This is a genomic window from Actinopolyspora alba (genome assembly GCF_900112765.1).
GTDB lineage: Bacteria > Actinomycetota > Actinomycetes > Mycobacteriales > Pseudonocardiaceae > Actinopolyspora > Actinopolyspora alba.
Genome location: NZ_FOMZ01000012.1, coordinates 57,672 through 173,014 on the forward strand (window position 1 = coordinate 57,672; position 115,343 = coordinate 173,014).

Here is a 115,343-nt window from a genome sequence, read left to right on the forward strand (position 1 = left end):
TCGGTGTCGCGGTCACGCGGATTCGGTGTGGCGCTGCGTGGCACTGTTCCCGTAGTCACCGCCCGGATTCGGGCACGGTTGACGGATAGTGTCGGTCAGGTGTCGTCCAGTTCTGTGTTGGGTGGTAGGTAACCGATGGACTCGAGCTCCCCCGTTTCTGACGGGGAATTCGTGGTTCTGCTCGACGACTCGGGTGAGCCAGTGGGTACGGCACCGAAATCCGAAGTGCACCACGGTGACACTCCGCTGCATCTGGCCTTTTCCTGCTATGTCTTCGACTCCGCGGGAGAACTGCTGGTTACCCGTCGTGCGCTTCAGAAACGAACTTGGCCCGGTGTTTGGACGAACTCGTGCTGTGGGCATCCGGCGCCCGGTGAACCGATGGATGCCGCGGTGCGACGCAGGGTACGGGAGGAGCTCGGGATCGAGATCGGGACGCCGCGGCTGCGGTTGCCGAACTTTCGTTACCGAGCCGTCGACGTCACGGGGGTGGTGGAAAACGAGTGGTGCCCGGTGTACACGGCCGTGACCGACGAACCACCCGTGCCGGCCCCGTCCGAGATCGCGGACTGGAAACAGGTGGGCTGGGAGGACTTCGTGCTGCTGGCGATGCGAACCCCGTGGGCGATCAGCCCTTGGGCGGTCGAACAGGTTCCGCTGCTGAACACCGTGTTCGAGGAATCCTCGAACACGGTGGAAGCAGGGTAGGAGCCGAAGAGAACGGCGTGAGTTCGTCGACCGCGACCGCTGTTCGGCACGGCGGGCGAATCGGCCCGAAGTGATCGGGATACCTCGCGAGACCGGACCGCCCACCGCTCGCACGGTTACGTGAAAGCCGGTCAACCGCGGCAGGACGCCGAGTCAAATGCCCGCTACCACACGCGCTGGTTCTGCTACGAGTTCCATGTAAGGACTGCTGATGCCTTCCCGGTACCCCGTCGTGGGTGGTTTCGAGCAGAGCGCTCGACAGTACGACCGGCTGGTCGGAATCAACCCCGGATATCATCGCGCGCTGCGGCGATCGGCACGTCGGCTGCACCTGCCCGACGACGGCCGCGGACTGCGGTTGCTGGATGCGGGTTGCGGCACCGGCGCGTCCACCGCGGCACTGCTCCGAATCGCGCCGCGCGCGCACATCGTGGCCACGGACGCTTCCGCGAACATGCTGGCACAGGCCGAACGCAAGTCCTGGCCGGACAAGGTGGAGTTCGTTCACGCACCGTTGGACGGACTCGAAGAAGCAGGTGTGCGCGGACCGTTCGACGGGATCATGGCGGCTTATCTGCTCCGCAACCTCTCCGACCCCGATGCCGGGCTACGCGTACTGCGCGAGTTGCTCGCACCCGGCGCTCGCCTGGCACTGCACGAGTTCTCCGTGCGGAACCGCCCCGTCTCCCGACTCGTCTGGTCGGCGGTGTGTTGGAGCGTGATCATTCCCGCCGGTGAACTTAGTACGCGGGGCTCGGGAATTCACCCCTACCTGTGGCGCAGCGTGCTGAGGTTCGACTCGACCGAACAGCTCGCCGCGCGGATGCGTCGGAACGGCCTGGTCGGAGTACGTCTCGGCTCGATGTCGGGATGGCAGCGGGGCATCGTGCACACCCTGATCGGAAAGCGACCCGAGACGGCGGAAGCATGATGCGCGGTTTCACGACTTACCGATCGGCCGGTGACAACGGGTACGGTGGGCACGGACCTCCCGGGCTGGACCGCAGGGCGGTGCCGCATCCCCCACACGACGGCACGCCGGACACGAGTCATCTCGCGCGTGTTCCCCGGGTAGCGGTGATCGGCGGTGGCATCGCCGGACTCGCGACGGCCACCTGTCTGGCCGAGCGCGGCGTCGGGGTCACGGTGCTGGAAGCACAGGGTCGGTTGGGTGGACGTGTCGGTGGTTGGCGGACCACGCTCTCGGACGGCTCGGACGTCGGTATGAATCGTGGGTTCCACGCGTTCTTCCGGCAGTACTACAACCTTCGCGCACTTCTGCGGCGTGCCGATCCGGACCTTTCGGGACTGACCGCGCTTCCGGACTATCCGCTGCTGCACAGTGCCGGATATCGGGACACTTTCGCCGGGCTGCCACGTACTCCACCGTGGAATGCCCTCGCGTTCGTCGCACGAAGTCCCACGTTCAGCTGGCGTGACCTCCCACGACTCGGAACCCGTGCCGCGTTGCCGCTGGCACAGGTGTCGGTCCCGGAGATCTACGAGCGTCTGGACCATCTGGACGCGGACACGCTGCTCAATCGAATACGCTTTCCCCCGGCTGCCAAACATCTGGCGTTCGAGGTGTTCTCCCGCAGCTTCTTCGCCGCTCCCACCGAGCTGTCCGCCGCCGAACTGGCGACGATGTTTCACATCTATTTCCTCGGCTCCAGCGAGGGACTGCTGTTCGACGTGGCGGCGAACTCGTTCCCGGAAGCGTTGTGGAATCCGCTGGCTGAATACCTGGTCGAACACGGTGTGACCCTGATCACCGACACCCCGGTCAGGTCCTTGGAACGGGGATCCGACCGACGCTTCGCGGTACGTTCGGAGTCCGCGGGAGCACCAGAATCCGGTATTCCGGAATTCGACGCGGTGGTACTGGCCACCGACACCGCTGGGCTGCGGGGCATCGTCGGCAACTCACCCGATCTGGGGACGTCACGGTGGCGAACACGGATAGCTGAGTTGCGCGAGGCACCGCCGTTTCTGGTCTCCCGAGTGTGGTTGGACCGACCGGTTCGCCGGGACAGACCCGGTTTCCTCGGAACGAGTGGCTACGGGCCACTGGACAACATCAGCGTGTTGGAACGCTACGAGCACGAAGCCGCCCGTTGGGCGGGAGATCGCGGGGGTTCCGTGCTCGAGCTGCACGGTTACGCACTACCGGGTGAACCATCCCTCGAGAGCATGCGATCGCGGATGCTGTCGGAACTGGCCAGGATATATCCGGAAACCGAAGCAGCGGGCATCGTGGACGAGCGTCACGAACTGCGAGCCGACTGCCCGCTGTTTCCGCCCGGCGGTTTCGCGGAGCGTCCCGGGGTGCGAACGCCCGATCCGGCGCTGATGCTGGCAGGAGACCTGGTGCGTGTCGACCTACCGGTCGCCCTGATGGAACGCGCCGCCACAACAGGGATGCGAGCCGCGAACGAGCTGCTGCGCGGGTGGGGTGTGCGGGGACACACCCTGTGGAGCGTTCCCGACCGTGGCCGATTCGCCCTGTTGCGCGGTCTGGGAGGCTGAAACTCGAGTCGGTGGCCCACGAGGCGTACACACCGGCGATGGCCGGGAGCAGTACGGCTCCCGGCGCACTCAGCCGGGAAACCGCCCGGTGCTGCGCAGTTCGTAGCGCCGTTCGGCATAGGCGAGGTCGTCGGCCCACAACCGCAGTGCCACCCGTCGCATCAACGGGCGCAGCAAGCCTGCCGCGGGCAGCGCCATCCGGAACCCGGGACGTCGGGAGTAGGCGACCGTGGCCTCGATGACGGCGGTGCGCGGACCGCCGTCGGAACCGGTTTCCAGCGGTGTGGCGTGGGTTTCCACCACGCTACCGACCCCCTCCCCCTCAACGATGCGCATCACCACGGTACGCGGATCCGGGCAGTGGAAAGTGGCGGTTACCGGCACCCCGATCCCGCGGGACAGCCGGAACGAGACGAGCACCTCGAAGAAGTCCTCCTGCTCGCTGCTCTCGAATTCCGGGGCGCGCCGCACGCTGAGGTTGGCGAACGAGTAGGGATGGAACCACGAACCGTGCCAGGGATCCAGCCGATTGGCCACCACGTCGTCGGGTTCGCAGACACCGGTCGCGGTGGCCACTTCGGAGATGCTGTCACGCAGCGGTGGGCGGCGCGGCACCACCGGACGCTCCAGCGGCTGTTCCCCGCCGGAGTCGTCCAGGCGCACCCAGGCCAGCACACCGTCGTCGTAAGTGGGGAACGGCGTCCACCACGGACCACCGCGTTCGTCCAGTCTGAGCCCGTGCCAGCGGCAGACCAACTGTCCGCAGTCCACCGCTGCCTGCCCGAGCGGCGCTCCCAGATGCGGGCAGGCACCCGGACCCGCGTGCAGCGCGCCGTCCTCGGTACGCCACGCGACCACCTCGGTGCCGGCCACGGTACGGGCGAAGGGGCTGCGTCGGTCGATCTGCGCGCTACCCGCCAGCACGAACCAGTTACCGGACGGGCGCGCCCGGGCGCGTTTGAGGGCGGCCGCGATCAGCGAAGGGCGGGCCTCGCGCCATGTTCCCTCCTGCCGCGCCCAGTCGGAAACCCGCAACTTGCGAAGTGGCAGTGCGTTGCGTACCGAATTCCCGTTCGAGAAGCCGAACATGCTGACTCCGTTGCTCGATTGGGGGCGACGTCGCGCGAACCGGACGCCGCGAAGACTAACCTGCTGTCGGAGCCGAGGCACACAGGCTCACCGAGGACACGCCCTGACGCGAAAGCACCGCACCCGCGCGTGGAGCCGAGCTGCCACCGATGAACGGGACGACTTCGCCGCGAAACCCCGAAAGCCACTAAACCCTGGAACGGGCCATTCTCGAGTTACTCGACCGGAGCTTCCGGCCGGCACCCCCGTGCTTCGCGGAGCGACTCCGACACACTCGGTAATGTACCGGTACGCCGGAACGGCGTGGAGATCGACCCGATCAGTGTTCGTCCTCCAGGGTGCGGGCCGCGCGGCGCGCGCACTCCCCCAGGTCCTCGGCCGCGGCCGCCGCCTGGTCAAGCGCGAGGTGAACGGTGCGTTGCTCGGGCACACCGGGATTCTCGTGGCGTTTGGCCAACCCGTCCAACAGAGTCGCGAGACGTTCCCCGATCAGCGTGACCGCACGCAGCAGCTCGTGACTGAGTTCCAGGCCCGACGATGTGTCGTGCCCGGTGTGGAGCTCGTGTACGGCCTGGTTGAGCCTGTCCGTGTCATGGGCTATAACGCTCCACGACGGCGTGCTGGTCGTTCGTTTCGGCAACGTGCTCTCCAAACAACCGTGCGACGGTGAACGATTCCGATCGGCCACACGATCAGTTCCGCGACCGCGGACGATCCCCGGCGAGCCGGTTCGCGTCGAACTTGGTCGCGAGTCGGCGTCGCGGCACGGCAGCGCTGCCGTCGTATCACCGCGACCGGCCCACGCGGCGTATCCTCGCTCCGCTCCATCGAGGCATCGCGACTCCGGAGGTCGTGGCTTTCCGCCGGTGACATGAACGTACCCGCGAACGATTCAGATCACACTTTCGTATCGAATTCGGTTGCCGAACCACACCGGAAAGGAGCTCAACCGAGCGGATAGGGCGGATGAGTGGGACAGTCGGGGAACGCGAGAGCACACACCGCCGCGGCACACGCCACGACGAAGTCGCGATATCAAACGCCGGGATGGACGATGCGTGATGAGCCAGGAAAACCGGATCGTGGTCGGCATCGACGGCTCGGCCTCCTCATTGGCCGCACTGGACTGGGCCCTCAGCCAGGCCGAACTCACCGGCGCCACCGTGGAAGCCGTTACTGCCTGGGAATACCCGGCGTTCTACAGCTGGGAGGGTGGTGCGGTGCCACCCAGGGAGTTCGAGAACGCGGCCAGCGTCACCGTGGAGGACGCCGTGGACAACGCGGTGGACCGCCGGGCTGATCCGCCCCGGGTGCGTACCCACGTCGCACAGGGGGATTCCGCGCAAGTGCTCCTCGACACCGCGGCGGGCGCCGAGCTGCTGGTGGTCGGAAGTCGCGGGCACGGCGGCTTCGTCGGAGCGCTGCTCGGCTCGGTGAGCCACAAGTGCACCCATCACGCTGAGTGCCCGGTGGTCATCGTGCACGCTTCGTCCGAGCGGCGATAGCTCTCCGCACGCCCTTCACCGGCCAAGCCCTGGCCCCTTCGGCCACGTGGTCGACCCGATACGACCGCCACCGCGTGTCGAGCACGCCGAGTCCGGCACGTCGGGTCGACCACGTTCGTCGACCACCTCGTCAGCGCCGACGGCGCATCATCACCAACGTGCTCAGCCCCACACCGAGCAGCACGATCAGGCCGCCCGTGATCACATTGCTCAGCAGCATGCCCAGGCCGACTCCGCCTCCCAGAATGACGAACGGAGCGATGACGGCCCAAGCTCCCAGCAACGGGACCACCCAGGCCACGGTGTGGGTCCTGCTGTAAGCGGAGGCGAACCCGAGTGCCAGCACGGCCACTGTCAGTCCCACGACCAGATTGCCGAGCGCCACGTCGAAGCTGGTGGCGCTGAACTGGACAACCCATGGTGAGATCGCCAGGTAGACTCCCGCCAGCAGGGTGGCCCCCTCCAGGAGCTGTCCCTGCGGGGTTTCGCTCGCCTCCTCGTAGCGTGCCCGCATCTCGACGAGATCGGGATGCCTCTCGATCGAACCGGCTTGTGTCATCTCGATCACCTCTACCGTTCGCTGTGGCAACCGGCCCCCGCCGGCCACGTCGAACCCCTTGCGGCACCGCGCCGTTCATCCGGGAAACACGGACTGCCCTGCGCGACCCGTAAGGAGGGTCCGCACCAATACTGTGGACCCGAGTCGCGGAGATGTCCAGCGACAATGGTCCCTTGTATCGGGGAGGCACCGACGGGCGGAACCGGGTCCGAATCCACTCCCGAGGTATCACTCCGTCACGTCGCGTGACCGCCCACTGGGCAGTTCCGGTTCCCGCGGTTGCGGGCGTTCCGGCTCCTCGGCCTCACGGCGTTCCGCCTCGCGCAACTGCTCGGTCTCCTCCGGAGGGTCGGGCCACAGCGGGCTGCCGGGAAGCGGACGTCCGGCAGCACCGAGCTTGTTCATCTTCTTGGGAATCGGCGCTCCCTGGTAGGAGAGCGGTTCGGGGTGGCCGTGTTCGTCGGTGGGCCCGAGTGGCTGGTGCAACTCGATGACCTCGCCGTGCGGCAGTCTCTTGACGATGCCCGTCTCGATACCGTGCTCGAGCACCTGCCGATCGGCTCGCTGCAGCCCGATGCAGATGCGATAAGCGATGTAGTAGGCGGCAGGCGGAGCGAGCAGCACACCGATACGCCCCATCCAGGTCGTGGCTTCCAACGCGATGTCGAACTTGAACGCGATGATGTCGTTGGCACCGCTGAGCAGCACGATCACGAAGAAAGTGATCGCCATGGCTCCGAGGCCGGTACGCACCGGAACATCCCTGGGCCGTTGCAGCAGGTTGTGATGTGCCTCGTCACCGGAGAGCTTCCGCTCCAGGAACGGGTAGGCCAGTGCCAGGGTGAACACCGCTGTCATACCACCGATCAGCGGGAAGAACGGTGCCGGGATGGTTGCCTGCCCCCAGAGATAGACCTCCCACGGTGGCCACAGTCGACCCAAGCCGTCGGTCCATATCATGTACCAGTCTGGTTGCGAGGCGGCCGAGACCATCGAGGCGACGTAGGGACCGAGGTTCCAGATCGGGTTGATCTGGAATATCCCACCCATTATGGCAGTGACGCCCACGACCACCGCGAAGAAACCGCCCGCCTTCACCGCGAAGATCGGCATGATCCGCACTCCGACGACATTGCTCTCGCTGCGGCGCACGCCGGGAAACTGAGTGTGCTTCTGATACCAGACAAGAGCCAGGTGAACGGCGATCAGCCCGAGAATGATACCGGGGAGCAGAAATATGTGGATCATGTAGAAACGCGGAATGATCTCGTCCCCGACGAACTCGCCGCCGAAGAGCAGCCAATGCAGCCAAGTGCCGATCACCGGGATCGAAAGCGTGATTCCGGAGGCGATGCGAACTCCGGTTCCGGAAAGCAGATCGTCCGGAAGCGAATACCCGGTGAAGCCCTCGAACATCCCGGTGATGAAAAGCAGGATTCCCAGGATCCAGTTGGTTTCACGCGGCCTGCGGAAGGCGCCGGTGAAAAAAATGCGGAACATGTGCGCCACGATCGCCACCAGGAACAGCAACGCGGCCCAGTGGTGGATCTGCCGTGCGAACATGCCGCCGCGCACCTCGAAGGAGATGTTGAGTGCCGACTCGTAGGCACGTGACATCTCGACACCGCGCAGATTGGTGAAAGCGCCCTGGTAAGTCACCTCGGCCATCGAGGGATCGAAGAAGAACGCCAGGTACGTACCGGTCAACAAGAGCAGAATGAACGTGTAGAGCGCTATCTCGCCCAACAGGAAGGACCAGTGCGTGGGGAACACCTTGTTCATCTGCCGCCGCATGCCGGATGCCAGCTGCAACCGTTGGTCGGCCTCGTTCGCCTGGGCCGCAGCGGCGCGATACGCCCTGCTGGACTGCTTCGTAGGCCGCGTCAATCTGCTCATGACGACGATCACGCCTGCCTTTCGGACCCGTCCGGCGATCGACCTGACACTCGCTCGCCAGCGTAAACAGCCCTGTTCCGCTACGCGAGCCAGGAGCGGCACGCCGCTCGTCCACACCGCACGGTCGCCGGTGCTCTTCGGCCCCAGCGACGCCGAAAGGGGCACGCACCGCCCCCGGCGGTGGTGCGGGAAACCTCGACGAGTTGCGGAGCGGGATCGTGCGGGTAGCGTCGGCGACGTGACTCGCAAGTCGGCCCAGCTCGACGAACAACTGCACGAGTACCTGCTGCAACACGGACCACGCCCGGATACCCTGCAGCGGGAGTTGATCGAGGACACCCAGCGGTTGCTGCCCGACAGCGCGGACATGCAGATCTCACCGGAACAGGCTTCGCTGCTGACGCTGCTGGCCAAGGCGATTCGGGCGGAGTACGCGGTGGAGGTGGGGACGTTCACCGGTTATTCGGCACTGGCGATCGCGCGCGGCCTCAACAAGGACGGTCGGTTGTTGTGCTGTGACGTGAGTACCGAGTACACCGATGTGGCACGCCATTTCTGGCACCGGGCAGGTGTATCCGAACGGATCGAACTACGGCTGGCCCCGGCGCTGGACACCCTGCGCGGGCTGGAGAACACGGCCGTGATCGACCTGAGTTTCATCGACGCCGACAAGACGGGCTACATCGCGTACTGGAACGAGATCGTGCCGCGTACCCGCTCCGGGGGCTTCATCGTGGTGGACAACGTGCTGGCCGGTGGGCGGGTGCTCCACGAGCGACAGGACGAGAGCGCCCACGCCATCCACGAGTTCAACCGGTACGCGCTGCGGGACCAACGCGTCGAGTTGACCATGCTGCCGATCAGCGACGGGATCACGTTGGCAAGGCGGCACTGAGCGTTCACCGCCCCGGCTCCTGTGCGGTCCGAACACTACGGACCGGCGCGGCGGCACTCGCGTTTCCCGACGAGAGGTCTCCGCCGTGGGGGTTTCGATCTCCGGTGAACCGGGTACGAAACGCTGAACGGCCCCAGACGGTGGAAGGACGAGGATGACACATCCGGAACCGGCAGGTCCGACCATGGCCAGCTTCCTGGAACAGGTCCGGCAGCAGGCTGAGTTGTCCGACGGCACCGCGGCCGACCGACTGGCGCGTGCGTCGTTACGCGCGCTTTCCGAGCGACTTGCCGCGGGGCAGCTCTACGATCTCGCTCCGGCTCTGCCCCCGGAACTACGGGAAGAGCTGTATCGGTTCGAGGGGCAGGCGGTCGCCTTCGACAGGGAGACCTTCCTCGACCGGATCAGCGGTGAAATCGACACGGTCGATCTCGACGTGGTGGAACGGCGGGTCGAGGCGGTGTTCGCGGTGCTGCTGTACTGGGTCCCCGAGGAGGAGATCGAGGACACCGTCGCACAGCTTCCTCCCGATCTCGCCGAGATGCTGCGCGCCGCGGGCGAGTAACGCGTCCCGGGACCGACGGTGGTGGCTCGTCGAGCGTTGTGAGGTCGCCACGCGTGGCCGTCGCTCCGGCCCGGGTTGCCCACCAACGTGGGGTCAGACGTTTCCGGTGGGTGCCACGGCCACATCGATCACATCACCGGCGGCGGCGAGCAGTTCGGGGTCGACCCCGTCGTCGACGACGAGCTTGTCGTAGTCCCCCAGCGGAGCCATGCGGTGCAGCGCCTTGCGCGGCATCTTGCTCGAATCCATCAGCAACACGCTGGTGGCCGCCGCGTCGAGCATGGCTCGTTTGACCTGCACCAGCTCGTGCTCCTGGTGAAAGGTCATCGTCGCGTTCATCGCCGAGGTGGACACGAAAGCCATGTCCACCGACAACGCTCCCACCGCCTCGATACAGGGCAACCCCAGGAAGGAGTCGTGGGTGGCCGAGTAGTTGCCACCGAGGCAGATCAGGTGCACGTCGGGCAACGACTTGAGCTCCTGGATGACGGGGAGGTAGTTGGTGGCGACCGTGAGCGGCCCCACGCCCCCCAGCAGTCCGGCCAGCGTCAGCGCGGTGGTGGAGTCGTCGAGCAGGATGGAGGAACCTGGTTCGACCAGCCGCAGCGCCGTCCTCGCGATCGCGTCCTTGAGTTCCCGGTTGGCCCCCATCCGGTACTCCGAACTGCCCTCGAAGACGGTGGAGGGTTGTGCGGAGACGCCACCGTGGAACTTGCGCAGCAGCCCACGCCTGGCCAGTTCGTCGAGATCACGGTGCACGGTCATCAGACTCACGCCCACGAGATCGGCGAGTTCGGCCGCGCTCGCGGAACCACGTTCCAGGACGTAGTCGACGATCTGCTGCTGACGCTGCTCCCGCGAACGCGCCCCTTTGGATGTCCTGCTCATTCCTCACGCTCACTCGAGGGCACCGCGAAGGCTGTTCGACCGCGGAGGTGCCCGGGATCCCGCCCCGGACAACGTATCAATCGCGACCACCGAGCCCGGTGGTCGATCTCCGATCGGCATCGAACACGCCACCACTGGGTACGTCTAGCGGGCGGAATCGCTTGCCCTCGGCCCGGGAGAGCTCCTCGTGACCTACGTAATCACTCAGCCGTGCGTGGACGTACTCGACAGGTCCTGCATCGACGAATGTCCGGTGGACTGCATCTACGAGGGAGAGCGGATGCTCTACATCCATCCCGACGAGTGCATCGACTGCGGGGCGTGCGAGCCGGTGTGCCCGGTTGAAGCCATCTACTACGAGGACGACGTGCCGGACGAATGGGCCGAATACACCACGTTCAACACCGAGTTCTTCGAGATGGCCGGACTCGGCTCCCCCGGCGGAGCCGCCAAGGTCGGCAGGGCGGGACGCGACGTGACACCCGTGGCGGAATTACCGCCGCGGGACTGATCCGTTCCCGGATAAAGCGGTGAAACTTTCGCGACTCACTGCGACCGCCTGATCGCCAAACGTGTCCGAGGGCGATACGGTCTTGCGGAGAAGGACGGTGCGTGCTTCCGGTGAGCCGACCAGTGACAGCGCCGTTGCCCCGCCACGAGACGCCGAGAGCACGGAAGGACTTTGGCCGGTGACCTCCCATCACCCGAACGGTCGCTCCCCGGAACGAATACTGCTGGTCAGTGCCGATATCGGTGAGGGGCACAACGCGACGGCCCGGGCCATCGAGGAGGCGGTGCGACGACTCTGGCCCGGATGCGAAACAGCACGTCTGGACACGTTGCGGATGATGGGTCCGGCAGTCGGACCACTGTTCCGATGGATCTACGTCCGCAACGTGGAGTCCACCCCGTGGTTGTACGACCTGTTCTACGACGCGCTGTGGCGGTGGCACTGGTTCGCCACCGCTTCTCGACGTTTCGTGGGAGCCTGGGTCGGACCACCGCTTCGCCGTCGAATCCGACGGTGGGAACCGGATCTGGTGATCTCGACCTACCCGATGGCCACTGCCGGGCTGGATCGGCTGCGTCGCCGTGGCGAGCTGGAGAAGCCGGTTTCGGCCGTGGTTTCGGACTTCTGCCCGCACCCGTTCTGGGTGTACCCGGAGATCGACCTGCACTACGTGATGAGCGAAGCCAGCCTGCGAGCGCTCCACCGTGCGCAGCCGGACGCCACGGCGGCCGTGAGCGTACCTCCCGTTTCCGCGGCGTTCCGTCCCCGCGAAAGGGAGGAGGCCCGGCGGTCGCTGGGCATGCCGACCGAGGGGTTTCAGGTCCTGATCGCGTGCGGCTCGCTGTCGTTCGGTTCGGTGGAACGCGCCGTGGACGCGGCGCTGGCCGAATCCCGCGTCGACCGGGTGATCGTGGCGTGTGGCCGTAACGAGCAGCTGCGCGCGCGACTTGCGGAACGCGACACCACCGAGCGGAGCTTGTTGGCGCTGGGCTGGTGCGACGACATGCCGGGGTTGACGGCCGCGGCGGATGTGGTGATCTCCAACGCTGGAGGTGCCACCGCGTTGGAGACGATGGCCTGCGGCCGCACGGTGATCATGTTCGAACCGATCGCCGGACACGGTCGAGCCAACGCGGAACTCATGGCACGAGCGGGTCTGGCGGAACTGTGCCCGACCTCCGAATCGCTGGCGGCGACGCTGCACGAACTCACCACCAGCCCCGAGCGACTACGACGGGACGAACAGCGTGCCCTGGAGCAGGCGACCGCGGGCGAGTTCACCGAGCAGGTGGCCGCGCTCGCCGAACTGCCCAGGCACCGCGGCGCGCGACGGTTGCGCTCCTCCGACCGGTTCTTCGTGCACGCGGCGGACGCGGTGGTACCCCAGCAGACCGGTGCCGTGCTGCGACTGCGGGAGGCGCCCGAGGAGAGAACCGCCGAACAGTGGGCCGGGCACCTCGCCGAGCTGATCGAACGACGTGCCCGTTCGCTGCCGATGCTGCGCAACACCCTGGTCCAACGAGGCGTTCGCGGCCCGCGGTGGCACACCGTTCGGCGTATCGAACCGTGGCAACATCTGGATCATCGCACCGCACCGGAACGCGACGAGGTGGTGCGGGAGTTCTTCACCGCAGCGGTACCGACGGATCGCCCTCCGTGGCAGCTGAGGGTGCTGCGCACGGACACCGAAACGTTGATCCTCGCGAAGTTGCACCACGCGCTGGGTGACGGCATCGCGGTTACGAACACCCTGGTGCGCTTGCTTCGTGACAGCGCCGACGAGCGGGAGCGGGATTCACCGCCCTCGCGCGACGAGCGAGAAGCCACGGCGTCCGCCGCGCTCCGTTCCCTCGTCACTTCACGGGGACGCACGGTGCTGACCGTGGCGCGGGGAATGTGGAAGCTGGCCACGGCGGGACCGGCGCCGCGGAGCCCGTTGGACGGGGACAGCACCTCCGGCCGGGTGTTCGACACCGCGGAGCTACCCACCAGCGAAGTACGCGCGCAGGCACGCGCTCGCGGCATCCCCAGCAGTGTGCTGCTGATCGGTTTGACCGCCGAGGCGCTGCACCGCACGCTCGCCGAACGAACCGGCACCGGTCCGGGACAGCACATGCGGGTGATGGTGCCGCGTACCACGCGTTCACCTCGGGACACACCGACGGTGGAGATGTTCGGGAACCACACCGTCGCGGTGTCGGTGGACCTTCCCGTAGGCCCCATGGACACGGAGCAGCGTTTGCGTGAAGTGGCGGAGCGGCTGAACGCGGGACAGCACGACGGGCAACCGGCGGCGGCGGGCATCGCCATGGCGGCGCTGGGGACGCTTCCCACTCCGCTGCATCGGCCGTTGGTTCGGACGATCTATCAGCGTCGATTCTTCAACGCGCTGGTCTCCGCCATGCCGGGCTCGCGTCGCCCGCCACGGGTCTGGGGGGCGTTGGTGGCAGAGGTGCTGCCGATCCTTCCGCTCGCTCCCGGGGTCGGAACGGCGATGGGGTTGATCAGCTGGGGCGATACGGTGGGTGTGGGAATCACCGCCGACGCTCGGCTGGAGTGGCTTCCCTCCCGGCTGTGCGAGCAGCTGCGCTCCTGCTTCCGGGAGTTGCGAGACCTGGCCGACTCCACTCCGCGGCCGGGGACCACCCGTGAGGAAGCGCAACGTTGACCGCGACGGGGGCCTGGTTCACGATAGCGGTTCCGGCGGCGCTGGTCGGCGCCGCGAGTTTCGGCATGGCCAGCGCGGTACAGCAGCGGGCCACCAAACAGGTGCCAAGTATCCGGACTCTCAACCCACGCCTGTTGCTGGAGTTGGTACGCAAGCCGATATGGCTGGCCAGTGTCGGCACGGTCATCGTGGGCCTTTCCCTGCAGGTCGTGGCACTGGCCTACGGCCCGTTGATGCTGGTCCAGCCGCTGCTGGTGACCAGCGTGCTGTTCGCCGCCCTGCACGCGGCCTGGCTGGCGCACCGCAAGCTGGACCGGATCGTCGTACTGGGAGCGCTCGGGTGCATGAGTGGCCTCGCCGCTTTCCTGCTACTGGCGCGTCCGGTGGGCGGTGACGAGACCATAGAGCCACAGGCGATCCCGCTGGCGGTGCTGCTCGGAGTGATCACGGTGGTGTGTCTGTTGGCCGCTTCGCGTTTCCCCGGCGAGATCCGGGTGATCGCGCTGGCGTTGGCGACCGGGGTGATCTACGGGGTGACCGCGGGGCTGATGAAGGTGGTGGCGAGTCAGTTCCGCGCGGGTGGCTTCGTCGAACCGTTCCAGCACTGGGTGCTCTACGCGGTGTGCCTCGTCGGCCCGTGTGGTTTCCTGTTGAGCCAGAACGCCTTTCAGCAGGGAAAGCTGATCTCCCCCGCTCTCGCGGTGATCACCACCGTGGACCCGCTGGTGGGGGTGGCGATCGGAATCGGCTGGTTCGGCGAGGAGGTGGTCTCCACTCCGGCGGTGCTGGGGGGTCAGGCAGTGGCCGCCGTGGCGATCGTCGGCGGAATCGTGTTGCTCACGCATCGGGGTGAGTCGTTGCGGAGGGAGATCGAGAACAACGACTCACTCGGTGATGGTGGAACAGTGACCTGGGGGTAGCCACTCCCCCGACCGAGGACGGTACCCGCGGGATCGGTTCTCCCTCACCCACGGGGATGGGGTTGCCGAAGGAAAGGCAGGTGAACGAATGCGGTTCGGTCTCGACGGGCGAACGGTGCTGCTGACCGGTGGATCCTCCGGGATCGGCGCGGCCACCGCGAGGTCGCTGGCGCGGCGGGGGTGCGAACTGATCCTGGTCGGCCGCCACGAACGCGGGCTGCGGCACGTCGCGGAGATGACCGGAGCTCGGACCGTGACGGCCGATCTCACCCGGTCCGAAGAACTCCCCCGGGTCGCCGACGTGGCGGCCGGGGCGGACGTTCTGATCAACAACGCCGGAATCGGCTGGGCCGGGGAGTTCACCACCATGCCGAGCGAGCACGTCCACCGATTGCTCGCCGTGAACCTGGCGGCGCCGCTGGAGCTGACCCGCCTGCTGCTGCCCGACATGCGGCAGCGTGGCGGTGGACACGTCGTTTTCGTCTCGTCGATCGCCGCCGTAGGAGTGCGCGACGAGGCCGTCTACTCGGCGACCAAGGCGGGACTGCGTGCCTTCGCAACCGGGTTGCGGCACGAGATCGGCGATACCGGCATCGGAGTCACGACCGTACTGCCCGGCGCGGTACGCACTCCGTTCTTCCGGCGACGCGGCAGGGCCTACGAACGCGGGTTTCCCCGACAGGTCTCGGCCGAGCTGGTGGCTTCCCGGATCGTGAGGGCGATCGAACAGGGCAGCCGGGAGAGCTTCGTACCCCGCTGGCTGGGCGCGGCGTCCCGGCTGCAGGGGGGTATGCCCGGCACCTTCAACCGGCTCAACGGGCTGTTCGGTCGTGACCGCTGACCGATCGCGCGCCCCTGGCCCCCACAACAGCGAGAGTTCGCTCAGGCCCCGCGGCAAGAGTGCTGTTGCGGGGTTCGGAGCATGCCAAGGTCAACGCGCACCGCTACCGAGCGGGTTCCAAATCGGCCGTAGCACGTTGGACAACAGACCGGGAGCCCCGTTGCCGATCCGCAGTCGGATTCCGTGACCACGCAGCTCCCTGCGGAACCACAACAACGAGACGAGAGCGGCCGAAGCCACGAGTCCGTAGGACCCGATGGTGCTCACCAGCAGGAACTGCCCCACCGTGTGCTCGGCGAGCATCCAGAGCGCGGCGACCCCGTTGGCGATGAACACGGCGGCCCACAGCAACGACACCCGGCGGAAGAATCGTCGCAGTACGGCGTGGCCCATCAGGGCGGGTGGAAAGACGCAGAAGTCGTCGGCCAACCGTGCGAGGAAGGTTCGTTCGAACGGCAGCGTGGCCAGCAGCGCGGCCGCTATCAGGAAGTTCTGCAGGCTCGGCTGCAGGAAATACAGGAAGGCGCTCTGCGAGAGCAGACCGACAACCGTCCGTACCGCCAACAGTGCCGTGGTCAACAGCAGCACCGCGGGGATCCGCGCGCGCAACACCAGTCGGCACACCACAGCCGCCAGCGCCCATCCCAGCGCCGCCAGCAGCCCTCCCGTCAGATCGGTCAGCTGTAGCAGCAGGTAGAACAACCCCAAGGGCGCGAGGGTGGTCTCCAACAGCTTCTTGCCCGCGTGTGAAAGATGAGTCCGGAGCCCGTCCAGCTGGACGGTCGTCGGATTGTGCATGTTGACCTCACGCGGCGCGTGCGGGATCGGGGCACCCCGCACCGACGCCGTGGACGGTTACATCGCGCTGTTGAGAATGCGACGAGCCGCGCGATGGACTTCGTGTCGAGTTCCATTATAGCCCGAGGTCACGGCACTACACCGCAGCCGGTGACCACGGACACACCGTGCAGGCGGCTCAGCCGCGCATCGCCCGCAGCGACTCCCGTAGCGACCCCATCGTCGCCATCACCGCGGTGGGTTCGTAGCCGCAGTGTGCCATGCAATTGGCGCAACGGGAATCTCTTCCCCTGCCGTAGGACTCCCAGTCGGTCTCCTCGATCAGCTCGCGGTAGGACTGTGCGTATCCGTCCGCCATGAGGTAGCAGGGGCGCTGCCAGCCGTACAACGAGTACGAGGGGATCGCCCAGGCCGTACAGGCGAAGTCGCGCTTGCCCTCGAGAAAGTCGAGGAACAGCGGTGAGTGGTTCAACCGCCACTTCTTGCGCCTCCCGTCGGCGAAAGCCTTCTTGAAAAGCTCCCTGGTCTCCTCGACCCCCAGGAAGTGATCCTGGTCGGGCGCCTTGTCGTAGGCATACGCGGGGGACAGCATCATCTGGTCGACGTTGAGTTCGTCGTTGAGGTAGTCCAGCACGTCGATGACCGTCTTGGGCGTGTCGGTGCTGAAGAAGGTGCTGTTGGTGGTCACGCGGAAACCGCGACGTTGAGCGTCCTTGATGTTGTCCACCGCCTGCGCGAACACTCCCTGCTTGCTCACGGAGGCGTCGTGACGCTCCTCCAATCCGTCGATGTGCACTGCCCACGAGAAGTAGGGGGAGGGCTCGATCTTGTCGATCTTGCGCGGCATGAGCAGCGCGTTGGTGCACAGGTAGACGAACTTCTTACGTTTGACGAGTTCGTGGACGAGCGTCTCGATCTCGGGATGCATCAGCGGTTCACCGCCCGCGATGGAGACAACCGGAGCTCCGCACTCCTCGACGGCGGACAATGCCTGTTCCACCGGCATCCGCTGTTTGAGCACGTTGGCCGGATGCTGGATCTTGCCACAGCCCGCGCACGCCAGGTTGCACGCGAACAACGGCTCCAGTTCGAGGGTCAACGCGAATTTCTTACGCCGCAGAATCTTTTGTTTGACCAGGTAGGCGCCAACCTTGGCGGCCTGGCGGATCGGGATACCCATTGCGGCACCTCTTTGCTTCAGCGAGAACGAACAGTATCCAGCGAACCGGCTCCCGCCACAGCCTCGGCCCAGCGAAGCAGCGGCAGGCCGGTAGCGCGTAACCGCCGCAGTGCCCCGGACAGCCGAGCCGGCGAGCCGGGACCCAGCAACGGTTGTCGGTGGGTGTCGAGTACGACACGCACGATCACAACGGGACGGTCTGCTGCCGCTGTCGCCAACACCTCCGATTCCATGTCCGCGACCAGCGCACCGCCCCGTGCAAGGGCGGCGCGCTCCGCACCGAGAACCAGTCGCTCGCTGGTCAGCACCGGACCGAGCCACACGCGCAGTCCGAGGCCGCGCAGCCGGTGGGCCAACAGCTCGGGGCGGTGGGAGCGCAGGCACGCGCCGTTCCCAGATCCGGCGACCTCGGTTCCCACCACCACGTCACCGCTGCGCAGTCCTGGGTCGAGTCCTCCTGCCAGACCGGCCACGGCCAACGCACCGAATTCGCGCGCGGTGAGTTCGGCCGCTGACCGAGCACTGCGTCGCTTGCCGTACCCGGTTCGCCACACCCGGTTCCCGCCCGATCGGCGCAACGCGCGGGCCTCCACTCGCAACGGGGTGCATACGAGCAGGTCCGATGTCATGGCGAGCACCTATTCGGCGTGGACGGCTTGTCGGTATCGCCCGAGAGCGGTCACCGGGAAGATCTGTCGGTAGAGGTGGTAGTTGATGTAGAAGTCACCCGGGAACCCCGTTCCGGTGAACTGCGGTTCCGCCCAGCTACCGTCCGCCTGTTGCGTGTCCGCCAGAAAAGCGATGCCGCGCCGCACCGGTTCGGTGTCGTGACGTCCCAGAGCCAGCAGTGCCAGCAGGGCCCAGGCGGTTTGCGAAGCGGTCGAGTCCCCTACACCGATCCAGGCCGGATCGGTGTAGGAACGCAGGTCCTCGCCCCAACCACCGTCCGGGTTCTGCCGCTGCTCCAGCCAACGGGCCGCACGGGTGAGTGCGCAGTGCCGTACCGGTATCCCTGCCTCGACCAGAGCGGGAACCACGGCCCCGGTACCGTAGATGTGGTTGGCTCCCCAGCGGCCGTACCAGGAACCGTCGTTCTCCTGCTGTTCGAGCAGCCACCTTATGCCGTCGCGAACGACGCGGTCGTCGGTGTCCCCGAGCTGGGCCAAAGCCTCCACCACGTGCGCGGTGACATCAGCGGAGGGAGGGTCGATGACCGCCCCGAAGTCGCAGAAGGGCAGCTTGTTCACCAGCCAACGCGTGTTGTCGGCGTCGAAGGCCCCCCAGCCGCCACCGCGGGACTGCATACCGCGTAGCCAGCGTCTTCCCCGGTCGGCGGCCGCGGCGATGCGGTCCTGTTCGACATAGCCGGTACGGGTGAAAGCCAGCAGTACTTCCGCGGTGTCGTCGATGTCGGGGTAGCCGTCGTTCTCGAATTCGAAGGCCCACCCTCCCCCGCCTGGTAGCTCGGGACGTCGTACCGCCCAGTCCCCTCGAACGGTGATCTCCTCGGATCGGACGAACTCGACGGCGTCACGAATCGCCGGGTCGCTGTCCGGCACCCCGGCGTCGTGCAGCGCCTGGATGCTCAGCACGGTGTCCCAGACCGGCGACTGGCAGGCCTCCAGTCTGCGGAGGCTGCCGTGTTCCGACTCCTGCCTGACCAGGAAGCCCTCCAGCCCCCGAATACCCGCACGCATCACCGGGTGGTCGAGTTGATAGCCGAGCAGGTTCAGGGCGAGCAGGGAGTAAACCCAGGGCGGCTGGATACCTCCCCAGGAACCGTCGGCTTCCTGCCTCGCCACGATCCATTCGGCCGCCCGCCGCATGGCCTGGTCGCGCAATGGCCGGAGCGGGTGCCGTTGATAGACGTGCAACGCCCGGTCGAGTCCGTTGAACACGGACTCCCAACGCGAGGTTCCGGCGTTCTCGCGCACCCGCCCCACCGGGCGTGTGCCGGTACGCAGCTCGGCGGTGTCGACTCCCAGTTCACGCCGGGGACGGAGGGTGCTGACTATGGTCAGCGGAACGATGGTCTGCCGCGCCCAGCAGCCCCAGTCGGCCAGGTTCAGCGGTACCCAGCTCGGCAGCATGACGATCTCCGGCGGCATGGCGGGTAGTTCGTCCCACGACCACTGGCCGAACATCGCCAGCCAGATACGGGTGAACACACGGGTGCGTTCGATGCCCCCGCGGCCTCGAATCCAACGCCGCGCGGCGACCATGTGCTCGTCGTCCACCTCGTCGCCCGCGAGTTTCAGGGCGATGTAGGCTTCCACGGTCGCGGACAGCTCTCCGGGACCACCGTGAAAGGCCGCCCAGGTACCGTCCGCGCGCTGCTGGGAGCGAATCCAACGTGCCGCGGCGGCGGTCTCCGCCGAGGTCCGTATCCCGAGGAACTGACGCAACATCAGATCCTCGGCGTCCATGGTCACGTTGGTCTGCAGCTCTCCCTTCCACCATCCCCGCTCGTGTTGCAGCCCCAGCAGGTGATCGCTGCCGGCTCGGAGTGCCTCCTCCCAGGAAACCCCCTGCCGCGGCGGCACCGAGGCCCGCTCGGAACCGACGTCCGCCGCGGACGGCTGCGGCGGGGGCGTCGTCTCGGTGACGGGGCCGTCGGCTCGGGGTTGGTCGGTTTGACGGATGTCGCCGTTCTGGCGCAGCGATCCGGTCACTGGTTCCTCCGGAGAACGAAATCGGCGAGTTCGGTCAGTCCTTCGGTCGCTCCCTGACACCCGGCGTCACGAAGCTGCCGGTGAGCGGCCGTCAATCTGCGTTCCGTCTCGGCCCTGGTCCATTCCTCCGAGCCCGCCGAACGCAGCAGTTCCGCTCCTCGGAGCACTTGGTCCTCGGTGGGTTCCTCCGGTTGGCGGTACAGCTCACGCAGCCGCAGACCGGCGTCGGTGTCCGAATTGAGCGCGTGCACGACCGGCATCGACTTCTTGCGGGAACGCAGGTCGGAAAGCACCGGCTTTCCGGTCTCCTCCGGATCCCCCCAGATTCCGAGCAGATCGTCGACGAGCTGGAACGCCATTCCGAGTTCGAATCCGAAACCGCGCAGTCGTCGGACGGTGTGTTCGGAAGCTCCCGACAACAGGGCGCCGAGGGAGCAGGAGCACGCGATCAGCGCGGCGGTCTTGCCGGCCACCATGCGCAGGCACTCGTCGAATCCGACCTCGGTGCGCTGCTCGAAGTCCAGATCCGCCGCTTGTCCCGCGATGAGTTCGCGAACGGTGCCCGACAGTTCACGAGCCGCCCACAACGCCCGCTGCGAATCGGCTTCGAGCAACACGCCGTTGGCGAGTCCGAGCAGCGCGTCCCCCGCCAGCAGCGCGGCTGACCGCCCGAACACGGTCCAGGCGGTGGGACGGTGTCTGCGGGAGATGTCACCGTCCATCAGATCGTCGTGCAGCAACGAGAAGTTGTGCACCAGTTCAACGGCCACCGCCCCGCTGCAGGCACTGTGTTCGTCGCCGTTGGCGGCCCGCGCCGACAACAGCACAAGTGCCGGGCGCAACGCCTTGCCCGGCCGGTCGTCCTCGGCACCCTCGGCATCGATCCAGCCGAAATGGTATTCGCAGACCCTGCGGGTGTCCGGATCCAATCTGGCGACAGTGTGACGCAACCGCGAGTCGATGGATTCCCGGGCGCTGGACAGCGCGGAGGGCATTGTCACTGTCATGCGTCACCTCCACGCCACATCGCTGTGGCGATCGACGGTCCCGCTGACGACGCTGGCCGCGGTGTTTCCGCTCCGTACGGCCCCTTCTAGGGTGTCCGGCCAACCGGTGTCGGTCCACGCGCCCGCCAGCACGAGTCCCCGTTCGGCCGTGCGCGCGGCCGGACGCGACGACCTCGCGCCGGGGACGGGCCGAAACGTGGCCGCGGGCTCTCTCGTGACGAAGAAATCCAGCAACCGCGCTTCTCCAGCCGCGGGAAACAGCTTTCGCAGCTCCGGTAGGTACTGCTCACGCAGCCGTGCGGAGCGCGCCTTCACCTCCTCGTGGGCCGCGGACAACGAAATCGCCAGATACTGGCCGCGTGGCGCGTCGGCGGCTTCCGTCCGGTCGAACAACCACTGCACCGGGGAGTCGAGGGAGGCGGCCATGGACAGGTCGGTGACCCTGCGGTCGAAATGGGCGTGCACGTTCACGATGGGCGCGCGCGACAACGCGGTGAAGTCGACCCCGACGGATGAGGTTCGATCCGCCAGCAGTTTGGCGGCGGCCGGGTGCGGAACGGCGAGGACAACCGCGGCCGCGGTCAGTTCGTACTCTTGCTCGGCGCTTACCCGCACGCGGTAGTCACCCGGTTCGCCGGATATCTCCAGCGCCTTGTGCCGGGGCAACGGCAGCACGCCTGCCTCGGACAGTTTCCGCAGGGCGGGATCACCGTGCACTTCGCTCAACGGGCGACGGATCACCCCGATGTCGCCGCCGGTGGTGGTGTCCAACATTCCGGTACGGAACACTTTGACCGCCTGGGCCAGCGATGCCTCGTCGGGCTGGGAATTCAACGCCGCGACGCAGAACAGTCCCCACAGCGTCGCCACGGAGCGGTCCGATTCGCCACGAGAGCGCAGCCAACTCCCGAAGTCGGTGCGGTCCAGGGCCGGATCGTCCGGGTCCAGTCCGCGCAGTGCCAGCGCCGTCCGCGCCGCGGTGAGCCGTTGCCGTGGGGACAGCGCACGATGTCCCCACAGGGCGGGCAACAGGTGTCCCGGCGGGGGCAGCTCGGCACGCCGCAATGTCCAGCCGGGACCGTGCGGGGTGATCACCGGGACGCGGAATCTCGGTTGGATCCGCACCCTGTCGAGGGTGCCGAGACGTCGTAGCAGCGCGAGGTACTCGGTGTAGCAGCGCAGAAAGACGTGCTGTCCGGTGTCCACGGTGAGCTCGCCCCGGGAGAACGAGTAAGTGGCTCCGCCCAACCGGGAACGCGCCTCCAACAGGGTCACGTCGAAACCGGCGTCGCGACAGCCGAACGCGGCGGAAACACCGGCCAGACCACCACCGATGACCACTACCCGCCCACGGGTCATGATTTCATCCCCGCCAGTGAACGAGCCGCTACGATCATTTTCTGCCTGCCCGGCAGTGTGACCCTGCCACGAGTCACCGCGGCGGGGTCATTCGCGATGTGCCGCAGCAGCTCGTGGTATATCCCCGCCATCGCCGCGCAACAGGCGCGGCTGCGGTGATCGAGCAGGGGAAGCAGCCGCAAGCCCTCGGAGTACCACCCTTCGATTCGACGGGCCTGGAAACGCACGAGCTCGTTCAGGGCGTCGGGCGGATCGGTGAACATCCCCCGCGAGTCCAGTTCGAGTGAGACACCGAAACGACGCAGGTCCTCGGCCGGCAGGTAGACCCGACCGCCGCGACGATCCTCCAGCAGGTCGCGCAGGATATTGGTCAGTTGCAACGCCACTCCGAGGGAGTCAGCACGCTGGGCGGCCGGTCCGGCGACCTCGTGGCCGAACACCCCCAGCGAGAGTCGACCCACCGACCCGGCGACACAACGGCAGTAGTGCGTGAGTTGTTCGAAGGTGTCGTAGCGAGTGCCGCGTACGTCGGCCTCGCACCCGTCGATGAGTTCGTGGAACACCTCCAGCGGCACGGGCAACCCGCGGGTGGTGTCGGCCAGTGCCACCAGTACGGGGTCCTTGGCGTCCGGCCCGACATCGTCGAGATCCTGTCGTGCCTGTTGCAGGCGTACCAGCTTCTGCTCGCTCGACAACGAACCGTCTCCGATGTCGTCCACCCTGCGGGCGAAGGAGTACACGGCGGAGAGCGCGCCACGTTTGACCGGAGGCAGCAGCCGTATTCCGTAGAAGAAGTTGCGCGCCTGGGTTCGGGTGATCCGTTCGCAGTACCGGTAGGCGCCGCGGACGCGGTCGTGTTCGAGCCCCGCCGATGACGACATCGAGAGGCGGACCCATTCGGAGAGGATCCTCCTCCGGTTGGGACGCACCTCCACTGCCAGTGGGTCGTACCCGGCCGGTTCGAAGGCCCGTGCCGTGGCCACCCCGCCTGCCACGTAGCCCGCGACCGCCAGCCGGGCCAGTCCGGACAGCCGTCCCACCAACGGTTGGCCGGATCGCAGCAGTTCCAGCGCGCGATCCACTTCGAACCACACGGCCCCGCGCAGTTCGGCGGATGCTGTTGGGGCCGCGAGTTCCGATTCCGCACACCCGAAGTCCCGCAGGTCGGTGAGCGGCATGTAGATTCTGTCCTTGCGGAAGTCCTCGCCGATGTCCTGGCAGTGTTCCAGGATCTGCAAAGCGGAACAGATACGGTCGGAAAGTCGGATCAACTCCGGCTCGGCCCGGCCGAAGATGTAGAGGACCAGTTCCCCGATCGGGTTGGCGGCGTAGTAGCAGTAATCGAGCAGTTCCTCGAAAGTGGAATAACGACGTACGTGCTGGTCCCGTCGATTCGCCTCGATCAACCGGGAGGGGACCGCGCGGGGAATACCGCAGGCACGCACGGTCGGTGCGAACGCGCGCAGCAACGGAAGTCGTGGTGTGCCGTCGTAGGCACGTCCCAGATCCGCCTCGAGCAGTTCCAGCAATCCCTCACGGGGGCCGCACGCCTCGTCACCGGCGTAGTCCACCAGTCGGGCGAAGCCGTACACGGCCATGAGGTGTTGTCGGATCCGGTACGGCAGTACTCGGGCGGCGACGGTGAAGTTCTCCGACTGGGCCCGCGCCAGCACCTCGCCCACCTCCGGCAGCTGGCCGGGTAGCACCATCTCGAACGATCGTGCCGACTGCCGAGCAGGGCGGGCACGGTCCGGTATCGCAGCCATGACCACCTCCTACCCCGCACAGCTGATGAGGGCGTTCATTGTGGTCAGCGTAGATCGCTGAGCGACACAGCGCAGGCTTACTGACCTCGTCCGATTGAGTGACTTAGTGAATACTTGATGTCACTGACAGTGCAACACCCAGTGCAGTAGCTCAACATCGGGTGGTGTTCAGTCCCTGACGGACCGCACTGTCAGTCGGCCGAATGCCGTGGCGGAAACCGCCACCACCACCGCGCCCACCGCGAAGAAGAATCCGAGCTGCGCCGCCACCCACATCCCCGGTGAACCGAGCGGGGCACCGATCGGAGTCGCGACGCCTTCCGTACCCCACAACCTGCTCAGACTGGGACCGATGACCAGCCAGACGCCCCCCGCCATCGCCAGCACACTGGCCACACTCGCCAGAAACCGATTCCGGGTGGGCACCAACGACAAACCGCCGAACAGGATGGCCAGCGCGGGCAGCACGCACAGCAACAGCCGGTCGACGGTGAAACTCCACGGCTGCGTGCTACCGAAACCGTAACCGAAGTAGGGTCCGACGAACGGGATCAGGCCGGTCCACGCTCCCAACAGGACGAGCAGCACTCCGCTGAGCGCTCCCCGGCTGCGCCGCACGCTCGACACCGAGCCACGGGTGGTGTTCGGCGCTCCCGCGTAGTGCTCGGCCAGCCTTCCCTCGAACTCGGGGCGCAACTCTGCGTCCGCGGCGGCCGTGGGAGCGGATCGCACCTGGCGTTTGCTGGCCGTGATGCGCACCGCTCCCTGACGGGGGTCGGCGTCGTGCAGCGGAACGAAACGTTGTTTGCCACCCGCGCGCACCACTCCCCACGTGGGTGAGCCGCTTCGGGGTCCGAGATAGACCTGCTCCAGCTTGCCCAACCGTGAACCGTCACGATCCACCACGGTCCTACCCGACAGGTCCGGCCCCGGTTCCGCCCCGGTGTGTTCGGGACCGGTGTGTTCGGGACCGGTGTGTTCGGGACCGGTGTGTTCGGGACCGGGTTCGGGGTCGTGGTGTGGTGTGGACACCGTGACCACCTCGCATTCTCAGGTCGTCCGGTATCAGGTCGCCCGGTAGGAGCCACCGCTGTCGTCGCCGCCCCGCTCGGTCTCGGCGGGTGCTCCACTCGGTTCCGGAGCGGTTCCCGCACCGCGCACCGTCCAGTTCTGGGACTGTTCGGCGGTTTCCGCACCCTGCGGAGAGGCGGCCTGTTCGGCGCCGGGGAAGTTGCGACGGTAACTCGAATTGATCATCTCCGCGGCGGCCTCCCTGCCACCGAGACCGAAGGCCAGTGCCGAGCCCAGAGCTATCGCCCCGACCAGGGCAACATAAGTCACGGTGACGATCACCGGAGCGATACGAAGCTGCGTGAGAATCATGAACACACCGATCGCCATCACCAGCGCCGGAGCCGCGGTACGTGCCATGCGACCGGCCGGTGTGTCCCCCAGCGTGCGTCCGGCCAGCGTACCCACGGCCCCCGCGACGGCCGCGGCGACGAGGAAAATCGCCAGCGCGGCGATCACGCGCGGGAGATAACCGAGCACCACGTTCATGAAGCCGGTCAGCGCGGGGATACCGAGCGTTCCGATCGCCGAGGACAGCACGAAGAGCATGATCACGGCGAACACGACGGTACCTATCAACCTCGAGGGGCTGCCTCGGGGACTGAGGCGCTCCACATAGCGGGCTCCCTGGCCGGCGCGGGACATCCGGTCGTCCAGATGGAGACGCCGCAGCAGCCGCGTGACGAGTGCCCGAAGGATCCTCGCGACGATGTAACCGATCACCAGCACCAGAAGCGCGCCGATCAGCTGCGGCAGATAGCCGACCAGCTGTGTGAACCCGCTCTGCAGGCTGTCGAGGACGTTGAACCCGGTTCCTTGCGCTAGGACCATATCCATGGCACGCCTCCTACTGCAGGCATCGTGTGGGGTCCGATTGCAAACCCGCACGGACCGGCGCGCAAATCCGGACGAACTCCTCCCCCGGATTTCCACGGCGGTTCGCCGGAAGTGTTCGCTCCGGTACGACTTCCAGCCCCTGGCCAGGGGTTTGTGGCTTCGAGCAGCCGGGAACCCGCCTGGAGTGGAACGGATGAAATTCAGGCACGAACTGGCACAACAGCTGCGAGTGGACTCGATCAGAGCCGCCGATGCGGCGGGCTCGGGCCATCCCACCTCGTCGATGTCCGCGGCCGATCTGATGGCGGCATTGCTGGACGGTCACCTGAGACTGGATTTCGACCGGCCGAAAGACCCCCGGAACGATCACCTGGTCTTCTCGAAGGGGCACGCCTCTCCGCTGTTGTACTCCTGCTTCAAGGCCGCCGGAGCGATCGACGACGCGGAGCTACTGACGTTCCGCGAATTCGGCAGCAGGCTGGAAGGCCACCCAACACCCGCCCTACCCTGGGTGGACGTGGCCACCGGTTCACTCGGGCAGGGACTGCCGGTAGGAGTGGGACTGGCGCTGACCGCCGCGAAACTGGACACGTTGGGCAGCCGGGTGTGGGTGCTGTGCGGTGACAGCGAAATGGCGGAAGGATCGATCTGGGAGGCGTTCGAACACGCCGCTCACTACCGACTGGACAACGTTGTCGCACTCGTGGACGTCAACCGTCTCGGCCAAACCGGCGAGACCATGCACGGCTGGGACCTGAAAGCCTACTCGGATCGTGCCCGCGCCATCGGTTGGCACACCGTGGAGGTGGACGACGGACACGATCCGGAGCGGATCGAGGCCGCGCTGAACGAGGCGGAAGCGACACGGGGACGGCCGACAGCCGTCGTGGCTCGCACCAGAAAGGGCAAGGGAGCCAGCGAGGTCGAGGACCTGCCGGGCAAACACGGCAAACCACTGCAGGACCCGACCGCGGCCATCGAGGAACTCGGCGGAACGCGCGAGCTGCGCGTCAAGGTGAACCCGCCCGAGACGGTGGGCGACCCCCGCACCTTCACCACGGCCTACGAGCCACCCCCAGTTTTCGAGGTCGGAGACGCCGCGGCCACCCGCAAGGCTTACGGACAGGGGTTGCGAGCACTGGGATCCCGGCGTGGCGAGGTGGTCGCGCTGGACGGTGAGGTGTCCAACTCCACGCATTCGGAGCAGTTCCGCGAAGCGCATCCGCAGCGGTACTTCGAAATGTACATAGCCGAACAGCAGATGCTGGCCACAACGGTGGGGATGCAGGCACGGGGGTGGATACCGTTCGCCTCCACCTTCGCGGCGTTCCTGAGTCGTGCCTACGACTTCATCCGGATGGCCGCGGTCAGCCGTGCCGCGCTGAATCTGATGGGCTCACACGCCGGAGTCGCCATCGGCGAGGACGGACCCTCCCAGATGGCCCTGGAGGACCTGGCCGCCATGCGTGCGGTGCACGGCAGCACCGTGCTGTACCCCTGTGACGCGAATCAGACGATCGGTCTCCTCGAACCGATGGCCGACCGGGACGGCATCTGTTACCTGCGGGCGAGCCGTGGTGCCACTCCGGTGATCTACGGGCCCGACGAGGACTTCCCCATCGGCGGTTCCAAAACTGTGCGGCAGGGTGACCACGTGACCCTCGTGGCAGCGGGCGTGACCCTGCACGAGGCGCTGGATGCCGCGGAGCGGTTGGCAGCGGAGGGCATCCGGGCACGGGTGATCGACCTGTATTCGATCAAACCGATCGACATCGAAACCCTGCGCCTGGCGGCCGAGGAAACCGACGGGTTGGTGACGGTGGAGGACCACTGGCCCGAGGGTGGACTCGGCGACGCGGTGCTCGCCGCGCTCGCCGAGGCGGGAGCCAGTGTGCCCGTGACGAAGTTGGCGGTCACCGAGATGCCCGGTTCCGGTAAACCGGCCGAACTGCTCGCGCAGGCCGGAATCGACTCGGCGGCCATCACCCGTGCCGCCCGGGAGCTGATGCCCGGCTCCGGCACTCGCTGACACATCCCCGGTTCCGGTGTAGTACCGCCCTTCCGGGTGATACGCCACGCCGGGAAAGCCCTGGCCGGTACCCGTCGGGTACGGATGGGCGAGAATGCTCATCACAACAAGGGATCAAGGCCGGTCGAAGGGCTGAACAGGATCGTGACGACGTCGATTCACCAAAGGATCGCCGACGAACTCGGCGTGGGCGCCGAGCAGGTCGAAGCCGCCGTGCGGCTACTGGACGACGGGGCGACGGTGCCGTTCGTCGCCCGCTACCGCAAGGAGGCAACCGGAGCGCTCGACGACGAGCAGCTGCGTACGCTGGAGCAGCGGCTGCGCTATCTGCGCGAGATGGAGCAGCGGCGCAACACGATCCTCGAAGAGATCCACAAGCAGGAAAAGCTCGACGACGAGCTCCACGGCCGGATCATGGCCGCCGACTCCAAGGCCCGGCTGGAGGATCTGTACCTGCCGTTCAAACCCAAGCGCCGAACCAAGGCACAGATAGCCCGCGAAGCGGGGCTGGAACCACTCGCGACCGGGCTGCTGGACGATCCGGAACAGGACCCCGAGACCTCGGCAGCCGCGTACGTGGACGCCGACAACGGTGTGCCCGACACCGCGGGCGCGCTGGCCGGGGCACGTTCCATCCTGGTGGAGCGTTTCGCGGAGGACGGCGACCTCATCGGGCAACTGCGCGAACTGGCCTGGCAACGGGGCCGGTTGTCCTCGAGCGCTCGCTCCGGTGCGGCCGAGAACGATTCGAAGTTCACCGACTACTTCGACTTCGCGGAGTCGTTGGGGACGCTGCCCTCGCACCGGGTGCTCGCGCTGTTCCGCGGTGAGAAGGAAGAAGTCCTCGAACTCACCCTCGATTTCGATCCCGACAGCTCTGACGGGCAGGGCTCAGCCGAGGGGCGGGCACCGAGTGACTACGAACGACGTATCGCCGCCAGGTTCGGCGTCGAGGATCGCGGCCGTGCCGCCGACGCGTGGTTGCGCGAAACCGTGCGCTGGGCGTGGCGTACCCGGATCATGGTTCACCTGGACATCGACCTGCGCAACAGGCTGCGGCAGCGGGCCGAGGACGAGGCCGTGCGGGTGTTCGCGGGAAACCTTCGCGATCTGCTGCTGGCCGCCCCCGCCGGACCACGTGCCACGATCGGTCTCGATCCGGGCTACCGGACAGGAGTGAAGGTGGCCGTTGTGGACGCCACCGGCAAGCTCGCCGAAACCGCCACCATCTATCCGCACGAGCCGCAGCGGCGTTGGGAGGAGGCGCTAGCCACCCTCCAGCGGTTGGTCGACCGACACGGGGCGCGCCTGCTCGCAGTCGGCAACGGAACGGCTTCCAGGGAGACCGACAAACTGGCGGCGCGACTGGCCGAGTCCCGCGATGGCCTGATCAGAGTCTCGGTCTCGGAGGCAGGCGCCTCGGTCTATTCCGCCTCGTCCTACGCGTCGCGGGAGCTCCCCGAAGTGGACGTGTCGCTGCGGGGGGCCGTCTCGATCGCCCGGCGGTTGCAGGACCCGCTCGCGGAACTCGTCAAGATCGATCCGAAGTCGATCGGAGTCGGGCAGTATCAGCACGATGTTTCCGAGTCGAAGCTCTCGCACTCGCTGGACGCGGTGGTCGAGGACTGCGTCAACGCCGTGGGCGTGGACGTGAACACCGCCTCGGCGCCGCTGTTGAGCCGCGTTTCGGGTATCAACGCCGGCCTGGCCGAGAACATCGTGGGCCACCGCGAGACGAACGGGCGCTTCCTGTCCAGGCAGGCGCTCCGGGAGGTCTCCCGACTGGGACCGAAAGCGTTCGAGCAGTGCGCCGGATTCCTGCGGATCACCGACGGCGAGGACCCGTTGGACTCCTCCAGCGTCCACCCGGAGAGCTATCCGGTGGTGCACCGGATCGTCGAGTCGACCGACAGCTCGTTGGACGGAATCATCGGTAATCGCGGTCTGCTGCGCGAGCTGCGGGCCGCGGACTTCGCCGACGAGTCCTTCGGCCTTCCCACGGTGACTGACATCATCTCCGAACTGGAAAAACCCGGACGCGATCCACGTCCGGAGTTCCGCACCGCCAACTTCGCCGAGGACGTCCACTCGTTGAACGACCTGGCACCCGGCATGGTGCTGGAAGGGGTGGTCACCAATGTCGCCGCGTTCGGTGCGTTCGTCGACGTCGGGGTGCATCAGGACGGGCTGGTACACGTCTCCGCGATGTCCAAGTCGTTCGTCAACGATCCGAGAGAGGTCGTCAAACCGGGCGAGGTCGTACGGGTCAAGGTTCGTGAGGTGGACGTGAACCGCAAACGCATCTCGCTGACACTTCGGCTGGACGACGAGGTCACTCCCACCGGAAGTGGTTCCGGGGCGGAGTCCGGTGACTCCGGCAAGCGGACTCGCGGTTCCGCGGCCAACGGCGGGGCCGGAGCGAAGCGCGGCAACGGTGCCAACCAACGCCAGGGCAAACAACAGGGCAAACAACAGCAGAGCAAGCGCGACGCGGGCAGCGGGGCCATGGCTGACGCCCTGCGACGCGCGGGCTACCGCGAGGACTAACCGGTACGGCTCGTGCGGCGGGTCGGAGGCGCAGCCGTCCCGCCGCACGAGTTCCGGGAAGTCTTAGGGCCCCGACGTAGCCGCTCCACCCGTGCCCGAGCGATCCGGAAACCACGGTACGGCCTTGAGCAGCGGACGACATGGCGGATCGGTGTACCGAAGTTTCGTTCGCCGCGCGGTGGGCACGAAGCACTCACGTAGATAGCAGCGGCACCGCGGACAGCATCGTTACCGGGGAAGATGCGGCGAACTCGGAATGGGGCCGTTCGACGTTCGCTCCCGTGGAACATTGACTTCGAGCGAACTCGAATTCGCAGGATTCCGGCGGATCGTCTTCGGCAGCACGGAAGGTCTCACATGGACAACAGCGGAGTGAGTTGGGCGACGATGCGTTCACTCACCAGGGACAGCTCGGTAACCAGACAGCGCCTCCCACCGGGACTGGCGAAGCGCATCCTCGGCTACGCGCGTCCCTACACGCGGATCATCGTTCCGTTTCTGCTCGTAGTCGCGGCCACAGCCGTGCTGGGAGTGGTCACCCCGCTGCTGTTCAAAGCGATCATCGATCGCGGCATCGTGCCGGGAAGGCTGAACGTGGTCGTCTGGCTGTCGGTGGGGGTTGCCGGGGTCGCACTGCTGGAAGCGGTGCTCACGCTGCTGCAACGCTGGTTCTCCTCCCGCCTCGGGGAAGGGCTCATCTACGACCTGCGCCGTGACGTGTTCGACCACGTGCAGCGGATGCCGCTGGCGTTCTTCGTGCGTGCACAGACCGGAGCACTCACCAGCAGGCTCAACAGCGACGTCATCGGGGCGCAACGCGCGTTGACCAGCACGCTGTCGGCGGTGGTGTCGAACGTACTGAGCCTGGTGCTGGTACTGGCGGCGATGTTCGCGCTGTCCTGGCAGATCACGCTGATCGCGCTGGTCCTGCTGCCGCTGTTCCTGTTACCGGTGCGGTGGATAGGCAAGCGTCTGCAACGCGTCACTCGGGAACAGATGGCCGTGGACGCCGAGATGAGTTCCCTGATGACGGAACGGTTCGGGGTCGGCGGTGCGATGCTGACCAAGCTGTACGGCAGGGCCGACGAGGAAACCGAGCACTTCGCCCGCAAAGCCGAACGGGTGCGAGACCTCGGAGTGCTCTCGGCCATGTACAGCAGGGTGTTCTTCGTCGGACTCACCCTGGTGGCCGCGCTGGCAACGGCGGTGACCTACGGGCTCGGCGGAACACTGGTGATCGGCGGTTCGCTGCAGCTGGGTACCCTGGTGGCGCTGACGACGCTGCTCACCCGACTCTACGGTCCGCTGACATCACTGTCCAACGTGCACGTCGACGTGATGACCGCGCTGGTCAGTTTCCACCGGGTCTTCGAAGTGTTGGATCTGCCGCCGATGATCCGCGAACGGGAGAACGCGATCGAGCTGCCACGCGATTCGGCGAGCCTCGAATTCGACTCGGTTTCGTTCCACTATCCCGGCCCCGATGAGGTCTCCCTGGCCTCGCTGGAATCGGTGGCCCGTACGGAGAGCAGTCCGGCACAGCAGGTGCTGCACGACGTCACGTTCCGGGCCGAACCGGGCGAGATGATCGCGCTGGTCGGGCATTCCGGGGCGGGCAAAACCACGATAGGACATCTGGCCGGAAGGTTGTACGAGGTGGACTCCGGCAGTGTTCGGATCGGCGGGCACGACATCCGGAACGTCACGCTGTCCTCGCTGTACTCGACCATCGGTATGGTCACGCAGGAAGCCCACCTGTTCCACGACACCATCCGGGCGAACCTGGCCTATGCCGCGCCCGGTGCCACCGACGCGGAGTTGCACCGGGTGCTGCGGACCGCGCAGCTCGAAGAGTTGCTGGACGAACTGCCCGAAGGGTTGGACACCGTCGTCGGCGACCGCGGCTACCGGCTCTCCGGCGGCGAGAAGCAGCGACTGGCCATCGCCAGGTTGCTGCTCAAACAACCGCCGATCGTCGTCCTCGACGAAGCGACCGCCCACCTGGACTCCCACTCGGAGGCGGCCGTGCAGCAGGCGCTGCGTACGGCGCTGACGGGACGTACATCAGTGGTGATCGCCCACCGCCTGGCCACCATCCGCCGCGCTGACCGCATTCTGGTGATAGCGGAGGGAAGAGTGGCCGAGCAGGGAACCCACGAACAGCTGCTGGAGCAGGGCGGCCACTACGCCGAGCTTTACCGGACCCAGTTCGACGATCAGGGGCACCGAGGTCGGGAAACACCCCGGGACACCGCCAAGCACCTCCGAGGGGCGTGATTGACGAACGGAATGGCTCCCGCTCCCGGAACCGTGCTCGACAACCGGTCAGGCAGGAAAGCGTCACCTGGCTGTTCTGCCCGCCTGGGGCGCCACCCGTAGATCCGCCTCGATCTTGGCGGCCGTCTCCAGCAACGGCGGCAGCAGCTCGTTTCGGGCGTCCTCCGCGCTGGTCCTGCTCGCGTGGGAGGAGACGTTGACCGCGGCGACGACACTGTCGGTGCGGTCCCGGATGGGTGCCGCCAGCGAACGCAGCCCGGCTTCGAGCTCCTGATCGACCACTGCCCATCCCTGTGCTCGGATGCGTTCCAGTTCCCGCCTGAGCGGCCCCACGCTGGTCAGGGTCTGCGGCGCCAACGGTTCGGGACGCACCCGGCGCAGGTACTCGGTGAGCTCCTGCTCGCCCAGATTCGCCAGCAACACCCGCCCCATCGAGGTGGCATAAGCGGGGAAGCGGGTGCCGATGTTGATCGCCACGGTCATGATCCGGGAGGTGGGGACGCGCCCCACGTAGACGATGTCGTCCCCGTCCAGAACCGACACCGAGACCGACTCGTGGACCTGGGCGGCCAGCCGTTCGAGGTGCGGCTGCGCTATCTCCGGCAACGACAGGCTGGACAGGTAGGAGAATCCCAGCTCCAGCACGCGAGGGGTCAGTGCGAACAGCCGACCGTCGGTCCAGACGTAGCCCAACCGCACGAGCGTGTGCAGGAATCTACGAGTCGCCGCACGTGAGAGCCCCGTGACACGGGCGACCTCACTCAGCGTCATCTCCGGCCTGGTCTCGTCGAAGGCGCGGATCACCATCAGCCCACGTGTCAGGGACTGTACCGGCCCCACGACTCCGGAATCGGCCTCGGACTCCATAGCCACCCCCGCCTCGGTTCTGTCAAGCACCGTTCTCGTCGGCTTCCGCGTCGAGAATCCGGTCCGCCAGCGCGAAAGCACTGTTGGCTTTGGGAACACCGGCGTAAACGGCCACGTGCATCAGTACTTCTCTGATGGTCGAAGGGTCGACGCCGTTGCGGCGTGCCGCTCGAACGTGCATCGCGAGTTCGTCGTGGCACCCGGTAGCGGCCAGAATCGCCAGGGTCACGCAGCTGCGGGTCGGACGATCCATTCCCTCCGAGGCCCAGAGCTCTCCCCACGCGTAGCGGGTTATGAAGTCCTGGAACGGCTCGGTGAATTCGGTTTTTCGTTCGATCGCCCTGTCGACGTGTTCGTCGCCGAGCACCTGCCTGCGCACCGCCATGCCGGTACCGGTGCCCTCAGGGGAAACGGTTTCGCCGGACCTGGTGGACATCCCCTCGCCTTCCGGTGTGAAGTGTTCGACGAGCAGGTGATTGACCCGCTCGGCCTGTTCGACATTGGCCAGATGCGCGGCGCGTTCCAGCAAGGACAACCGAGCGCCCGGGATGCCGGCGACGATGCGTTCGGCGTGTTTCGGTGGTGTCGCCGGATCATCGTATCCCGCCACCACGAGTGTGGGGGCGGTGATCGCGCCGAGCCGATCCCGCAGGTTCATCTCCGCGATGGCCTCACAACAACCGGCGTACCCCTCGTCGTCACTCGCCGCTATCATTCCACCGTACTTGGTGACGACATCCGCTCTGGAGGCGAACTCCGCGGTGAACCACCGATCGAGGGTGGATTCGACCATCTCCCGAGTGCCGTTGGCACGCACGAACGCCGCCCGTTCGCGCCAGTTCTCGGGCGGTCCGAGCTCCGCCGAGGTGCACAGCAGAGCGAGTCCGCCGATTCGCTCCGGGGCGTTGACCGCCAACCACATGCCGGTCATGCCGCCGAGGGAAACACCCGCGAAGTGCGCTTCGGCGATATCGAGGTGATCGAGCAGGTCGAGCACGTCCCGTCCGAGAGTCTCCAGATCGTACGGTCCGGAAGTGGCGGGAGTCTTGCCGTGTCCACGCTGGTCGTAACGCAGTACGCGGAAGTGTCCCGACAGCTCGGGCAATTGCTCGTCCCACATCGTCCGGTCGGTACCCAACGAGTTGGACAGCACCAACACGGGAGCCTGGGGCGGACCGGTCAGCTCATAGTCCGGGATCACCGGCACTCGTCTCCTTCCAGCGTGTGTGGGCGGCCAGGGCGCGGTCGATGAATTCGTCCGCCGAACCGAGATAGTCGCCGGGCTCGGTCAACTCCAGCACATCTCGTTCGGACAACACCGCGCGTACGGTTTCGTCCGCCAACAGCTCGGCGCGCAGGGTACTCCCGTCACGACTTACCCGCCGGGAGAGTTCCCCGACAAGCTCACTCGCCCTGACAGGTCCGAGCTCCGCGGCAAGCGCGGTGGAGATCCGCTCGGCCAACAGGACTCCACCGGACAGCTCCAGATTGGAGCGCATCCTGTCCGCGTCGACCTTGAGTTCACCCAACATCTCGCCGGTGACCGCCGCCGCCGAGCCGGTCAACCGCAACAGCTCGTTGAACGGCTCCCACTCCGCCTGCCAGGCGCCCGCCGCGCGCTCGTGCTCCTGCGGCACGGCGCTCAACAAGGTCGCCACGAGACCCGGCGCCCGACGAGCTGCCGCGTTGACCCGGACGGCACGAACCGGATTGCGCTTGTGCGGCATCGCCGAGGACCCTCCGGAGCGGCCTTCGGTGAGCTCGCCGACCTCGGTCTGGGCAGCCAGTTCGACGTCCAACGCGATGTTGCCCAGAGCACCGGTAACGGTTCCCAACGAGGTCGCCAGGTCGACAATACGGGTCCGGTCGGTGTGCCACGGCAGAACAGGTTCGGCCAGCCCGAGTCGTTCGGCCAGTGCGGTGGTAACCCGCACACCGTCCGAGCCGAACGTCGCCAGTGTGCCCACCGGGCCTCCGAACTGCACCGCCAACCTGTGCCGCCACAGCCCGGCAAGCCCCTCGGTCGCTTCGATCACCGCGACGAGCCAGCCGGCGGCCTTGCGTCCGAAAGTGGTCGGCAGGGCGTGCTGCAGCAGCGTACGGCCGGTGACCAGGGTGTGGCGATGTTCCTCGGCCAACCGAGCACACTCGTCGGCGACCACGCGCAGCTCGCGCAACGACGCGCGAACGGCTTCCCGCGCCACCAGCATCGCGGCGGTGTCCACCACGTCCTGGCTGGTGGCACCGCGGTGCACGTACCCGGCTGCTTCCGCGCTCACCCCGGCGGTGAGGTCCTTGACCAACGGTATGACCGGAGTCGCCGAGTCCGCCGCACGCCTGGCTGTCGAGTCGACGTCGAAATCGTCGCCCCGGCGGCACCGATCGGCGATCTCCTCGGCCACCGCGGTGGGCATCAGGCCAACGTCCGCCTGGGCGAGGACCAACGCACCCTCGAAGTCGAGCATGGCCCGCAACCAGGCGGCAGGCGCGGTGAGTTCGTCGAACCCCTCGGTGACGAACGTGGGAGTGAACAGTCCAGTGGCGGTCTCAGACCGCGAAGAAGATGGTCTCGTCATCACCCTGCAACCGGATATCGAAGCGGAAGCCGTCCACCGTCGCCGTCGCGACCAGGGTATCCCTTCGGGCGGGATCGACACCGGACAACACGGGATCGGCGGCGTTGGCCGCGGGTTCGTCCGGGAAGTAGATCCGGGTCACGACCCGGTCCAGCAACCCGCGAGCCAGTACCGTGACGTTGATGTGCGGGGCCTCCGTCTCCCCCGCCGGGGTGGGCAACGCGGCAGGCTTGACGGTGCGGAACCAGAACTCCCCGTCCGGCCCGGTGGCACACCGGCCGAAACCGGGGAAGTCCGTGCTCTGTTCCCGGGGGTCGTCCGGATGCGCGAACCCGCCCCGCTCGTCCGCCTGCCAGATCTCGATCAACCCGTCGGGAATCGGCTCACCCGCACCGTCCGACAACCGGCCACGCAGCATCACGGCGTCGGGGGCTTCCGGCGGGAGGAGTTCGGGCCCGTCCGGCCACGGCAGGCCTCCCGGCAGCGCGAAGAACGGTCCTACCGTCTGCGACGGCGTGGTGGCCGGCTGGGAAACGTGAGTCACCTCAACGGATCGCTCAGTCGTCATCGTCGTCCTCGTCCTCCTCGAAGGGGGTGGCTTGACTGCCACGCAGCACGATGTCGAAGTGGTACGACAGCGCCCACTCCGGAAGCGTGCTGTCCAAGTCGAACTCACAGATCATCCGCTCGCGTGCTTTCGGGTCACGCACCGACTGGAAGATCGGATCCTGGTAGAACAACGGATCACCCGGGAAGTACATCTGGGTGACCAGGCGCTGGGTGAAGGCCCGCCCGAACAGCGAGAAATGTATGTGGGCGGGACGCCAGGCGTTGTCGTGGTTGCGCCACGGATAGGCACCCGGCTTGATGGTGACGAATCGGTAGTTCCCGTTCTCGTCGGTCATGCACCGGCCCGTGCCGGAGAAGTTGGGGTCCAGCGGAGCCGGATGGCGATCACCCGCGTGGCGGTAGCGGCCGGAGGCGTTTGCCTGCCAGATCTCGACGAGAGTGTGTGGCACCGGTTTGCCGTCCGAGTCCATGACCCTGCCGCTGACCACGATTCGCTCGCCCAGCGGTTCGCCCTCGTGCTGCACGGTCAGGTCGTGGTCGGTCTCACCGACTCGCTCGTGCCCGAGTACCGGACCGGTGATCTCGGTGAGGTTCTGCGGCAGCAACTGCAGTGGGCGAAGCGGGCTGCGCAGCGACGTCGAAAAGTACTCCGGGGTGTCCAGCGCGGGGTGGCTGGCATCGTCGCGCTCGTACTTGGGCAGGATCAATCGATCCGACGGTTTGCCGATCGAGTCGGTGGACATGCTCGCTCCTGATGATTACCGGTTCATGCGTGCAGGACGACCGCGAGGCCTTGACCGACGCCGATGCAGATGGCGGCCAGCCCCCAGCCACCTCCCGCCCGACGCAGCTGATGCGCGAGACTGGTCAGGATCCGCGCCCCGGAAGCGCCCAGCGGGTGCCCGAGAGCGATCGCACCGCCACGTTGATTGACTATCTCCGGGTCCAGTTCCGGCCACTCGGCCAGGCAGGCAAGCGACTGGGAGGCGAACGCCTCGTTGAGCTCGACAGCTGTGAGATCGCCCCAACCGATCCCCGCCCGTCGCAGCGCGGTACGCACGGCACGCACGGGACCGATCCCGAATACGTCGGGGTCCACCGCCGCCACCCCGCGGCTGACGACCCGTGCCAGCGGTTCGGCACCGACCTCGTCAGCGGCGGCACGGCTTCCGAGCAGTACAGCGGCGGATCCGTCGTTGAGCGGGGACGAGTTGCCCGCCGTAACAGTGCCGTCGGCCCGGAAGGCGGGTTTGAGCTTGCCGAGCGCTTCCTCCGAGGTGTCGGCACGCACACCCTCGTCCCTGGTGAGGTCCGTACCCGGCACCGGCACGACCTCGTCCTCGAAAAGCCCCTGCTCCCAGGCGGCCGCCGCCCGCTGGTGGCTGCGTACGGCGAAGGCGTCCTGCTCGGCGCGACCGATACCGTACTTGTCGGCCAACAGCTCGGCACTCTCCCCGAGTGAAATGGTCCATTCGGAAGGCATCTCGGGATTGACCATCCGCCAGCCGAGTGTGGTGGAGTGCAGCGTCTCGTGTCCCCGTGGATAGGCGCGCCCCGGCTTCGGCAGTACCCAGGGGGCGCGACTCATGGACTCGACGCCGCCTGCCAGCACCAGATCCCCGTCACCGGTCTGCACGATTCGACTGGCCTCGATCACCGCTTCCAGGCCGGAGCCGCAAAGCCGGTTGACCGTCGCCCCCGCGACGCTCGTCGGGAGCCCGGCCAGCAGGGTCGCCATGCGGGCCACGTTGCGGTTGTCCTCGCCCGCGCCGTTGGCGTCACCGAACAGCACGTCGTGTATCCGTGCCGGGTCCAGTCCGGGAACCCTGTCGAGCAGAGCCCTGATCGTGTGGGCTGCCAGATCGTCGGGACGCACCTCGGCCAGTCCCTTGCCGTAACGCCCCACGGGGGTGCGAACCGCTTCGAGTACGTACACCTCGTCGCTCAAGAGGACTCTCCATTCCCGACAGTAGCTTTGAGTTCCCGCAGGATCCGCAGTTCCCGATCGGTGGGGGGCTGCTGAACGCCGAGTTCCTCGGCGACGCGAAGCGGCCAACCGGTCGCCGCGCGGACCTGTTCCACCTCGACCCCGGGAGCCAGTCCGGTCAGTGTCAGTTCGTTCGTTCCCTCGTCGGGTCGCAGCACACCGAGGTCCGTGATGACCTTGACGGGACCGCGTCCCGGCAGTCCCAACCGCGCTCGGGCCGCGCCGTCCCTTCCGTACCCCACGGAGGTGATGAAATCCACGTCGGGAACGAAGGCGCGCGGGCTGTGCCGCATCACGATGAGCACTTCGCCGCAGGAGGTGGCTATCTCCGGCGCCCCACCGGCACCCGGCAACCGAACCTTGGGATCTTCGTAGTCGTCACCGATCACGGTGGTGTTGATGTTGCCGTACCGGTCGACCTGAGCACCGCCCAGGAATCCGACGTCCACCCTTCCCGGCTGCAACCAGTAGTTGAAGATCTCGGGAACACCGACCACCGAATCGGCCGTCTCGGCGAGCACTCCGTCTCCGATGGACAGCGGCAGCCGCCGCGGTTTGGTACCCAACGTCCCGGACTCGTAGATCAGAACCAGCTCGGGCGCGTGTGTGCGGCGCGCGAGGTTGGCAGCCGTGCTCGGCAATCCGATCCCCACGAAACACACCGACTCGTCGTGCAACGACCGTGAAGCGGCCACGGTCATCATCTCGTCCGAGGTGAATTCCGAGGTTGTCGGTGTCTCTGACAGCTCCCCGGTCATCGGGCGCTCCTCTCCGGCTCGTGGATCTCGCTGTCCAACCACTCGCGGAACCGATCGCGGTCCCTGCTGATCGCGTCCCAGTCCTGGTAGTAGGCGTTGTCCCGTTCGGAGTAGCCCTGGGCGTAGGAGGGGTGTGCACCACCGGGGACCTCGGCCACGGCGGTGACCGCCCAGCTCGGCAGCACCACGGCACCGGGCTGTTCCGGCAATTCGTCGACCATCTCCTCCACGGTCACCAGCGAACGTGCCGAGGCCAACACGGTTTCCTTCTGCACTCCCGTTATGCCCCAGAACTGCACGTTGCCCGCACGATCGGCACGCTGCGCGTGGATGATGCCGACATCGGGGTTGAGCGCGGCCACAGCCGCCAGTTCCTCACCGGTGAACGGGCAGCGCACCGTGCTGATCGTGTCGGTGTGCTCCGGCAGGTCGGTCCCCGCGTACCCCCGCAGCACGGCGAACGGCAGACCGGAGGCGCCGGCGACATAGCGGTTGGCCATCCCGGCGTGACTGTGCTCCTCGATCTCCAACGGCACGGGCCAGGAGTGCTGGATCGCGTCCCGGAAGCGGTGCAGTGAACCGACGCCGGGGTTTCCACCCCAGGAGAACACGAGCTTACGTGCGCAGCCGGCGCCGATCAGCTGATCGTAGACGACATCGGGCGTCATCCTGCACAGCGTGAGATCACGTCGGCCCGCACGAATGATCTCGTGCCCCGCCGCCATCGGGATGAGATGCGTAAAACCTTCCAACGCGACGGTGTCACCGTCGTTGACCAGCTCGGCCACGGCCGTGTCGAGCTGCAGTATGCGTGCCACTGGTCACCCCGTTCAGCGGTTTCGCTTGGTGTCCGAACTCACAACGACACCCACGGATTGTTCGCAAAGAGAACGTTCGTGCTTCCTGCGAACATAATTGAGCGACAGCGCGCGGGTCAATATCGCGCCGAAAACGAAACCCCGGGAGGACAGCGTGACCACGCACGCCCGGACACGAAAAAACTCCCGGTGGTCAGCGGACCACCGGGAGTTCGCTCAGCGCCCCGGACGGATCAGTGCTCGCCCACTGTCTCCAAACCGGGAAGCGGCAGTCCCACCCTGCGCGACAACATCCCGAGCACGGCGTCCCGAGCAGCGGTGATGTCGGTGGTACTGGTGTCCAACCACAGATCAGGATCCACCGGATCCTGATACGCCGCGTCGTAACCGGTCAGGCCGGACAGCTCACCAGCGGCGGCTCGTCCGTAGAGGCCCTTCGGGTCACGCCGCATGCACTCGGTGACCGGAGTGGCGACGTGTACTTCGAAATAGGGACATCCCAGGCTGTCGTGCTGGGCACGCACATCGTCCCTCGCGGTGCTGTAAGGGGCGATAACCGGGACCAGCACTGTGACACCGTGCGTGGCCAGCAATTGAGCCACGAATCCGGTCCGGCGCACGTGCGTGTTCCGGTCTGCCTGAGTGAACCCCAGATCGGCCGATAGGTTGGTCCGTAACTGATCCCCGTCGAGAACCTGAACCCTTCCACCGCGCCGCCTCAAGTACTCGGCCACCGCCTGCGCGATGGTCGACTTGCCGGCGCCGGGCAGCCCGGTCAACCAGAGCGTGGCTCCCAAGGATCCCATAGCGCATCTCCCTACTGGCCTAGGTCGGGGCCTTACCGAATATGCCGGTGGGTGTTCCACAATTCCGGAATCGCATGAAAGATGATCACATGAGCGACACCGACGCCAACCGAGTCTACGTACACATCGGTTCCCCCAAGACCGGAACCACCTACCTGCAGGAGATCCTCTGGAACAACAGGGAAGCCCTGCGGGAAGCGGGCGTTCACTATCCGGGCACTCGCCCCGACGCGCACTTTCACGCTGCCATGGATCTGCAGAACACGCAGTTCCAGGCGGACTGGTTCGACGACAACGTCCCGAACGCCTGGGAAAACCTGGTCAAGCAGGCTGCCGACGGGCCCGCGACCGCAGTCATTTCGCACGAGCTGTTCTGCACGGCCACCCCGGAACAGATCGAACGCGCGATGGCCGATCTTTCCTTCGCCGAGGTTCACCTGGTCTGCACGGTGCGGGACCTGCAGCGTCAGCTACCCGCCGTGTGGCAGGAGGACGTCAAAAACCGGCACACGATATCGTTCGAGGAGTTCGTGGCCGGAGTACGGCGTACGGTCGCCGAACCGGACATGCTCAGCGAGCTGTTCTGGCACCGGCAGGACGTCCCCGAGATCCTGGCCAAATGGGGTCGGTCGATCCCCCCCGAACGGGTCCACGTGGTTACGGTGCCTCCCGCCGGCAGTTCCACCGACCTCGTATGGCACCGCTTCGCCGAGCTCCTGGGACTGCGCCCCGAGGAGTACGACACCCGGGTACAGCAGCGGAACCGCTCACTGGGCGTGGCCGAGACGGAACTCATCCGTCGACTGAACCAACGGCTCAACGGCAACATCGACTGGCCCACGCACGACCGACGTGTGAAGCGGAACCTGGCGGAAGAGATCCTGGGAAGCCGCAAGGCCCGCAATCCGCTCGAAGTACCCGAACAACACCGGGAATGGCTGCGACAACAATCGGAGCGGATCACCGAGGCACTGGCGGAAAGGGGTTACGAGGTAATCGGCGACCTCGATGAACTCCGTCCCGCCGTCACCGACGGCCCCGAGGTGGTCCCGGATCACCCCGATACGGCCGAACTGGCCGAAGTGGCGATCGAGGCGCTGGCGGAGGTAATCGGAAGCGAGACGGCGCGACAACGAGCGCGGCCGGAACCGAAAGCTCCCCCGGCACCGGAAGCACCAAAAGCTCCGGGATTGCGGGAGAGCCTGGTGCTGTCCAGCGACCGGCACCCGACGCTGCGGATCGCCCTGGGAGCGTACCGCCGGATCAAGCGGATCTCGCTTCGGGCGGCGGCCCACCGCGGCAAGCGGTGATCCCGCTTAAGCACCGCGACGAGTTCAGCGCACGGACAGCCCGAAAACCGGTTCAGTGACGCTGACGCAACCAGTCGGCTGCCTCCCGCAGTGCTTCCGCCGTGATGTCGTGTCCGCCGGTATGGCGGTGCGTGGTCACCTCGGCCCCGCGGTCACGCAGCGTTCCGACGAGTCGGTTCACCGAGGCCATCGGCGCCATTGGGTCGCGTTCGCCGTTGGACATCCACACCCGGGTTCCGGTCAGGGAGTGGCGCGGTGTGTCGACGAGCGGCGACATCGCGGCGAACAGCACGGCTTCGGTGAGCACGTCCGGGCGCAGCAGCGTCAGCGCCGCGGCGATGTTGGCGCCGTTGGAGAATCCGACGGCGACCAAACGGCGATCGGCTATGCCGTAGTGGTCGCGAGCCCGTTCGACGAACTCGGCCAGTTCCCCGGCCCTGCGGAGGACGTCCTGTTCGTCGAACACTCCCTCCTCGTACCGGTGGAACCACCGCGCCACCCCGTTCTCCGAAACACTGCCGGCGGGGGACAGCAGCGCCGCTTCGGGATCGATCCGGTATCCGAGCGGTGCCACGTCACGCGGCGTGCCACCTGTCCCGTGCAGCATCAGCAGTGCCGGTGAACGCGGGTCACCTTCGGTGAACTCGTGGCGGAGCGGCAGTTCGGAAGTGCTCATGAGACCGGCCTTTCCGGGTTGTTCTCACTGGGCAGGTCCAGTCGGGGCAGTGCTGCCTCGATCTGTTCCCTGCTGGGTTCCAGCCATGGCGGGAGCTTGAGTGCCCGTCCCAGTTCGAGCAGGGGTTCGTCGGCGGTGAAGCCGGGTTCGTCGGTTGCGATCTCCAGCAGTGTTCCGCCCGGCTCGCGGAAGTACACCGATCGGAAGTACTGCCGGTCCAACACTGACGTGACCGAGACACCGCTCTCGACCAGTTCCGAACGCCAGGCCGCCTGCGTCGACTCGTCGGGCGCTCGCCAGGCCACGTGGTGCACGGTACCGGCGGCGACCAGACCTCGCTCGGCACCGGGACGCACCAGCACGTCGACGTAGGTCCCGGGGCCGCCGTCACCCGCCGCGAAGCGGAAACGATTGTCCTGCTGCTCGGACAACGAGAGCCCCATTCCGGTCAGCATCCCGGCGGTTGCGTCCACGTCGTCGACGGAGAGCGAGACCGAGTGCAACCCGCGAATCCCGTGTTCGGGCGGAACGATGCCGTTGTCCCAGGGGGCGCGGGGATCCGGCTGCCGGTGCGCGACCAGCGACAGGGCGAGCCCGTCCGGATCCCGAAAGGTCAACGTTTCCTCGTCGTCGCGGGACCGCACCGGACCGACCTCGACCCCGGCGTCGGTGAGGTGGCGCTGCCACCAGCCCATGGATCGTTCCGGCACGGAGAAGGCGGTGGCGGTGGCCTGACCGTTGCCGTGCTTACCGGGTGGAGCTCCGTGGAACGGGAAGAACGTCATCAACGTGCCGGGCCGGCCGGACTCGTCACCGTAGTAGAGGTGGTAGGTGCCCGGATCGTCGAAGTTGACGGTGGTCTTGACCATCCGAAGCCCCAGAGTACGCAGGTAGAAGTCCGCGTTGCGCTGCGGATTCCCCGCGATGGCGGTCACGTGGTGCAGTCCACTGGTGGCGATACCCATTTCAGCCCTCCGAACGAGGAAGCGATTGGTGCTCGGCGCGGAAACCCGCCGGGGCACGGGGGCGGAGCCGGATTCCAACACCGATCCCGCGGCTCCCGGCGGGCCTCACGAACGGGGACTCAGGCCGAGCCGTCCCGCAGGGCTCGGGCGACGTTGACGACTCGACGAGCCTGCACTGACGCCGCTTGCCTGGTCTCGCCGTCGACCTTGAACTGTCCCTGGCCGTCGACGTGGCTGGTTCCGTAGGGATTGCCGTCGACGAACTTCGAGCCATCGGTGTAACCGGGGCCGACCAGGATCCCGCCGAAGTGGTGCACGCTGTTGTACAACGCGAGCAGCGTGGACTCCTGACCACCGTGCTTGGTCGAGGTCGAGGTGAATCCGCTGTAGACCTTGTCCGCGAGCAACCCCTGTTGCCACTGCGGTCCCAGCGAGTCGATGAACTGCTTGAGCTGGGCCGCCACGTTGCCGTAACGCGTGGGGCTACCGAAGATCACGGCATCGGCCCAGACCAGGTCGTCGGGGGTCACCTCGGCGACAGCCCTGGTGGCTTCGAGATTCGCGCGCCACGCGGGATTGGCGTCCACGGCCTCGTCCGGAGCGAGTTCGGCGACCCGCCGCAACCGGACCTCGGCACCGGCGGCTTCGGCTTCGGAGACCAACGCGTTGGCTATTTCGGCGACGACGCCGGTGGCCGAGTAGTAAACGACCGCGAGCTTGACCGGACCGCTCATCAGTACGACTCCTTCGAATGTCGGGCGCCGCCCCTGTGGTCGACGCCTTCCTATGCACAAGAAGAATACTACCACGAAGCATCTTCTTCGCAAGAAGTTTCCGAGAAAAGGTTAACCTGGTGGCCGTTAGACTACGGAGACGAAACAGCCACACGAAGAAAGGCAGCCAGGTGGGAACCGAGGACATCACCGCCGTCGACCCCGGCACGGCGAGTCAGGAGGCGGAAGACGACGAGATCGTCACCTGGTGGGGACTCGTGATCGAGGGGTATCACGTGACGCAGGAACGACTCATGTCCGAAATCAACGAGCGGTTCGGACTCACCCCGGGCGCTTTCGACATCCTCGTCAGGTTGGTGCGCTCTCCGGAATGCCGTATGCCGATGACCAAGCTGGCGAGGGAAGCGGCACTGAGCAGCGGAGGGTTCACCAAGGTGGCGGACCGGCTCGTGGCCGCGGATCTGATCCGCAGGGAGCCCTGCGACACCGACCGTCGCGTCACCTACGTGACACTGACCGACCACGGTCGGGTGACAGCCGAAACGGCGAAGAGTGCCTGTGCGGAGATCCTGCGTCGCACGGTCCTGGGGCCCCTGGGCCCCGAGACGTCCGAGCAACTGGCCATGGCCATGCGCACGCTGCGTACTGCTAACGCGGATGACTGACACGGGAACTTGATCACCGCCCGGGGCTCCACCGAATCGCCGCCCGGCGCGGCGAGTTCCCGTGTACGAACGGCGACGCGGTCGTCGTCCCCGCTGATTCCCGGGTTGCCGACCTCGAACGCGGCGGTGGGGTTCGCGGGCGGCCCCCGCCTGCGCTGGGTGGTCGGCCCCGTTCACATCAGAGCAGCCGTACCGCGTAGGGAGCGATCCCGGCGTACCTCACCTCGGTCACCCGCACCCGAGCTCCCGAGTAAGGAGCCTCGACCATTCGTCCGTCTCCCAGGTACAGCGCCACGTGGTGCACACCGCCGCCGTCGTTCCAGAACAGCATGTCCCCGCGTTGCTTGCGGGCGAGCGGCACTCGCTCGCCCGCACGGTACTGATAGCCGCTGTAGTGCGGCAGCCGTATGCCAATGCCCGCGAAGGCGTAGACCATGAGTCCGGAGCAGTCGAATCCGATCTTGCGGTAGTCCCCGTGCGCGTCGGCGACGCCGCCGTCGCGTATGCCTCGCGTAGCACCGTCGGCATCACCACCACCCCACGCATAGGTGACCCCTCGTTGGGAGAGCGCTCTCGAGACCACGGTTTCCACAGCGGATGAGGCGGCACTACCGGTTTCGGCCCGATCCGGGGATCGAGAATCCCCGGCGGGAACGGGGGGTCGAGGCTCGTCGCGGTCGGCCTCCAGCCAGCGGCGATGCCTGTCCCGCTGAGCCAGCAGCGTCTCCACCTCGGCACGCGCCGCCGTGAGACGTCGCCGGGCGCTCTCGCGCTCGGCACGCAGCTGCGCGACCTCCTCCCGTCGGGATTCCCTGGCCGAAACCGCCTTCCGACGAGCCGTCTCGGCCTCGACGCGGGCCCGCTCGGCAGCCCGGCGCTTCCGCTCGGCCTCTAGAGCGGCCTCGCGCGCCGCGGCGTCCTGGTTCGCCTTGGTCACGCGGGCCGCACGAAGCTCGTCGAGAACGTCGAGCTGGGAGCGGGCCAGCACCCGCAGCAGGCTGGCACGATCCAGGGCGTCGCCAGCATCGTCGGCGCCCACGAACGCCGGGATCGAGCCGAGCACGCTTCCCTGCTTATAACTCCCCTCGATGAAATCGTCCATCCGGTCTCGGCTGCGAACCAGTCGCCTGTCCGCCGCCTCCGACGCTGCCGTCGCGGCTCGTGCCGCTCTCTCGGCCGCACGGCCTGCCCGCTCAGCCCGACGCAGGTCTATCCTGGCCTTGTTCACCCGCTCCAGGCTGCGGCCGACCACAGCGGACAACCCGGCCAACTCGGATTCGACATCGTCGAGACGCCGCGCCAAGACGCGAACCCGATCCGCGGCGTGACGCACCTCGGCGCGTTCCTCCCTGATCCGCTGTGGATCGGGATTCGGCGGTTGAGCGGGCGCCGAGAACGCGGCGCCAGGAATCGCCGTGGTCAGCACGACGACGAATAACAGCACGAGAGCACGAGGGAATCCCGCGACGACCCCGCACCGCGGCCGACGGCTCTGTCGGGCGGTACCGGCTCCCGCGGGACGGTAACCACAGCGGGAACGCGGCATGACCGTCACCTCCCGAAAAGCCGAGGACATCCGTTGGGCCGATGCGGCTCACCGCACCGGGCGGCATTTCGATCACGGAATGTGCCATGACGGCTCGTGTCGGGGACGGGACGAGCCACGCCGACACGCCCACTTTCACTCAAACGTGGGACATCGTTGCCAAGCCCCACCACAACTGAAGTCCCGGGAGGATCGGGAGTTCCCCTGGACGGGAACCGGCGTGAGGTTCCGCCGGGACTCCCCGGGCCGCGCCGAACGGAATCTCCGAGGGAAGTCCCCCGAGCGGCTCACCAGGTGCTGGGATCCCCCCAGGTACGCAGCGGACTGGAGTTCGGCACCGTGGGCACGGAGAGCAACCGGGGAAGAACTTCGTCGAGGTTACCGCGCAACACGGCGGCGGCCTGGTCGTCGTAGGGAGTGGGCTCGGCGTTGCAGACGATCAGATCGGCACCGGCCCGTGCCGCCAATTCGGCGAAGCCGGCGGCGGGATGCACCGTCAGCGAGGTACCCGCGGTCAAGAACAACTCGCAGTCCATCGCGGCTCGTTGCCCGGAACGAACCACTTCGGGATCCAGCGCCTGACCGAAGGAGACGGTCGCCGACTTGAGGATGCCCCCACAACGCTCGCACGAGGGATCGGGATCACCCTCCGCCACGCGCCGCAACGCGGCACGCATGGTCCCGGTCTCAGCGCACTCCAGGCACACGGTACCGAACATGGAACCGTGCAACTCCAGCACGAGCTCCGGATCGAGCCCGGCGCGCTGGTGCAGCTCGTCTATGTTCTGCGTCAGCAGCGCACGGAGTCTTCCGGAGTTCGCCAGCTCGGTGAAAGCCCGATGAGCGGGGCCGGGTTCGGCCTCCCACGCGGGGTGCTGCGCCCGACTGCGCCAAGCCGCACGGCGCACCTCGGGGTCGGCCAGGTAGCTGTCGATATCACTGAGGCGCTGTGCCCGCGGATCACGTGTCCAGACACCGTTCGGCCCCCGGAAGTCGGGAATACCCGCCCCGGTCGAGATGCCCGCGCCGGTCAACACCGTGATCCTGCGGGCGGCCGCGACCAGTTCACAGGCCCGTCGCCAACCCGCCGCGTCTTCCTCGTCGCACTCGCCCACGCCCACCACGGTCGCACGCCGGTTCCGGGTGACGCCCGGGAGGTGAATCGAGCTGTACCGCGACGAGGATCGAACGCACACGGTCGCGATCACCCCGTGAAATTCGAGTAACTCTCCTTTTCCGAAGCGCAACACGAGACACTGGGCCGCGAAACACGATCACCCTAGAGTTTCCAACGAATCCGTCGGCTGCGACGGAAGAGTCGAATCGCGGCGCCGACGGCGCCCGTGTGCGGACCTCGGGAGGCGGCGAATGGCGCGAGACCAAGTTGCTACCCACTGCCCCTACTGCGCGTTGCAGTGCGGTACGGAGCTGAGCGACCGCGAGGGCGCGGTATCGGTTTCACCGTCGTCGTTTCCGGTCAACCGCGGTGGGCTGTGCCGCAAGGGGTGGACGGCCCCCGAGGTCCTGGGAAGCGCCGACCGCCTGTACGAGCCGCAGCTGCGTACCGAGCGGGGTGAGCTCGCTCCGGTGGGCTGGGAGGAGGCGCTGGACCGGATCGCGACCAACCTCGAGGAGATCATCGCCGAGTCCGGTCCGGACGCTGTGGGGATTTTCGGCGGCGGAGGTTTGACCAACGAAAAGGCCTACTCACTGGGAAAGTTCGCCCGGCTGGCGCTGGGAAGCAGCCGTATCGACTACAACGGGCGATTCTGCATGGCCGCCGCGGCGACCGCTGGTAACGCGGCCTTCGGGGTGGATCGCGGTTTGCCGTTCCCCGTCACGGACCTCGGCGACGCCGAGGTGATCCTGCTCGCGGGCGGCAACCCGGCCGAGACGATGCCGCCACTGATGCAGCACCTCGAAGGGGCCCGGCTGGTGGTCGTCGATCCACGCCGCAGCGCCACGGCGGAACGGGCCGAACTTCATCTACGGCCGCGCCCCGGCACCGACCTGGCGCTCGCGCTGGGACTGCTGCACATCGCGGTGACCGAGGGGTGGCACGACTCGGAGTACACGGCACGACGCACCACCGGATTCGAGCGGACCTGGGCCCGAGCGGTGACCTGGTGGCCGGAACGGGTCGAACGGATTACGGGAGTGCCCGTCTCGGCACAGCGGCGAGCGGTGCGGATGCTGGCTCGAGCACGGAGTTCCTACGTGCTCACCGGCAGGGGCGCCGAACAGCACGGTGACGGCGCCGACACCGTGTCCGGGTTCATCAACCTCGCCCTCGTGCTGGGTCTCCCCGGCACGAGGGGCAACGGGTACGGCTGTCTGACCGGGCAGGGAAACGGGCAGGGCGGTCGGGAGCACGGGCAGAAGGCCGACCAGCTGCCCGGCTACCGTTCCATCACCGACCCGGCCGCACGCGCACATGTCGCCGAGGTGTGGGGAGTCGCCGAGAAAACCCTGCCGGGTCCCGGCCTGCCTGCCACTCGGTTGCTGGAGTCGGCGGGAACCCCGGAAGGTATCCGGGCGCTGCTCGTGTTCGGCGCCAATCCGGTGCTGTCGGCGCCCCACGCCGGGCTGGCACGGGCGCAGTTGTCGAGACTGGACCTGCTGGTGGTCGCCGACTTCCTCCCCTCCGAGACCACGCGGATGGCCGATGTGGTGCTGCCGGTCACGCAGTGGGCCGAGGAAGAGGGCACCATGACCAACCTGGAGGGAAGGGTGCTGCGCCGACGGGCGTTGCTGCCACCTCCGGGAAGTGCCAGATCCGATTTGGACGTACTGCGGGGACTGGCGACTCGCCTCGGGCAACCGGAGAGCCGGTTCCCGACACGACCGAGCACGGTCTTCGACGAACTGGCACGCGCCTCGGCCGGTGGTCCCGCGGACTACTCGGGGATCGACTACGAGCGTCTCGACTCCGGGCAGGCACTGCACTGGCCGTGCCCGACAGCGCCGGACGAGCAGGCCTCGACCCCGCATCCGGGAACTCCTCGCCTGTTCCTGGAATCGTTCGCCCACCCGGACGGCAGAGCCAGCTTCGCGACGGTCGATTGGCACGGCCCCGCTGAGGACACGAATCACGAGTACCCGCTGGTGGCCACTACCGGCAGGATCTCGGGGCACTACCAGACGGGTGAGCAGACCCGGCGCGTCGACGAACTCGCCACGGCCGAACCGGAATCGTTCGTACGACTGCACCCGGACACCGCGGCACGCAGGGGCGTGCACGACGGACAGCTGGCACGGGTGAGTTCCGCCCGTGGTGCGACGCTCGCGCGGGCGCGGCTCGACGGCTCGATCCGGCCGGACACGCTCTTCCTGCCGATCCACTACGCCGGTGCCGGCTGCGCGAACCTGCTCACCAACCCCGTGCTCGACCCCCGCAGTGGGATTCCCGAGTTCAAGGTCGCGGCCGTCTCGATCTCGAGTGCCGAGGAGCCGAGCGCATGACACGACTCGTGATCATCGGGCACTGTCCCGCCGCACACCGGCTGGTCGAACGATTGACGGAACAGGGCTACCCGGGAAGCATCACCGTGCTCGACGCCGCCGAGCAGAACCCCCACAATCCCGCCCTGCTGCCCACCGTCCTGACCAACGGGCTCGCCCCGGAGCTCGCGGCACTACCGGAACACCCCTCCCCCGTGCGGGTTCACCGGAACACTCGGATCGCGAGCATCGACCGGACCCGGAGACGGGTACGTACCGAGCGCGGTGACGCTTACGGCTACGACGTTCTGGTGCTGGCCACCGGAACTCGCACCGTTGTGCCGGACCTGCCGGGAGTCTCGGACAACGGCTCACCGGCGGAGGGGACCTGGCCGCTGCGCCACCCGAACGAGTGCGGTCGTATGCGCGGTCAGCTGGCGGCCGACGCCTCGGTCACCGTGCTCGGCGGCGGTCTGGACGGGGTTGAGACGGCACACGCGCTGGCCACGGCCGGATACGAGGTCTCGCTGCTGCACCGTGGTGCGCGGCTGATGCCGCGACTGCTGGATCGGGCCGCGGCAGACATCGTCGCCGGGACACTGCTCGACAACGGAGTGACCGTCCTGTCGGACGAGACCGCGACCGAGCTGCTGCCGGGCAAACTGGTGCTGTCGTCGGGCGCCGCGGTTTCCACCGACGCGCTGGTACTGCGCGCGGGAACGCTGCCGGACACGGCACTGGCAGGCGATACCGGACTTCGACTCTCCCGGGGTGTCGCGGTCGACGGTGAGCTGCGAAGCAGTGACCCACGTATTCACGCGCTGGGAGGGTGTGCCGCGCCCCCGACTGGATTCGACGATTCGCTGAGCGGCTGGTGGGAACAGGCCGAGACGCTGGCGGCAACCCTGCTGTGGGGTAGCGGCGGGGCTTCGGGAAGGCCCCGCGAATCCGGCGGGATCGTGCGTGCTCGGGGGGCAGGGCTCGAACTCGCCTCGATCGGGTCTCCGGAAGTGCTCACCGGAGAGAGCCACGAGGTCGAACACGTCACGTTCAACGATCCGAAACGACGGCGTTACGCGCGGCTGGCACTGCGCGAGGACCGACTGGTGGCGGCCACGCTGCTCGGTCTGCCGGAAGCGATCGCCACGCTCAGTCAGCTGCACGACACCGGCATGCCGGTTCCCTCCGACCGGCTGGCGACGCTGCTCGATCTGCCCACCGGATTCGGAACAGCGGGCGGTGTACCGGCCGATCCGGTGCTGTGCCACTGCAACAACGTATCCCGATCGACGCTGACAGCGGCCTACCACGACGGAGCGCGGGATGTGGCCGCTCTCGCCGTGGCCACGCGTGCCACCACAGGATGCGGAAGCTGCACCGGCGCCGTCCGCGAACTGTGCGGCTCACTGGCCGCGTCGACCACCGAACGCGTCCCGAGCGGAATCGACTCCCCGGAACAGGAGGGTGCGGCGTGAACAAGACACTCGTCATCATCGGACACGGCATGGTCGGAAACCGGCTGGTCGAGGAGATCCGCGAACGTGACCCGGCGGAGAACTGGCGAATCGTGGTGCTCGGTGAGGAACCGCACGCCGCCTACGACCGGGTGGGCCTGTCCTCTTACATGACCGAGTCCACCGCCGAGGAGCTGAGCCTGCTCACCTCCGGGACTCAGGGGGATCCACGGGTGGAGCTGCGCACCGGAGTGGGCGCCACCGACATCGACCGCGTCACCCGAACGATCTCCACCACGAACGGTGAGACGCTGCACTACGACGCGCTGGTGCTGGCGACCGGATCGCGCCCGTTCGTACCACCGGTTCCGGGTTCCGAGCTCGAGGGCTGCCACGTGTACCGCACGCTGGAGGATCTCGACGGCATCCGCTCGGCGGCTGTCCCCGGCACCGACGGCGTGGTGGTCGGAGGCGGGCTGCTGGGGCTGGAGGCCGCCGACGCCCTCCGGGCTCTCGGGATGCGTGCCCATGTGGTCGAGGTGGCGCCACGACTCATGCCGGTGCAGGTCGACGAGGGCGGTGGAGCCGTGCTGGCACGCCTAGTCGGCGACCTGGGACTCGAAGTACACACCGGGGTGGCCACCTCCGGTGCCCACGCCGGAGAGCACGGTGGACTCGGCTCGGTGACGTTGACCGACGGCACCGAGATCGAGACGGGGCTGCTGGTGTTCTCGGCCGGAATCCGACCTCGCGACGAGCTCGCCGAATCGGCGGCACTGCCGCTCGGGGAGCGCGGTGGTTTTCTGGTCGACGGCAACTGCCGAACCGAGGATCCGCGTGTCTGGGCGATCGGCGAGTGCGCGGCGGTACGGGGACAGTGCCACGGCTTGGTCGCTCCCGGTTACCGGATGGCCGCGGCGGTGGCCGACCAACTCACCGAACGCGGCGAGGCCGAGTTCCCGGGCGCCGACGGCGCGACCAAGCTGAAGCTCGTCGGGGTCGATGTGGCCAGCTTCGGTGACGCGCACGGTGCTTCCGAGGGGGCACTGGAAGTCGTCTACGCCAACAACGCCGAAGGCACCTACGCCAAGCTCGTGCTGGACGACGACGCGAGCACGCTGCTCGGCGGTGTGCTGGTCGGCGACGCGAGTGCCTACGACACGCTGCGGCCGCTGACGGGAACCGCACTGCCCGGCCCGCCCGAACAGCTGCTGTTACCCGCGGCGCAGGCAGGTGGTCCGAGCACCGGGGTGCTTCCGGACGAGGCGACGGTGTGCTCCTGCCACAACGTGCGCAAGACGGACATCACCGAGGTCATAGCCTCGGGAGCGGCCGAGGACGTGGCCGGTGTCAAGTCGTGCACCAAGGCGGGCACCGGTTGCGGCTCCTGTGTTCCGATGCTGAAGAACCTGTTGGACGAAGCGGGAGTGGCGACTTCGGACGCGCTGTGCGAACACTTCTCGCAGTCCAGGTCGGAACTGTTCGAGATCGTTAGAGCGACCGGCATCACGACGTTCTCCCGTTTGATAGCCGAGTACGGCGCCGGTCGGGGGTGTGACATCTGCAAGCCGGCGGTGGCCTCCATTCTCGCGAGCTCGGTGAATTCGCACATCCTCGACGACGAGCAGGCGGGACTGCAGGACACCAACGACCGATTCCTCGCCAACATGCAGCGCAACGGCACGTATTCCGTGGTGCCCCGCGTACCGGGGGGCGAGATCACACCGGACAAGCTCATCACGCTGGGGCAGGTGGCCACCGAGTTCGGCCTCTACACCAAGATCACCGGTGGTCAGCGGATCGACATGTTCGGGGCGCGGGTGGAGCACCTTCCCGAGATATGGCGCAGGCTGGTGGACGCCGGATTCGAATCGGGCCATGCCTACGGCAAGGCCCTGCGAACCGTCAAATCCTGTGTGGGCACCGACTGGTGCCGTTACGGCGTGCAGGACTCGGTGACCATGGCGATCCGGTTGGAGACGCGCTACCGGGGGCTACGAGCTCCCCACAAGATCAAGGCCGGGGTGTCCGGTTGTGCGCGGGAGTGCGCCGAGGCCAGGTCGAAGGACTTCGGGGTCATCGCCACGGAACGCGGCTGGAACCTCTACGTGGGCGGTAACGGTGGTTTCAGTCCGAGGCACGCCGAGCTGCTGGCCTCGGACCTGACCAACGAGGAACTGATCCGGCTGATCGACCGGTTCCTGATGTTCTACATCCGCACGGCCGAACGTCTGCAGCGGACGGCGGGCTGGATCGAGTCGTTCGACAACGGGCTGGAACACGTACGCGAGGTGGTGGTCGAGGACAGCCTGGGCATCGCCGCCGAGCTCGAGGCGGCCATGGCCCGCCACACCGAGAACTACACCGACGAGTGGCGGGCGGTGCTCGACGACTCCGAGAAGCTCTCGCGGTTCGTGTCCTTCGTCAACGCACCGGACTCGCCCGACCCCACTATCAGTTTCACCGAGGAACGCGGCCAGATCCGCCCCGAACCGATCGATCTTCCGATGCCGGTCGCCCAACCCGGACAGGACCAAGTCGCCGAGGAGGTTTCGGCATGAGGTGGCATGCTGTCTGTCGAGAACCCGACGTTCCCACCGATTTCGGAGTGGCGGCACTCGTGCGGGGACACACCGTGGCGCTGTTCCGCACCGGGGACGACGAACTTTTCGCACTGGGCAACGTGGATCCCTTCAGCGGTGCCGGTGTGATCAGCCGCGGCATCGTCGGGGACCGCCGGGGGGAACCGACCGTGTCCTCCCCGATGCACAAACAGGTCTTCTCGCTGCGCAGTGGGAAGTGTCTCGACGATCCGGAAACCAGGCTGCCGACCTATCCCGTGCGTTGTCGCGCCGGTGTCGTCGAGGTGGGAACCAGTTGACCGGCCCGTGCGAGTCCCCGGAAGCCGGAAACGGCCCCTCGGAGAGCAGCGCCACCCTGTTGCTGGTGGCCCACGGCACCCGGGACCCGCGGGGTGGGCGGGTGATCCGACAGCTGGCCCACACCGCCGGGGGCCGGCTGGGCGTGCCGGTACGTACCGCCAATGTGGACGTGGTCGGTCCCACGGTGGCCGAAGCACTGCGGGGAGTCAGCGGGCGGGTCGTGGCCGTTCCCGCCTTTCTGGCCTCCGGTTATCACGTGCGCACCGATCTTCCCGGCCAGCTCGCCGACAGCGGGCACGACACCGAGGTGCGGGTGACCGAGCCGGTGGGCCCGGCACCGGAGTTGGCGCGGGTGATGCTGCACAGATTGCGGGAGGCCGGTTGGCGCCCCGGCGATCCGGTGGTGTTCGCCGCGGCGGGTTCCTCCGACGAACACGCGCTCGGCGATGTGGATCGTGCCGCGGGCCTGCTCGGAGAACTGATTCGGCCCGGCGGCGCACCACTACCGGCGACCTACATCACCTCGGCGCGACCACGCACCTCCGAGGTCTGCGCGCGCGGAGGCGGCGGGGAGTTCGTCGCTCCCTATCTGCTGGCTCCCGGACTGTTCCACCGCTGGCTGCGGGAGATGCCCTCGAAGGCGGTGGCCGAACCGCTGGGAAGCCACTCCGAGGTGGCAGGACTGATCGTCCGGCGTTACCTCGATGCGTGTCGTGGTGACCCGGCGCGCTCCGCGGTGGCGCCCACGGCGTGACGGAAGGTGCCGCCCAGTACCGCGGAGGCTCGGTACTCGGCGACACCGCGGCGGGAACCGCTCGGAGGACAGCTGTCAGCTCCGGTAGATCCCGAACTCCTTGAGGGAGTATCCGTAAGGTACGGGAGAACTCCAACGGCCCGAGTTGGGAGAACGGGGTTCCGGCGGGTTCCGGCGGGTTCCGGCATCTCGCTCGCGGACTTCAAGGTGGTACTGGGACTCGGAGTGGTCACCTTGGCCCCGGAGAACGGCAACTCCGCGAGGAGGATCGACGACGTGGGCGGCGTGAAGCTGGCCGGGCCGTTGATCGACGCGGGGGCGCGGAACTCCCGAACCGCTCACGGTGTGCGAGCGCACGAGCGTTCCCGGAGCCGTTCACCTCCGCCCGCCCGACAGGGTCCCCTCCGCCGTCGCACCGACGGAGTCCACGGGGCGCAGTGGTGCGCCCCACTGCGCCAGGAACGCTCCGAGCAGCACCAGCACACCGCCGAACAACTGGACGGGCAGCAGCGTCTCGTGCAGCAACCACCAGGCGAGCACCGTGGCCACCACCGGTTCCAGATAAGCCACTCCACCAGCGATCGGCGCGGACAGCCCCCGCACCGCCACGATGCCGGTGAGATAGGCGAACACCGTGCTGACGAGCACGATCCAAACCACCGCGAACGCCGCGGGCAGCTCGTGCCCGGCCAGCTCGACCCTCGAGGCCAACACCGACCAGTCCATGCGCCACGGCCGGGCCAGCACGGTCATGACGAGAGCGCCGACGAGGAGCCCGCACGCCGCCAGCGCGCTGGGTCTGACCGAGGCGGTGCTCTCGGAGAGCAGGAAATACGCGGCCTGGCACGCCGCTGCCCCCAGCCCCAGCAGTAATCCGACGGGATGCAGCGCGACACCCGCCCAGACGCGCACCACGAACGCCAATCCCGTCACTGCCAGCACCACACCGATCACCGCCATCGGAGTGACGGGACGCCGCAGCACGAAACGAGCCCACACCAACACCAGGACGGGACCGAGGAACTCGATCAGCAGTGCCACTCCCACCGGGATGGTGGCGATGGCTCCGAAGTAGCAGGCCTGCACACCGGCGACCGCGAACAGTCCGTAGCCCGCTACCGCCACGGGAGCGGAACGTACCGCGGAGCGATACCGGAACAACAGCGGCGACATCAAAAGCGCCGCTCCCGCGAGTCGCAACCACGTGACCTGAAGCGAACCGAGCCCCGCTACCAGCAACGGTTTGGCGAACGGCCCCGAACCGCCGAAGAACAACGCCGAAGCGACCGCGAAGGCGAGGCCGAGGCCACGCAACCGTCTCGCGTTCATCGCCGCGCTCGCGGTGCTGCCGCGCACTCGCCCCGCATCAGCACCAGCCGACCGCAGCGTACCCGTTGGCGTGGGCCGCGGGGTGGCGCGGTGGACTCTCGTCGTTGGAGCGCCAGTCGGGCAGCAGGGCCAGTCCGGGGGCGGCGAGTCGGTATCCGGTCAGCAACCGACCGATCGCCTCCTGGTCACGAAGGGTGACCGGAGTGGGGGTGGCCTCGAGCAGTTCGCGCACGGCCTGTTGTTCGTCGGACGTGAACGCCGTCCCGGAGAGATGGGACACGGCCACCGCGCTGCCCGTGCAGCAGGCATCACGGTAGGCGGCGAGCATGGCTCCGGGATCGTCTTGGTCGGGAATGGCGTGCAGCAACGCGACCGCGAGCACCGCCACCGGACGGTCGAAGTCGAGCAACCCGGCTACCCCGGGCGCGTTCAGCACGGTCGCGGTGTCACGCGCGTCCGCCCTGGTGATCGTGACGTTGGGCGAGTCACGCAGCAGTCGTTCGGCGTGCGCCACGGCAACCGGCTCGTGGTCCACGTAGGCCACTCGTGCCCACGGCGCCCGCTCGTGCGCTATCTCGTGGACATTGCCGGCCGTGGGAACGCCGGATCCCAGATCGAGGAACTGGTCGACCCCGGCGTCGAGCAGGTAGCGCACCACTCGCCGTAGGAAAGCCCGGTTCTCGACGGCGAAGGTCACCGAGGCGGGGGCGCGTTCGGCTGCCTCGTCGGCGACCCGCCGGTCGATCTCGAAATTGGCCGAGCCACCGAGAAAGTAGTCGTACATCCGTGCCAGGTTCGGCCTGGACAGATCGGGGTCGTCGCCGATGTCGCTCTCGGGGTGCTGCCCGTCGATGATGTCCTCCCAAGCGGCTCGTGCCGGTTCGGACAGAGATCCTATCGAGCTTCTCGAAGAGGTTGCCGAGACCGCTCGCTGCCTCCGGCCCGGGACTACCGGCACGTGAGGCGACACTCGCTGCTGTCGACCGCCTCGACGTGCAGCCGCAGCCGATCGGTCTCACGCGGCACGTCGGTGTAGAGCGAATGGCCGTGGCAGAGCACTTCCAGGTCTCGCTCGAGGTCACGGCTGAGCTGGTCCTCGTCCGCGAGTTCGGCCCAGGCGCGTTCACCGAGCAACCGTATTCGGCGCCGCTGAGCGTGCTCGCGGGTCATCTCGGCCAGCCACTCGGCGGCGTCGTCGGGGGTGTGCAGCACGCGATCCGGACTGCGTGACAACCGCTTCGTCCGATCGCTGCGCTCAGCGGAGGCATCGTCCGCTTCGACGTAGGCGTGCCAGTGTAGCCAGCCCTCGATCCAGTCACCGATTTTGTCCAACGTGGATTCTCCTGGTGTCGCCCTACCGACGGGAACGCTCCCCTACCGCGCCCCGTCGAATTCTCGCGAAATCGCCACGACGTGTGGTGCCAAACGCGGTTTTCGACACGATTTCGCGGTAGGAATCATCGGTGTCGGCGCCGTCAGGAGAACTCGGTCGCCCACCGCAGGCCATCCGGGCGAGGCCCGCGCGAACTCGTCGAAGACTCGCCGCTCGGACGTGAAACGGACCCGTGCCGAGCGCGACGGCCCGACACGGGTCGCGGGCGAGCGTCACTCAGGGGTGCAGCACGACCTTGGTGTAGCCCTCGACGCGCTGGTCGAACTTGGTGTAGGCGCCGGGAGCCTCCCAGAGCGACAGCTCGTGGGAAACCACGAAGCTGGGCTTCGCCCGCTCGGCGATGATCAGGTCCCGCAACTGACGGTTGTAACGTTTGACGTTGCACTGCCCGGTCCCCATGACCTGACCCTTCTCGAACATGCGACCTATCTCGACCGAGAGCATGCCGTGCCTGGCGTTCTCGGTCGGGCCACCGGGATCGGACGGAACGTAGAGTCCGGGGACACCGAGCCGCCCCGTCGGACGGACGCTCTCGATCAACGAGTTGAGCACCGTCGCGGGCTCCTCCCTGGAGGCATCGGCGACCTGCGCCTGGTATCCGACGGCGTCCACTCCCTTGTCGGCTCCGGCTCCCTCGGTCTGGTCCTTGATCAGTTCGACCGGATCACCGCGGCTGAAGTCCACCGGTATCGCACCGATCTCGGTGGCCTTGGTGAGCCGTTCGGGAACGCGGTCGACCACGAACACGCGGGAAGCACCGCGCAGCAGGGCCGAGTAGGCAGCCATCAGCCCCACGGGTCCCGCACCGTAGACCGCCACGCTGTCCCCGGGACTGACCTGTGCCAGTTCGCAGCCGTGATAACCGGTCGGGAAGATGTCGGCCAACAGCACGAAGTCGGTCTCGTGTTCCCCGTTGGCGGGCAGTTTCAGACAGTTGAAGTCGGCGAACGGAACGCGCAGGTACTCGGCCTGCCCGCCGGTGTAGGGTCCCATCGCCACGTAACCGTAGGCGCCGCCGGCGAAACCGGGGTTGACCGTGAGGCAGAACGCCGTGTTGCCCTCCATGCAGTTTCGGCAGAATCCGCAGGCGACGTTGAACGGCATGACCACGCGGTCACCACGCAGCAGTGAGGTGACCCCGCTGCCGATGTCCTCGATGATTCCCATGTTCTCGTGACCGAACACGATGCCCGGTTCGGCCGCGGTGCGGCCCTCGTACATGTGCAGGTCCGAGCCGCAGATAGCGGTGGAGGTCACTCTGACGAGCACGTCGTTGGGGTGTTCGATGCGGGGATCAGCCACCTCGGAGATCTCCACCGAGAAGGGTTCCTGATAAACGACCGCCTTCATTTTCGACCCACCTTCCGTCATCGAGAGGTCGATGCCGTCACGGATCACCACGGCGTCGGACGAACGCGGCACGCTCGGGAGGGAACACTGTTGGCCGTCCCGTGGCCGTCCGGCCGGCGAAGATCCTTCGTACGACACCGCATCCATGAGTATTCGCACGTCAGGTGTCTACCCACCAGTGTGCGCCGGTAACCTCGACCCGGCACTACGTGTACGTAACGTCAGAAGGACAGCTGCGGCACACCGCCACAAGAGCGAAAGCAGCCACGAAACGAATCGAAACAGTGACCATATGAATTCTCCCCACGGTATCGACCACTACGACGCGACGTTCGCCCGGGACCTGGAGTGGTCCCGCAGGTTGCGCGCCCAGCTCGCGGAACTGCCCAGCACCGAGGACGAGCAGGAGGACGACTCCTGAGGCCGAACGACCTCGCGGCGGGCGGAACGCGCCGGGCATCTCGAAGGGACTCGCCGACCGCACCACTCGCCCGGGCAAAAAACCGCGAGATTACGCGCACGGCCATATTTCGGGCTCGATTTCGCCTGACCCTGCCTTGAGCACGAATACAGGACAAGCGTACTGTTTAAGCTGAAGCAAGGGTCCGCGCGCACGGAACACCGAAGTGCGCGAGACTTCCCCGGACCCGTGCCGTTCCCGAACTTGCGCACGCCCGTCACGAGATGGAGTGGAACGTGACCGCACCTGCGAGCAAGGACAGCTTCGGCGCCCGTGACACGTTGCGTGTCGGCGACTCCTCGTACGAGGTGTTCCGACTCGACGCGGTCGACGGCGCGCAGCGGCTGCCGTACAGCCTCAAGATCCTGCTGGAGAACCTGCTGCGTACCGAGGACGGTGTCAACATCACCGCCGAGCACGTACGCGCACTCGGCAACTGGGACCCCACCGCCGAACCGGACACCGAGATCCAGTTCACCCCGGGCAGGGTGATCATGCAGGACTTCACCGGAGTCCCCTGCGTGGTCGACCTCGCCACCATGCGTGAGGCCGTCGTGGAGCTGGGCGGCCAGGCGTCCTCGGTGAATCCGCTCGCTCCCGCCGAGCTGGTCATCGACCACTCCGTGGTCATCGACGTCTTCGGCAAGCCGGACGCGTTCGAACGCAACGTCGAGTTCGAATACGGCCGGAACAAGGAGCGCTACCAGTTCCTGCGCTGGGGGCAGAACGCCTTCGACGAGTTCAAGGTCGTTCCCCCCGGAACCGGCATCGTGCACCAGGTCAACATCGAGCACCTGGCGCGCGGCGTGATGGCCCGCAACGGCCAGGCCTACCCGGACACCTGTGTGGGCACCGACTCGCACACGACGATGGTCAACGGCCTGGGTGTGCTCGGCTGGGGCGTCGGCGGCATCGAGGCCGAGGCGGCGATGCTGGGACAGCCGGTGTCGATGCTCATCCCCAAGGTGGTCGGCTTCAAGCTCACCGGCGACATCCCGCCGGGTGCCACCGCCACCGACGTGGTGCTGACGATCACCGAGATGCTGCGCAAGCACGGCGTGGTCGGCAAGTTCGTCGAGTTCTACGGCTCCGGGGTCGCCTCCGTCCCGCTGGCCAACCGCGCCACGATCGGCAACATGAGCCCCGAGTTCGGCTCCACCGCGGCGATCTTCCCGATCGACGAGGAGACGCTGCGCTACCTCAAGCTCACCGGCCGCCCGCAGGACCAGCTGGACCTGGTGGAGAGCTACGCCAAGGAGCAGGGTCTGTGGCACGACCCGAACCACGAGCCCGAGTACTCCGAGTACCTGGAGCTGGACCTGTCCAGCGTGGTTCCCTCCATCGCCGGCCCGAAACGCCCGCAGGACCGGATCGCGATCTCCGAGTCCAAGAGCTCCTTCCGCGGCTCGCTGCGTGACTACGTCCAGGTCAGCTCGGACGACACCGCCCTGGACGAGGCCGGCGAGGAGTCCTTCCCCGCCAGCGACTCCCCCGCCGTGACCCACCACGACGAGGGCGACAAGCCCAAGCTGTTCTCGGCCGCCGACGGCTCCGACGGCCGGGCCTCCAACCCCGTCAAGGTCACCTCGGAGGAGAAGGGCGAGTTCGAGCTCGACCACGGCGCCGTGGTGATCGCGTCCATCACCTCCTGCACCAACACCTCCAACCCCTCGGTGATGCTCGGCGCGGCGCTGCTCGCGCGCAACGCGGTGGACAAGGGGCTGCAGACCAAGCCGTGGGTCAAGACCTCGATGGCCCCTGGCTCCCAGGTGGTCACCGACTACTACGAGAAGGCCGGCCTGTGGCCCTACCTGGAGAAGCTGGGCTACCACCTGGTCGGCTACGGCTGCACCACCTGTATCGGCAACTCCGGGCCGCTGCCCACCGAGATCTCGCAGGCGGTGCAGGACAACGACCTCTCGGTGGTCTCGGTGCTGTCCGGCAACCGCAACTTCGAGGGCCGGATCAACCCGGACGTCAAGATGAACTACCTGGCCTCGCCGCCGCTGGTGATCGCCTACGCGCTCGCGGGCTCGATGGACTTCGACTTCGCCAACGATCCGCTGGGGCACGACGCCGCGGGCGAACCGGTCTACCTGAACGACATCTGGCCCAGCCCGCAGGAGATTCAGAGCACCATCGACTCGGCGATCACGCAGGAGATGTTCACCAACGACTACTCCGACGTGTTCGCGGGCGACCAGCGCTGGCGGGAGCTGCCCACCCCTGAGGGCGAGACCTTCGAGTGGGACCAGGACTCCACCTACGTGCGCAAGCCCCCCTACTTCGAGGGCATGGGTGCGGAGCCGGAACCGGTCACCGACATCTCCGGTGCGAGGGTGCTGGCCCTGCTCGGCGACTCGGTCACCACCGACCACATCTCGCCGGCGGGCGCCATCAAGCCCGACTCCCCAGCCGGGCAGTACCTGCGCGAGCACGGCATCGAGCGCAAGGACTTCAACTCCTACGGTTCCCGCAGGGGCAACCACGAGGTGATGATCCGGGGCACGTTCGCCAACATCCGGCTGCGCAACCTGCTGCTCGACGACGTGCAGGGCGGCTACACGCGCGACTTCACCCAGCCCGGCGCTCCGCAGGCGTTCATCTACGACGCGGCGCAGAACTACGCCGCCGAGAACACGCCGCTGGTGGTCCTGGCGGGCAAGGAGTACGGCTCCGGCTCGTCACGGGACTGGGCCGCGAAGGGCACCGCGCTGCTCGGTGTGCGCGCGGTGATCGCCGAATCGTTCGAACGCATCCACCGTTCGAACCTGATCGGCATGGGAGTCGTCCCGCTGCAGTTCCCGGCGGGAAGCACCGCCAGGTCACTGGGACTGGACGGGACCGAGCACTACGACATCAACGGGATCACCGCCTTCAACAACGGTGAGATCCCGTCCACGGTGAAGGTGACCGCCACCAAGGAGGACGGCTCCACCGTGGAGTTCGACGCGGACGTTCGCATCGACACGCCGGGTGAGGCCGACTACTACCGGAACGGCGGTATTCTGCAGTACGTCCTGCGGAACATGGTCAATTCCTGACAGGTCGCGGAGTTCCCTCTCGGCGCCGTGGTCCCGTTCGGACGGGACCACGGCGCCGAGCTCTTTCGAGAAGGATTAGGATCACACGGGGAGTTTCCGTCTTCGGAATCCCGACTCATTCCGACGGGTGAAAACGGTCACAGAATACGCCCGCGAGCATCACCGTCAGCGGGCTCGTGCGTCTCCCGTCATGGAGGTGTGATCATGACAAGTGAACTCAAACATCACTGGCAACCCGCCGAGAAACAACGGCACGCCATCGCCGGCCCGCTCCCCGGGGGTAAGCAGCACGACGAGGGGGAAAGACTCGACACGTTGTGCGGAAAGCGGGTCGTGGCGGCGGCCTCGAACGAGCTCAACTGGCTGTGGCCCACCTGCGACGCGTGCATGGGCGTGGCCAAGGAGCGTGTCGGAGCGACGGCATGAGCAGAACGATAGCCGTTCGGTACAGGGCGGGGCTCGTTGGTGAATCGCGGCGACAGGTCCATCTCTGCACCCTCGACGACGATGACGCGACGGGGCGCGGCGAGCTCCCGGAGCACTGGGCAACCCACTGTGGACTGCGCATCCCGGACACAGTGGCCGAGACGGCGGACCGACCGGCGGGCATGCCATGTCTGCCGTGTCTGATGCTCACCGCGTCACCGCGGGAAGCCGCGACGAGTATCGTTCCCGGTCTGTCACACGGTTCCGACGCACCGGACCGACCGGCCGAGTGAAATCGTGCTCGACCGCGGTACGAGGACTGGACCCCGCGAGAACGACTTCCTCAACGGACACGGGCCAACGAAACCGCGAAGTCCCCGGCCCGATCGGTCCACCACTCGACCGGTTCGAACCCCGATTCGGCCAGTTCGGAGTCGACACGTTCCCTCCGGAACTTCGCCGAGATCTCGGTCTCGATCACTTCACCGGCGGCCAGCTCGATCGTTGACTCCAGTTCGGCCAGCCGTACCCGCATGGTGCGGGGAGCGCGCAGTCCGATCTCGATCCGTTCCCGTTCCTCGTTCCAGTCGGCGAGGTGCTCGAACTCGTTCACCGGGAAGTCCGCGTCGAGCTCACGATTGAGCACGCGCAACACGTTGCGGTTGAACTCGGCGGTGATCCCGGCGCTGTCGTCGTAGGCACGCCGCAACCGTGCGGGATCCTTGACGAGATCGGTGCCGAGCAACAGCCACTCCCCCTTCGACAACGCTTCCCGAACGGTGCGCAGGAATCGCACCCGCTGGCGGTGACGCATGTTGCCGATCGTCCCGCCGAGCAACGCCACCAACCGCGTCCCCTCCTCGGGCAGTGCGGCCAGTGCGGTGTCGAAGTCCCCCACGATCCCGTACAGCGCCGGTTCCGGGTAGTCCGACGCGATGGCTTCGAGCGCGCCACGCAGGGCGGAGGCCGACACGTCGAGCGGAACGAAGCGACGCAGTGTCTCGTTCTTGCGCATCGCGTCGAGCAGCAGTCTGGTCTTGTAGGAGGACCCGGAACCGAGCTCGACGAGCGTGTCCAAGCCCGTGCGCTCCACGATGTCCAGCGCGTGTGTCTCGAGAATCTCGTACTCGGCCCTGGTCTGGTAGTACTCGGGAAGTTCGGTGATGCGCTCGAAGAGCTCACTGCCGTGGGCGTCGTAGAACCACTTGGGCGGCAAGCGTTTCGGCTCGGCGGTGAGTCCGTCCCTGGCGTCGGCACGTAGTTCACGCGCCACGTCGGCCTCGGAACGGTGATTGATCAGTTCGACGGCGTGCATCCGGTTACCTGCTCTCGGAGGTCGGGCTGTCTCGTAGTTCGATGTCCGGCAACGGGGTCAGACTGGTCTCCTCGCGGTCGGCGACGACGAGGTGGCCGTCCGGCACGGCATGCCACGGCGAGTCCGCCGGGGCCGAACCATCGCGGTCTCCCCGTGCGGCGGCTGGTAGTTCGAAGGGTTCGGACGCGATGACCACCGCGCTCTCGGTCCGGCACACCGACAGCGAGTGCGTCCAGCTGGTGGCGATCAACAGGTTCCCGTCGGACAACAGCATGTTCATCCGTGCGTCGGGAACGGCGCGGACCACTTCGACCAGCGTGTCGCGCACCGCGTCGGCGGGGGGTTGCCCATCGGAGAGCCGCTGCGACAACAGCGCCCAGACGGCAGCGGAGTCCACCGGTGCTTCCGATGCCAGCAACCTCACCGGGTCGAGCTTTTCGGCCAGTTCGGCCAGCGAGTCCGGCCAGCCGGGCACGGATCCGTTGTGGCTGAACAGCCAACGCCCCGATTGGAACGGGGCACAGGCCGTCCGCTCGGCCGAAGTCGATCTGGTGGCGGAACGAATCGCCCCGACGAGGGCGTCCGCCGACACCTCGGGGGCCAGCGCGGCGAAGTTCTCGTCCGCCCACATCGGCCCAGCCGCGCGGTACCTGCTGGGCTCGACGCGCTCGGCGCCGTACCAGCCGACACCGAAACCGTCCACGTTGATCGTTCCACCCCGGCGCATGTCGTTCGGCGCCCAGGTTTGTTCGAGCAGGCCGTGGGACGGACGCAGCAGCAGCTCGTCCAACCGCACCGGCGTCCCCAGATAACCGACATGTCTGCACATGGCCACGTCCGCTCAGTCGAGTTCGTCCCGCGAGGGGGTGCGTGCACAGCGAAATCCGGCGAAGATCTGCCGACGAACCGGGAAGTCCCAGTTGCGGAAGGTGGCCCTGCAGGCCGCGGCGTCGGTGCCGAACGATCCGCCGCGCAGCACCTTCTGCGACGTACCGAAGAAGACTTCCGAGTACTCGCGGTAGGGAAAGGCCTCGAACCCCGGGTAAGCGGCGAAATCGGAGGACGTCCACTCCCAGACGTCACCGATCAGCTGTCCGGCGCCGCACGGCGACCGCCCGGCGGCATAGGCACCGGCCGGAGCGGGACGCAGGTGCCGCTGGCCGAGGTTGGCCCGTTCGGGAGTGGGTTCGCGGTCGCCCCACGGATAGCGCATGGAGTTCCCCGTGGCGGGATCGAACCGCGCCGCCTTCTCCCATTCCGCTTCGGTGGGAAGACGTTTGCCCGCCCAGTTCGCGTAGGCCTGCGCCTCGTGAAAGCTGACGTGCACCACGGGTTCCTCTGGGGGAACCCGTTCTATCCTGCCGAACCTGCGGCGCCACCAGGTGTCACCGCTGCGCCGCCAGAACAGCGGGGCGCTCAGTCGCGCGTGTTCGCGGTGTCGCCACCCCTCCTCGCTCCACCAGCGGGAGTGCTGGTAACCGCCGCTTTCGATGAAGCGGAAGAAGTCCGCGTTGGTGACCGGATGGGCGTCGATGTGGAAGTCGGGTACGTGCACGGGGTGAGCGGGGCGTTCGTTGTCCAGTGCCCAGGGCTCGCTGGATGTTCCCATCGTGAAGGTGCCCGCCGGGACGAACACTTCCGTCGACGGCAGCGGGGTTTCGGCCACCGGGGGTGGATCCGGAGCGTGCAGCACGGGATCGCCGCGTCGTAACTGGTGAGTGGCCAGCATGGTCTCGTCGTGCTGCTGCTCGTGCTGCACGATCATTCCGAACGCGAAGGCCCGCTCCACCAGAGGCCTGTCGTCCAGACGCACCCGGTGCAGCACGTCCTGGGCCTTGTCGCGGACGGTGGCGATGTAGTCGCGTGACTCGTCGGGGCCGAGCAGTGGCAGTTCGGGGCGGTCACACCGCGAGTGCTGGAAGGCGTCGTAGAGATCGTCGATGTCCGGTCGCAGTGCGGAGCGTCCACCGACGTCCCGCACCAGCCAGAGCTCCTCCTGGCTGCCGACGTGGGCCAGGTCCCAGACCAGTGGCGACATCAGCGGGGAGTGCTGCGCGACGAGATCGTCGTCGTCGACCGCGTCGGTGAGGGCGATGCTGCGCTGCCTGGTTCGCTCCAGCTCAACGGCGACGCGGTTCTTGAGGTCGTCCGGGGTAAGTTCAGCCGATTCGGGGCCGATAGTGCTCACGTCGTCCTCCTGTGGTGGATGGCTCGTTCGCCGCACGGGCTGTTTCGAGGCGCCGTCGTACGGTTTCGGCCACCCGCTCGGCCAGCCCGGCGGGACTGTCGGGAAGAGCTTCCAAACAACGACAGGCCAGGTCGAAAACGGCCTCGGCCGCCCGGGCGAGTTCGGGATCGGCGAGTCCGTGGCGCGCGGCGTCCACCCAGCTGTCAGCGACCGCGGCGGTCTCCTCGATCACCTTGTCCACGGCGGTTTCGCTGCGGAACAGGGCGATCAGAGCAGCGGCGGGCAGCATCCACTCGTCCCCCTCCTGCTCGTCGATGTAGCGCACCTCGAAGTAGCCGCGGGGACGTACGGGGGAGAACATGGTGGTCAGGTGATAGTCGAGGTCGTCACGCGTGGGGGCCTCTTCGAGTGAACCACCGATCCATTCGGCGAAGCTGATCCCGCTCGGAGCGGTCCAGTCGCCGTTGTCACGCCGCAGGCACACCACCGGAACGTCCAACACGTGCCGTGCCCAGTCCGCGGCCGGATCGGCTGTGATCGGCGCGGGGCGCGTGCGGGGTGGATCGGTGTGCAGCAGGGACCGTGCCCGGGCCGAAGCCCAGCCGGTGTCGCCTCCCAGCACGGTGGACGAATTGGCGAACGTCGCGGTCAGGACCGGGCCGAGGGCGTGCAGCGCCGCCCAGCGCGTTCCGAGGCGGTCCCGCTCGCCGATGTCCAGGCACACCTGAATGCCGGCTGTGCTGCACATCATCCGCTTGCCACCACTTCCGATGCGGTCGAACGCGTGCTCCATGGCCGCGTAACGCGCCACCGGGAGCAGTCGACGCGGTGGGCGCCAGGGATCGATACCGCGAGCGCCGAGCACCAGGCCGGCGCGGTCGCACAGTTCGCGGACGTAGGCGATGTCGCTTGTCAGTGATTCCAGCAGTTCGCTCATCGATTCGTGCGCGGCACTGGAGATTTCGATCTGGCCGCCCGGTTCGAGAGTCAGTGCCGATCCGTTCGGCAGTCCGTCGTTCGGGCTTTCCGGGGCCAGTGAGCCGGGAGTGTGGGATCCGAGTGCCTGTCTGAGGCGTTCGGGATCCAGAGGCTTTCGGGGATTTTCGGCATGGTGGACAGTCCATTCGAGTTCGATGCCGAGCAAGCGGGGTGGACCGTGTTTGAAACACACGGAGGCGACGTAGGCCTCCGCGTCAGCACGGCTCCGCAAGCGCGACTTTGGTACCTCGTGGACCGCCGGGTCGACGGGATCATCCCGATCGATGGGCATGGCCACGTTCCATCACCGCCTGTGTTCTGGTGTTCACGTTGACATTACCGTCGTTCGAGGGGATACGCACCACTTGCGGTCCGCGAGCGGCGACTGCTATGAAACCCCGCATTCCGTCGCGTGGGCAGGCGAGTTCACAAAACGTACGTACGGATTGCGAGAACATCGGCGAGCTGCGACGATCAGTCCATGCCCCGCGTGAGCTCGGACCACCTGCAGGCGCGACGCCGTCAGATCCTGGACGGCGCACGTGCCTGTTTCGCCAGGTACGGCTACGAGGGTGCGACCGTGCGCAGGCTCGAAGAAGCCACCGGGCTCTCCCGCGGCGCGATCTTTCACCATTTCAAGGACAAGGAGTCGCTGTTCCTGGCGCTGGCCGAGGACGACGCGGGCCGGATGGCCGACGTCGTCGCCGAGCAGGGGCTGGTGCAAGTGATGCGCGACCTGCTTTCCGATCCGCACGGCAGCGGAAGTGTTCCCGGGGCGGACTGGCTGGGCACCCGACTGGAGGTGTCCCGCAGGCTGCGGACCGACGAGGAGTTCCGCGGCAGGTGGGCACAACGCTCCGAGCAGCTCACCGCCGCGACCAGGGAACGACTCAACCGGCAGCACCGCTCGGGCAATCTGCGTGACGACGTCGATGTGGACGTGCTCACCGCGTACCTGGAGCTGGTTCTGGAAGGACTCGTCTCGCACCTGGCCATGGGGTTTCCCGCTGACGACATGGACCCGGTGCTGGATCTGGTGGAGGAGAGCGTACGTCGCCACCGCGGCGGCGGGGTGTGATCCGGCGCTCCCCTGCACGGCCCGGCGTGTGCGATGCCCCGAACCGCCCGCGGGCGTAATCTCGCCCCCGGCCCGATCGACAACCGCGAGCCGACGGGAAGAAGTCGGCCAGTCACGGCAGCCGGAGGCACGCATGTGGAGCGAGTGGTGGAATCGCTTCGTCGCCTCGGACCCCGCGCTGCGCAGGTTCCGGACCGCCGTTCGGGTGGTCTCCTCCGTCGCCCTGACACTGCTGGTCATGCTGCCCACGCTCGCGTGGCTGGGGCTGGCGCTGCCCAGCGCGCTGATCGGTGCGATCGTGGCCATCCAGTCCTCGGTGGCGGTCAACGATCCCACCGAGCGGGGCAGACTGATCACCACGCTGTTGATGCCGATTCCGGCCACGATCAGCCTGGGCGTCGCCACCGTCAGTCGACACGTCCCGTTCCTGACGGTACTGATCTTTCTGCTGGTCATCTTCACGGCCACCTATGTCCGCCGATTCGGCGTGCGGTACTTCGCACTGGGCTTCGTGGGGTTCTTCGGCTACTTCTTCGCGATGTTCCTGCGACCGACCCTCTCCCAGATCCCGGTGATGGCGCTGGCCGCGGTTTGCGGTGCGCTGGCGGCCTGCCTGTTGCGCTTCGTAGTGCTGCGTGACGATCCGCAGGGGGTTCTCGAACGGGGTAGGCGAACCATGCGGGCGCAGGTGCACGCGCTGCTGCACACGGTGCGCGATCTGGCCGAACACCCCGGCTCGACGAAACGGCGCCGCGAGCTGCAGAACCGCTCGACCCGGCTGAACGAGACCGCGTTGATGCTCGAAGGGACGGTGGAGCAGCTGAACGGTATCGACGAGGTGGGCAGAAACCGGCTTCGACAACGCCTGCTCAATGTCGAGCTGGCCGCGGAGAACCTGCTCACACCACTGACCAGAGCGATCGATCACCCTTCCGGAGCCGTTCCGGCACTGACGCCGTTGCTGCACGTGCTGCGCACGGACCCCACCGAGTTCCGCAAGGCGGCCAAACGTGTCGCCGAGGAGCTGGAACGGCAGGGATCGGCCGAACTGGCCATGACGGTGCGCAGACTCGGATCCGCGATGGCCGAACTGGCCGAGGCGACCTCCGAGCTCGGCAGCGACTACACCGCGGACGAGTCCACCTCCGAACAGCCCGAGAGCGCCGAGACCGAACAGGACACCGACGAGCAGGACGAACCGTCGGACTCCGAGACCGGACTCCGACGCCCCGAGGTGCGGACCGCGGTTCAGGTGACCACGGCAGCGGCGCTGGCCATCGTCGGGGGACAGCTGGTGTCGCCGAACCGCTGGTACTGGGCCGTGATAACGGCGTTCGTGGTTTTCATCAGCGTCAACAGCCGCGGTGAGCTGCTGGTACGTGCCTGGCAACGCACCGCGGGCACGCTGTTGGGGGTGCTGGCCGGAATTCTGGTGGCCTCGCAGTTGACGGGGTATCTGGCCACCGAACTGGTACTGATCCTGCTGTGCCTGTTCCTCGCGTTCTACTTCATCGGATACTCCTACGCCGCCCTGACGTTCTTCATCACGACCGCACTCGGTCTCCTCTACGGAATCCTGGGCAGCTTCTCCGTGGCTGTGTTGGAGACCCGACTGGTGGAAACGGCGGTGGGGGCCGCCGCGGGGGTCCTCGCCGCCGTGCTGGTGCTGCCGACGAGCACCCGCTCGGTGGTGCGTTCACGCTCGGAGGATTTCCTGTTGCGGCTGCGGGACCTGCTTCGCCGGGCCGCCGGCGACGTCGAGGCCGAGGGAACCGTCTCCGGGCTGCGCGAGGACGTGCGGGAACTGGACGACCGGTTCCACCGACTGCGTAGCAGCGCGCGGCCGCTGACAGGGCTGCGGATGCGTTCCCAGGGCAGTCGCCTGGAACGCGAACTGACCATGGCGTCCGGTTGTGCCTACTACATCCGCAACCTCACCGTGGTGCTGGGCAACAGCGCCGAGATGATCGACGCGGACACCCGGAGCAGGCTGGTCGAACTGCTCCGGTGCATGGCGGAAGCCGCGGCGGCGCTGACCGGTCGAGGAACGCGGAGCTTCGACGGGATCGTCGAGGACATGCGGGAACGAGCGGAGGAGCTGCACGACATCGCGGAGACCCTGCCGTCCGGGCCCACCTCGCTGCACCGCACGGTCTACCTGCTCGACCGGGTCGGCCGGATCCTGCACGACCTCGGACGGGAGTTCGGATTCGTCGAACGCCGGGAAACCGAACCTGCACGGTGAGGCGTGTCCTCGCGGACGAACACCTCCCACGGCCGGAGCGGAACACCGGGAGGGCCGCATAATGCGGACCATGCACCACGAAATCGAACGACGTATGGCGCTGCGGTTCCACGAGGAGTCGGTGGACGCGGAAACGCATGTCAACATCTCCGCGATCCGGGGTGACGACGGGTGTCTGTGGTTGGCCGGTGACGAGACCGCGACCGTGGAACGAATGCGACTCGCGGAGGGGGAGCACCCGGATTCCTACGGTGAGCAGCGAACCTTTCGACTCGCCGATCTCGTGCCGCTGCCCGGTCCCGCCGAGGAGGAGGCCGACATCGAAGGACTCGGCCTGAACGGGGACTGGCTCTGGGCGGTGGGCTCGCACAGCCTGGTGCGCAAGAAGATCAAACCCAAGCACGACGACACCAAGGCGGCCAAACGACTGGCCAAGGTGCGGGACGAGGCGAACCGGCACGTCGTGGCCAGGCTGGCCGTGGAGCGTGACGGGGACGGTCCGCCACGACTGGTGCGGGAGGCATCGGACGGCAGGCGCTCCGCGGTGCTCGGCGCGCGCCGCAAGGACAGCCTGACCGAAGCGCTGGCGGAGGATCCGCATCTGAGCCCGTTCCTGCGGATACCCGCCAAGGACAACGGGCTCGACGTCGAGGGAGTCGCCGTGAAGGGCGACGAGTTGTTCCTCGGGCTGCGGGGACCGGTGCTTCGGGGCTGGGCCGTGCTGCTGGAGATCGCGCCGAGCGAGGGCTCGGAGGCCGGTGAGCTCACCCTGGGTGGCTTCGGCGGCTCACGCTATCGCAAGCACTTCCTCGACCTCGACGGGCTCGGGATCCGGGATCTGTGCCCGCACGGTGACGACCTGCTCGTGCTGGCGGGACCGTCCATGGACCTCGATGGACCGATCCGGGTGCATCGCTGGCACGACGCGGCGAAGAGCGAGGCTCCCGAGGTGGTGCGTTCCGAGCAACTGCCGGTGGAGCTGGAACTTCCCCACGGGGTCGGTGACGATCACGCCGAGGGGATCTCGGTCGTCTCGGAGTCGGACGGCGAGAAACTGTTCGTGGTCTACGACAGTCCGGCAGCACACCGGTTGACCGCCGAGCACACCGTGCTGGGCGACATATTCACACTGCCCTGATCGGATCGGGGCGGACGGGACGGAGCGCGGTCGCCCCCGATCGGTGCGGGGGAACGGACCCGCGAAGGGAACCCCCCGCGCGTGCCGAGAACCGCGCCGCGCACCTCTCCTCGGAAGAGGTGCGCGGCGCGGGAAGCACCGGGGTGCGGCAGCGAGGGCCGGTTCAGTTCATCCCTTCAGTTCACCCCGTGCATGTAGCTCTTGACACGCGGGGACAACAGCGCGAGCAGCACCGCCAGAGCGAATGTGACCAGGGCCACGCCGCCGAAGTACATGTCCTGGTGCTGTTCCGAGTAGAGCTTCGCGATCTGCGCCGCTACTCCCTGCCCCAGCGCGGGAGCCAGGAAGTACAGCCCCATGGTCTGCGAGGAGAACGCGTCCGGAGCCAGTTTGGTGGTGGCCGACAGGCCCACGGGCGAGAGCATGAGCTCACCGACGGTGAACAGCACGAACACGAAGGCGATCATCAACGGGTTCAACAGGCCCTGTTCGTCGCGGAACAGCCCGGCGAAGACCACCCAGAGGAAACCGAGCGCGACGAAGAAGAGTCCGCCGGTGAACTTGATCGGCGTGCTCGGTTGGCGACTGCCCAGTCTGGTCCACATCCATGCGAACAGCGGTGCCAGCACGATGATGGCCAGCGGATTGATGGACTGGAACCAACCCACCGGGAAGTCGAAGCCGAACAGCGTGGTGTCCGTCTGCTGGTCGGTCACGATGACCAGCGTCGCCGCCTGTTGTTCGAAGAGCAAGAAGAAGACCGCCGTGGCCACGAACAACGGGATGTAGGAAAGCAGCCGGTCCCGTTCCATCTTGGTCACCTGGTTGCTGCGGAACATCACCAGGAAGTAGGCGACGGGAAGCAGGATCGAGACCAGGGTGATGGTGTTGATGAGGCCGGTCACGCCGAACAGGGTCAACGCGCCGCCCAGCAGTAACAGCGCGGCGACCGCGATGAGCGCCACTCGCCCGAGAACCCGGTTGCGACGGTGCGCCGGAAGCGGGTTGACCGGCTGACTTCCCACGCCGGCGAGACGGCCCCGACCGAGTACGTACTGGGCCAGGCCGAGTGCCATTCCGACGGCTGCCGCGCCGAAGCCCCAATGGAACCCGGGCCCAGCGGCCAGTGCCGGAGTGATCAGTTGGCTGGCGAAGGCCCCGATGTTGATTCCGGTGTAGAAGATGGAGAAGCCCGCGTCCCGTCGCGCGTCGTCCTTGGAGTAGAGACCGCCGACGACGTTGGAGACGTTGGGCTTGAGCAGACCGGTACCGAGCACGATCAGCGCGAGCCCCGCACCCAGGGTGTAGTAACCGCCCGGGAAGGCCATGCAGACATGGCCGAGCATGATGAGCACGCCGCCGTAGAAGATGGCTCGCTGCGCACCGAGAACGCGGTCCGCGAGCCAACCACCGGCGACGCCGGTCAGATAGACCGAAGAACCGTACGTCAACACCAACGACGCGGCGATCGACTCGGCCATGCCGAGGCCGCCCTGGGTGACCGCCGTATAGAGGTAGAGAGCGAGTATCGCGCGCATCCCGTAGTAGGAAAAGCGCTCCCACATCTCGACGAAGAACAATGTGGACAAACCGGGGGGCTGTCCGAAGAACCCTTTCCCGTGCGACCCGCTCGTAACCGTGGAGGTGTTCACGATCACGTCCTCTCGTACGCGTGGCGAGGCGGCTGTGGCCACCTGACAACTTGCGGCAGGATACGCACTTCTTCGCAGGCCACGAGCACTGGGGCCATCAAAGGTGTGACGTCTGGATGAGCAGATGTTTCACAGGTGGACAATCCCGGGAAACCGGGGTCCGCCCCTGTTCGCGCCAGGAGGGTGGCGCGTTCCGGCAGTCACACCCTCAGTACCGACCGTGGCTGCCGCGCAACGAATACACTCACGCTATGTGACCGACCTCACTCGGCGCTTTCGAAGACCGCCACGGACGCGGCGACCCGCGGCCCCACGAGCGGCGGACGCGGAACGCCGGGTCCCGGTCGACTCGCGCTCTCCCGACTTCGCACCCCGAGAACCATTGTGCGAGCCTTCGAATCGCATATCAGCGGCACCCTGGACCACGCAGAGCCATGGAGCAGAGATGGAACTGTTGCCCGCGCACCGGGCGGCGATGCGCGAATTCGACAACCGTGTTCGTCGCACCGGAATCGATCAACTGGACAACGCGACCCCGTGCGACGAGTGGCGAGTACGCGATCTGCTCAACCACCTGGTCAGCGAGCAGCTGTGGGCACCCTGGCTGCTGGAGGGGCACACGCTGGAACAGGTCGGCGACCGGTTCGACGGTGATCTGGTGGGCGAGGACCCGCAAGCGGCATGGGACAGGGCCAGTTCCGCGGCACGAGCGGCCTGGGACACCGCGAAGCTGTCCGGCCGGGTACACGTCACCGGTGGAAAGATCCCCACCGAGGACTACGGCTGGCAGATGACGATGGACCTCGCGGTACACGCCTGGGACCTCGCGAAGGGCATCGGAGCCGACACCGGGCTCGACCCGGAACTGGTCGAAGCCGTGCGCACGGTGTTCGAACCGCACCTGGGGGCGCTCGCCGACTCCGGGCTCTTCGCACCGGCGAAACCCGTGAGCATCTCGGCGGCCCCGCAGAGCCGCCTGTTGGCGATGCTGGGCAGGCAACCCTGAGAATTCGCGGCCGACGCCACACCGGAACCGGTGGGAACGGGCTCCCGGTGGGATATCCGCGCCACAGTGGAAGCCATCACGGCTTCCCGCACGGTAGGATGTACGCACCGATACCGGGAGCACCGCCTCCGCGCGGAGAACGCGGACCCGGTATTCGACGATCACGACACGACGCAAAAGGAGTGACAGCGTCAGTGCCCGAGGCACACTCGACCGACGGCAGTACCGGGCCGGGTCGAAGACCCGGCTGCTTTGCTACTCACCATCGGCTGCGGCGCCGTAACAGCCAGTCGCGAGGCGGTGGATGATGGACGTTCTACTCGCGATCCTGGGGCTGTTGTTCGTCGGGGTGCTCACGTTGGGCACGGCGCTGGCCGTGGCCGCCGAGTTCTCGCTGACCACCCTGGAACGCAGCACCATCGACACCCATGTCGCCGAGGTCGGCGACCGGCGTTCCAGATCGGTACGCCGCGCACACAGCACACTCTCGTTCCAGCTTTCCGGCGCGCAGGTGGCGATCACGCTGACCACCCTGGTGACCGGTTATGTGGCGGAGCCGCTGATCGGTGACCTGCTACGCCCGGTCATCACCGCGCTCGGGATACCGATGAGTGTGGCCGTTCCCCTGGCCCTCGTGCTCGCGATCTTTCTGGCGACCACGCTGTCGATGGTTTTCGGCGAGATGGTTCCGAAGAACCTCGCGATCGCACGACCACTGCCCACGGCCCGGGCGGTCTCGGGTTACCACGCCACGTTCTCCCGGGTGTTCAGCCTGTTGATCAACGGTATGAACAACAGCGCCAACTGGGTGATCCGGAAGTTCGGCGTCGAGCCGCAGGAGGAACTGCGTTCGGCCCGCTCCCCCGACGAACTCGGTTCGATCGTGCGTTCCAGCGCCGAGCACGGCACGCTCGACGAGGCGACCGCCGTGCTGATGGACCGCTCGCTGCGGTTCGGGGAACGTACGGCCCAGGAACTGATGACCCCCCGGGTGCGGGTCGAGTCACTGGACGCGCGGGACAGCGTGCTCGAACTGATCGACACCGCACGACGCACCGGCTTCTCCCGGTTTCCGGTACACGGCGACGATCTCGACGAGGTGCACGGTGTCGTACACGTCAAACAGGCTTTCGGTGTGCCGCTGGAAGAGCGCGCCGGAACCTCGGTGGGTTCGCTGACACGACCGGTGCCCACGGTGCCGGAGAGCCTGGACGGTGACGCGCTGCTGGAGCGGCTGCGCGGTTCCGGGTTGCAGATGGCGCTGGTGGTCGACGAGTACGGCGGCACGGCGGGAATCGTGAGTCTGGAGGACGTCGTCGAGGAGATCATCGGTGACGTGCGCGACGAGCACGACCGACGTGAAGTGGCCGCCGTGCGACGCACCGGCGGTTCCAGTTGGAACATCTCCGGACTGCTGCGGGCGGACGAACTCGAGGAGGCCACCGGTTTCGCCATGCCGGAAGGTGACTACGAGACGGTGGCGGGCTTCGTGCTGTACCGGCTGGGCCGCATCCCCACGCCGGGCGACCGGCTCCAGCAGGACGACTGGACCCTGACGGTCACCGGCATGGACCGGCATCGCATCGCGGAACTGCGGCTGCAGCACCGATCCCCTGATCTCGGTTCCAGACAGCCGGTCGCGAGCGCCGAACCGCAACGGGAGGTGTCACGATGAGCGACGGTACGGCCATCGGACTCACCGTGCTGCTCCTGCTGCTCAACGCGCTGTTCGTGGGAGCGGAGTTCTCCCTGCTCTCCTCGCGGAGGGACCGCTTGGAGGCACTTCGCGAGCAGGGAATACAACGGGCGAACACGGTCATCAGAGCCAGCCAGGAAGGCTCGCTGATGTTGACCAGCGCCCAGCTCGGCATCACGCTCTGCTCGCTGGGACTGGGCAGGTTGGGCGAGCCGGCCGTGGCACACCAGCTCGACCGGCTGCTGGGCCCGATTCCGGTGCCCTCGGTGCTGGTGCACGCGGTCTCCTTCGCGATCGCGCTCGCGCTCGTGGTCGTGCTGCACGTGCTGGTCGGCGAGATGGTTCCGAAGAACCTCGCGATCGCCGATCCGGAACGGTTGGCGCTGTGGCTGGTTCCCGCCCTGGTGGGCTTCGTCAAGGTCGCCCGGCCGTTGATCGCGCTGTTCAACATGCTGGCCAACCTGGTGCTGCGCGTGCTGCGGGTACAGCCCAAGGAGGATCTGGAGACCGCCTACACCTCCTCCGAGCTGGCGGAGTTGTTGGTGGAGTCGAGGCGCGAGGGGCTGCTGGACCAGTCCGAGCACCGCAGGCTGGCGAAGACGCTCTCCTCGCTGGAGAGCACCGTCGGTGACATCCTCGTTCCGCTGCACGATCTGACCACCCTTCCGGGTGATCCCACGCTGACCGACGTGGAGAACGCCGTCTCGTCCACGGGCTTCTCGCGTTTCCCCGTTCGCGGCGAGAGCGGCAAGCTCGTGGGGTACCTGCACGTCAAGGACGTGCTGGACCAGGCGGGAAGCTCGCCGCGCACCTTGGTCCCGAGCTCGCGGATCCGCACGCTGCCCACCGTGCGGGCGCGGGCGAGGCTGGACGACGCGCTGACGGCGCTGCGCCGAACCGGCAGTCATCTGGCCACCGCCATCGACGACGGCGGGAAACCACTCGGCGTGGTGGCGCTGGAGGACCTCGTCGAGGAGTACGTCGGCACCGTCCGCGACGGTACCCACGTGGCCTGACCCGCCTCCGGGCGCTTCCACCCGGAGGCGCCCGGAGAGTCGTGGGCGATTCGTGGTGGGGCGGGGCGCCAGAACACGGAACGGGTCCAGAGCACCCGGTGATGGAATCCGGGTTCGTACACCACGCGCTCGTTGGTGTCGCTCGGTGCGGCCTCGCTCTGAACGCCCCCGACAGCCTCACTCGCGGCCCCGGTGCCAGGTCGCCGTTCGTCTTTTCTGTTGAGCCGTAGGCGATGCCGGGGCTCGGGTCCCGCGTGGACCCGTAAGGCTGCGAGTCCCCCCTCGATCTCGGGTATGTCGTGTGTTCGACACATCTCTCCCGGGATCGAGGGGGAGGTGAAGCTTCTCGGTATACCGGAATTGTGACTTCGGAGCTTCACCCCGCGCGGGGTGTTACACCCGCGCCGAGCCGGGGGTTACGGGCAGAGCGACGATGATGGGCCGATAGTGCCCGAGCATGAGCGCCAGGGCTTACCAAGAACACGGCCGGGTTCGCCTAGATCGTGCGTTTCCTGACGCGCGGATTTCACCCGCTCTAACCGGGAACCACATGGCTGTGAACCGTGGCCAGGACTTGCGGCCCTACTCACGCGCTGCCTGGACCGCATGTGGCGGGAAGTCTATTCCGCGCTAGAATCAGTATTGCTTTATTTCGACTTGGCGGAAGAGATATAGCATGAGCCCCCTGGTTTCGATCAGGGGGCTCTTCTTCGCTCTCAATCCTGAAAGAGAAAGTCTTTCAGAAAAATTGCACGCCGAGCCGGGACGCCCTCAAATCCACGAGAACGGCTGTGCGTTGAACGTTCTTCAGCGCCCCAGCACGGGGACGAGCCCGGTTAGCAGATGAGCGCCGCACCAGCGGGACTCGGCATCCTTCTCCAGCATGACTTCCTTTCCGAGTGCTTTCGCGAGTTTTCTGGGCTCGGGAGCTTTCGTGGGGTCCTTGGCCACTGTCAGGCACACTTCCCATTCGTGTTGCGCGAGCTTGGAGACCTCGGAGGCAAGGCTCAGGTATCGAACCTTTTCGTCGCGCTCCAACACATCGATGATGAGACCCGTGTCTTCCGGGTGTGCCATCTTCGACAGCACGGCGATCGCGTTCGTCCGCAGCGTGACGCTGCTTCCTGCCCGTGCCCACTCGCGCAGGTGGTCCGCACCGCTCTGATTGAGCTTCGCGGCCAGGAAGAAGTCAACGTTTCGACTCGAAGGGGTGTTGGCCAGGGAACCCGGATCGCCACTGTCGATAGATCGGGCGAGTTCGGTCAGGGTCGGCCGGTCAAGTTTCATCACGCGGGGATGGGTGATGTCCCGTCGCTTCAGCATGTCGTCTCCAATCGGCCCCAGCTCTCGCTCGTACGCGACAACGATATCCACCGTGGCCGGTCGTCTTCCCGTCTCGACGAGTCCGAGGTAAGGCTTCGAGTAGTGCGTCAACTGAGCCATTCTGGTGAGGCTCAGCCCAGCATCCTCGCGAGCAGCCCGCAGCAGCGACCCCACATCCTCCGCTGTAGACACTGGAAGACCTCTCTGACCTTCACTCGATGATCGGCGCCTCCGACGATACCGACAGAGCACTTCAACGAGTAATGACGCAAACCCATTGAGTGCCCATCTGTCCGAGGCAACGAGGGAGGCGTAACGATGGAAACCACCGAGCGGCAGCACTACTGGTTGCCCGTACCGGATCGAACCGGGTTCAAATGGCACCGGCACGCCTTCCGGGGCAAACACTGGGACGGCCGACCGGCCGATACGTCGGTGTGCGGGTTTCAGTACCCGATGGCGAAACCGAGCGAGCTGGACTGGTTTCAGGCCCCCACCTGCTCGGACTGCACGGAACTCCTGATCGCCGAGCAGTCGGGCACCGGGAGCACCGCGGAGGAAGAATGACCGGACGGAACCGCGAGTCCGTATCGACCACGCGGGTACGTTCCGGCCTTCTCCGGCGACTTGAACGAACCACCGAGCCGCCAGACAGCCGTGCCGTACTCAGTTCTTGAAGGAATCCTCTTTTAGTGCTCACCGGCTTATGCGGGAAGACAATGCTCGTCAACCCGATGGGTGGCACTTCAGCGGACGAAGACCTCGGCACGCGGAAACGGCTCAGGGAACACTGACGGTTGGGCAGCCGCGACGACAAATGACGGACGAACCTCGGACCCAGGAATTGCCGGTGGCACGACTACCCCGGTACTCCCATTGGTCCGGCACGCTGCCTCCGGTATCCCCAGAAGAAAGCCACTCCGGTAGTCCTCACCTACCGGAGTGGCCTGCGAAGACTACCACCACGGTCGTGCCCACCTCGTTCGCTGACCCGGAGCTCGATCTGATGCGTCGCGTCCTGAACGGGTTACGCCGCCTCTGACCACGGTCCAGCACTGCCGATCCCCGACATCCGGTGTTGGGCCGTCCCCGTCCGGCCGGGCTACTCCCCTCCCCCGTCCCGGCCGGACGGATCCCCACCAGGAGAGACATGACCAAGACAGCTGTACCGCCGCCCAACGGGTCGTCCATCGCCGTACGGCCGCCAGTCGATCGCAGGACTGCTGACTCCGCCGCACCATACGGACCCCATCAGCAACGGCATCACCACGCGGCGGTGGTGCTTTCGTTGGTGATCTCCGGTGGCGGAACGATCCTGCTCCCCAAGTTGCTCTTGCGTCGCATCCTCGCGTGGATCTGGCTCGCGACCTGCACGAGCGGAGCAGCGCTCATCGCTGGAAATGACGCGTCAGAAGTGTCTTACTGATCGGAGACCGCAATGCTCGAAGAAATCCGCAGCCAGTTGCAACAGGTCATCGAGACCGCGCCCACCGGCGAGCTTGCGGCCGTGCGAACACGGCTGGAGGAGCTAGGCGGGCTGCTGTACCAGGTGGCCGGGACCAGCACCAACGATGATGTGCGACAAGCACTCCAACTGTTCGGCATCGCCCACGAGAAAGTAAGCGAAGCGGTCCAAGCCGTAGCGCAGGCCACCGACCACGTCAGCACCTTCTCCGCCGTCCTGTAGGGGATTGTCATGTCCCACGTGGAAGAGGTGGGCAACACCCTCGGCGGCATGCTCGGACAACTGCCGCCCGAGCAACTGCACCAAGCACGCGCCTGGATCGAGGAATACGCCCTACCGACCCTGGCCGAGATCGGCCAGGGCAGCACTTCACCCGAATTGGAGAACGGCTATGCCTTGTTCGAGCGAGCACGTGAGCTCATCGACGACGTCCTCGCGCTGTCCGAGAACACCCGCGAGCACCTGGTGAGCTACCTCGCCACCCTCGGCGTGAACAGCGAGCCGCCGCCGAGCCTGCCGCACCCGTCCACCCGTCCCCGGATTCCCACTGACACGGCCCGCGACCGCACCTGGATCGACCAGGTTCGCCAGCGGCTGCCCGAGCACACCGGTGGCCAAACCACCGGACTCACCTACGACCAGGACGGCACCGAACTCACCGAAACCAGCGGACACGACGACGAATCCGAACGCGCTCGCCTCAACCTGCACAACTCGACGTTTCGCTACGCCGACGACCGAGGTGCCCCCGCAGTCACGATCCATGTCGAGGTGAAATACGCCCAACGGATGAGGGAACAAGGGCAGACCTACGGCGTGATCGTGTTGAACAATACGGTCTGCGACCTCACCAAAGGATGCGGTGCCGCTGTGCGAGCGATTCTTCCTCGCGGCTCGACCCTGGCCGTTTGGGAGCCCGGAGCCCGTGAACCGATCGAACTTCGAGGAGAAGCCACTCCATGACCACCACTGAAACCGAGACCGTGGTCACCGCGGTATTCCACGACACCTTCCACTACGCCCACACCCCTGATGAGCTCGCCGAGCTCATCAGGACCATCACGAACGAACCGCCTCGGCCGGTCTGCGAGGTGTATGTCTGGGATCGCCCGTGCAGATCGTTCCGCGAAGCCGACGGCCCGGAGTTCCCGGACGGTCGTCTCCGCGTGTCGGTGAGACCGGACGGATGGGCAGCGCTGAACTACGTCGATCCCGACGCGCCGAACGGCGCGCTCGTGGACACCTACAACCCCGACAGCGGCGATCAGCCCCTTCCTGCCCTGCCTTTCGACCCTGACGGCATCGACTTTCCCGCCTCGGCCTCGATCCCACTGGACCAGGCCCGGGAAGCCATCATCGAGTACTGCCGTACCGGGACACGTCCGGAGTCCGTGCGGTGGCAGCCCGGATACTGGTTCTGAGCTAAGCAACCGAAACACCAGCTCGGCTGGTGAGAAGCTTACTCCTGATCGATGACAATCGCCTGTCCGTCACCCCGTTCTTGGAAGCGGGGTGGCTGACTCATGGGTCAGAAATTGCCTTCGGCCACCTGCAGACAGGTCAGACCGATCGAACGCCACGCTGCTACGACGTGGGCACGGTCGTCTACGACGCAGCAAACTCGGTAGTGATCTCGGATGTGCCGGTCGAACAGCTCCAGCTTGACCGTCGAGTCCTTCCGGTAGTCGCCGAACGCTCGCCTGTAGAGCTCGTGCGGTATGTCGTAGGTCCGGACTTCGCATCTCGGAAGCTCTGGCAGTCTCAGCGGACTGCAAGCGGGACGAGACGTTACGCATCCGATGGCAGACCGGAGAGGTCATCGACGAGCACGGCAACAAAAAGGCAGGACTTGTCCCCCTCGAAGCACGTGTCGAAGGAGACCATCGGGACACCCCTCCGTTCCCCGTAGAAGCGATGAGCGAACATACCGTTACGTACGGCACTCATACGATCGACGAGCACGAAGGTCTGTACTTCCCCTCTGATCTTGGCCGTGTGGTGAGCGGAAACAACTTTCAACATGTTCGGAAGAGAGCTATACGGGAGGGGCTGGGCCTGCCGTAAAATTCGCACGCCTTGCGACACTGGTTCGCGTCGACCGCACTCTCTGACGGTGTCTCGCTACACGAAGTCTCCCGGTGGCTCTCGGGCACAGATCGATCCACGTTACGGCCGACATCTACGGGCGTCTGATGGAGAATGCACCGGAGCACATGAGGCAAACCATGCAGGCCGCAATCAAAGGCTAGTCAGCACGCGCCGACACCGTGCTGACATCGTGCTGACTTCAAGGAGGGAGCAGGGCGGTGGTTGTCCTCACCCAAGAGGAGTGGCAGGAACGTGAACGCACGTTTCAGGAGCGCATGAAGTTATACACCGAACCACACCGCGAACGGCAGCGGCGCGGCGAGAAGCACCCGGTGATGGACTTCCTCTTCACCTACTACACCCAGCGCCCGTCGAGGCTGGAGCGCTGGCAACCGGGTTTCGGCGTGGTGCTGGAGGGCGGTGCGAAGTTCCTCGACCGAAGCGGCTACACCGAGACGCCGGACGGCGTGATGGTGTCCCCCGAAGCGCTGACCCCGCGGCTGCTCGACACCGCCGATTTCGTGCACCGCCTGCTGAGTGCCACGGAATCACGACCGGCACAGCTGGGATGCTTCGGGCTGCACGAGTGGGCCATGGTCTACCGACTCGCCCAGGACGAGCTGCGGCACTCGGAATGGCCGCTGCGCCTGGGCGTTCAGGGCACGAACGAAGTCGTGGAGTCGATGCGCATCCAGTGCAGCCACTACGACGCGTTCCGATTCTTCAGCACGGCCGCCCGGCCGCGCAACACGTTGCAGCCCACCCAGCAGGACCGGGTGAACCTCGAACAGCCGGGCTGTCTGCACAACAACATGGACATCTTCAAGTGGTGCTACAAGCTCGATCCGTTCGTGCCCGCCGAGCTGACGGCCGACGCCTTCGAGCTCGCCGCCGAGATCCGCGAGCTGGACATGCGCGCCAGTCCCTACGATCTCGGCGAACTGGGCTACTCCCCCGTCGAGATCGAAACCGCCGCGGGCCGTGCGGAGTACGTCCGCTACCAGCGGGCGTTCGCCGAACGAGCGGGCGTGCTGCGGCAACGGCTGCTCGAAACGTGTCGGCAGCTGCTGGAAGAGCACGTGGGGTGACCGCGACGGCGGCCACCCCACGTCAGCATCACTGCGCTCGGATCACTCGCTGACCGTCAGACCGAGTTCCCCGTTGTCGTCCCGCTCGGCGTCCAGCGTCTTGTCGCCGAGCACCGTGGCGGCCTGTTCGTCCAGGAAGACCCGCACACCGGACTGCTCGACAATCTGGTCACTGTCCTCCGGGGCGTTGGCGACGGCCGCTTCCAGGCTCTCCGCCGAGGCCTCTCCCTCGGACGAGCTGATACGCAGACCGGCCCCTTCCGGGGACTCGCCACCGACCAAGATCAGCTTGATGACCTCGGCCGCGTTCTCGCTGATGGTGAGCATCTGCTCCTATACCCCTCTCGGAGTCGGTCACGTAAAGAGCCCACGGTATTAGACGAGGTCGTGGAACGCTCGATTACCCCTCGTAAGCCGAGAGGGGCGGGCAGGAGCAGACCAGGTTGCGGTCCCCGCGCGCCTGGTCGATCCGCCGCACCGGGGGCCAGATCTTGTTCTCCGGAGCGCCCATCGGGTACACGGCATCCCACCGGCTGTAGGAGTGCTCCCACTCCCCCGCCAGCGAAGCGGCGGTGTGCGGAGCATTGACCAGCGGGTTGTCCTCGGCGGACCAAGTCCCGGCCGCGACCTTGTCGATCTCGGCGCGGATCGCGATCATCGCGTCGCAGAAGCGATCCAGTTCCGCCAGGTTCTCGCTCTCGGTGGGTTCCACCATGAGCGTGCCGGCGACGGGGAACGACATCGTCGGCGCGTGCAGCCCGTAGTCGGCGAGCCGCTTGGCCACGTCGTCGACGGAGAGTCCGGCCCGTCCCGTGACGTCACGCAGGTCGAGGATGCACTCGTGCGCGACCAGCCCGCCGCCTCCGGTGTAGAGGACCGGGAAGTGGTCGTGGAGTCGCTTGGCCACGTAGTTGGCCGAGGCGACCGCCGTCAGGGTGGCGCGGCGCAACCCGTCGGAACCCATCATGCGCACGTATGCCCAGGAGATGGGCAGGATCGAGGCGCTGCCCCACGGGGCGGAGCTGATGGGGCCGACACCGGTCTCGGGACCCGCCTGCGGCTGCAACGGGTGGTTCGGCAGGAACGGCGAAAGGTGTTCGCGCACCCCGATGGGGCCGACACCGGGACCACCACCCCCGTGCGGGATGCAGAAGGTCTTGTGCAGGTTCAGGTGGGAGACATCGGCACCGAACTTGCCCATCCGGGCCAACCCGATCAGCGCGTTGAGGTTGGCGCCGTCGACGTAGACCTGACCGCCCGCGTCGTGCACCAGGCCGCAGACGTCCTGGACCGTGTTCTCGTAGACCCCGTGCGTCGAGGGGTAGGTGATCATGATGGCGGCGAGCTCGTCCTGGTGCTTGTCCACCAGCTCGCGCAGATGATCCATCTCGATGTTGCCCGCGTCGTCGCAGCGCACGACGACGACGCGCAGCCCAGCCATGACCGCGCTGGCAGCGTTGGTGCCGTGGGCGCTGGCCGGGATCAGGCACACCTCGCGCTGTTGCTGACCACGTTGGCGGTGGTAGGCGCGAATGGCCAGCAGCCCGGCGAACTCACCCTGGCTGCCCGCGTTGGGCTGCAGGCTCACCGAGTCGTAACCGGTGATCTCGGCCAGCCAGTTCTGCAGGTCCTCGACGACGCGCAACATCCCAGCCGCGTCCTCGGCGGGAGCGAACGGGTGCAGCTCGGCGAACGCGGGCCAGGTGATCGGTTCCATCTCGGCCGTCGCGTTGAGCTTCATGGTGCAGGAGCCGAGCGGAATCATGCTCCGGTCCAGTGCGACATCGGAGTCGGAGAGCCCGCGCAGGTACCGCAGCAGCGCCGTCTCCGAGCGGTGCCGGTGGAATACCGGGTGGGTCATGTACTCGGTGGTCCGACGCAGCTCGGCAGGCAGCGCGTCCGACACGAGGGTGTCCAGCTCGTCCACCGGGGTGAGGTCGTCGCCGGACAGCCCGAATGCCTCCCAGACCGAGGTCAACCGCTGCCTGGTGGTGGTCTCGTCGCAGCTGATACCGACGTGGTCGGCATCGACCCTGCGCAGGTTGACACCGTTGCGTCGTGCCGCGGCGACGATCTCGTCGGCCCGGCCGGGAACGCGGGTGAGCACGGTGTCGAAGAAGTCCTCGTGGCAGACCTCCACGCCGCCGCGACGCAACTGTTCGGCCAGCACGGTGGCCATGCGGTGCGTGCGGGTGGCGATGGCGCGCAGCCCTTCGGGACCGTGGTAGACGCCGTACATCGAGGCGACAACGGCCAGCAGTACCTGGGCGGTGCAGATGTTGCTGGTGGCCTTTTCACGGCGGATGTGCTGTTCCCTGGTCTGCAGCGCGAGCCGGTAGGCCTGGTTGCCGTCGGCGTCCACGCTGACTCCGACCAGTCGGCCGGGAAGCTGACGCTCCACGCCCTTGCGCACGGCCATGTAGCCCGCGTGGGGACCGCCGAAGCCCATCGGAACGCCGAAGCGCTGGCTGGTTCCGACCACGACGTCGGCGCCGATCTCACCGGGGGCGCGCAGCATGGTCAACGCAAGCAGGTCGGCCGAGACCACAGCCATGCCACCGCGGCGGTGCACCTCGGAAATGACTTCCTCGTGATCGCGGACGGCGCCGGAGGCCCCCGGGTACGCCAGCAGCGCACCGAAGAACTCCCCTTCGGGCAGCCCGGCCGCACCCCGCGAGAGGTCGGCACGGACGATCTCGATGCCGAGCGGTTCCGCGCGGGTCTCGACGACCGAGATGGTCTGGGGCAACGCATCGGTGTCGACGACGAACCGCGGGGACTTGGACCGCCCCGCGCGGCGCACCAGGGTCATTCCCTCCGCTGCCGCCGTCGACTCGTCCAGCATCGAGGCGTTGGACACCGGGACGCCGGTGAGGTCGGCGACCATCGTCTGGAAGTTCAGCAGGGCTTCCAGCCGGCCCTGGGATATCTCGGGCTGGTACGGCGTGTATGCGGTGTACCAGGCCGGGTTCTCCAGCACATTGCGTCGGATCACCGGCGGAGTGATGGTGGGGTGATAGCCGAGGCCGATCATCTCCACGTGGGGGTTGTTGCGGTCCGCGAGCTCGCGCAGCTCGTCCAGGGACTCGGCCTCGGTGGCCGGTTCCGGCAACGCCATCCGCATGTCGCGTTCCCGGAGTCCCGCCGGGACGGCTTGTTCGCCGAGCTCTTCGAGGGAACCGACACCGATCACATCGAGCATCCGAGCCAGCTCAGCCGGCATGGGACCAACGTGGCGGTCGGCGAACGGGGTTCCGTGTTCGAGAGCGGCCAACGGTATACGCTCGTCGGTCATCGCCAAAACCTCAATCGTCGGGCATCTCGGACAGGGCAGACAGCACTCGGCTGAGTTGCTGACCTCCCCCTCTGTCAATGCCCGCGACGCGGGCGCCTGAGAGCTTCGCCCGGTATGGCGGGCTTGCACCGTCGGCGGGGTCACCACGACGCTGTGGCGAATCCCTCTTTCCAGAGGTATCTCGCCCGTACGGTCCCAATAGCCTGAGAGGTTGTCGGGGAGGGGTTGCTCCTTCGGCGCCGTACCGAGTACTCGGCACGGTCTCTCCCGTACGGGGTCGGCGACAGGTGTGAGCGTACCTCATATCGCACCGTCCAGGGAGTGTGTGGAAAGGCGCACACCCACCGAGTGGGACACCGAAACTCGGCGCCACCCCACTCACCACGGAGTCCGCTCGAGGGAATCCGGTCGGTGAAACCCTGCCGGTCACCCGGTCTGTCGGTCACGACGCTTGCGGGAGAGCTCGTCCTCGTCCGGTGTCCGGACACCACTCCCGTCGGCGCGTTCGGCCGGGAAATCGTGGATCGTGCCGGTTATCTCGCGCATCGCTCCGCTGACGGCGATCCCGAAAACTCCCTGACCACCACGTAACAGATCCACCACGTCCTCCGCCGAGGTGCACTCGTAGACGGTTGTCCCATCACTGAACAGAGTGACGCCGGCGAGATCACGCACCCCGCGACCACGCAAGTGGTCCACGGCGATGCGGATGTTGTGCAGTGATACGCCCGCGTCCAGCAGACGTTTCACCACCTTGAGAACCAACATGTCCTTGAACGAGTAGAGCCGCTGCGAACCCGACCCCTCCGCGAGCCTGATCGAGGGCTCGACCAGCTCGGTACGGGCCCAGTAGTCCAACTGTCGGTAGGTGATACCGGCAATCTGACAGGCCGCACGTCCTCGATAACCGACCAGCTCGTCCGGAAGCGCCGCGTCCGGGAACAACTCGGCTTGTTCTACGTTCGTATCCAGCCGTGATGCGTTTTCGACCACGCACGCCTCCCCTCGGCCGACCCACGGCGGCCATCGGATCCGGAACCGCAGTCGTCGACATGTCCGAATCCGATCTCGTCACGCCCCCATTCGCTCGATCACCGCGCGCACGTCCACCGTGTCATTCAACAGTATGCCCGCCGAAAACGGCGGTCAACACGACGCGCGGAGCACCGCACCGGAAGTCCCACACTTCGCGCACCACGTCGTGCTCCGCACCGGTGGGGGAGACGCCTCGACCCCCTTGAACACGTTCGAGACGTTCCCCGCGCCCCGTCGCGCGAACAGCACAACCGCGGCTGGAGCACCTCAGGTGTCGGCGCCGCGGAAATCCTCCGGCGAAACCGAGTCCAGGAACTCCTTGAACTTCTCGACCTCGTCCTCCTGCTCGTCGGGAATCAGCAGCCCCGCCTCGTCGAGCACGGACTGCTCGGCGTGGATCGGAACACCGGTGCGCAGTGCCAGCGCCACCGAATCACTCGGCCTTGCCGAGACCCGCACATCGCCGTCGAAGACGAGCTCCGCGTAGAAGGTCCCTTCCTGGAGGTCGGTCACCCTTACTTGTTCCAGCTCCCGCCCGAGCGCACCGACCACGTCCTTGAGCAGATCGTGAGTGAGCGGCCGCGCCGGACGCACTCCCTGTTGCTCCAGGGCGATCGCGGTAGCCTCGACCGAACCTATCCAGATCGGCAGATACCGCTCGCCGTCGGTCTCGCGCAACAGCAGGATCGGCTGGTTGGCCGGCAGTTCCACTCGCACGCCGACGACGCGCATCTCGCTGCTCATCGTCAAATCGCCTCCTCCAGCGCGCCGAAGCGTGACATCTCCTTCGAGGATCGCGCACCGACGCCTTCGACGCTACCCGCGATACGGCGAAGACGCCGCCCACACAGGCGCCGACCGCTTCCCTCGTCCCGTGGATCACCCGATGGGACGTATACACCGTACCCCGACCACCGGGGTGATCGGGCATGTCCCACAGCGGGGCGATCCCATCGGACGGGACCCGGTTCGGCTGCTCCCAAAGATCCACGAGCGAGCGTGGCTCGCGGATTCGGCGGCCGTATCGGAGTACCTTGTTCTCGCCGAACGATGGCACCCCGGATGCCACCGAACACGGCACCGCCCGCTCGTTACCGGTCGCCCTGCGTCCCTTCCGCCGGACCGGTCAGGAACACCAGACGGAACTTGCCGATCTGGACCTCGTCACCGTTCGCCAACACCGAGGTGTCCACGGGTTCGCGATTGACGTAGGTTCCGTTGAGGCTTCCCACGTCGACGACGACGTACTCCGCGCCTTCCCGACGGAACTCGGCATGCCTGCGTGAGACGGTCACGTCGTCCAGGAAAATGTCGCTGTCGGGGTGCCGACCGGAGCTGGTCGTCTCCCGGTCGAGCAGGAATCGCGAGCCCGCGTTGGGGCCGCGCTTGACCACCAGGAGAGCGGATCCGGCGGGCAGCGCGTCCACACCGGACGCGGTGGACTCTGCAGGCGCACTCTCTGCGTTCTCCTGCTCGGAGAGGAAGGGCTTGAAGACCGAGGTGGTCTCCGATGACTGCTCCGGCGATACGTCGCCGGGCCCGTCGTTGGTGCTCACCTGAGCTCTCCTCCTGCGGATGGATCGTGCCAGTACCACCCAACGTACCGCGCCGTACACGGCGTCGGACGGCGAGTCCCGATATTCGAACCGATTCGGCAGGTTGCCAACCGGGCGTTCCCCGGATCATCGCAGTGAAGATCACATTAGTTCAACGGTTGATCGCCCGTGCCGAACACGGCACCGGGCCGAACAGCACCGGCGCATCGGAGCGATGCCGTTCAACCACGCGCACGGGCGAGGCGGACGGCTCCGAACACCTGACCGAGATAGAGCAGGCCCGCCCACAGGTAAAGAGCCGCTCCCCATCCGGTGAAGGCATAGGCGAACGGACGGGCGATCCAGTCGAACGCGAAGTCCCCCTGCACCAGCAGCAACAGCGGGAACGCGTACATCAGGCAGAACGTTGCCGCCTTGCCCAGATAGTGCACGTCCGGCGGTTCGAAACCGTGGTACCGCAACACCGGCAGGCACAGGGTCAGCAACAGGTCGCGCGCGATGAGCGCGAAAGCGGCCCACCAGGGCACGACTCCACGAATCACGAAGGCGACCAGTGTCGCCACGATGTAGAGCCGATCGGCAGCCGGATCCAACAACTGCCCAACCCGGCTGTACTGATCCAGCCAGCGAGCGAGTTTCCCGTCCAGCCAATCGGTGACACCGCTGAAGACCAGCACCAACAACGCGAACAGATCCCACTGCGGCCCGAGAAGCAACCACAGGAACACCGGAACCCCGGCGAGCCGCAGCAGGCTCAGCGCGTTGGGAACCGTCCACCACGGATCACTCCATACGCCGGCGGCGACTTCTCTGATGCGGTCGATGCCCTGCTCCGAAGGTTGACCGCCGGAGTTCCGCGCCGATCCCGTAGTGGCGCCATCGGCGTCTTGCACCACGAGACCCTCCCCTGCGAGCGGGCCGGTCCACTCGCCAGCACGAGGTGGCCCGCGATCCGTGACACGTCCACTCGTGGCAACGCCGGACGTGTCATCGTGCCTGTTGGTTCAGGGTGCCATATGTCCCCCTCACCCGATGACGGCACCAGTTCGGCGTGCTCCCGCGGGCGGCGGAGATTCCGATGCGGCTCGCGCCGCGTGCCGAGCGGCGTCGCGGACAGCGCGCCGGAGCACGATGTTCGAGCACTCCGCGGGCCAACCGCGTTCGTCGGTGTACTTCGCCACCTCCGGTGGGGCACCGATCAACATCATCCGGCGGCACGTGCCGAACCGGCGACGCCCGACGTGGCGTGCCCGACCACGAACGCTTCTGATCGGCCGGCGAGCCCGACCAGCGGCAGTCGCGATGATGAATGGCCTGGTCAGTGCACGGGAAGCGACCAACCTCTGCGGTTGAGTTCGGCGTCGCTGAGAAACCGAGGTCTCCCCCGGTCGTCGACGCCGACCCAGCGCGACCTCCCGCCGCTTCCCTCGAGAACGAAGGGGTGACCACCGCTCCAAACCACGCTGCAGGGGGTGGTGGGGAGCCCGCCACCCCCACATCCCGCCGCGTCGGGAACGGACTCCGATTTGGATGACGTATCGCTGCGCATCTGTCGTAGTACCTCCGCCAGAACCGTCGTCCTGACCGTCTCCAACGTTAGCCTCCTGGGTTTCGAGTCCGATTGTGCGCGCCACTCACGAATGTGTCGCGGCACACACTCATCGTTGCGCCGGACGGTCCTCGCGGAGCGCCGAGCCGACCGTGCCGCCCCGCACGACGATCCGTCGCACGGGACGGCCGAGCACTCCGGACCACCGCTCGGCGCAGCCGAGGACACGGCGAGCGGTTCCGAGGGCCCGCGGGCCGTTCCCCCACGTCGGAACCACCTCAGTGACTCGGTGGTCACCCGGGAAACGAGCCCTCGAAATACCACGGAAAGAATTCGAACCGAACCCGCCGGATCCCGACGAACGATCCCCTCCGAGCCGGATCGATCGAGCGTCTCCGCGACGCGAAAAATCAAAAAACACTCAGTAATCGAAATGACACCATGCGTGGAAATCGAAGCGCGGACGAAACCCCGCACGTCGACCGAAAGCGAAGCTCGGGATCAACGGCGATCTGTGTCTCGGATCTCATCGCACCGTGAGTCGAACAACACTCGAAAACACGACCCGGCGAGACCTTCTCGCGCCGCAGGCAACATCACCCGCGGAGCCACGGTACCAATAAAATGCCCCGTGACCTGCTGATTCGGGGCCAATAACCGCTCGTCGACAAGAGCACCGACCGGAAAACAGCCAACCGCGCCGACGAGGATTCGTTACCTCGACGTAACTAGTACATCTGTACATCCACGCTGTTTCTGGCTATGGTCTCGAACCGTTCTGACAGCGACACGGAAGGGAAGAACGTGCCTGCCGAAACACGCACGAACGGTGACGACAGCACCCGACCACCCGTCGCCCACAAGGGCAAAAAAGGGATGGTGAAGATCGGCATTTTCGTGATCGTTCTGGCATTCGCCCTGACATATGTGGCGCTCGCGGAACCGAACGTTTCGTGGCCTGGGCTGATCGCGATGCTGGCTTTCTACGCGCTGTTCTACTGGCTGGGTGCTTTCGTGGCCGCCCGACGCGGTGGCGGGCTGGGCGACACGATGGTCGCGGGACGCAACATGCCGCTCTGGATCGGCGTGTTCACCATGACTGCGACCTGGGTCGGTGGCGGCTACATCAGCGGTACCGCCGAAAGCACCTTCAGCAGCGGTCTGGCCTGGGCACAGGCTCCGTGGGGATACGCGGTGAGCCTGCTCATCGGCGGACTGTTCTTCGCCAAGAAGATGCGTCGTGGCCGGTTCACCACCATGCTCGACCCGATCGACATCCGGTTCGGCAAGAAGGTAGCCGGACTCGGCGCGATACCGGCGATCCTCGGTGAGATCTTCTGGACCGGGGCGATCCTGACCGCGCTGGGGACCACCTTCGGAACGATCATCGGCCTGGACTTCACCGTCTCCATCATCCTGTCGGCGGTGATCGCCGTGGCCTACACCGTGGTCGGCGGTATGTGGTCGGTGGCCATCACCGACGTGGTGCAGGTCGTGGTCATCTTCATCGGTCTGATCGTGGCGGTGCCGTTCGCCGCCTCGGCGGTCGGCGGCCTGGGCGACGCGTGGGCTGCCTACCCCTCGAACTTCGACTTCGAGTCCTACGCATCGCTGTTCCCGCCGTTGACCGGCTGGGACGATCCCGCCTGGGGCCACTCCTACTGGAACTGGTGGGACGCCGGAATCGCACTCGTACTCGGCGGAATCCCCTGGCAGGTCTACTTCCAGCGAGTGCTGTCCTCCAGCAGCCCGAAGAACGCGCGCCGGCTCTCGGTGGGCGCCAGCGTGATGTGCGTGCTGGCGGCCATTCCGCCGGTGCTCATCGGTGTGGTGGCCACGGCGGCGAACTTCCAGGCGGAGGGGGCTCCCCCGCTGGAAAACCCCTCCATGGTGCTGCCGTACGTGCTGCGATACCTGCTTCCCACCGGTGCGGCGGCGCTGGGACTCGGCGTCCTGGCGGCAGCGGTGATGTCCAGCGTCGACTCCTCGGTGCTCTCCGCCTCGTCGCTGACCGGCTGGAACGTCTACCGACGCCTGGTGCGGCCGAAGGCCGGTCCGGAGCAGGTGCAGAAGGTGATCCGCAGGCTGATCGTCATCATCGGCGCCGCGGCCACCCTGATGGCGCTGCAGGCCAACAGCGTCTACGACCTGTGGTACCTGGCCAGTGACCTGATCTTCGTCATGTTGTTCCCGCTGCTGGTGTGCGCGCTGTTCGTACCGTTCGCCAACCGGATCGGCGCCACGGCCGGTTTCGCCGTCGCCGTCCTGCTGCGGTTCTCCGCGGGCGAGGACACCTTCGGCCTGGCCCCGGTGCTGCCCTGGCCCTGGTACGAGGACGGCGCGGTGCTGTTCCCGTTCCGCACGGTGACGATGGTGGCGGCGCTGCTCACGATCATCGTGGTCTCCGCGCTCACCCGACGCAAGAGCGAACCGGTACCGATGGCGGCGTTGGAGCCCGACACTCCGGAACGGGCGCGGTGGGGCAACGATCTCACCGAGGACTCGGATTCCGGGCGGGATCCGAAGGACGCGGCCAAGGCGGAGGTCTGACCGTCACGGCCTCGTGACGACCACACCGCGAACCGTCGGCCCCGCCACAGCGGACTGTGGCGGGGCCGACGTGTCCACCGGCACGGCGACGGCAGTAGTAGGTCTACTCCGAACGGGCTATATGCCTCCCCCGCAACTTTGGTCTATACCTTATCCAACCGTCTCCGACGAGAGGTACAGACCAGGATGAAACGAACTCGGGAAGCACCCCGAAATTGGCGCGGACCGCTCCCCGCCGCGCTGGCGCTGGCCACCAGCGCGATGCTGGCGGGCGGAACAGTGGCAGTGGCCAGTCCCCAGCAGGACGGGGCCGCACAGGACACCCAGCGGGCTTCGGCGGGCAACACCGTTTCGCTGCACGACGTCATCCCCGCGCCCAGTCGGGTGAGCGAGGAATCGGGCGCGAAGTTCCACATCAGGTGGAACACCGGCATCCACACTCCCGCGGACAACCCGGAAGCCGAGGAGGTCGCGCAGTACCTGCAACGACAGCTACGTCCCTCCACCGGTTACGGATTCCTGATCAACCGTGACCAGCCGGGCCGCAACGACATCGTGCTGCGACTGGACGGCTCGCGGGCCAGGCTGGGTGACTCCGGTTACCGGATGGACATCGACCGGGATCGGCTCACGATCCACGCTACCGATCCGGACGGGCTGTTCTACGGCGTGCAGACACTGCGCCAGCTGCTGCCCGCCAAGGCCGAGAGCGATTTCCCCCGACACGGCCCGTGGAAGGTCCGTGCGGGCGAGATCGTGGACAAACCCCGGTTCGAACGTCGTTCGGCGATGCTGGACGTGGCGCGGCACTTCTTCGAGGTCGGTCAGGTCAAGACCTACATCGATCAGCTGGCACAGTACAAGATCAACTATCTGCACATGCACCTGAGCGATGACCAGGGTTGGCGCATCCAGATCGACAGCTGGCCCCGCCTGACCACGCACGGGGGCAGCACCGAGGTCGGCGGCGGCGAGGGTGGCTACTACACCAAACGCGAGTTCGCCGAGATCGTGCGCTACGCCTCGGCGCGCAACATCACCATCGTCCCGGAGATCGACATGCCAGGGCACACCAACGCCGCGCTGTCGTCCTACGCCGAGCTCAACTGCGACGGCAAGGCACCGGATCTCTACACCGGCATCGAGGTCGGCTTCAGCTCGCTGTGCATCGACAAGGACATCACCTACGAGTTCGTCGACGACGTCATCCGGGAAGTCGCCGCGATGACGCCGGGCGAGTACCTGCACATCGGTGGCGACGAAGCCCACGCGACCACCGATGAGGACTACCGGAAGTTCATGTCCAAGGTGCTGCCGATCGTGGAGAAGTACGGCAAGACACCGCTCGGTTGGCACGAGTACGCCAAGACCGAGCCCTCCGAGTCGGCCATGGTGCAGTACTGGGGCACCACGAACTCCAACGCGGTGGTCGCCGAAGCCGCGGCCCGGGGCAACGACATCCTGTTGTCGCCCGCCCACAAGTCCTACGTGGATCAGAAGTACAACGAGGACACCGAGCTCGGCCTGGACTGGGCAGGCCCCACCACTGTCCGGGAGGCCTACGACTGGAACCCGGGCAGCTTCATGGAATCGGTGCCCGAGAGCTCGATCGCCGGGGTGGAGGCCGCGCTCTGGAGCGAGACGGTGACGAACTCCGACGAGATCGAGTTCATGGCCTTCCCGCGGATGCCCGCCATCGCGGAACTGGGCTGGTCCTCCTCGGACAAGCTCGACTGGTCCTCGTTCCGGCAGCGGGTCGCCGACCAGGCACCTCGCTGGGAGGAGCAGGGCATCGACTTCTACCGCTCCGAACAGATTCCCTGGCCGTGATCCCCGCCGTGCGCCGAACGGCGAACTGATCACCGGCACATCCCGGCGGCCGCGCCGGGATGTGCCGGTCTCGCCGTCCGATCGCTCCCGATCGCTGCCGACCGCACACCCTCGGGAACGATCGGACGGCCACCGGAACTCAGCCGGCGAAAACGTGTCGGGAGGCCCACTCGCCCCCCAACTTGCCCTTCTGGATCTTGCCCAGCTCGTTGCGCGGCAGTTCCCGAACGAAACGCACCTCCCTGGGGCGCTTGTGGAAGCTGAGCAGACCCGCCACGTGCTCGACGAGTTCCCGCTCGGAGATCTCCGCACCTCCCGGCACCACCCAGGCCACGATGCGCTGCCCCAACTCTGGGTCCTGCTCGCCGGTCACCGCCACTTCCGAAACCGCGTCGTGCTCCAGCAGCACGTTCTCGATCTCACCCGCGCCGATCCGGAAACCACCGCTACTGATCATGTCGGTGGCTCGGCGCCCGACGATGCGAACGTAGCCGTCCGGCGACCGGGTGGCCATGTCCCCGGTTCGGAACCATCCGTCGGTGAAAGCGGCCCGCGTGTCCTCCGGACGGTTGAGGTACTCCCGGAACAGGTTGGGCCCGCGAACCAGGATCTCGCCCACGGTCTCGTCGTCGGAGGCGGTGATCCGGTTCCCCCCGTCATCGACCAGGATCAGCTCGACCCCGTCGAACGGAACTCCCACGTAGCCGGGCCTGCGGTCGCCGGAGGAGCGTACTCCGCAGTTCATGATGGTCTCGCTCATCCCGTAGCGCTCCACCACCCGCTGACCGGTCAGCCGCGCGATGCGCTGGTGCTCGGTGGCGGGCAGCGCGGCCGAACCGGACACCAGCAGCCGTGCCCGCGCCATCCCCCGCCCGATACCGGGGTCGCGTTCCGCGTCGTCGGCCAGTCGCCGGTACATCGTGGGGACGCCGAACAGCATCGTGCCCGCTCCGGACAGCTCCTCGGCCACCCGCGCGGTGTCGAAGCGAACCAGGTGCCGCAGGCTTCCCCCGACGCGCAGTGGTCCGAGCAGCCCGAGGATCAGGCCGTGCACGTGGAACAGCGGCAGGGCGTGGACGAGAACATCACGGTCGGTCCATTCCCAGGCCCGCGCCACCGCGTCGAGATTGCTGCGGATCGCCTCCCGGGTAAGCACCACACCCTTGGGCATTCCGGTGGTGCCGGAGGTGTAGACGATCAGGGCATCGGAGTCCCCGGTCGGCTCCTCGGGCAGCGCACGCCCGGCCACCTCGAGGGAAACCTCGTGCACGGGCAGTCCGGACAGGGCCGGTGGCGGTGCGAATCCGGGTGCGCCGAGCACCAGCTCCGGTTGGCTGTCGGCGAGGATGTGTTCCAGCTCCCGCTGGCCCAGCTTGGGGCTGAGCGGAACGACAGCGGCTCCGGCGGACAACGCCCCCGCCAGCCCCGCGCAGGTCTCGGGAGCCGCGTCGGCCCACACCGCGACGCGGCTCGCCCGCCCCACGAGAGCGGCTGTCTCGCCCGCGACCAGGGAGAGGTGCGAATAGCTCAGTGCCCTCGTCCCGAAGCGCACGGCCTCGCTCTCGTCGGGTTCGCGCAGTTTCGGCAACAACGCCGTGCGGTCAGCACACATACTCGCCCCCGAAAGGCTCCGTCTAGGGTACGACCGGCCACACAACCGGATTCGACCTCCGGGGAACGTGGTCGGTTCGGCGATCACCGGTCAATACCACAGGATCTCTTCCGGTGGCACAAGCCACGCGTCGAACCGGAGAACTCCGCACGACCCCGGAGCCCCCTCCCGTACGCCGTGACGGGCGATCCGGTTCCGGGACCTTCAGCCGGCGGATGTTTCGCCGTGACGGCGGGTGACGACGAGTTCGAGCAGACCGACCAGCATGGCGGCGGCGATGAACGAGACCGAGACGAGCAGACCGTGCGAGATGGCGGTGTCGTAGCCGCGGGGCAACGTGGCGAAGAACAGACCTGAGGCGGCGGCGGTGCCGATGGCGGTGCCGATCCGCTGGCCGGTTTGCTGGATCCCGGCGGCTGTACCACCTCTGGTGACATCGATCTCGCTGAGCGTGACGGTTTGGTTCGGTGAGATCACCAGACCGCTGCCCACACCTCCGACCAGCAGCGGTAGCGCGGTGACCAGCCCCGCGGCGTCGCCCTGATGCCGGGACAGCAGGATCTCGGTGGTCAACACCCCGAGCAGGGCTCCGGTCAGTCCGAGCAGGACGACCTTGCGTCCGAGTCGATGCACGGCACGACCGCTGAGAGCGGAGGAGACCGCCGAACCGAGGGCGAACGGAGTCAACGACAGCCCTGCCTGCAAGGCGGAGTAGTCGAGCCCGCGCTGGAAATAGACGGCCAGCACGAAGAAGATGCTGGTGAAACCGGCGAAGTACAGCATCCCCAGGGTGGAGCCGAAAGTGTAGCTGCTGATGCGGAACAGTCGCAGATCCACCAGCGGGGAACCGCCCCGACGGGAGTACCGGTGTTCCCACGTGACGAACAGCGACAGCAGCACCGGCACCGCGGACCACAGCAACCAACTCGGACGTCCCGCGAACCCCTCCTGGTCGACCAGCGGGAGCAGCAGACACACCAGCGCCGCCCCGAGCAGGGACACCCCGAGCACATCGGCGCCGCGGAGTCGCCGATCCCCCACCCCGCGCGGCATGATCCGCGCCGCGACGACCAGCGCGGCCAGCCCGATGGGCAGGTTGACGAAGAACACCCAGCGCCAGCCGTGCTGGGCACCGGCCAACTCGATGATCAAACCACCCAGCAACGGCCCCACCGCGGTGGAGATTCCCACCACCGCCCCGAACAGCCCGAAGGCCGTACCTCGTTCACGCCCGTGGAACTGCTGCTGGATGAGCCCGAGCACCTGCGGATTGAGCATCCCGCCCGCCGCACCCTGCAACAATCGGGCCACGACGAGCCAGACGGGGCTCTGGGCGATTCCGGCCAGTCCGCTGGCAACCGTGAAAGCCGCGAGCGAGATCGAAAACATCCTGCCGCGCCCGTGGGCGTCCCCGAGCTTTCCCAGCGGAACCAGCACCAGGCCGAAGGTCAGCGCGTAGCCGGAGATCACCCAGGACAGTGCCACGGATGGCGCGTCGAGCCCCTGCTGGATGGACGGCAGGGCGACGTTGACGATGCTGACGTCCAGCAGGGTCATGAAACCGGCCAGCAGGCACAACGCCAGGACGCGCCAGCGATGCGGATACTTCCCGGTCGCTTCCGTCGTAGCGGACGACCCGGACTCGGCTCGACTCACTACCCACCTCATCATCGCCTGCTGGCCGGACCGCCCCAGCTCATCACGTCCCGGAGAGGCACGCCCGACGAGCTCGGGGAAACCAACCGCTCCGCCCCGGTGGCGAACCGATCCCGGGACGGAGCGGAGTCTCACTCGCTGGTCGCTGCCACGGGGCGATCCTCGTGCGGCTCCTCGGTCGTCGTGGCCGGGGATTCGGACCGCGGAACGGCCTCGGAAGAGCTGTCGGACGCGACGGCGACGTCCGCGGCACCGCCACCTCCGTGATCGGCCCTGAGCCAACGCCGCAGCGACTCCGCGACCAGCGCCAGCACGAAGATGAGCGGGAAGGCGGTGATGATCGACAGTGTTTGCAGGGCCTCGAGACCGCCCGCGTACATCAGTGCGATCGAGACCGCGGCCAGCACCACCGCCCAGAAGACCCGGTGCCAGCGGGCGGGATCGGCGCCGCGGGGCAGTTCGCGGGAGGACACGGCGGCCATGGTGTAGGCCGAGGAGTCCAGCGTGGTGGCCAGGAACAGCACCACCAGCAGCACGAACACCGCGAGCACGGTCGTGCCCAGCGGCAGCTGCGACAGCGCGGCCATGGTGCCCGCGACGTTGCCCTGCGAGCGCACGATGTCGGCGACCGGCACGATGTCGGCGATCTGGTAGAACATCGCGGTGTTGCCCAGCAGGGCGAAAGCGATCCAGCATCCGGCACTGCCCGCGAGGCACATTCCGGCGATCATCCCCCGGATGGTGCGGCCCTTGGAGATCCGGGCCACGAACAGTCCTACGAAGGGCGCGTAGGAGATCCACCAGCCCCAGTAGAAGACGGTCCAGTCCTCCTCGAACCCGGAACCGCCGACCGGATCGGTGTAGAAGCTCATCTCCACGAAGTTCTGGAGCAGAATGCCGACACTGTTCGTGAAGGTGTCGATCATGAAAACGGTGGGGCCCATCACGAGGATGAAGGCGCCCAACCCGAAGGCCAGCCAGATGTTGATGTCGGCGAGCCTGCGCAGCCCCTTCTGCAGACCGAGGAACACACTGACGCCGAACAGCAGGGTCCACACCACGATCACCGCGACGTCGAGCACCATGCCCGGCCGGAGCGGTGTGATCTCGGCGAGTCCGCCGGAGACCATCGGCACCTCCAGCCCCAGCGATGTGCCCGCCGCACCCACGAGACCGAAGATGAACAGCACGTCGATGACGCGGCCGATCCAACCGTCGGCGTGTCTTCCGAGTACGCCGCGGCAGGCATCACTGAGCCGCAGAGTGCGCTGCTTGCGCACGTGGTAGACGTAGGCCAGCGCCAGGGCGGGCAGGCAGAACAGTCCCCAGGCCGTGAAACCCCAGTGGAACATGGGGTAGGTGGCGGCCCAGTGCGCCGCCTCGACGCTGCCGGAGTTCATCTGCATGGGCGGATCGTTGTAGTAGTAGGCCCATTCGATGACCCCCCAGTACATGATGCCGCCGCCGATCGAGGCGGTGAAGATCATCGCCAGCCAGCTCAGCGTGGAGAACTCCGGCTTGTCCTGCTCGGTGCCGAACTTCACTTTGCCGTAGCGGCTGCAGCCCAGCCACACCAGGAAGCCGAACACCGCGACGGCGAACCACAGGTACAGCCATCCGAACTGGCCCGTCAGCAGGCCCAGCACCGCGTCCAGCGCTTGCTGACCACGTTCCGGCGCGATCATCACCGGTACGCAGATGACCCCCACCAGCAGCAGGGACCACCAGAACACCCGTCTGTCCACCCGAACCGATCCGGTTGTGGCAGCGATGACGAAAGCACCTCCAAAGTCCTGCGACGGGCGCGGAGGATCACGCGCGCCGGTCGCTGCGTAGGCACGTGCTCGGTGTTGTCGACGGGCATCACGAACGGTGCTCGGATGCGCTCGCCACCGGGCTCGGCAACGTCCGGTTCCCGGACTCCGCCTCGGCACCTACCGAGCAGCGGCGGGAGTCACCGACGCAAAACGTTGCGATTCAACTGACGTGCCAGCCATTCAACGAGGTATAACCTTGGACTTGCTCCCCCTGGCGAGTCAAGGATGAGTTATATTTTTACTGCTCATAGAGATACTGAACACGCGCCGCCGCCACCGAAAGGCAAGATCGAAATCGCAACACCCACCCCACTATTGCGATAATCGCAATAGCATTGGTACGCTTCGGCGTCGTGCAGGAATCCACGGCCGAGCTTCGTGACCGGGTCCGCAAGGTGTTGCGGGACAGCCCGCTGAGCCAGCGCGCCTTCGCAGAGCGGATCGGGCTGGATGCCACCAAGCTGTCCAAGTCGCTGTCCGGAACCAGGCGGTTCACACCGTCCGAGCTGACCCGCATCGCGGAAACGGGCAACGTGACCGTGAACTGGTTGATCAACGGCAGCGACGAGGTGGAGACGGTGGCCGCTGTGCCACGGCACAGCGCGCGTGTGTACTCCGAACGCGGTTCCCACGGTGAGGCCGGGAGGTATCAGCAGATCCTCGACGCGGCCTGGCACCTGATCGCGGAGCGCGGTTATCACTCGGTGCGGATCTCCGATGTCGCACACGCCTGCGGCACGAGTGCGGCCACGATCCACTACTACTTTCCGGGCAGGGACGACCTGCTGACGGAAACACTGCGCTACTCGGTACGGCTGGCCTTCGACCGGCAGGTCACCGAGTTGCACACGATCACCGACGCCTACCAACGGTTGCTGCGGCTGGTCGAGCTACAGCTGCCCACACCGGGACTGCTCAGGCTGGAGTGGTCGGTGTGGATGCAGATCTGGAACGAAAGCACGCTACGTCCGGAACTGCGGGTACTGCACAGCGACTCCTACGAGCGTTGGCACGACACCATCGCACGCACGATCCGGGAAGGTCAGCAGCAAGGTGTGTTCGTCGACACCGATCCCGAGGAGCTGACCATGACCCTGACCGCACTCATCGACGGGCTCGGCATCCAGGTCATCACCGACCGTCCCGGACGCAGTGTGGCGGGAATGCGCGAAGTACTGCGCGATTTCGTGGACCGCGAAATAGTCCGCGACTGAGGAATTCCGAATCCCCTGAACAACCGCTGTCGTTCATCGGATCGCGTGGCGCTCACGCGATCCGGTGAAGGCTGCCGTCCTCGCGAAAGGTAACGACGATGCAGGACGAGATCATCATCACCGCGGCGTTGACCGGCGCCGGTGACACCCCCCGCAAGAGTGAGCACGTTCCGGTGACTCCGGAGCAGATCGCTCGCTCCGCCGTCGAGGCGGCCGAGGCGGGGGCGGCCGTGGTCCACATCCACGTACGCGATCCGGAAACCGGCGAACCGTCCCGGGACAACAAACTCTACGCGGAGGTCGTCCGGCGCATCCGCGAAACGGGAACGGACGTGGTGATCAACCTGACCGCCGGTATGGGCGGAGACCTGTTCATCGACCAGGAGGACCCCCTCAAGCCGGTCGACGGGACCGATCTGGTCAACGGCCTGGACAGGCTGCCCCATGTCGAGCAGCTGCTGCCGGACATCTGCACGATGGACTGCGGCTCGCTCAACTTCGGCGACGGCAGCCAGCTCTACATCAGCACCCCGGACATGCTGCGTGCCGGGGCAAAGCGCATCCAGGAACTCGGGGTCAAACCGGAACTCGAGGTCTTCGACACCGGTCAGTTGTGGCTGGCGAACAACCTCATCTCCGAAGGGTTGATCGACAACCCCGCACTGTTCCAGTTCTGCATGGGCATCCCCTACGGGGCACCGGCGGAGCCGAGTGTGCTGCAGACGATGGTCAACATGCTCCCCCAGGGCTCCAACTGGGCCAGCTTCGCCATCGGCCGCGACCAACTTCCGTGGGTGGCGCAGTCGGCCGTGCTCAACGGACACGTGCGCGTGGGCCTGGAGGACAACCTCTACCTGAGCAAGGGAGTCAAGGCCGGCAACGCCGCGCTGGTGGAGCGCGCGGTGACGATCCTGGAGGGCATGGGCGGCAAGGTGGCCTCCCCTGATCAGGCAAGGCACAAGCTCGGGCTGCGGAAATAACCGCGGCGACCGACCGCTGCCGATCCGGTGACGAGAAGCACTTTCTGAGACGGAGCGAACAGTTGAACCAACAGCCCACGAAGCCCGACGAAGTAACGACGGTGGCCTGCATCGGTGCCGGTGTGATCGGCGGCGGCTGGGTAGCCCACTTCCTCGCTCGCGGCTACCGCGTCGTCGCCTGGGATCCGGCCGAGGACGCCGAGGAACGGCTCGGCCGCCTGGTGGACGCGGCCTGGCCCGCCCTGCGCGAGCTCGGGCTGGCCGACGGAGCCTCCCGTGCGAACCTGACGGTGGCGACCACGCTGGAGCAGGCCGTGACCGAAGCCGAGTTCGTGCAGGAAAGCGCACCGGAGGACCTGGATCTCAAGCGGGACCTGCTGGCGCGTATCGATGCCGCCACCCCCGAAGGAGTGGTGATCTCCTCCTCCACTTCGGGCTACGAGATGAGCGACATGCAGCGCGACTGCTCCGATCCGAGTCGGCTGGTCGTGGGGCATCCGTTCAACCCGCCCTACCTGATCCCGCTGGTCGAGGTGGTCGGCGGCGAACGCACCGAGCAGTGGGCCACGCGTTGGGCGTCGGAGTTCTTCGAACTCACCGGCAAATCGGTGATCACGATGGATCGCGAGGTTCCCGGATTCGTCGCGAACCGGCTGCAGGAGGCCATCTGGCGCGAGGCACTGCACATGCTCGACAACGGGGAAGCCACGGTGGAACAGATCGACACCGCGATCACCGAAGGCCCCGGACTGCGCTGGCCGCTGTTCGGTCCCTGCATGACGTTCCACCTGGCGGGCGGCGAAGGCGGCATGGCACACATGCTGGATCACTTCGGACCGTCGCTGAAATCACCCTGGACCAGGCTGCGGGCCCCGGAACTCACCACGGAACTGCGCGACGCGATGGTCGACGGTTGTGAGCGCTCGGCGGGAGACCGCGGGATCGCCGACCTGGTGGACGAACGCGACCGGGCGATCATCGCGGTACTGCGTGCCGTCAAGGGAGTTCGAGGGGAGCGGTCGTGAGCCTACTCTCCCGGCACCGGGTACGGCCGGAATGGATCGACTACAACGGACACCTCAGTGAGGGTTACTACGTGCTGGTTTTCGGTTTCGCCACCGACGGGGTGCTGAACACCATCGGGGCCGACTCCGAGTACCGCGAAAGCGCGAGGTGTTCGCTGTACACCGTGGAGGCGCACGTGCGTTACCTGAACGAGGTCGGCCCGGACAGCGAACTGACTGTCACCAGCAGAATCGTCGCGTCCCGGGGCAAGAAGCTGCGGCTGTGCCACGAGATGACCGTCGACGGGGTGTTGGCCGCCACCGAGGAGATCCTCGCACTGCACGTGGACACCGACTCGGGGCGCGCGACTCCGATGCCGGAACACATCGCGGCGAAGGCGGACGAGCTTCTGGAACCCCTCCCCGACTACGCCGGACGCGCTGTCGGTTGATCCGATCAGCAACCGGGGCCCGCGGCGGGCGTCTCGCTCTCCGAGAGGTAACGGCGTCGACTCACCCGACCGGAGGTAACGGACTTGTGATACTTCGCATAGCTGGGTAACTTCCAGCCAGTCCCGGCGGAGGTGATCACATGTCAGACACCGACGAGGTCCTTGCCGAACAGCACGACGCGGTACTGCTGTTGACGTTGAACCGTCCGGAACAGCTCAATGCCTGGACACCGACGATGCAACGACGTTACTGCGAACTGCTCGAGCGGACCGAGCGTGACACCTCGGTACGGGTGGTGGTGCTCACCGGTTCGGGAAGCGGGTTCTGCGCCGGCTCCGACATCACGGCGTTGTCGAACGACGAGCACATCGGGGCCGCCGACACCCATCGGCGGTTGAGCCTGAGCATGCGGCTGCGCAAACCGGTGATCTCGGCGATCAACGGGGTGGCTTCGGGGGCCGGGCTCGCCGCGGCGCTGTTCACCGACGTCCGGTTCACGGTTCCGGACGCGGGCTTCACCACGGCGTTCAGCCGGGACGGGATAGTGGCGGAACACGGCCTGGCGTGGTTGCTGCCGAAACTGGTCGGGCTCGGTACGGCCATGGACCTGCTGCTGTCCGCACGAACGCTCGACGGCAACCGGGCTCAACAGCTGGGGCTGGCGGACCGACTCGTCACGAGTGACCGGGTGTTGTCGGAGGCGATGGAGTACGCCGCGACCCTGGCCAGGGAGTGTTCACCGGAATCGATGGCAGCCATCAAGCAGCAGGTCTACAGTGGGTTGGACACGGGTCTGGAAACGGCCGCCTCCGACGCCGGATCTCGCATGATCACGGCGTTGCGTGGCGGCAACCACTCGTTCCGAGGCCGTGACCGGCGACAAAACCGTGATCCGCACTTCCCCCCGTTAGACTGATCCGACAGATCACCTCGGGCGTCGTGGAACTGCCGGGCAGCCCCGGCAGTCGGTCGTGGTCGGGAGTCACCGTTCGCGACGGGGCACCGTTTCGAGCCGCGTCGGTCAGGACGGCACTGGTGAGGCGACACACCATCGGCGAGGAGTGACGTTGATGAATTTCGAGACTCCGGAATGGGACGCAGCCGAGCAGGCGGAACAGTACGAGGAGGGGACCGAGGGCCCCGCGGAGACCGATGAGCCGTTCTCCGGGACGACGCTGTCCGACGCCGATCCGGCCGATCTCGCCGAACAGCACATGGTGGTGCCCGACGACGAGGAGTACGAACACGGCTGAGCCCCGTTCGATTTCGGCACAACTCCCGCAGGACGGTCGAATGGGCTCAGCCGTGCGACAGGTTCCGTCGAGCGGGCCACCCGACAACCCGCCCGGAAAACTTCAATCAGACGGGCCAGAGTCCGAAGAGGCTGGCCAGACCCTCGCGCCAGCTGGGCCAGCGGGGCCGCCACCCCGAGACCTCCCTGAAACGGAAGTTGCTGGCCCCGCGCTGTTCGGTCAGCAAGTGCACCGTCGCCCAGTCCAACTGCTGCCTGGCCTGCTCCAACGTCAGCGAGACCGGCTCGGGGCCTCCGATCACACGTGCGTAGGCGGGCAACCATTCCCCGCTTTCGGCGGGTTCGTTGTCCACCACGTTGTACGCGGCCGGTTCGACATCGTCCAAAGCCTCGAACACGGCCGCCGCCGCATCCTCCACATGCGTGAACGACGTGATCCCCTCGCCCGACTCGACGAGCGGCAGAGAGCTGCCCAGCACACGTCGATGGACCTCCCCGGCCTCCGCGAACGGCGTGTCGGCCCCGTAGAGCGCACCGAACCGCAGGGCCACACCCTCGATGGCCGACTGCCGCAGCAGAATCCGTTCCATCTCCTCGACGGCACGGCAGGCCGCCCCCCATTCGTCCGGGGCGGTGGTGAACAGTGGGCTCTGCTCGTCCGCGACTTCGTGCCCCTGCGGGGCGTACGCCGTGGCGGAACTGCGCACCACGACACGACGCACCCCCGCATCGATGGAAGCGTCCACCAGGTTCCGAGTCCCCTGCTCGCGCAACCGGGTAGTACACCGCAGCGCCTCGTCGCCGTCCGTTCCGTCGAGGCCGGACAGTTGCAGCACGACATCGGGCGAAGCGGCTCGTAACGCGCGGCACAGGGCCGGATAGTCGAACAGGTCACCGAGCACGACTGTCTCGGCCCCCTCACAGGGTTCTTCATCGACTTCGTCAACCAGAGCGGTCACTCGGTGACCACTTCCTGTCAACATCGGCAACAGATGTCGCCCGATCACACCGGTGGCTCCGGCTACGAACACACGCAAAGGCACTGGGACCTCGCACCGCGATCGACAGCAGCACCCAGCACCTTACCGCTTCAAACATCGTCAACACGGGTGAATTCGAACAGCCATTTCGGCTACTGAGAGTCTTCGGGCCAGGGCTGGGCTCGCATTCCTCCCGGCGACGCGTTAATCACGCCCACACCACCCGCATGCCGGGCTGCGCACCCGAACGACTGCCCCAGGGCGGAAGAACGCACTACTAGGCTTGTGTCGGAGTCGTCTCCCACCACCGCGCTCCGAGTACCAGTCGCGAAATCGCGGGAGCGGCCAAGTTCGGCCATCAGACCGGGAGGATGCAGGTATGAGCCAACCGGAACCACCGCGGGAGCCCGGCGAGACCGAAGCGCCGGGGATGTTGGATCAACACGGGCAGCAGGAGATGATCCAGCGAATCGGTCGGGGAATCGTGCACACGCTGCCGCCCGGCTGGCAGGAAGTGAGTGTGCGATACCGCGCCGTCGGTTCGTACCGCGAGCTGGCCGCGGAGTTGATCGCGCCCAATGGTACGGGTATCCCGGTCGCCATGACATCCGAAGTGGGCGAGCTGTTCGCCGAGCTGCGGCACGGTATGTACCAGCCGCAGCGGGGCACGTGGGTCAGCGCCACCTACCGGCTCAGCCGGCCGGCCAGTTACAGCGTCGACTTCAACGGCGACCACAGTCCCGACTGGGAACAGGAACCCCCGCACACCGAGTTCGCCGCCGAGCTGAGCCAGTATCCACGTGCCACGCACAACATCCCCGGATGGCTGGCCGAACGAGCCGGGATGAGCACCCCCGGGGCGGCCACGAGCCCGGAACAACTGCACAGGGCCGACGTGTTCGACGGTACCGACGCCGTGGGGCGGCCGGTGACGAACCGTCAGGCGCTCACCCCCGAGGAGCGGGACCGAGTTCTGGAGTACCTCGAACGCGCACCCGTCGTTCTCGCGGCACGCGGTTACGACAGCGACCGGCTGGATCCGTACGGCAAGGCCGCCGTACCCATGACGTTTCACACCGACGGGAGCTGGATCTGGCCGGGGGCCGTCGGCTACTACCTGCGCACCCACGAACTGGCTCCGCAACCGGAACTGGTGGAGCACATCCGCGAACGCGAGTTCCAGCTTCCCTACGTGGACGACGAGGCCCGCGAACTGGCGGTTTCGGTGATCACGGCGGAACAGAACAGCCGATGATCACCGCCGACACCGTGTTCCTGGGTGGCCCGGTGGCGACCATGGACCGTAGGCGGTCGTTCACCGACGCGGTGGCGGTGGGCGACGGCAGGATCCTCGCCCTGGGGCGCGCCGACGTCGAGGAGCTGCGCGGCGGTAGTACCGAGATCGTCGATCTGCGCGGCAGGCTGCTGTTGCCCGGCCTGCAGGACGCCCACGTGCATCCGCTCTACGGGGGCCTGCAGCTGGTCAGATGCGACCTGACCGACAGCGGGGGACGCGCGGAGTGCCTGCGGCGGATCGCCGAGTACGCCGATGCGAACCCCGGAGCGGGGTGGATACTCGGCGGCGGCTGGGAAATGGCGCTGTTCCCGGGCGGTTGTCCGGATCGGGAAAGCCTGGACCGGGTCACGGGCAGACGTCCGGCGCTGCTGATCAACGAGGATCAGCACGGCGGTTGGGCCAACAGCGCGGCCCTGCGCGCGGCGGGCATCGAACGGGAGACCGCCGACCCTCCCGGGGGCCGCATCGAACGTGAGCGGGACGGCACTCCGCAGGGAACGCTGCACGAGAGCGCGGTGGAGCTGGTCAGCCGGCACGTCCCGGAGGGCGACCGGGAGGAATACCTGCGCGCGCTGCTGGCGGGACAGCGCAGGCTGCACGCGCACGGGGTGACGGCCTGGCACGACGCCATACTCGGTCGATATCTGAACTATCCGGATCCGCTCGAGCACTATCGAGCGCTGCACGGCGAAGGCCTGTTGAGCGGCCGGGTGACCGGTTCGCTGTGGTGGGACAGGCGACGCGGAACCGAACAGATTCCCGAACTTCTCGGAAGAGCCGAGGCAGCACGCGGTGAAGGCGTGCGAACCGGTTCGGTCAAGATCATGCTGGACGGGGTGTGCGAGAACTTCACGGCCGCGATGCTGCACCCGTACCTGCACGGGCACGGCAGCGGCACCTCGTATGTCGACTCCGCCGAGCTGAACGAAGCGGTCCGCGCGCTCGACGATGTGGGATTCGCGGTGCACTTCCACGCGGTCGGGGACCGCGCCGTGCGGCAGGCGCTGGATGCCGTTGCCACGGCGCGCGGAACGAACGGGGACAGCGGGAACCGGCACCAGATCGCCCATCTGCAGGTGGTGCACCCGGATGACCTGACACGCTTCGCGGAACTCGGCGTAGCGGCCAACATCCAGGCCGAGTGGGCGCACAACGACGCGGCGATGACGGAGCTGACCGCTCCCTACCTCGGTCCGCTGCGGTACTCCCGGCAGTACCCGTTCGGCTCGCTGCTGGCCGCGGGAACACTGCTGGCCACCGGAAGTGACTGGCCGGTTTCGACGATCGATCCCATGCGGGCGATACACGTGGCCGTCAACCGCACCGACGTCGCGGACAGTGCACCACCCCTGCTCGCCGGAGAGGCGATCACGTTGTCCGACGCCCTGGCCGCCGCGACGATCGGCAGCGCTCGGGTTCACCGGCTGGAGCGGCACACCGGATCGATCACGGTGGGCAAACGCGCCGACCTGACCGTGCTCGACGCGAATCCGTTCGAATTGCCGGTCCGAGAGATCGGTGAGGTAGGTGCGGCTATGACCGTGGTCGACGGCAGGGTGGTGCACGACGCCCGCGGGTGACCCCGAACCGCGCCCTCGGGCTTATCCCGGGTCGAGGGCTTGAGCCGCTCGGCCGAGTGAGCGATATCGGCTTCCCGCCCCTCGCGCGGATGTTTCGGCCCCGCCGGGTCTTCCCCATCGTCCCTGTGCCGTTTCTTCTTCCGAATCGCTCGTTACCGCGGTGGGTTGTCCGATCAACTCTTTATTTCATTTAACACTGAAATAACAGTTTGCATTGTCGCTATTGTGATTCCGCCACCGGCGAGGACGGATATCCGGGCGACGAATCAAGGGGCACGCCAGCTTCACTGTTGCATCACCCCGAGGAGCACAAGCTCCGCTGTCGCTCGACACGAACAGGAGTCGTGCTTGAAGTCCTCTACCTCACCGGGAACAAGGTCTACGGTGGCGGTACCGGGAGGTGGACACCGCTCCCTCCCCCGAACGTGCGGAACACACCGGCAGGAATGGGGTGCGCAGGTGGAGGCTACGACGTGCCGCTCAGTGATCGGTTCTCCCGACCAGGCAGGCGATGCCGCTGAGCACACGAGTCCGCGAGGCGAATACGGTCAATACCTTTCGCGGAACCCCGCGGAACTCGACGACGTGGTGGCGCGCGTCGAACTGGACGGCCCGGAGACGTTCCTCGCGGCCGCGAGGCGGGCGAAACACGCACAACGGGAATGGTCACGCGTACCCGCACCGGTCCGCGGCCGCGTTGTCGCCGGCTTCGGCAGGCTCGTGGAGTCCAACAAGCAGGCCCTCGCCGGTCTGGTCACCCGCGAGATCGGCAAGCCGTACACGGAAGCACTCGGCGAAGTGCAGGAGATCATCGACACCTGCGACTACTTCGTCGGCGAGGGCCGCAGACTGTACGGACAGACCGTCCCTTCCGAAATGCCCGACAAACAGCTGTTCACGTTCCGCGCACCCGTAGGTGTGGCCGCCGTGGTCACAGCGGGCAACTTCCCGGTGGCGGTTCCCTCCTGGTACCTGGCTCCCGCCCTCGTCTGCGGCAACGCGGTGGTGTGGAAGCCGGCCGAATACGCGGCGGCCACCGCCCGTGCGCTGGCGGAGCTGGCATGGCGCGCCGGAGTCCCCGAAGGGGTGCTGAACCTGGTCTACGCGGAGGGACAGCCGACCTACGAGGGTCTGCGGGCCGCGTTGGAGGACGGCTCGGTGGACAAGGTCGGTTTCACCGGTTCCAGTGATGTCGGCCGGGACATCGGCGAACTCTGCGGCAGGTACCTGCAGACCCCCTGCCTGGAGCTCGGTGGCAAGAACCCGATGGTGGTGGCCGCCGACGCGGAGCTGGATCTCGCGGTTGAGGGCGCGCTGTTCTCCGGGTGGGGGACAGGCGGACAACGCTGTACCTCGCTGGGCAACCTGATCGTGCACCGGGACGTACACGACGAGTTCGTCTCGCGGTTGGACGCGATGCTGCGGGAAGCCACGATCGGTAACCCGACGCAGGAAGTGCTCTACGGACCGATGCTGGACCGGAAGTTCGCCGACAGGTTCGAGAGCTTCCTCGGGGAGATAAGGCCGCACCATCGGGTACTCGGCTCGGAAGCCACGGGGCGCATCACCGACTCCAACCCCAGAAAGGGCTTCCGCGGTGACCACTCCACAGGGCTGTACTACCACCCCGTGCTGGTCGACGGTCTGCGCACCGAGGACACGCTGTTCCAGCGGGAAACCTTCGGCCCGATGGTCGGGGTCACCACCTTCGACACCCTGGAAGAAGCCATCGAGCTGGGCAACATGCCCGGTTACGGGCTCTCCGCCGCCGTCTACACCACCGACCCGGGGACGGCGTTCCGGTTCCGGGAGGGAATCGGAGCGGGCATGGTCAGTGCCAACAACTCCACCTCGGGAGCCGAGGCGCACCTGCCGTTCGGTGGTAACGGCAAGTCCGGCAACGGAAGCAGGCTCTCGGGCATGTGGGTCATCGACCAGTTCACCCGGTGGCAATCGTTGAACTGGGACTTCTCCGGCAAGCTGCAGAAGGCGCAGATGGACGTCGGGGCCGTGGAACCACAGCTCGACTACCGCCTGCCCACGGAGCTGCGCGGGCACCGATGAGCCCGCGGGCCGCCACCCGGGGGCCGGAACCGACGGGTGTGAACCGGCGGGAGGTACCGCCAGCCGCATCGTCGAACGGGCCGAGCCGACGCAGTCCTACCGAGAAGGCAACGTGCTCAATCCGATACACCTGCGGACTCTAAGAGAATGTGTACGAACCGGCTCGTTCGCCGAAGCCGGTCGAGTCCTCGGCTACACCTCCTCGGCCGTGTCACAGCAGATGGTGCTGTTGGAACGTGCTCTCGGCGCGAGCCTGTTCGAACGGACCGCGCGCAGCATCCGGTGCACTCCGTTGGCCGAGCGGCTGGCCCAGCGCAGCAAGGAAGTGCTCGGGGAGTTGGAAGCCATCGAGCGCGAGATGCGGTCAGTGGCGGTGGGGGAAACCGGAAGCTTGCGGCTGGCCGGCTTCGCCACCGCCAACGCGCGGTTGCTTCCGGACGTGCTGGCTGCCGTGGTGGCCGAGCGGCCGAACGCCCGGGTCCAGCTCGACGAGGGTGAGCCGGACGAGGTCATCGGGGAGGTGCTCGACGGGAACGTGGACGCGGCCGTGGTGTTCGAATACGATCTCGATCCCCGCAGTTGGCCCGCGGAGCTCCGCGTCGAGGAGCTGCTGGCCGAGCCGCTCCGGCTCTGCCTACCGGCGAAGCACCCGTTGGCGGAGCGGGAAGCGGTGCGCCTGGACGAACTCGCCGCGGACTCGTGGACCTGCACCCGGGACGACACCGCCGGAGCACGGGTGCTGGTCCGGCTGGCGGCCGCGGCGGGTTTCGTTCCGAACATCGTGTTCCGCAGCAACGACTACAAGGTGATCCGCGATCTGGTCGCCCGTGGCCTCGGCCCCGCCCTGCTGCCCGCCATGGCGGTCGGTGACGAGGACGTTGGGGTAAAACCGATCGCCGGACGACAACCGCACCGACGGGTCCAGGTGATCTACCGGCAGCACAACACCAACCCGCTGCTGCCGTTGGCACTGGAGCGACTGGCGAAATCCTGTGCGGCGCTTGCCGAGAGGTGGGCCGCACCCGGATGAGAAGCCGCTCGCACCGGAGTTTTCCACATCGGAGTTCACGGCGGGATCGGAAACGAACATGAATCGGCGAACACCGCGAACCGAACCGGTCGACGACAACTTCCTGCGGGAGGTGGCCGCGTGGTCGACGGAAGGACACGTTCCCCGGAGCCCCGCGGCGGAGGGCGACGTTCGGACCGGACGAGAACTACTCGAACTCTTCGACAGCCAACTCGGCAGCAGACACCTGGATCTGGCAGCGCGTGAGCTGGGAGCCCGGGGCGTGGGCTACTACAGCATCGGCTCCGCCGGACACGAGTCCAACGCCGCCGTCGCCGCCGCGCTGCGCACGACGGATCCGGCGCTGCTGCACTACCGTTCCGGTGGGTTCTACCTGCGCCGAGCCGCCGAAGTCTCGGGGGTCGCACCGTTGTGGGACGTGCTGCTCGGGGTCGTGGCAGCCGCGTCGGAACCGATCGCCGGGGGCAGGCACAAGGTGTTCGGGCGCGGCGAGCTGAGTATCGTGCCGCAGACCTCGACGATCGCCTCGCACCTGCCCCGGGCGGTGGGGCTCGCCTTCAGCATCGAACGTGCCGCGAAGCTGGGACTTCGGACCGAGTGGCCGCGGGACTCGGTGGTGGTGTGCAGCTTCGGGGACGCCTCGGCGAACCACTCGACCACGGCCGGAGCTCTGAACACCGCGGCGCACTGCGCCTACCAGCACATTCCCCTTCCCCTGCTGTTGGTCTGCGAGGACAACGGAATCGGGATCAGCGTTTCCACCCCGGACGGTTGGATAAGACGGTCGCTGAGCACACGTGCCGAACTGACCTGGTTCGAGGTGGACGGCAGTGATCCGCTGGAGTGCCTGGCGGTGGCCGAACGGGCCGCGGACTGGGTCCGTACCCACCGCCGTCCGGCACTGCTGCATCTGCGCACGGTTCGTCTGATGGGACACGCGGGCTCCGATGTGGAAACCGGGTACCGTACCCCTGCGGACATCACCGCCGAGTACCGGCGGGACCCGCTGCTGGGTACCGCCGAAGCACTGGTCAACCACGGTGTGCTGGACGCGCGACAGGTGATCGACCGCTACGAGGCCAAACGCGCCGAGGTCGCCGAGACCGCCGAACGTGCTCTCGACCAGCGCAAGCTGGCCAGTTCCGCCGAGGTACGTGCTTCGATCGCGGGCGACAGCCCCGAGCGGATCGCCGAACGGGTACGGCTGGTCACCGCTGCGTCGACGGGGCGGGCAACGGTCTCCGGTACCGATCCGTCGGAGAGCGGGACTCCGTTGACGCTGGCCCAGAGCATCAACCGCGCGCTCGCCGAGGAACTGGCGCACAACGAGGGATCGCTGGTTTTCGGCCAGGACGTCGCCCGCAAGGGCGGAGTCTACGGGGTAACCCGTGGCCTGCACCGCGAATTCGGCGGCGCACGAGTGTTCGACACCCTGCTGGACGAGCAGAGCATCCTCGGCATCGCGCTCGGAGCGGGGCTGGCGGGACTGCTCCCGATTCCGGAGATCCAGTATCTGGCCTACCTGCACAACGCCGCGGACCAGATTCGCGGTGAGGCGGCCACGACGGGATTCTTCTCCAACGGGAGGTACCGCAATCCCATGGTGGTGCGAGTGCCGGGCTATGCCTACCAGCGGGGATTCGGCGGGCACTTCCACAACGACAACAGTGTCGCCGCGATGCTGGACATTCCCGGTGTGGTGGTTGCCTCACCGGCAAGGCCGGACGACGCGGCCGCGATGCTGCGGAGTTGTCTCGCCGCGGCCGAGGTGGACGGGCGCGTGTGCGTGTTCCTGGAACCGATCGCGCTCTATCACACCCGCGATCTGCACGAACCCGGCGACGGTGGTTGGACGGCCAGCTACCCCGTCGACGAGTCGGCTCACGTCCCGATCGGTACCGCGGCCGAATACGTGCACGGTTCCGAGCTGACCCTGGTCACTTCCGGCAACGGGCTGGCGATGAGTCTGCGGGTGGCGCGACGGCTGCGGCAGCGAGGGGTGGGGATTCGCGTACTGGACCTGCGCTGGCTGGCCCCGCTGCCTCGGCATCAGCTGGTACGGGCCGCCGAGGCGACCGGCAGGGTGCTGGTGGCCGACGAGACGAGGGCTTCCGGTGGAATCTCGCAGCACGTGATCACAGCGTTGCTCGATGCCGGGTTCACCGGCGCCGTCCGCCGGGTCAGCAGCGCCGACAGTTTCGTCCCGCTCGGCGAGGCGGCCTATCACGTGCTGCTGGACGAGGAGAGCATCGAACGGACGGCACTGGAGATGCTCTGACACTCCCTCCCGAACCGGTCGGCTTCCCCGTGGCTGAGAGGTCCTGGCGTACTGGGGAGGTCCTGGCGTACTGGGGAGGTCCTGGCGTACTGGGTCCCTTCGGGCCGTCC

100 protein-coding genes, 1 pseudogene and 1 riboswitch (1 of these 102 only partly in view) are annotated in these 115,343 nt (G+C 66.9%); of the genes and pseudogenes, 49 read left to right on the forward strand and 52 right to left on the reverse strand.

Annotated features, from left to right (window positions below):
• From BM150_RS17930 to BM150_RS17945, 4 genes are all read left to right on the forward strand, one after another.
• A protein-coding gene (locus BM150_RS17930; RefSeq protein WP_092928474.1) for a phytoene/squalene synthase family protein crosses the window boundary here: on the forward strand, positions 1 to 132 show its 3' portion. The gene continues 855 nt to the left of window position 1, outside the view; the window shows 132 of its 987 coding nt (coding positions 856-987); its start codon lies off the left edge, out of view; its stop codon occupies positions 130 to 132.
• 3 nt (positions 133 to 135) lie between these two features.
• Positions 136 to 708, forward strand: a complete 573-nt coding sequence (idi, locus tag BM150_RS17935; RefSeq protein ID WP_092928475.1) for an isopentenyl-diphosphate Delta-isomerase — start codon at positions 136 to 138, stop codon at positions 706 to 708.
• A gap of 211 nt (positions 709 to 919) precedes the next feature.
• The gene (locus BM150_RS17940; protein ID WP_092928476.1) at positions 920 to 1,639 is read left to right on the forward strand and encodes a class I SAM-dependent methyltransferase; all 720 of its coding nucleotides are present in this window, start codon (positions 920 to 922) and stop codon (positions 1,637 to 1,639) included.
• Positions 1,639 to 3,234 carry an FAD-dependent oxidoreductase gene (locus tag BM150_RS17945; RefSeq protein ID WP_092928558.1) on the forward strand — a complete coding sequence of 532 codons (1,596 nt, stop codon included), beginning with the start codon at positions 1,639 to 1,641 and terminating at the stop codon, positions 3,232 to 3,234. The genes BM150_RS17940 and BM150_RS17945 overlap by 1 nt, the downstream gene beginning before the upstream one ends.
• 69 nt (positions 3,235 to 3,303) lie before the next feature.
• On the opposite strand, the gene BM150_RS17950 is transcribed toward BM150_RS17945, so the two are convergent.
• From BM150_RS17950 to BM150_RS25300, 3 genes are all read right to left on the reverse strand, one after another.
• A complete protein-coding gene (locus BM150_RS17950; protein WP_092928477.1) occupies positions 3,304 to 4,323 on the reverse strand; it encodes a Rieske (2Fe-2S) protein in 1,020 nt (339 codons plus the stop codon).
• Positions 4,324 to 4,642: 319 nt separating this feature from the next.
• Entirely contained in the window at positions 4,643 to 4,963 is a 321-nt protein-coding gene (locus BM150_RS17955; protein ID WP_092928559.1) for a hypothetical protein, read from the reverse strand.
• Positions 4,964 to 5,268: 305 nt separating this feature from the next.
• Positions 5,269 to 5,343, reverse strand: a complete 75-nt coding sequence (locus BM150_RS25300; RefSeq protein WP_139219584.1) for a hypothetical protein — start codon at positions 5,341 to 5,343, stop codon at positions 5,269 to 5,271.
• A gap of 41 nt (positions 5,344 to 5,384) precedes the next feature.
• Here BM150_RS25300 and BM150_RS17960 point away from each other — a divergent pair, with 41 nt between their 5' ends.
• The gene (locus BM150_RS17960) at positions 5,385 to 5,828 is read left to right on the forward strand and encodes a universal stress protein (protein ID WP_092928478.1); all 444 of its coding nucleotides are present in this window, start codon (positions 5,385 to 5,387) and stop codon (positions 5,826 to 5,828) included.
• Positions 5,829 to 5,958: 130 nt separating this feature from the next.
• On the opposite strand, the gene BM150_RS17965 is transcribed toward BM150_RS17960, so the two are convergent.
• Together BM150_RS17965 and qcrB are read right to left on the reverse strand one after the other, a co-directional pair.
• Positions 5,959 to 6,387, reverse strand: a complete 429-nt coding sequence (locus BM150_RS17965) for an SPW repeat protein (RefSeq protein ID WP_245755579.1) — start codon at positions 6,385 to 6,387, stop codon at positions 5,959 to 5,961.
• A gap of 228 nt (positions 6,388 to 6,615) precedes the next feature.
• The gene (gene qcrB / locus BM150_RS17970) at positions 6,616 to 8,283 is read right to left on the reverse strand and encodes a cytochrome bc1 complex cytochrome b subunit (protein ID WP_092928561.1); all 1,668 of its coding nucleotides are present in this window, start codon (positions 8,281 to 8,283) and stop codon (positions 6,616 to 6,618) included.
• Positions 8,284 to 8,521: 238 nt separating this feature from the next.
• Here qcrB and BM150_RS17975 point away from each other — a divergent pair, with 238 nt between their 5' ends.
• Together BM150_RS17975 and BM150_RS17980 are read left to right on the forward strand one after the other, a co-directional pair.
• Positions 8,522 to 9,178, forward strand: a complete 657-nt coding sequence (locus BM150_RS17975) for an O-methyltransferase (protein WP_092928479.1) — start codon at positions 8,522 to 8,524, stop codon at positions 9,176 to 9,178.
• A 154-nt stretch (positions 9,179 to 9,332) separates the two neighbouring features.
• On the forward strand, positions 9,333 to 9,743 hold the full coding sequence (locus BM150_RS17980) for a DUF2267 domain-containing protein (protein WP_092928480.1): 411 nt from the start codon (positions 9,333 to 9,335) through the stop codon (positions 9,741 to 9,743).
• A 93-nt stretch (positions 9,744 to 9,836) separates the two neighbouring features.
• Here BM150_RS17980 and BM150_RS17985 read toward each other — a convergent pair whose 3' ends face one another.
• The gene (locus tag BM150_RS17985) at positions 9,837 to 10,631 is read right to left on the reverse strand and encodes a DeoR/GlpR family DNA-binding transcription regulator (RefSeq protein WP_092928481.1); all 795 of its coding nucleotides are present in this window, start codon (positions 10,629 to 10,631) and stop codon (positions 9,837 to 9,839) included.
• A 187-nt stretch (positions 10,632 to 10,818) separates the two neighbouring features.
• Between BM150_RS17985 and fdxA the strand changes: the two genes are divergently transcribed.
• From fdxA to BM150_RS18005, 4 genes are all read left to right on the forward strand, one after another.
• A complete protein-coding gene (fdxA, locus tag BM150_RS17990; RefSeq protein ID WP_092928482.1) occupies positions 10,819 to 11,142 on the forward strand; it encodes a ferredoxin in 324 nt (107 codons plus the stop codon).
• Between the two features lie 178 nt (positions 11,143 to 11,320).
• The gene (locus tag BM150_RS17995) at positions 11,321 to 13,810 is read left to right on the forward strand and encodes an MGDG synthase family glycosyltransferase (RefSeq protein ID WP_092928483.1); all 2,490 of its coding nucleotides are present in this window, start codon (positions 11,321 to 11,323) and stop codon (positions 13,808 to 13,810) included.
• Positions 13,807 to 14,730, forward strand: coding sequence for a DMT family transporter (locus tag BM150_RS18000; protein WP_092928484.1), 924 nt, complete (start codon positions 13,807 to 13,809; stop codon positions 14,728 to 14,730). Before BM150_RS17995 ends, BM150_RS18000 begins: the two co-directional genes overlap by 4 nt.
• A gap of 88 nt (positions 14,731 to 14,818) precedes the next feature.
• The gene (locus tag BM150_RS18005) at positions 14,819 to 15,571 is read left to right on the forward strand and encodes an SDR family NAD(P)-dependent oxidoreductase (RefSeq protein ID WP_092928485.1); all 753 of its coding nucleotides are present in this window, start codon (positions 14,819 to 14,821) and stop codon (positions 15,569 to 15,571) included.
• Positions 15,572 to 15,661: 90 nt separating this feature from the next.
• Here the strand turns inward: BM150_RS18005 and BM150_RS18010 are convergent, their stop codons facing one another.
• The 10 genes and pseudogenes from BM150_RS18010 to BM150_RS18050 form a co-directional block, all read right to left on the reverse strand.
• Positions 15,662 to 16,369, reverse strand: coding sequence for a VC0807 family protein (locus tag BM150_RS18010; protein WP_245755580.1), 708 nt, complete (start codon positions 16,367 to 16,369; stop codon positions 15,662 to 15,664).
• Between the two features lie 178 nt (positions 16,370 to 16,547).
• A complete protein-coding gene (hpnH, locus tag BM150_RS18015) occupies positions 16,548 to 17,549 on the reverse strand; it encodes an adenosyl-hopene transferase HpnH (protein WP_092928486.1) in 1,002 nt (333 codons plus the stop codon).
• Between the two features lie 17 nt (positions 17,550 to 17,566).
• The gene (locus tag BM150_RS18020; RefSeq protein WP_139219582.1) at positions 17,567 to 18,178 is read right to left on the reverse strand and encodes a phosphorylase family protein; all 612 of its coding nucleotides are present in this window, start codon (positions 18,176 to 18,178) and stop codon (positions 17,567 to 17,569) included.
• A 9-nt stretch (positions 18,179 to 18,187) separates the two neighbouring features.
• Complete coding sequence (shc, locus tag BM150_RS18025; protein ID WP_342752597.1) at positions 18,188 to 20,092, reverse strand: squalene--hopene cyclase; 1,905 nt, start codon at positions 20,090 to 20,092, stop codon at positions 18,188 to 18,190.
• A 125-nt stretch (positions 20,093 to 20,217) separates the two neighbouring features.
• Positions 20,218 to 21,228, reverse strand: a complete 1,011-nt coding sequence (locus tag BM150_RS18030) for a polyprenyl synthetase family protein (RefSeq protein WP_092928489.1) — start codon at positions 21,226 to 21,228, stop codon at positions 20,218 to 20,220.
• Positions 21,229 to 21,231: 3 nt separating this feature from the next.
• The gene (gene hpnE, locus BM150_RS18035; RefSeq protein ID WP_092928490.1) at positions 21,232 to 22,587 is read right to left on the reverse strand and encodes a hydroxysqualene dehydroxylase HpnE; all 1,356 of its coding nucleotides are present in this window, start codon (positions 22,585 to 22,587) and stop codon (positions 21,232 to 21,234) included.
• On the reverse strand, positions 22,584 to 23,468 hold the full coding sequence (gene hpnD, locus BM150_RS25140; RefSeq protein ID WP_342752598.1) for a presqualene diphosphate synthase HpnD: 885 nt from the start codon (positions 23,466 to 23,468) through the stop codon (positions 22,584 to 22,586). Before hpnD ends, hpnE begins: the two co-directional genes overlap by 4 nt.
• Positions 23,469 to 23,501: 33 nt before the next feature.
• A pseudogene (gene hpnC / locus BM150_RS25145) lies at positions 23,502 to 24,353 on the reverse strand (squalene synthase HpnC); the annotation flags it as partial.
• A gap of 168 nt (positions 24,354 to 24,521) precedes the next feature.
• A complete protein-coding gene (locus BM150_RS18045) occupies positions 24,522 to 25,385 on the reverse strand; it encodes a PRC-barrel domain-containing protein (RefSeq protein WP_092928562.1) in 864 nt (287 codons plus the stop codon).
• 33 nt (positions 25,386 to 25,418) lie between these two features.
• Positions 25,419 to 26,261 (reverse strand): mechanosensitive ion channel family protein, encoded by an 843-nt coding sequence (locus tag BM150_RS18050; RefSeq protein WP_092928492.1) that lies wholly within the window; start codon positions 26,259 to 26,261, stop codon positions 25,419 to 25,421.
• A gap of 193 nt (positions 26,262 to 26,454) precedes the next feature.
• Between BM150_RS18050 and BM150_RS18055 the strand changes: the two genes are divergently transcribed.
• The 3 genes from BM150_RS18055 (at position 26,455) to BM150_RS18065 (ending at position 33,114) form a co-directional block, all read left to right on the forward strand.
• On the forward strand, positions 26,455 to 28,290 hold the full coding sequence (locus tag BM150_RS18055; RefSeq protein ID WP_092928563.1) for a transketolase: 1,836 nt from the start codon (positions 26,455 to 26,457) through the stop codon (positions 28,288 to 28,290).
• Positions 28,291 to 28,374: 84 nt separating this feature from the next.
• A complete protein-coding gene (locus BM150_RS18060; RefSeq protein WP_175496898.1) occupies positions 28,375 to 30,837 on the forward strand; it encodes a Tex-like N-terminal domain-containing protein in 2,463 nt (820 codons plus the stop codon).
• 357 nt (positions 30,838 to 31,194) lie between these two features.
• The gene (locus tag BM150_RS18065) at positions 31,195 to 33,114 is read left to right on the forward strand and encodes an ABC transporter ATP-binding protein (RefSeq protein WP_092928493.1); all 1,920 of its coding nucleotides are present in this window, start codon (positions 31,195 to 31,197) and stop codon (positions 33,112 to 33,114) included.
• 63 nt (positions 33,115 to 33,177) lie between these two features.
• Here BM150_RS18065 and BM150_RS18070 read toward each other — a convergent pair whose 3' ends face one another.
• The 9 genes from BM150_RS18070 to cysC all read right to left on the reverse strand — a co-directional run bounded on the left by BM150_RS18070 (position 33,178) and on the right by cysC (position 41,496).
• The gene (locus BM150_RS18070) at positions 33,178 to 33,981 is read right to left on the reverse strand and encodes an IclR family transcriptional regulator domain-containing protein (protein WP_092928494.1); all 804 of its coding nucleotides are present in this window, start codon (positions 33,979 to 33,981) and stop codon (positions 33,178 to 33,180) included.
• Positions 33,982 to 34,003: 22 nt separating this feature from the next.
• A complete protein-coding gene (pcaDC, locus tag BM150_RS18075; protein ID WP_092928565.1) occupies positions 34,004 to 35,182 on the reverse strand; it encodes a bifunctional 3-oxoadipate enol-lactonase/4-carboxymuconolactone decarboxylase PcaDC in 1,179 nt (392 codons plus the stop codon).
• Positions 35,166 to 36,557 (reverse strand): 3-carboxy-cis,cis-muconate cycloisomerase, encoded by a 1,392-nt coding sequence (gene pcaB / locus BM150_RS18080; RefSeq protein WP_092928495.1) that lies wholly within the window; start codon positions 36,555 to 36,557, stop codon positions 35,166 to 35,168. The genes pcaDC and pcaB overlap by 17 nt, the downstream gene beginning before the upstream one ends.
• Positions 36,529 to 37,125: a protocatechuate 3,4-dioxygenase subunit alpha gene (gene pcaG, locus BM150_RS18085; protein WP_092928496.1), complete on the reverse strand. Its 597-nt coding sequence runs from the start codon at positions 37,123 to 37,125 to the stop codon at positions 36,529 to 36,531. Before pcaG ends, pcaB begins: the two co-directional genes overlap by 29 nt.
• Positions 37,115 to 37,870, reverse strand: a complete 756-nt coding sequence (pcaH, locus tag BM150_RS18090; protein ID WP_092928497.1) for a protocatechuate 3,4-dioxygenase subunit beta — start codon at positions 37,868 to 37,870, stop codon at positions 37,115 to 37,117. Before pcaH ends, pcaG begins: the two co-directional genes overlap by 11 nt.
• 23 nt (positions 37,871 to 37,893) lie before the next feature.
• On the reverse strand, positions 37,894 to 39,075 hold the full coding sequence (locus tag BM150_RS18095) for a thiolase family protein (RefSeq protein WP_092928498.1): 1,182 nt from the start codon (positions 39,073 to 39,075) through the stop codon (positions 37,894 to 37,896).
• Positions 39,072 to 39,872 (reverse strand): CoA-transferase subunit beta, encoded by an 801-nt coding sequence (locus BM150_RS18100; protein ID WP_092928499.1) that lies wholly within the window; start codon positions 39,870 to 39,872, stop codon positions 39,072 to 39,074. Before BM150_RS18100 ends, BM150_RS18095 begins: the two co-directional genes overlap by 4 nt.
• Positions 39,869 to 40,690 carry a CoA transferase subunit A gene (locus tag BM150_RS18105; protein WP_092928500.1) on the reverse strand — a complete coding sequence of 274 codons (822 nt, stop codon included), beginning with the start codon at positions 40,688 to 40,690 and terminating at the stop codon, positions 39,869 to 39,871. Before BM150_RS18105 ends, BM150_RS18100 begins: the two co-directional genes overlap by 4 nt.
• A gap of 233 nt (positions 40,691 to 40,923) precedes the next feature.
• Positions 40,924 to 41,496, reverse strand: a complete 573-nt coding sequence (cysC, locus tag BM150_RS18110; protein ID WP_092928501.1) for an adenylyl-sulfate kinase — start codon at positions 41,494 to 41,496, stop codon at positions 40,924 to 40,926.
• Between the two features lie 89 nt (positions 41,497 to 41,585).
• On the opposite strand from cysC, the gene BM150_RS18115 reads away from it, so the two are divergent.
• The gene (locus BM150_RS18115) at positions 41,586 to 42,806 is read left to right on the forward strand and encodes a hypothetical protein (RefSeq protein WP_092928502.1); all 1,221 of its coding nucleotides are present in this window, start codon (positions 41,586 to 41,588) and stop codon (positions 42,804 to 42,806) included.
• Between the two features lie 52 nt (positions 42,807 to 42,858).
• Here the strand turns inward: BM150_RS18115 and BM150_RS18120 are convergent, their stop codons facing one another.
• The 3 genes from BM150_RS18120 to wrbA form a co-directional block, all read right to left on the reverse strand.
• Complete coding sequence (locus BM150_RS18120; RefSeq protein WP_092928503.1) at positions 42,859 to 43,482, reverse strand: alpha/beta hydrolase; 624 nt, start codon at positions 43,480 to 43,482, stop codon at positions 42,859 to 42,861.
• Positions 43,479 to 44,447, reverse strand: coding sequence for a ring-cleaving dioxygenase (locus tag BM150_RS18125; RefSeq protein ID WP_092928504.1), 969 nt, complete (start codon positions 44,445 to 44,447; stop codon positions 43,479 to 43,481). Before BM150_RS18125 ends, BM150_RS18120 begins: the two co-directional genes overlap by 4 nt.
• A gap of 119 nt (positions 44,448 to 44,566) precedes the next feature.
• Positions 44,567 to 45,181 carry an NAD(P)H:quinone oxidoreductase gene (gene wrbA, locus BM150_RS18130; protein WP_092928505.1) on the reverse strand — a complete coding sequence of 205 codons (615 nt, stop codon included), beginning with the start codon at positions 45,179 to 45,181 and terminating at the stop codon, positions 44,567 to 44,569.
• Between the two features lie 170 nt (positions 45,182 to 45,351).
• Between wrbA and BM150_RS18135 the strand changes: the two genes are divergently transcribed.
• A complete protein-coding gene (locus BM150_RS18135) occupies positions 45,352 to 45,846 on the forward strand; it encodes a MarR family winged helix-turn-helix transcriptional regulator (RefSeq protein ID WP_217641743.1) in 495 nt (164 codons plus the stop codon).
• 178 nt (positions 45,847 to 46,024) lie between these two features.
• Here BM150_RS18135 and BM150_RS18140 read toward each other — a convergent pair whose 3' ends face one another.
• Both BM150_RS18140 and BM150_RS18145 read right to left on the reverse strand, forming a co-directional pair.
• Entirely contained in the window at positions 46,025 to 47,290 is a 1,266-nt protein-coding gene (locus BM150_RS18140) for an NlpC/P60 family protein (RefSeq protein WP_217641735.1), read from the reverse strand.
• Between the two features lie 389 nt (positions 47,291 to 47,679).
• Complete coding sequence (locus tag BM150_RS18145; protein ID WP_245755584.1) at positions 47,680 to 48,507, reverse strand: SIR2 family NAD-dependent protein deacylase; 828 nt, start codon at positions 48,505 to 48,507, stop codon at positions 47,680 to 47,682.
• 253 nt (positions 48,508 to 48,760) lie between these two features.
• Here BM150_RS18145 and BM150_RS18150 point away from each other — a divergent pair, with 253 nt between their 5' ends.
• From BM150_RS18150 to BM150_RS18170, 5 genes are read left to right on the forward strand one after another with little or no spacing between them, the layout of a single operon-like run.
• A complete protein-coding gene (locus BM150_RS18150; protein WP_092928507.1) occupies positions 48,761 to 50,854 on the forward strand; it encodes a molybdopterin oxidoreductase family protein in 2,094 nt (697 codons plus the stop codon).
• Entirely contained in the window at positions 50,851 to 52,308 is a 1,458-nt protein-coding gene (locus tag BM150_RS18155) for an FAD-dependent oxidoreductase (RefSeq protein ID WP_092928508.1), read from the forward strand. Before BM150_RS18150 ends, BM150_RS18155 begins: the two co-directional genes overlap by 4 nt.
• The gene (nirB, locus tag BM150_RS18160) at positions 52,305 to 54,848 is read left to right on the forward strand and encodes a nitrite reductase large subunit NirB (RefSeq protein ID WP_175496899.1); all 2,544 of its coding nucleotides are present in this window, start codon (positions 52,305 to 52,307) and stop codon (positions 54,846 to 54,848) included. The genes BM150_RS18155 and nirB overlap by 4 nt, the downstream gene beginning before the upstream one ends.
• Positions 54,845 to 55,168, forward strand: coding sequence for a nitrite reductase small subunit NirD (nirD, locus tag BM150_RS18165; protein WP_092928510.1), 324 nt, complete (start codon positions 54,845 to 54,847; stop codon positions 55,166 to 55,168). Before nirB ends, nirD begins: the two co-directional genes overlap by 4 nt.
• On the forward strand, positions 55,165 to 55,923 hold the full coding sequence (locus BM150_RS18170) for a sirohydrochlorin chelatase (RefSeq protein WP_092928511.1): 759 nt from the start codon (positions 55,165 to 55,167) through the stop codon (positions 55,921 to 55,923). Before nirD ends, BM150_RS18170 begins: the two co-directional genes overlap by 4 nt.
• A gap of 375 nt (positions 55,924 to 56,298) precedes the next feature.
• On the opposite strand, the gene BM150_RS18175 is transcribed toward BM150_RS18170, so the two are convergent.
• From BM150_RS18175 to BM150_RS18190, 4 genes are all read right to left on the reverse strand, one after another.
• Positions 56,299 to 57,252: an EamA family transporter gene (locus BM150_RS18175; RefSeq protein ID WP_092928568.1), complete on the reverse strand. Its 954-nt coding sequence runs from the start codon at positions 57,250 to 57,252 to the stop codon at positions 56,299 to 56,301.
• Between the two features lie 37 nt (positions 57,253 to 57,289).
• Entirely contained in the window at positions 57,290 to 58,210 is a 921-nt protein-coding gene (locus tag BM150_RS18180; protein WP_217641736.1) for an SAM-dependent methyltransferase, read from the reverse strand.
• Positions 58,201 to 58,584: a hypothetical protein gene (locus BM150_RS18185; RefSeq protein ID WP_092928512.1), complete on the reverse strand. Its 384-nt coding sequence runs from the start codon at positions 58,582 to 58,584 to the stop codon at positions 58,201 to 58,203. Before BM150_RS18185 ends, BM150_RS18180 begins: the two co-directional genes overlap by 10 nt.
• Positions 58,585 to 58,861: 277 nt before the next feature.
• The gene (locus BM150_RS18190) at positions 58,862 to 59,995 is read right to left on the reverse strand and encodes a glutathione-independent formaldehyde dehydrogenase (RefSeq protein WP_092928570.1); all 1,134 of its coding nucleotides are present in this window, start codon (positions 59,993 to 59,995) and stop codon (positions 58,862 to 58,864) included.
• Positions 59,996 to 60,287: 292 nt separating this feature from the next.
• Between BM150_RS18190 and BM150_RS24955 the strand changes: the two genes are divergently transcribed.
• The 4 genes from BM150_RS24955 (at position 60,288) to BM150_RS18205 (ending at position 64,218) form a co-directional block, all read left to right on the forward strand.
• Positions 60,288 to 60,416, forward strand: a complete 129-nt coding sequence (locus tag BM150_RS24955; protein WP_281243727.1) for a hypothetical protein — start codon at positions 60,288 to 60,290, stop codon at positions 60,414 to 60,416.
• Between the two features lie 263 nt (positions 60,417 to 60,679).
• Positions 60,680 to 63,499, forward strand: a complete 2,820-nt coding sequence (gene acnA, locus BM150_RS18195) for an aconitate hydratase AcnA (RefSeq protein ID WP_175496900.1) — start codon at positions 60,680 to 60,682, stop codon at positions 63,497 to 63,499.
• A 204-nt stretch (positions 63,500 to 63,703) separates the two neighbouring features.
• Positions 63,704 to 63,925, forward strand: coding sequence for an HC3 family zinc finger protein (locus BM150_RS18200; RefSeq protein ID WP_092928572.1), 222 nt, complete (start codon positions 63,704 to 63,706; stop codon positions 63,923 to 63,925).
• Entirely contained in the window at positions 63,922 to 64,218 is a 297-nt protein-coding gene (locus BM150_RS18205; RefSeq protein WP_092928513.1) for a hypothetical protein, read from the forward strand. The genes BM150_RS18200 and BM150_RS18205 overlap by 4 nt, the downstream gene beginning before the upstream one ends.
• A 50-nt stretch (positions 64,219 to 64,268) precedes the next feature.
• Here BM150_RS18205 and egtD read toward each other — a convergent pair whose 3' ends face one another.
• Genes egtD through egtA form a run of 4 tightly spaced genes read right to left on the reverse strand, consistent with a single transcriptional unit; the run spans position 64,269 to position 68,698 of the window.
• Positions 64,269 to 65,240: an L-histidine N(alpha)-methyltransferase gene (gene egtD, locus BM150_RS18210; protein WP_092928514.1), complete on the reverse strand. Its 972-nt coding sequence runs from the start codon at positions 65,238 to 65,240 to the stop codon at positions 64,269 to 64,271.
• 4 nt (positions 65,241 to 65,244) lie between these two features.
• The gene (gene egtC, locus BM150_RS18215) at positions 65,245 to 66,069 is read right to left on the reverse strand and encodes an ergothioneine biosynthesis protein EgtC (protein WP_092928515.1); all 825 of its coding nucleotides are present in this window, start codon (positions 66,067 to 66,069) and stop codon (positions 65,245 to 65,247) included.
• A 12-nt stretch (positions 66,070 to 66,081) separates the two neighbouring features.
• Complete coding sequence (gene egtB / locus BM150_RS18220) at positions 66,082 to 67,428, reverse strand: ergothioneine biosynthesis protein EgtB (RefSeq protein WP_092928516.1); 1,347 nt, start codon at positions 67,426 to 67,428, stop codon at positions 66,082 to 66,084.
• Complete coding sequence (gene egtA / locus BM150_RS18225; RefSeq protein ID WP_139219583.1) at positions 67,400 to 68,698, reverse strand: ergothioneine biosynthesis glutamate--cysteine ligase EgtA; 1,299 nt, start codon at positions 68,696 to 68,698, stop codon at positions 67,400 to 67,402. Before egtA ends, egtB begins: the two co-directional genes overlap by 29 nt.
• Positions 68,699 to 68,887: 189 nt before the next feature.
• On the opposite strand from egtA, the gene BM150_RS18230 reads away from it, so the two are divergent.
• The 3 genes from BM150_RS18230 to BM150_RS18240 all read left to right on the forward strand — a co-directional run bounded on the left by BM150_RS18230 (position 68,888) and on the right by BM150_RS18240 (position 72,867).
• Positions 68,888 to 69,484 carry a TetR/AcrR family transcriptional regulator gene (locus tag BM150_RS18230; protein WP_092928517.1) on the forward strand — a complete coding sequence of 199 codons (597 nt, stop codon included), beginning with the start codon at positions 68,888 to 68,890 and terminating at the stop codon, positions 69,482 to 69,484.
• A gap of 133 nt (positions 69,485 to 69,617) precedes the next feature.
• Positions 69,618 to 71,729: an FUSC family protein gene (locus tag BM150_RS18235; RefSeq protein ID WP_092928518.1), complete on the forward strand. Its 2,112-nt coding sequence runs from the start codon at positions 69,618 to 69,620 to the stop codon at positions 71,727 to 71,729.
• A gap of 70 nt (positions 71,730 to 71,799) precedes the next feature.
• Complete coding sequence (locus BM150_RS18240; protein ID WP_092928573.1) at positions 71,800 to 72,867, forward strand: DUF3616 domain-containing protein; 1,068 nt, start codon at positions 71,800 to 71,802, stop codon at positions 72,865 to 72,867.
• A 176-nt stretch (positions 72,868 to 73,043) separates the two neighbouring features.
• On the opposite strand, the gene BM150_RS18245 is transcribed toward BM150_RS18240, so the two are convergent.
• Positions 73,044 to 74,561 (reverse strand): peptide MFS transporter, encoded by a 1,518-nt coding sequence (locus BM150_RS18245; protein ID WP_342752596.1) that lies wholly within the window; start codon positions 74,559 to 74,561, stop codon positions 73,044 to 73,046.
• A 403-nt stretch (positions 74,562 to 74,964) separates the two neighbouring features.
• Here BM150_RS18245 and BM150_RS18250 point away from each other — a divergent pair, with 403 nt between their 5' ends.
• The 3 genes from BM150_RS18250 to BM150_RS18260 all read left to right on the forward strand — a co-directional run bounded on the left by BM150_RS18250 (position 74,965) and on the right by BM150_RS18260 (position 78,237).
• Positions 74,965 to 75,525 carry a TIGR03086 family metal-binding protein gene (locus tag BM150_RS18250; RefSeq protein WP_092928520.1) on the forward strand — a complete coding sequence of 187 codons (561 nt, stop codon included), beginning with the start codon at positions 74,965 to 74,967 and terminating at the stop codon, positions 75,523 to 75,525.
• A 307-nt stretch (positions 75,526 to 75,832) separates the two neighbouring features.
• Positions 75,833 to 77,200, forward strand: coding sequence for a hemolysin family protein (locus tag BM150_RS18255; protein ID WP_092928574.1), 1,368 nt, complete (start codon positions 75,833 to 75,835; stop codon positions 77,198 to 77,200).
• A complete protein-coding gene (locus BM150_RS18260) occupies positions 77,197 to 78,237 on the forward strand; it encodes a hemolysin family protein (RefSeq protein ID WP_092928521.1) in 1,041 nt (346 codons plus the stop codon). Before BM150_RS18255 ends, BM150_RS18260 begins: the two co-directional genes overlap by 4 nt.
• An 807-nt stretch (positions 78,238 to 79,044) precedes the next feature.
• Here the strand turns inward: BM150_RS18260 and BM150_RS25305 are convergent.
• Entirely contained in the window at positions 79,045 to 79,968 is a 924-nt protein-coding gene (locus BM150_RS25305; RefSeq protein ID WP_425427430.1) for a helix-turn-helix domain-containing protein, read from the reverse strand.
• Between BM150_RS25305 and BM150_RS18270 the strand changes: the two genes are divergently transcribed.
• Entirely contained in the window at positions 79,879 to 80,127 is a 249-nt protein-coding gene (locus tag BM150_RS18270) for a hypothetical protein (RefSeq protein WP_092928523.1), read from the forward strand. The genes BM150_RS25305 and BM150_RS18270 overlap by 90 nt on opposite strands.
• 696 nt (positions 80,128 to 80,823) lie before the next feature.
• Here BM150_RS18270 and BM150_RS24960 read toward each other — a convergent pair.
• Complete coding sequence (locus tag BM150_RS24960) at positions 80,824 to 80,952, reverse strand: hypothetical protein (protein ID WP_281243728.1); 129 nt, start codon at positions 80,950 to 80,952, stop codon at positions 80,824 to 80,826.
• A gap of 46 nt (positions 80,953 to 80,998) precedes the next feature.
• Here BM150_RS24960 and BM150_RS18275 point away from each other — a divergent pair, with 46 nt between their 5' ends.
• Genes BM150_RS18275 through BM150_RS18285 form a run of 3 tightly spaced genes read left to right on the forward strand, consistent with a single transcriptional unit; the run spans position 80,999 to position 82,446 of the window.
• Positions 80,999 to 81,247: a hypothetical protein gene (locus BM150_RS18275; protein WP_092928524.1), complete on the forward strand. Its 249-nt coding sequence runs from the start codon at positions 80,999 to 81,001 to the stop codon at positions 81,245 to 81,247.
• A gap of 9 nt (positions 81,248 to 81,256) precedes the next feature.
• Positions 81,257 to 81,988 carry a DddA-like double-stranded DNA deaminase toxin gene (locus tag BM150_RS18280; protein WP_092928525.1) on the forward strand — a complete coding sequence of 244 codons (732 nt, stop codon included), beginning with the start codon at positions 81,257 to 81,259 and terminating at the stop codon, positions 81,986 to 81,988.
• Entirely contained in the window at positions 81,985 to 82,446 is a 462-nt protein-coding gene (locus BM150_RS18285) for an Imm1 family immunity protein (protein ID WP_092928526.1), read from the forward strand. Before BM150_RS18280 ends, BM150_RS18285 begins: the two co-directional genes overlap by 4 nt.
• Positions 82,447 to 82,553: 107 nt before the next feature.
• Here BM150_RS18285 and BM150_RS25330 read toward each other — a convergent pair whose 3' ends face one another.
• The gene (locus BM150_RS25330; protein ID WP_483860518.1) at positions 82,554 to 82,826 is read right to left on the reverse strand and encodes a phosphatase domain-containing protein; all 273 of its coding nucleotides are present in this window, start codon (positions 82,824 to 82,826) and stop codon (positions 82,554 to 82,556) included.
• A 562-nt stretch (positions 82,827 to 83,388) separates the two neighbouring features.
• Between BM150_RS25330 and BM150_RS18295 the strand changes: the two genes are divergently transcribed.
• Positions 83,389 to 84,201, forward strand: a complete 813-nt coding sequence (locus tag BM150_RS18295; protein ID WP_245755588.1) for a 3-methyladenine DNA glycosylase — start codon at positions 83,389 to 83,391, stop codon at positions 84,199 to 84,201.
• Positions 84,202 to 84,243: 42 nt separating this feature from the next.
• Here BM150_RS18295 and BM150_RS18300 read toward each other — a convergent pair whose 3' ends face one another.
• The 6 genes from BM150_RS18300 to clsA all read right to left on the reverse strand — a co-directional run bounded on the left by BM150_RS18300 (position 84,244) and on the right by clsA (position 90,983).
• Positions 84,244 to 84,528 (reverse strand): HesB/YadR/YfhF-family protein, encoded by a 285-nt coding sequence (locus BM150_RS18300; RefSeq protein WP_092928529.1) that lies wholly within the window; start codon positions 84,526 to 84,528, stop codon positions 84,244 to 84,246.
• Between the two features lie 73 nt (positions 84,529 to 84,601).
• On the reverse strand, positions 84,602 to 87,496 hold the full coding sequence (gene gcvP / locus BM150_RS18305) for an aminomethyl-transferring glycine dehydrogenase (RefSeq protein WP_092928530.1): 2,895 nt from the start codon (positions 87,494 to 87,496) through the stop codon (positions 84,602 to 84,604).
• 180 nt (positions 87,497 to 87,676) lie between these two features.
• Positions 87,677 to 87,776, reverse strand: a riboswitch (glycine riboswitch).
• A 146-nt stretch (positions 87,777 to 87,922) separates the two neighbouring features.
• Entirely contained in the window at positions 87,923 to 88,489 is a 567-nt protein-coding gene (locus BM150_RS18310; protein ID WP_092928531.1) for a MerR family transcriptional regulator, read from the reverse strand.
• A gap of 309 nt (positions 88,490 to 88,798) precedes the next feature.
• The gene (locus tag BM150_RS18315; RefSeq protein WP_026152307.1) at positions 88,799 to 89,275 is read right to left on the reverse strand and encodes a bifunctional nuclease family protein; all 477 of its coding nucleotides are present in this window, start codon (positions 89,273 to 89,275) and stop codon (positions 88,799 to 88,801) included.
• 347 nt (positions 89,276 to 89,622) lie between these two features.
• Entirely contained in the window at positions 89,623 to 90,087 is a 465-nt protein-coding gene (gene garA / locus BM150_RS18320) for a glycogen accumulation regulator GarA (protein WP_092928532.1), read from the reverse strand.
• Between the two features lie 221 nt (positions 90,088 to 90,308).
• The gene (clsA, locus tag BM150_RS18325) at positions 90,309 to 90,983 is read right to left on the reverse strand and encodes a cardiolipin synthase ClsA (RefSeq protein WP_092928533.1); all 675 of its coding nucleotides are present in this window, start codon (positions 90,981 to 90,983) and stop codon (positions 90,309 to 90,311) included.
• Between the two features lie 1,529 nt (positions 90,984 to 92,512).
• Between clsA and BM150_RS18340 the strand changes: the two genes are divergently transcribed.
• Both BM150_RS18340 and BM150_RS18345 read left to right on the forward strand, forming a co-directional pair.
• Positions 92,513 to 94,186, forward strand: a complete 1,674-nt coding sequence (locus BM150_RS18340; RefSeq protein WP_092928576.1) for a high affinity choline transporter 1 — start codon at positions 92,513 to 92,515, stop codon at positions 94,184 to 94,186.
• A 186-nt stretch (positions 94,187 to 94,372) separates the two neighbouring features.
• The gene (locus BM150_RS18345; RefSeq protein WP_092928535.1) at positions 94,373 to 96,016 is read left to right on the forward strand and encodes a beta-N-acetylhexosaminidase; all 1,644 of its coding nucleotides are present in this window, start codon (positions 94,373 to 94,375) and stop codon (positions 96,014 to 96,016) included.
• A gap of 139 nt (positions 96,017 to 96,155) precedes the next feature.
• Here BM150_RS18345 and BM150_RS18350 read toward each other — a convergent pair whose 3' ends face one another.
• From BM150_RS18350 to BM150_RS18360, 3 genes are all read right to left on the reverse strand, one after another.
• On the reverse strand, positions 96,156 to 97,628 hold the full coding sequence (locus BM150_RS18350) for an AMP-binding protein (RefSeq protein ID WP_092928536.1): 1,473 nt from the start codon (positions 97,626 to 97,628) through the stop codon (positions 96,156 to 96,158).
• Between the two features lie 204 nt (positions 97,629 to 97,832).
• Complete coding sequence (locus tag BM150_RS18355; protein ID WP_245755590.1) at positions 97,833 to 99,284, reverse strand: MFS transporter; 1,452 nt, start codon at positions 99,282 to 99,284, stop codon at positions 97,833 to 97,835.
• A 131-nt stretch (positions 99,285 to 99,415) separates the two neighbouring features.
• Positions 99,416 to 101,029: a BCCT family transporter gene (locus BM150_RS18360; RefSeq protein WP_092928537.1), complete on the reverse strand. Its 1,614-nt coding sequence runs from the start codon at positions 101,027 to 101,029 to the stop codon at positions 99,416 to 99,418.
• Positions 101,030 to 101,454: 425 nt separating this feature from the next.
• Between BM150_RS18360 and BM150_RS18365 the strand changes: the two genes are divergently transcribed.
• From BM150_RS18365 to BM150_RS18390, 6 genes are all read left to right on the forward strand, one after another.
• Complete coding sequence (locus tag BM150_RS18365; RefSeq protein ID WP_092928578.1) at positions 101,455 to 102,315, forward strand: TetR/AcrR family transcriptional regulator; 861 nt, start codon at positions 101,455 to 101,457, stop codon at positions 102,313 to 102,315.
• A 98-nt stretch (positions 102,316 to 102,413) separates the two neighbouring features.
• Positions 102,414 to 103,295: a beta-keto acid cleavage family enzyme gene (locus tag BM150_RS18370; protein ID WP_092928538.1), complete on the forward strand. Its 882-nt coding sequence runs from the start codon at positions 102,414 to 102,416 to the stop codon at positions 103,293 to 103,295.
• Between the two features lie 62 nt (positions 103,296 to 103,357).
• Positions 103,358 to 104,320 carry a 3-hydroxyacyl-CoA dehydrogenase NAD-binding domain-containing protein gene (locus BM150_RS18375; RefSeq protein WP_092928539.1) on the forward strand — a complete coding sequence of 321 codons (963 nt, stop codon included), beginning with the start codon at positions 103,358 to 103,360 and terminating at the stop codon, positions 104,318 to 104,320.
• Positions 104,317 to 104,751, forward strand: a complete 435-nt coding sequence (locus BM150_RS18380; RefSeq protein WP_092928540.1) for a thioesterase family protein — start codon at positions 104,317 to 104,319, stop codon at positions 104,749 to 104,751. The genes BM150_RS18375 and BM150_RS18380 overlap by 4 nt, the downstream gene beginning before the upstream one ends.
• A 140-nt stretch (positions 104,752 to 104,891) precedes the next feature.
• Positions 104,892 to 105,668, forward strand: a complete 777-nt coding sequence (locus BM150_RS18385; RefSeq protein WP_092928541.1) for an enoyl-CoA hydratase-related protein — start codon at positions 104,892 to 104,894, stop codon at positions 105,666 to 105,668.
• 154 nt (positions 105,669 to 105,822) lie between these two features.
• Entirely contained in the window at positions 105,823 to 106,005 is a 183-nt protein-coding gene (locus BM150_RS18390) for a hypothetical protein (protein ID WP_092928542.1), read from the forward strand.
• Between the two features lie 106 nt (positions 106,006 to 106,111).
• Here the strand turns inward: BM150_RS18390 and BM150_RS18395 are convergent, their stop codons facing one another.
• Complete coding sequence (locus BM150_RS18395) at positions 106,112 to 107,047, reverse strand: NAD-dependent epimerase/dehydratase family protein (protein WP_092928543.1); 936 nt, start codon at positions 107,045 to 107,047, stop codon at positions 106,112 to 106,114.
• Between the two features lie 316 nt (positions 107,048 to 107,363).
• Between BM150_RS18395 and BM150_RS18400 the strand changes: the two genes are divergently transcribed.
• The 5 genes from BM150_RS18400 (at position 107,364) to BM150_RS18420 (ending at position 115,233) form a co-directional block, all read left to right on the forward strand.
• Entirely contained in the window at positions 107,364 to 108,239 is an 876-nt protein-coding gene (locus tag BM150_RS18400; RefSeq protein ID WP_092928544.1) for a hypothetical protein, read from the forward strand.
• Positions 108,236 to 109,861 (forward strand): amidohydrolase, encoded by a 1,626-nt coding sequence (locus BM150_RS18405; RefSeq protein ID WP_092928545.1) that lies wholly within the window; start codon positions 108,236 to 108,238, stop codon positions 109,859 to 109,861. Before BM150_RS18400 ends, BM150_RS18405 begins: the two co-directional genes overlap by 4 nt.
• Before the next feature lie 585 nt (positions 109,862 to 110,446).
• Complete coding sequence (locus BM150_RS18410) at positions 110,447 to 111,925, forward strand: aldehyde dehydrogenase family protein (protein WP_245755591.1); 1,479 nt, start codon at positions 110,447 to 110,449, stop codon at positions 111,923 to 111,925.
• Positions 111,926 to 112,037: 112 nt separating this feature from the next.
• Positions 112,038 to 112,955: a LysR family transcriptional regulator gene (locus tag BM150_RS18415; RefSeq protein ID WP_092928546.1), complete on the forward strand. Its 918-nt coding sequence runs from the start codon at positions 112,038 to 112,040 to the stop codon at positions 112,953 to 112,955.
• A 58-nt stretch (positions 112,956 to 113,013) separates the two neighbouring features.
• Positions 113,014 to 115,233 (forward strand): thiamine pyrophosphate-dependent enzyme, encoded by a 2,220-nt coding sequence (locus BM150_RS18420; RefSeq protein ID WP_092928580.1) that lies wholly within the window; start codon positions 113,014 to 113,016, stop codon positions 115,231 to 115,233.
• Positions 115,234 to 115,343 lie beyond the last annotated feature (110 nt).

What these genes read in the sequence shown, in the direction of transcription:
- BM150_RS18030 (WP_092928489.1), bottom strand. Translation starts at nt 21,228, where the DNA reads ATGACAGTGACAATGCCCTCCGCGCTGTCCAGCGCCCGGGAATCCATC.
- BM150_RS18250 (WP_092928520.1), top strand. Translation starts at nt 74,965, where the DNA reads ATGGAACTGTTGCCCGCGCACCGGGCGGCGATGCGCGAATTCGACAAC.
- BM150_RS18065 (WP_092928493.1), top strand. Translation starts at nt 31,195, where the DNA reads ATGGACAACAGCGGAGTGAGTTGGGCGACGATGCGTTCACTCACCAGG.
- pcaG (WP_092928496.1), bottom strand. Translation starts at nt 37,125, where the DNA reads ATGACGACTGAGCGATCCGTTGAGGTGACTCACGTTTCCCAGCCGGCC.
- BM150_RS17950 (WP_092928477.1), bottom strand. Translation starts at nt 4,323, where the DNA reads ATGTTCGGCTTCTCGAACGGGAATTCGGTACGCAACGCACTGCCACTT.
- BM150_RS24960 (WP_281243728.1), bottom strand. Translation starts at nt 80,952, where the DNA reads ATGAGCGCTGCTCCGCTCGTGCAGGTCGCGAGCCAGATCCACGCGAGG.
- BM150_RS18255 (WP_092928574.1), top strand. Translation starts at nt 75,833, where the DNA reads ATGGACGTTCTACTCGCGATCCTGGGGCTGTTGTTCGTCGGGGTGCTC.
- BM150_RS18055 (WP_092928563.1), top strand. Translation starts at nt 26,455, where the DNA reads ATGAAATTCAGGCACGAACTGGCACAACAGCTGCGAGTGGACTCGATC.
- BM150_RS17940 (WP_092928476.1), top strand. Translation starts at nt 920, where the DNA reads ATGCCTTCCCGGTACCCCGTCGTGGGTGGTTTCGAGCAGAGCGCTCGA.
- hpnD (WP_342752598.1), bottom strand. Translation starts at nt 23,468, where the DNA reads ATGTCGTCATCGGCGGGGCTCGAACACGACCGCGTCCGCGGCGCCTAC.
- BM150_RS18155 (WP_092928508.1), top strand. Translation starts at nt 50,851, where the DNA reads ATGACACGACTCGTGATCATCGGGCACTGTCCCGCCGCACACCGGCTG.
- acnA (WP_175496900.1), top strand. Translation starts at nt 60,680, where the DNA reads ATGGAGTGGAACGTGACCGCACCTGCGAGCAAGGACAGCTTCGGCGCC.
- BM150_RS18270 (WP_092928523.1), top strand. Translation starts at nt 79,879, where the DNA reads ATGGAAACCACCGAGCGGCAGCACTACTGGTTGCCCGTACCGGATCGA.
- BM150_RS18125 (WP_092928504.1), bottom strand. Translation starts at nt 44,447, where the DNA reads ATGGGTATCGCCACCAGTGGACTGCACCACGTGACCGCCATCGCGGGG.
- BM150_RS18175 (WP_092928568.1), bottom strand. Translation starts at nt 57,252, where the DNA reads ATGAACGCGAGACGGTTGCGTGGCCTCGGCCTCGCCTTCGCGGTCGCT.
- BM150_RS17980 (WP_092928480.1), top strand. Translation starts at nt 9,333, where the DNA reads ATGACACATCCGGAACCGGCAGGTCCGACCATGGCCAGCTTCCTGGAA.
- gcvP (WP_092928530.1), bottom strand. Translation starts at nt 87,496, where the DNA reads ATGACCGACGAGCGTATACCGTTGGCCGCTCTCGAACACGGAACCCCG.
- BM150_RS18235 (WP_092928518.1), top strand. Translation starts at nt 69,618, where the DNA reads ATGTGGAGCGAGTGGTGGAATCGCTTCGTCGCCTCGGACCCCGCGCTG.
- BM150_RS18280 (WP_092928525.1), top strand. Translation starts at nt 81,257, where the DNA reads ATGTCCCACGTGGAAGAGGTGGGCAACACCCTCGGCGGCATGCTCGGA.
- BM150_RS18285 (WP_092928526.1), top strand. Translation starts at nt 81,985, where the DNA reads ATGACCACCACTGAAACCGAGACCGTGGTCACCGCGGTATTCCACGAC.
- BM150_RS18275 (WP_092928524.1), top strand. Translation starts at nt 80,999, where the DNA reads ATGCTCGAAGAAATCCGCAGCCAGTTGCAACAGGTCATCGAGACCGCG.
- BM150_RS18260 (WP_092928521.1), top strand. Translation starts at nt 77,197, where the DNA reads ATGAGCGACGGTACGGCCATCGGACTCACCGTGCTGCTCCTGCTGCTC.
- BM150_RS18295 (WP_245755588.1), top strand. Translation starts at nt 83,389, where the DNA reads ATGAAGTTATACACCGAACCACACCGCGAACGGCAGCGGCGCGGCGAG.
- BM150_RS18240 (WP_092928573.1), top strand. Translation starts at nt 71,800, where the DNA reads ATGCACCACGAAATCGAACGACGTATGGCGCTGCGGTTCCACGAGGAG.
- cysC (WP_092928501.1), bottom strand. Translation starts at nt 41,496, where the DNA reads ATGGGATCCTTGGGAGCCACGCTCTGGTTGACCGGGCTGCCCGGCGCC.
- pcaB (WP_092928495.1), bottom strand. Translation starts at nt 36,557, where the DNA reads ATGACGAGACCATCTTCTTCGCGGTCTGAGACCGCCACTGGACTGTTC.
- hpnE (WP_092928490.1), bottom strand. Translation starts at nt 22,587, where the DNA reads ATGACCCGTGGGCGGGTAGTGGTCATCGGTGGTGGTCTGGCCGGTGTT.
- BM150_RS18345 (WP_092928535.1), top strand. Translation starts at nt 94,373, where the DNA reads ATGAAACGAACTCGGGAAGCACCCCGAAATTGGCGCGGACCGCTCCCC.
- nirD (WP_092928510.1), top strand. Translation starts at nt 54,845, where the DNA reads ATGAGGTGGCATGCTGTCTGTCGAGAACCCGACGTTCCCACCGATTTC.
- BM150_RS18205 (WP_092928513.1), top strand. Translation starts at nt 63,922, where the DNA reads ATGAGCAGAACGATAGCCGTTCGGTACAGGGCGGGGCTCGTTGGTGAA.
- BM150_RS18405 (WP_092928545.1), top strand. Translation starts at nt 108,236, where the DNA reads ATGATCACCGCCGACACCGTGTTCCTGGGTGGCCCGGTGGCGACCATG.
- BM150_RS18010 (WP_245755580.1), bottom strand. Translation starts at nt 16,369, where the DNA reads ATGCACAATCCGACGACCGTCCAGCTGGACGGGCTCCGGACTCATCTT.
- BM150_RS18385 (WP_092928541.1), top strand. Translation starts at nt 104,892, where the DNA reads ATGTCAGACACCGACGAGGTCCTTGCCGAACAGCACGACGCGGTACTG.
- BM150_RS24955 (WP_281243727.1), top strand. Translation starts at nt 60,288, where the DNA reads ATGAATTCTCCCCACGGTATCGACCACTACGACGCGACGTTCGCCCGG.
- BM150_RS18200 (WP_092928572.1), top strand. Translation starts at nt 63,704, where the DNA reads ATGACAAGTGAACTCAAACATCACTGGCAACCCGCCGAGAAACAACGG.
- BM150_RS18400 (WP_092928544.1), top strand. Translation starts at nt 107,364, where the DNA reads ATGAGCCAACCGGAACCACCGCGGGAGCCCGGCGAGACCGAAGCGCCG.
- BM150_RS18070 (WP_092928494.1), bottom strand. Translation starts at nt 33,981, where the DNA reads ATGGAGTCCGAGGCCGATTCCGGAGTCGTGGGGCCGGTACAGTCCCTG.
- BM150_RS17945 (WP_092928558.1), top strand. Translation starts at nt 1,639, where the DNA reads ATGCGCGGTTTCACGACTTACCGATCGGCCGGTGACAACGGGTACGGT.
- idi (WP_092928475.1), top strand. Translation starts at nt 136, where the DNA reads ATGGACTCGAGCTCCCCCGTTTCTGACGGGGAATTCGTGGTTCTGCTC.
- wrbA (WP_092928505.1), bottom strand. Translation starts at nt 45,181, where the DNA reads ATGAGCGGTCCGGTCAAGCTCGCGGTCGTTTACTACTCGGCCACCGGC.
- egtC (WP_092928515.1), bottom strand. Translation starts at nt 66,069, where the DNA reads ATGTGCAGACATGTCGGTTATCTGGGGACGCCGGTGCGGTTGGACGAG.
- BM150_RS17965 (WP_245755579.1), bottom strand. Translation starts at nt 6,387, where the DNA reads ATGACACAAGCCGGTTCGATCGAGAGGCATCCCGATCTCGTCGAGATG.
- BM150_RS18390 (WP_092928542.1), top strand. Translation starts at nt 105,823, where the DNA reads ATGAATTTCGAGACTCCGGAATGGGACGCAGCCGAGCAGGCGGAACAG.
- BM150_RS18060 (WP_175496898.1), top strand. Translation starts at nt 28,375, where the DNA reads ATGGGCGAGAATGCTCATCACAACAAGGGATCAAGGCCGGTCGAAGGG.
- BM150_RS18300 (WP_092928529.1), bottom strand. Translation starts at nt 84,528, where the DNA reads ATGCTCACCATCAGCGAGAACGCGGCCGAGGTCATCAAGCTGATCTTG.
- qcrB (WP_092928561.1), bottom strand. Translation starts at nt 8,283, where the DNA reads ATGAGCAGATTGACGCGGCCTACGAAGCAGTCCAGCAGGGCGTATCGC.
- egtA (WP_139219583.1), bottom strand. Translation starts at nt 68,698, where the DNA reads ATGCCCATCGATCGGGATGATCCCGTCGACCCGGCGGTCCACGAGGTA.
- BM150_RS18005 (WP_092928485.1), top strand. Translation starts at nt 14,819, where the DNA reads ATGCGGTTCGGTCTCGACGGGCGAACGGTGCTGCTGACCGGTGGATCC.
- BM150_RS18370 (WP_092928538.1), top strand. Translation starts at nt 102,414, where the DNA reads ATGCAGGACGAGATCATCATCACCGCGGCGTTGACCGGCGCCGGTGAC.
- BM150_RS18315 (WP_026152307.1), bottom strand. Translation starts at nt 89,275, where the DNA reads ATGAGCAGCGAGATGCGCGTCGTCGGCGTGCGAGTGGAACTGCCGGCC.
- BM150_RS17960 (WP_092928478.1), top strand. Translation starts at nt 5,385, where the DNA reads ATGAGCCAGGAAAACCGGATCGTGGTCGGCATCGACGGCTCGGCCTCC.
- hpnH (WP_092928486.1), bottom strand. Translation starts at nt 17,549, where the DNA reads ATGGGTATCCCGATCCGCCAGGCCGCCAAGGTTGGCGCCTACCTGGTC.
- pcaH (WP_092928497.1), bottom strand. Translation starts at nt 37,870, where the DNA reads ATGTCCACCGACTCGATCGGCAAACCGTCGGATCGATTGATCCTGCCC.
- BM150_RS18020 (WP_139219582.1), bottom strand. Translation starts at nt 18,178, where the DNA reads ATGACATCGGACCTGCTCGTATGCACCCCGTTGCGAGTGGAGGCCCGC.
- BM150_RS18420 (WP_092928580.1), top strand. Translation starts at nt 113,014, where the DNA reads ATGAATCGGCGAACACCGCGAACCGAACCGGTCGACGACAACTTCCTG.
- BM150_RS17985 (WP_092928481.1), bottom strand. Translation starts at nt 10,631, where the DNA reads ATGAGCAGGACATCCAAAGGGGCGCGTTCGCGGGAGCAGCGTCAGCAG.
- BM150_RS18120 (WP_092928503.1), bottom strand. Translation starts at nt 43,482, where the DNA reads ATGAGCACTTCCGAACTGCCGCTCCGCCACGAGTTCACCGAAGGTGAC.
- BM150_RS18340 (WP_092928576.1), top strand. Translation starts at nt 92,513, where the DNA reads ATGGTGAAGATCGGCATTTTCGTGATCGTTCTGGCATTCGCCCTGACA.
- BM150_RS18050 (WP_092928492.1), bottom strand. Translation starts at nt 26,261, where the DNA reads ATGGATATGGTCCTAGCGCAAGGAACCGGGTTCAACGTCCTCGACAGC.
- BM150_RS18230 (WP_092928517.1), top strand. Translation starts at nt 68,888, where the DNA reads ATGCCCCGCGTGAGCTCGGACCACCTGCAGGCGCGACGCCGTCAGATC.
- BM150_RS18115 (WP_092928502.1), top strand. Translation starts at nt 41,586, where the DNA reads ATGAGCGACACCGACGCCAACCGAGTCTACGTACACATCGGTTCCCCC.
- BM150_RS18190 (WP_092928570.1), bottom strand. Translation starts at nt 59,995, where the DNA reads ATGAAGGCGGTCGTTTATCAGGAACCCTTCTCGGTGGAGATCTCCGAG.
- BM150_RS18150 (WP_092928507.1), top strand. Translation starts at nt 48,761, where the DNA reads ATGGCGCGAGACCAAGTTGCTACCCACTGCCCCTACTGCGCGTTGCAG.
- BM150_RS18100 (WP_092928499.1), bottom strand. Translation starts at nt 39,872, where the DNA reads ATGACCGGGGAGCTGTCAGAGACACCGACAACCTCGGAATTCACCTCG.
- BM150_RS18350 (WP_092928536.1), bottom strand. Translation starts at nt 97,628, where the DNA reads ATGTGTGCTGACCGCACGGCGTTGTTGCCGAAACTGCGCGAACCCGAC.
- egtD (WP_092928514.1), bottom strand. Translation starts at nt 65,240, where the DNA reads ATGCACGCCGTCGAACTGATCAATCACCGTTCCGAGGCCGACGTGGCG.